At 63.2% G+C, this 115343-nt stretch carries 97 protein-coding genes, 1 tRNA gene and 5 pseudogenes (1 of these 103 cut by a window edge); 41 read left to right on the top strand and 62 right to left on the bottom strand.

Features of this window, described 5'->3' with window-relative positions; translation table 11 throughout:
* Positions 1-498 carry the 3' portion of a LytR/AlgR family response regulator transcription factor gene (locus CVO77_RS18870; protein ID WP_106000395.1) on the top strand. Its footprint begins 237 nt before the window's first position, so only the last 498 of its 735 coding nucleotides appear in the window; its start codon lies off the left edge, out of view; its stop codon occupies positions 496-498.
* 54 nt (positions 499-552) lie between these two features.
* Here the strand turns inward: CVO77_RS18870 and CVO77_RS18865 are convergent, their stop codons facing one another.
* A complete protein-coding gene (locus CVO77_RS18865) occupies positions 553-894 on the bottom strand; it encodes a UrcA family protein (RefSeq protein ID WP_106000394.1) in 342 nt (113 codons plus the stop codon).
* 231 nt (positions 895-1125) lie between these two features.
* Between CVO77_RS18865 and CVO77_RS18860 the strand changes: the two genes are divergently transcribed.
* Entirely contained in the window at positions 1126-1701 is a 576-nt protein-coding gene (locus CVO77_RS18860; RefSeq protein WP_106000393.1) for a hypothetical protein, read from the top strand.
* A 14-nt stretch (positions 1702-1715) separates the two neighbouring features.
* Here the strand turns inward: CVO77_RS18860 and CVO77_RS18855 are convergent, their stop codons facing one another.
* Complete coding sequence (locus CVO77_RS18855) at positions 1716-2081, bottom strand: hypothetical protein (protein ID WP_146130911.1); 366 nt, start codon at positions 2079-2081, stop codon at positions 1716-1718.
* A 146-nt stretch (positions 2082-2227) separates the two neighbouring features.
* Positions 2228-4312 carry a M13 family metallopeptidase gene (locus CVO77_RS18850; RefSeq protein WP_106000391.1) on the bottom strand — a complete coding sequence of 695 codons (2085 nt, stop codon included), beginning with the start codon at positions 4310-4312 and terminating at the stop codon, positions 2228-2230.
* Between the two features lie 272 nt (positions 4313-4584).
* Here CVO77_RS18850 and uvrA point away from each other — a divergent pair, with 272 nt between their 5' ends.
* On the top strand, positions 4585-7512 hold the full coding sequence (gene uvrA / locus CVO77_RS18845; RefSeq protein WP_106000390.1) for an excinuclease ABC subunit UvrA: 2928 nt from the start codon (positions 4585-4587) through the stop codon (positions 7510-7512).
* On the opposite strand, the gene CVO77_RS18840 is transcribed toward uvrA, so the two are convergent.
* From CVO77_RS18840 to CVO77_RS18825, 4 genes are read right to left on the bottom strand one after another with little or no spacing between them, the layout of a single operon-like run.
* Positions 7497-8741, bottom strand: coding sequence for a M24 family metallopeptidase (locus CVO77_RS18840; RefSeq protein WP_106000389.1), 1245 nt, complete (start codon positions 8739-8741; stop codon positions 7497-7499). The two genes, uvrA and CVO77_RS18840, sit on opposite strands and share 16 nt — an antisense overlap.
* Positions 8742-8754: 13 nt before the next feature.
* Positions 8755-9771, bottom strand: a complete 1017-nt coding sequence (locus CVO77_RS18835) for a hypothetical protein (RefSeq protein WP_146130910.1) — start codon at positions 9769-9771, stop codon at positions 8755-8757.
* 5 nt (positions 9772-9776) lie between these two features.
* Positions 9777-10979, bottom strand: a complete 1203-nt coding sequence (locus tag CVO77_RS18830; protein WP_106000947.1) for an exo-beta-N-acetylmuramidase NamZ family protein — start codon at positions 10977-10979, stop codon at positions 9777-9779.
* A gap of 2 nt (positions 10980-10981) precedes the next feature.
* A complete protein-coding gene (locus CVO77_RS18825) occupies positions 10982-11530 on the bottom strand; it encodes a DOMON-like domain-containing protein (protein WP_106000387.1) in 549 nt (182 codons plus the stop codon).
* A gap of 41 nt (positions 11531-11571) precedes the next feature.
* Here CVO77_RS18825 and tyrS point away from each other — a divergent pair, with 41 nt between their 5' ends.
* The gene (gene tyrS, locus CVO77_RS18820) at positions 11572-12798 is read left to right on the top strand and encodes a tyrosine--tRNA ligase (protein WP_106000386.1); all 1227 of its coding nucleotides are present in this window, start codon (positions 11572-11574) and stop codon (positions 12796-12798) included.
* A gap of 76 nt (positions 12799-12874) precedes the next feature.
* Positions 12875-13216 (top strand): PilZ domain-containing protein, encoded by a 342-nt coding sequence (locus CVO77_RS18815; protein WP_106000385.1) that lies wholly within the window; start codon positions 12875-12877, stop codon positions 13214-13216.
* A gap of 150 nt (positions 13217-13366) precedes the next feature.
* Here CVO77_RS18815 and recG read toward each other — a convergent pair whose 3' ends face one another.
* Entirely contained in the window at positions 13367-15433 is a 2067-nt protein-coding gene (gene recG, locus CVO77_RS18810) for an ATP-dependent DNA helicase RecG (RefSeq protein WP_106000384.1), read from the bottom strand.
* A gap of 171 nt (positions 15434-15604) precedes the next feature.
* Here recG and CVO77_RS18805 point away from each other — a divergent pair, with 171 nt between their 5' ends.
* Together CVO77_RS18805 and mfd are read left to right on the top strand one after the other, a co-directional pair.
* Positions 15605-15865: a succinate dehydrogenase assembly factor 2 gene (locus CVO77_RS18805; RefSeq protein ID WP_106000383.1), complete on the top strand. Its 261-nt coding sequence runs from the start codon at positions 15605-15607 to the stop codon at positions 15863-15865.
* Positions 15862-19353: a transcription-repair coupling factor gene (gene mfd / locus CVO77_RS18800; protein WP_106000382.1), complete on the top strand. Its 3492-nt coding sequence runs from the start codon at positions 15862-15864 to the stop codon at positions 19351-19353. The genes CVO77_RS18805 and mfd overlap by 4 nt, the downstream gene beginning before the upstream one ends.
* A gap of 81 nt (positions 19354-19434) precedes the next feature.
* Here the strand turns inward: mfd and CVO77_RS18795 are convergent, their stop codons facing one another.
* Entirely contained in the window at positions 19435-20631 is a 1197-nt protein-coding gene (locus CVO77_RS18795; protein WP_106000381.1) for a GGDEF domain-containing phosphodiesterase, read from the bottom strand.
* 107 nt (positions 20632-20738) lie between these two features.
* On the opposite strand from CVO77_RS18795, the gene moaA reads away from it, so the two are divergent.
* From moaA to CVO77_RS21095, 6 genes are all read left to right on the top strand, one after another.
* Positions 20739-21713, top strand: coding sequence for a GTP 3',8-cyclase MoaA (gene moaA, locus CVO77_RS18790; protein WP_106000380.1), 975 nt, complete (start codon positions 20739-20741; stop codon positions 21711-21713).
* Between the two features lie 43 nt (positions 21714-21756).
* Positions 21757-22527 (top strand): NAD kinase, encoded by a 771-nt coding sequence (locus CVO77_RS18785; RefSeq protein WP_106000379.1) that lies wholly within the window; start codon positions 21757-21759, stop codon positions 22525-22527.
* A gap of 61 nt (positions 22528-22588) precedes the next feature.
* A tRNA-Asn gene (locus CVO77_RS18780) sits at positions 22589-22663 on the top strand.
* 530 nt (positions 22664-23193) lie between these two features.
* Positions 23194-23481 (top strand): CtrA inhibitor SciP, encoded by a 288-nt coding sequence (gene sciP / locus CVO77_RS18775; protein ID WP_106000378.1) that lies wholly within the window; start codon positions 23194-23196, stop codon positions 23479-23481.
* Between the two features lie 149 nt (positions 23482-23630).
* Positions 23631-24167 (top strand): hypothetical protein, encoded by a 537-nt coding sequence (locus tag CVO77_RS18770; protein WP_146130909.1) that lies wholly within the window; start codon positions 23631-23633, stop codon positions 24165-24167.
* A gap of 48 nt (positions 24168-24215) precedes the next feature.
* Positions 24216-25331, top strand: a complete 1116-nt coding sequence (locus tag CVO77_RS21095; protein ID WP_146130908.1) for a hypothetical protein — start codon at positions 24216-24218, stop codon at positions 25329-25331.
* A 424-nt stretch (positions 25332-25755) separates the two neighbouring features.
* Here the strand turns inward: CVO77_RS21095 and CVO77_RS21735 are convergent.
* From CVO77_RS21735 to CVO77_RS18730, 7 genes and pseudogenes are all read right to left on the bottom strand, one after another.
* Positions 25756-26115, bottom strand: a pseudogene (locus CVO77_RS21735) (catalase); the annotation flags it as partial.
* Positions 26116-26306: 191 nt separating this feature from the next.
* Positions 26307-26576, bottom strand: a complete 270-nt coding sequence (locus CVO77_RS18755) for a GlsB/YeaQ/YmgE family stress response membrane protein (protein ID WP_106000375.1) — start codon at positions 26574-26576, stop codon at positions 26307-26309.
* Between the two features lie 65 nt (positions 26577-26641).
* A complete protein-coding gene (locus CVO77_RS18750) occupies positions 26642-26998 on the bottom strand; it encodes a hypothetical protein (protein WP_146130907.1) in 357 nt (118 codons plus the stop codon).
* Between the two features lie 11 nt (positions 26999-27009).
* Positions 27010-27270, bottom strand: a complete 261-nt coding sequence (locus tag CVO77_RS18745) for a hypothetical protein (protein ID WP_242446012.1) — start codon at positions 27268-27270, stop codon at positions 27010-27012.
* The gene (locus CVO77_RS18740) at positions 27260-27571 is read right to left on the bottom strand and encodes a hypothetical protein (protein WP_158258134.1); all 312 of its coding nucleotides are present in this window, start codon (positions 27569-27571) and stop codon (positions 27260-27262) included. The genes CVO77_RS18745 and CVO77_RS18740 overlap by 11 nt, the downstream gene beginning before the upstream one ends.
* 4 nt (positions 27572-27575) lie before the next feature.
* Positions 27576-27758, bottom strand: coding sequence for a CsbD family protein (locus CVO77_RS18735; RefSeq protein ID WP_106000372.1), 183 nt, complete (start codon positions 27756-27758; stop codon positions 27576-27578).
* Positions 27759-27882: 124 nt separating this feature from the next.
* The gene (locus CVO77_RS18730) at positions 27883-29361 is read right to left on the bottom strand and encodes a PAS domain S-box protein (protein WP_106000371.1); all 1479 of its coding nucleotides are present in this window, start codon (positions 29359-29361) and stop codon (positions 27883-27885) included.
* A gap of 358 nt (positions 29362-29719) precedes the next feature.
* Here CVO77_RS18730 and CVO77_RS18725 point away from each other — a divergent pair.
* Positions 29720-30438 (top strand): annotated as a pseudogene (locus CVO77_RS18725) (IS91 family transposase); the annotation flags it as partial.
* Positions 30439-30946: 508 nt separating this feature from the next.
* On the opposite strand, the gene CVO77_RS18720 reads toward CVO77_RS18725, so the two are convergent.
* From CVO77_RS18720 to CVO77_RS18695, 6 genes are all read right to left on the bottom strand, one after another.
* Positions 30947-31558 (bottom strand): YciI family protein, encoded by a 612-nt coding sequence (locus CVO77_RS18720; RefSeq protein WP_106000370.1) that lies wholly within the window; start codon positions 31556-31558, stop codon positions 30947-30949.
* Position 31559: 1 nt separating this feature from the next.
* Entirely contained in the window at positions 31560-32486 is a 927-nt protein-coding gene (locus tag CVO77_RS18715; RefSeq protein WP_106000369.1) for an alpha/beta hydrolase, read from the bottom strand.
* Positions 32487-32527: 41 nt separating this feature from the next.
* Complete coding sequence (locus tag CVO77_RS18710) at positions 32528-33070, bottom strand: SRPBCC family protein (protein WP_158258133.1); 543 nt, start codon at positions 33068-33070, stop codon at positions 32528-32530.
* 22 nt (positions 33071-33092) lie between these two features.
* Positions 33093-34325, bottom strand: a complete 1233-nt coding sequence (locus CVO77_RS18705; RefSeq protein ID WP_106000367.1) for an acyl-CoA dehydrogenase family protein — start codon at positions 34323-34325, stop codon at positions 33093-33095.
* A gap of 149 nt (positions 34326-34474) precedes the next feature.
* The gene (locus CVO77_RS18700; RefSeq protein ID WP_106000366.1) at positions 34475-35722 is read right to left on the bottom strand and encodes an MFS transporter; all 1248 of its coding nucleotides are present in this window, start codon (positions 35720-35722) and stop codon (positions 34475-34477) included.
* 103 nt (positions 35723-35825) lie between these two features.
* The gene (locus tag CVO77_RS18695; RefSeq protein WP_158258132.1) at positions 35826-37898 is read right to left on the bottom strand and encodes a TonB-dependent receptor; all 2073 of its coding nucleotides are present in this window, start codon (positions 37896-37898) and stop codon (positions 35826-35828) included.
* Positions 37899-38180: 282 nt separating this feature from the next.
* On the opposite strand from CVO77_RS18695, the gene CVO77_RS18690 reads away from it, so the two are divergent.
* Positions 38181-39032, top strand: coding sequence for an enoyl-CoA hydratase/isomerase family protein (locus tag CVO77_RS18690; protein WP_338061526.1), 852 nt, complete (start codon positions 38181-38183; stop codon positions 39030-39032).
* Positions 39033-39051: 19 nt separating this feature from the next.
* Here CVO77_RS18690 and CVO77_RS18685 read toward each other — a convergent pair whose 3' ends face one another.
* Positions 39052-40611, bottom strand: a complete 1560-nt coding sequence (locus CVO77_RS18685; RefSeq protein ID WP_106000363.1) for a class I adenylate-forming enzyme family protein — start codon at positions 40609-40611, stop codon at positions 39052-39054.
* Between the two features lie 48 nt (positions 40612-40659).
* Positions 40660-41787: a CaiB/BaiF CoA transferase family protein gene (locus CVO77_RS18680; protein ID WP_106000362.1), complete on the bottom strand. Its 1128-nt coding sequence runs from the start codon at positions 41785-41787 to the stop codon at positions 40660-40662.
* Between the two features lie 273 nt (positions 41788-42060).
* Here CVO77_RS18680 and CVO77_RS18675 point away from each other — a divergent pair, with 273 nt between their 5' ends.
* The 3 genes from CVO77_RS18675 to CVO77_RS21505 are packed head-to-tail and all read left to right on the top strand — an operon-like array spanning position 42061 to position 44252.
* On the top strand, positions 42061-43116 hold the full coding sequence (locus CVO77_RS18675) for an acyl-CoA dehydrogenase family protein (protein WP_106000361.1): 1056 nt from the start codon (positions 42061-42063) through the stop codon (positions 43114-43116).
* A gap of 18 nt (positions 43117-43134) precedes the next feature.
* Positions 43135-43734: an acyl-CoA dehydrogenase family protein gene (locus tag CVO77_RS21510; RefSeq protein WP_420822551.1), complete on the top strand. Its 600-nt coding sequence runs from the start codon at positions 43135-43137 to the stop codon at positions 43732-43734.
* A complete protein-coding gene (locus CVO77_RS21505) occupies positions 43731-44252 on the top strand; it encodes an acyl-CoA dehydrogenase family protein (RefSeq protein ID WP_197709654.1) in 522 nt (173 codons plus the stop codon). Before CVO77_RS21510 ends, CVO77_RS21505 begins: the two co-directional genes overlap by 4 nt.
* A 98-nt stretch (positions 44253-44350) precedes the next feature.
* Here CVO77_RS21505 and CVO77_RS18665 read toward each other — a convergent pair whose 3' ends face one another.
* The 6 genes from CVO77_RS18665 to CVO77_RS18640 form a co-directional block, all read right to left on the bottom strand.
* The gene (locus CVO77_RS18665) at positions 44351-44773 is read right to left on the bottom strand and encodes a metal-sulfur cluster assembly factor (RefSeq protein ID WP_106000360.1); all 423 of its coding nucleotides are present in this window, start codon (positions 44771-44773) and stop codon (positions 44351-44353) included.
* Positions 44773-45858, bottom strand: coding sequence for an amidohydrolase family protein (locus CVO77_RS18660; protein WP_106000359.1), 1086 nt, complete (start codon positions 45856-45858; stop codon positions 44773-44775). Before CVO77_RS18660 ends, CVO77_RS18665 begins: the two co-directional genes overlap by 1 nt.
* Before the next feature lie 269 nt (positions 45859-46127).
* Entirely contained in the window at positions 46128-46682 is a 555-nt protein-coding gene (locus CVO77_RS18655; RefSeq protein WP_106000358.1) for a TetR/AcrR family transcriptional regulator, read from the bottom strand.
* Positions 46683-46883: 201 nt separating this feature from the next.
* The gene (locus tag CVO77_RS18650) at positions 46884-47750 is read right to left on the bottom strand and encodes a MaoC/PaaZ C-terminal domain-containing protein (protein WP_106000357.1); all 867 of its coding nucleotides are present in this window, start codon (positions 47748-47750) and stop codon (positions 46884-46886) included.
* A 2-nt stretch (positions 47751-47752) separates the two neighbouring features.
* Positions 47753-48658, bottom strand: a complete 906-nt coding sequence (locus CVO77_RS18645; protein WP_338061525.1) for an SDR family NAD(P)-dependent oxidoreductase — start codon at positions 48656-48658, stop codon at positions 47753-47755.
* Positions 48659-48793: 135 nt separating this feature from the next.
* Positions 48794-49579 carry an IclR family transcriptional regulator gene (locus CVO77_RS18640; protein WP_106000355.1) on the bottom strand — a complete coding sequence of 262 codons (786 nt, stop codon included), beginning with the start codon at positions 49577-49579 and terminating at the stop codon, positions 48794-48796.
* A gap of 289 nt (positions 49580-49868) precedes the next feature.
* Here CVO77_RS18640 and CVO77_RS18635 point away from each other — a divergent pair, with 289 nt between their 5' ends.
* The 5 genes from CVO77_RS18635 to CVO77_RS18615 are packed head-to-tail and all read left to right on the top strand — an operon-like array spanning position 49869 to position 56113.
* Positions 49869-51323, top strand: a complete 1455-nt coding sequence (locus CVO77_RS18635) for an OB-fold domain-containing protein (protein WP_106000354.1) — start codon at positions 49869-49871, stop codon at positions 51321-51323.
* Positions 51324-51334: 11 nt separating this feature from the next.
* The gene (locus CVO77_RS18630; RefSeq protein WP_106000353.1) at positions 51335-52534 is read left to right on the top strand and encodes an acetyl-CoA acetyltransferase; all 1200 of its coding nucleotides are present in this window, start codon (positions 51335-51337) and stop codon (positions 52532-52534) included.
* Positions 52535-52545: 11 nt separating this feature from the next.
* Positions 52546-53682, top strand: a complete 1137-nt coding sequence (locus tag CVO77_RS18625; RefSeq protein ID WP_106000352.1) for an acyl-CoA dehydrogenase family protein — start codon at positions 52546-52548, stop codon at positions 53680-53682.
* A 6-nt stretch (positions 53683-53688) separates the two neighbouring features.
* Positions 53689-54936, top strand: a complete 1248-nt coding sequence (locus CVO77_RS18620; protein WP_106000351.1) for an acetyl-CoA hydrolase/transferase C-terminal domain-containing protein — start codon at positions 53689-53691, stop codon at positions 54934-54936.
* A gap of 1 nt (position 54937) precedes the next feature.
* Complete coding sequence (locus CVO77_RS18615) at positions 54938-56113, top strand: acyl-CoA dehydrogenase family protein (RefSeq protein WP_106000350.1); 1176 nt, start codon at positions 54938-54940, stop codon at positions 56111-56113.
* Positions 56114-56279: 166 nt separating this feature from the next.
* Here the strand turns inward: CVO77_RS18615 and CVO77_RS18605 are convergent, their stop codons facing one another.
* The 8 genes and pseudogenes from CVO77_RS18605 to CVO77_RS18575 all read right to left on the bottom strand — a co-directional run.
* A complete protein-coding gene (locus tag CVO77_RS18605) occupies positions 56280-56543 on the bottom strand; it encodes a hypothetical protein (protein WP_197709653.1) in 264 nt (87 codons plus the stop codon).
* A 111-nt stretch (positions 56544-56654) separates the two neighbouring features.
* Entirely contained in the window at positions 56655-56885 is a 231-nt protein-coding gene (locus CVO77_RS21835; protein ID WP_275541974.1) for a type IV toxin-antitoxin system AbiEi family antitoxin domain-containing protein, read from the bottom strand.
* A gap of 628 nt (positions 56886-57513) precedes the next feature.
* On the bottom strand, positions 57514-57654 hold the full coding sequence (locus tag CVO77_RS21970) for a hypothetical protein (RefSeq protein WP_420822550.1): 141 nt from the start codon (positions 57652-57654) through the stop codon (positions 57514-57516).
* 108 nt (positions 57655-57762) lie between these two features.
* Positions 57763-58197: an SRPBCC family protein gene (locus CVO77_RS18595; RefSeq protein WP_106000348.1), complete on the bottom strand. Its 435-nt coding sequence runs from the start codon at positions 58195-58197 to the stop codon at positions 57763-57765.
* Between the two features lie 10 nt (positions 58198-58207).
* Positions 58208-58708 carry a hypothetical protein gene (locus CVO77_RS21090; RefSeq protein WP_146130905.1) on the bottom strand — a complete coding sequence of 167 codons (501 nt, stop codon included), beginning with the start codon at positions 58706-58708 and terminating at the stop codon, positions 58208-58210.
* Positions 58630-59136 carry an aminotransferase class V-fold PLP-dependent enzyme gene (locus CVO77_RS21965; RefSeq protein ID WP_420822549.1) on the bottom strand — a complete coding sequence of 169 codons (507 nt, stop codon included), beginning with the start codon at positions 59134-59136 and terminating at the stop codon, positions 58630-58632. The genes CVO77_RS21090 and CVO77_RS21965 overlap by 79 nt, the downstream gene beginning before the upstream one ends.
* A 180-nt stretch (positions 59137-59316) precedes the next feature.
* Positions 59317-59793, bottom strand: a complete 477-nt coding sequence (locus tag CVO77_RS21085; RefSeq protein ID WP_146130904.1) for a hypothetical protein — start codon at positions 59791-59793, stop codon at positions 59317-59319.
* Between the two features lie 293 nt (positions 59794-60086).
* Positions 60087-61017: pseudogene (locus CVO77_RS18575) on the bottom strand (fumarylacetoacetate hydrolase family protein); the annotation flags it as partial.
* Positions 61018-61047: 30 nt separating this feature from the next.
* Here CVO77_RS18575 and CVO77_RS18570 point away from each other — a divergent pair.
* The gene (locus CVO77_RS18570) at positions 61048-61347 is read left to right on the top strand and encodes a hypothetical protein (RefSeq protein WP_192878844.1); all 300 of its coding nucleotides are present in this window, start codon (positions 61048-61050) and stop codon (positions 61345-61347) included.
* A 245-nt stretch (positions 61348-61592) separates the two neighbouring features.
* Here the strand turns inward: CVO77_RS18570 and CVO77_RS18565 are convergent.
* The 6 genes and pseudogenes from CVO77_RS18565 to CVO77_RS18540 all read right to left on the bottom strand — a co-directional run.
* Positions 61593-62383: pseudogene (locus CVO77_RS18565) on the bottom strand (IS110 family RNA-guided transposase); the annotation flags it as partial.
* A 152-nt stretch (positions 62384-62535) separates the two neighbouring features.
* Positions 62536-63435 carry an ROK family protein gene (locus CVO77_RS18560; RefSeq protein ID WP_192878843.1) on the bottom strand — a complete coding sequence of 300 codons (900 nt, stop codon included), beginning with the start codon at positions 63433-63435 and terminating at the stop codon, positions 62536-62538.
* A 52-nt stretch (positions 63436-63487) separates the two neighbouring features.
* Positions 63488-65047: an alkaline phosphatase D family protein gene (locus CVO77_RS18555; RefSeq protein ID WP_106000343.1), complete on the bottom strand. Its 1560-nt coding sequence runs from the start codon at positions 65045-65047 to the stop codon at positions 63488-63490.
* Between the two features lie 83 nt (positions 65048-65130).
* A complete protein-coding gene (locus tag CVO77_RS18550) occupies positions 65131-66564 on the bottom strand; it encodes a mannitol dehydrogenase family protein (RefSeq protein ID WP_106000342.1) in 1434 nt (477 codons plus the stop codon).
* Between the two features lies 1 nt (position 66565).
* Positions 66566-67336, bottom strand: coding sequence for an L-iditol 2-dehydrogenase (locus tag CVO77_RS18545; protein WP_106000341.1), 771 nt, complete (start codon positions 67334-67336; stop codon positions 66566-66568).
* A gap of 21 nt (positions 67337-67357) precedes the next feature.
* Positions 67358-68749, bottom strand: a complete 1392-nt coding sequence (locus tag CVO77_RS18540; RefSeq protein WP_106000340.1) for an FAD-dependent oxidoreductase — start codon at positions 68747-68749, stop codon at positions 67358-67360.
* A gap of 294 nt (positions 68750-69043) precedes the next feature.
* Between CVO77_RS18540 and CVO77_RS18535 the strand changes: the two genes are divergently transcribed.
* Complete coding sequence (locus CVO77_RS18535) at positions 69044-70102, top strand: LacI family DNA-binding transcriptional regulator (RefSeq protein WP_158258131.1); 1059 nt, start codon at positions 69044-69046, stop codon at positions 70100-70102.
* Here the strand turns inward: CVO77_RS18535 and CVO77_RS18530 are convergent, their stop codons facing one another.
* Positions 70103-71395 carry an MFS transporter gene (locus tag CVO77_RS18530; RefSeq protein WP_146130903.1) on the bottom strand — a complete coding sequence of 431 codons (1293 nt, stop codon included), beginning with the start codon at positions 71393-71395 and terminating at the stop codon, positions 70103-70105.
* Positions 71396-72118: 723 nt separating this feature from the next.
* On the opposite strand from CVO77_RS18530, the gene CVO77_RS18525 reads away from it, so the two are divergent.
* The 6 genes from CVO77_RS18525 (at position 72119) to CVO77_RS18500 (ending at position 82494) form a co-directional block, all read left to right on the top strand.
* On the top strand, positions 72119-74968 hold the full coding sequence (locus tag CVO77_RS18525; protein WP_158258130.1) for a TonB-dependent receptor plug domain-containing protein: 2850 nt from the start codon (positions 72119-72121) through the stop codon (positions 74966-74968).
* Positions 74969-75035: 67 nt separating this feature from the next.
* Complete coding sequence (locus tag CVO77_RS18520) at positions 75036-76622, top strand: amidohydrolase (protein ID WP_106000336.1); 1587 nt, start codon at positions 75036-75038, stop codon at positions 76620-76622.
* 181 nt (positions 76623-76803) lie between these two features.
* A complete protein-coding gene (locus tag CVO77_RS18515) occupies positions 76804-78249 on the top strand; it encodes an alkaline phosphatase family protein (RefSeq protein WP_106000335.1) in 1446 nt (481 codons plus the stop codon).
* A gap of 41 nt (positions 78250-78290) precedes the next feature.
* A complete protein-coding gene (gene acpA, locus CVO77_RS18510) occupies positions 78291-79949 on the top strand; it encodes an acid phosphatase (RefSeq protein ID WP_106000334.1) in 1659 nt (552 codons plus the stop codon).
* 389 nt (positions 79950-80338) lie between these two features.
* Positions 80339-81697: an aromatic ring-hydroxylating oxygenase subunit alpha gene (locus tag CVO77_RS18505; RefSeq protein WP_106000333.1), complete on the top strand. Its 1359-nt coding sequence runs from the start codon at positions 80339-80341 to the stop codon at positions 81695-81697.
* A gap of 8 nt (positions 81698-81705) precedes the next feature.
* Positions 81706-82494 (top strand): enoyl-CoA hydratase/isomerase family protein, encoded by a 789-nt coding sequence (locus tag CVO77_RS18500; protein WP_106000332.1) that lies wholly within the window; start codon positions 81706-81708, stop codon positions 82492-82494.
* On the opposite strand, the gene CVO77_RS18495 is transcribed toward CVO77_RS18500, so the two are convergent.
* From CVO77_RS18495 to CVO77_RS18480, 4 genes are read right to left on the bottom strand one after another with little or no spacing between them, the layout of a single operon-like run.
* Complete coding sequence (locus tag CVO77_RS18495) at positions 82491-83579, bottom strand: acyl-CoA dehydrogenase family protein (RefSeq protein ID WP_146130902.1); 1089 nt, start codon at positions 83577-83579, stop codon at positions 82491-82493. The two genes, CVO77_RS18500 and CVO77_RS18495, sit on opposite strands and share 4 nt — an antisense overlap.
* Before the next feature lie 33 nt (positions 83580-83612).
* Positions 83613-84797, bottom strand: coding sequence for an acyl-CoA dehydrogenase family protein (locus tag CVO77_RS18490; protein WP_106000330.1), 1185 nt, complete (start codon positions 84795-84797; stop codon positions 83613-83615).
* The gene (locus CVO77_RS18485; protein WP_106000329.1) at positions 84794-86440 is read right to left on the bottom strand and encodes an AMP-binding protein; all 1647 of its coding nucleotides are present in this window, start codon (positions 86438-86440) and stop codon (positions 84794-84796) included. The genes CVO77_RS18490 and CVO77_RS18485 overlap by 4 nt, the downstream gene beginning before the upstream one ends.
* A 12-nt stretch (positions 86441-86452) precedes the next feature.
* Positions 86453-87208 carry an acetoacetate decarboxylase family protein gene (locus CVO77_RS18480; protein WP_158258129.1) on the bottom strand — a complete coding sequence of 252 codons (756 nt, stop codon included), beginning with the start codon at positions 87206-87208 and terminating at the stop codon, positions 86453-86455.
* Between the two features lie 313 nt (positions 87209-87521).
* On the opposite strand from CVO77_RS18480, the gene CVO77_RS18475 reads away from it, so the two are divergent.
* A complete protein-coding gene (locus CVO77_RS18475; protein ID WP_158258128.1) occupies positions 87522-88595 on the top strand; it encodes an AraC family transcriptional regulator in 1074 nt (357 codons plus the stop codon).
* A gap of 3 nt (positions 88596-88598) precedes the next feature.
* Here CVO77_RS18475 and CVO77_RS18470 read toward each other — a convergent pair whose 3' ends face one another.
* The 3 genes from CVO77_RS18470 to CVO77_RS18460 all read right to left on the bottom strand — a co-directional run bounded on the left by CVO77_RS18470 (position 88599) and on the right by CVO77_RS18460 (position 92936).
* The gene (locus tag CVO77_RS18470) at positions 88599-89489 is read right to left on the bottom strand and encodes an enoyl-CoA hydratase (protein WP_242446010.1); all 891 of its coding nucleotides are present in this window, start codon (positions 89487-89489) and stop codon (positions 88599-88601) included.
* Positions 89416-90495, bottom strand: a complete 1080-nt coding sequence (locus tag CVO77_RS18465) for a cytochrome P450 (RefSeq protein WP_158258127.1) — start codon at positions 90493-90495, stop codon at positions 89416-89418. Before CVO77_RS18465 ends, CVO77_RS18470 begins: the two co-directional genes overlap by 74 nt.
* Positions 90496-90674: 179 nt before the next feature.
* Positions 90675-92936, bottom strand: coding sequence for a TonB-dependent receptor (locus CVO77_RS18460; RefSeq protein ID WP_106000324.1), 2262 nt, complete (start codon positions 92934-92936; stop codon positions 90675-90677).
* Positions 92937-93204: 268 nt separating this feature from the next.
* On the opposite strand from CVO77_RS18460, the gene CVO77_RS18455 reads away from it, so the two are divergent.
* Genes CVO77_RS18455 through CVO77_RS18430 form a run of 6 tightly spaced genes read left to right on the top strand, consistent with a single transcriptional unit; the run spans position 93205 to position 97497 of the window.
* Positions 93205-93732, top strand: a complete 528-nt coding sequence (locus CVO77_RS18455; RefSeq protein WP_106000323.1) for a nuclear transport factor 2 family protein — start codon at positions 93205-93207, stop codon at positions 93730-93732.
* 5 nt (positions 93733-93737) lie between these two features.
* Complete coding sequence (locus CVO77_RS18450) at positions 93738-94721, top strand: thiamine pyrophosphate-dependent dehydrogenase E1 component subunit alpha (RefSeq protein WP_106000322.1); 984 nt, start codon at positions 93738-93740, stop codon at positions 94719-94721.
* The gene (locus tag CVO77_RS18445; protein WP_106000321.1) at positions 94718-95701 is read left to right on the top strand and encodes an alpha-ketoacid dehydrogenase subunit beta; all 984 of its coding nucleotides are present in this window, start codon (positions 94718-94720) and stop codon (positions 95699-95701) included. Before CVO77_RS18450 ends, CVO77_RS18445 begins: the two co-directional genes overlap by 4 nt.
* Before the next feature lie 23 nt (positions 95702-95724).
* Positions 95725-95955 (top strand): biotin/lipoyl-containing protein, encoded by a 231-nt coding sequence (locus CVO77_RS18440; protein ID WP_106000320.1) that lies wholly within the window; start codon positions 95725-95727, stop codon positions 95953-95955.
* Entirely contained in the window at positions 95956-96741 is a 786-nt protein-coding gene (locus CVO77_RS18435; protein ID WP_106000319.1) for an SDR family NAD(P)-dependent oxidoreductase, read from the top strand.
* The gene (locus tag CVO77_RS18430; protein WP_106000318.1) at positions 96742-97497 is read left to right on the top strand and encodes an SDR family NAD(P)-dependent oxidoreductase; all 756 of its coding nucleotides are present in this window, start codon (positions 96742-96744) and stop codon (positions 97495-97497) included.
* 323 nt (positions 97498-97820) lie between these two features.
* Here the strand turns inward: CVO77_RS18430 and CVO77_RS18425 are convergent, their stop codons facing one another.
* Complete coding sequence (locus CVO77_RS18425; protein WP_158258126.1) at positions 97821-98825, bottom strand: GSU2403 family nucleotidyltransferase fold protein; 1005 nt, start codon at positions 98823-98825, stop codon at positions 97821-97823.
* A 468-nt stretch (positions 98826-99293) separates the two neighbouring features.
* On the opposite strand from CVO77_RS18425, the pseudogene CVO77_RS18415 reads away from it, so the two are divergent.
* A pseudogene (locus CVO77_RS18415) lies at positions 99294-101077 on the top strand (type IV secretory system conjugative DNA transfer family protein).
* 79 nt (positions 101078-101156) lie between these two features.
* Here CVO77_RS18415 and CVO77_RS18410 read toward each other — a convergent pair.
* Together CVO77_RS18410 and CVO77_RS18405 are read right to left on the bottom strand one after the other, a co-directional pair.
* Positions 101157-101684, bottom strand: a complete 528-nt coding sequence (locus CVO77_RS18410) for a GNAT family N-acetyltransferase (RefSeq protein ID WP_106000315.1) — start codon at positions 101682-101684, stop codon at positions 101157-101159.
* Between the two features lie 6 nt (positions 101685-101690).
* Entirely contained in the window at positions 101691-101990 is a 300-nt protein-coding gene (locus CVO77_RS18405) for a type II toxin-antitoxin system TacA family antitoxin (RefSeq protein WP_197709650.1), read from the bottom strand.
* Positions 101991-102517: 527 nt separating this feature from the next.
* Between CVO77_RS18405 and CVO77_RS18400 the strand changes: the two genes are divergently transcribed.
* Positions 102518-103543 (top strand): formylglycine-generating enzyme family protein, encoded by a 1026-nt coding sequence (locus tag CVO77_RS18400; RefSeq protein WP_106000943.1) that lies wholly within the window; start codon positions 102518-102520, stop codon positions 103541-103543.
* Between the two features lie 128 nt (positions 103544-103671).
* Here CVO77_RS18400 and CVO77_RS18395 read toward each other — a convergent pair whose 3' ends face one another.
* Genes CVO77_RS18395 through CVO77_RS18385 form a run of 3 tightly spaced genes read right to left on the bottom strand, consistent with a single transcriptional unit; the run spans position 103672 to position 109433 of the window.
* Complete coding sequence (locus CVO77_RS18395) at positions 103672-105081, bottom strand: efflux transporter outer membrane subunit (RefSeq protein WP_106000314.1); 1410 nt, start codon at positions 105079-105081, stop codon at positions 103672-103674.
* On the bottom strand, positions 105074-108241 hold the full coding sequence (locus CVO77_RS18390) for an efflux RND transporter permease subunit (RefSeq protein ID WP_106000313.1): 3168 nt from the start codon (positions 108239-108241) through the stop codon (positions 105074-105076). Before CVO77_RS18390 ends, CVO77_RS18395 begins: the two co-directional genes overlap by 8 nt.
* A gap of 10 nt (positions 108242-108251) precedes the next feature.
* Positions 108252-109433: an efflux RND transporter periplasmic adaptor subunit gene (locus CVO77_RS18385; RefSeq protein ID WP_106000312.1), complete on the bottom strand. Its 1182-nt coding sequence runs from the start codon at positions 109431-109433 to the stop codon at positions 108252-108254.
* Positions 109434-109572: 139 nt separating this feature from the next.
* Between CVO77_RS18385 and CVO77_RS18380 the strand changes: the two genes are divergently transcribed.
* Positions 109573-110178, top strand: coding sequence for a TetR/AcrR family transcriptional regulator (locus CVO77_RS18380; protein ID WP_158258125.1), 606 nt, complete (start codon positions 109573-109575; stop codon positions 110176-110178).
* A gap of 140 nt (positions 110179-110318) precedes the next feature.
* Here the strand turns inward: CVO77_RS18380 and CVO77_RS18375 are convergent, their stop codons facing one another.
* From CVO77_RS18375 to CVO77_RS18360, 4 genes are all read right to left on the bottom strand, one after another.
* Positions 110319-111677: an efflux transporter outer membrane subunit gene (locus tag CVO77_RS18375; protein ID WP_106000310.1), complete on the bottom strand. Its 1359-nt coding sequence runs from the start codon at positions 111675-111677 to the stop codon at positions 110319-110321.
* Positions 111674-112876: an HlyD family secretion protein gene (locus CVO77_RS18370; RefSeq protein ID WP_106000309.1), complete on the bottom strand. Its 1203-nt coding sequence runs from the start codon at positions 112874-112876 to the stop codon at positions 111674-111676. Before CVO77_RS18370 ends, CVO77_RS18375 begins: the two co-directional genes overlap by 4 nt.
* Positions 112873-114555: an MFS transporter gene (locus CVO77_RS18365; protein WP_106000308.1), complete on the bottom strand. Its 1683-nt coding sequence runs from the start codon at positions 114553-114555 to the stop codon at positions 112873-112875. The genes CVO77_RS18370 and CVO77_RS18365 overlap by 4 nt, the downstream gene beginning before the upstream one ends.
* A gap of 134 nt (positions 114556-114689) precedes the next feature.
* Positions 114690-115328: a cation efflux transmembrane domain-containing protein gene (locus tag CVO77_RS18360; RefSeq protein WP_106000307.1), complete on the bottom strand. Its 639-nt coding sequence runs from the start codon at positions 115326-115328 to the stop codon at positions 114690-114692.
* Positions 115329-115343 lie beyond the last annotated feature (15 nt).

Raw genomic sequence — 115343 nt, 5'->3', positions numbered from 1 at the left:
GCGGTCGTCTTCATCACCGCCTTCGATCGCTATGCGGTGGCGGCGTTCGACGTCGCCGCGGTCGATTATCTGCTCAAGCCCGTGTCGCCCGACCGCCTCGGCCGCGCACTGACGCGCGTGCGCGAATGGAACGCGACCGATCGCGCGCCCAAGCAAAAGAGCAAGTGGATCAACGAATTCTGGGTCCAGAACCGCGGCGAGATGCTGCGTATCGACGCCGACCAGGTCGACCTGGTCGAGGCCGAGCGCGATTATATGCGGCTGCACGTCGGCGCGCGCAGTTGGCTGATCCACCAGACGATCAAATCGCTGGAAGCACGCATGAACCCCGACCAGTTCATGCGCATCCATCGGTCGAAGATGATCCGCCGCGACGGCATCGTCGGGCTCAAACACCATGGCGACGGCGCCTGGAGCGTCGACCTCGGCGAGGGCGGAGTCCACCGGATCGGCCGCACTTATCTGCACGACGTAAAGGCGATCACGCACGGGGCATGATCGCCTTCGCCAGGGCCGCCCCCTGCTTTTGGGCGGCCCCGATCGCGATAGCCGTCAGGGCGCCGAGACGACCGGCGGTTTCTCGCTCGCGAACCGCGCGCTGCTGCCGTTCAGCAAGGCCGCGAGCTGCGGTTCGGCGCTGCTGCGTGCCCGTGCTTCGCATGCCTGTTCGAACGCGCGCTGCTGCAATGAAGGACGAAATCCGACGCGGCACATCGAACGGATCGCCCTGCGAATGCGAAGATCGAGCTGCTCGCGTCCGTCGACGGTTTGCAGGTCAAGATCGCCGTAATGCACCATGACGCGCGGCGCATCGTCGTCCTGCGCCATCGCGGGTGCGGCGATCCCGCCGGCGGCCATCGTCAGGGTGATCAGAGTAAGGGTCGGTTTGAACATGGGGGAGTCCTCTCAATCCGGGGTGGTGACGCGGGACACGGCCTGATGTTCACCGGGGAAGATTGCATCAACCCGCATCCCGCACGCTGGCAATGCGCCCTTTCCCGCCGTCGCGCATGCAAGGTTCGACCGGCTCGGAAGCCGCGTCGATCAGGCGGACGAAGCGCATTGGGGCGTCGACCAGTGGCCGAAAGCTTGCATCATAGTCGTCAGGATGGCTTTCTTTGCCGAATGAGGAGGAAACCCCGCCCCTCTCCGAGTCGCGGCCGCGGCGCGCGCCGCCTGGCCTGGGCGCTCGGGCTCGGCTTGGCCGGGCTCGGCGGGGGCACGCTGCTCGGCCTCGCGGTGGTCGACAACGGGCTCGGCAACAAGGGCGGCGACCGCCCGGCCGACGGCGGCGCCTCCTTCGCCGGGTTCAGCGCCAATCCCGACGCGCTCGTCACCGGGCAGGCGGATGCCCCGCCCTGCCCCGACTGCGCCGACAGCTATGGCGTCGCCGCGCGGCTGAAGGCCCGGCACGATCACCGGATGAGCGACGCTTTTCGTGAATTGGGCCACGTCGATGACGATGTCGGGCCGACGCCCGAACCGGCGCCCGAACCGACGGACGATTATCAATATGGCGGCCGCCTTCCCGATCCCCAGCCCCGCCCTGCCCCCGAGCCGCGCACCCTGCCGGCGATGGTCATGCCCGTCGCGCTTCCCCCTCCCGCGACGCGCGAGCCGTCCACATCGCCAAAACCGTCGCCCGAGCCACGGCAAAAAGGCCCCGGCGAACCGCCGGAGCCTCCTGCCGTCGCGCAATAGCGACCGTTAACGCATCAATTCTGGGGCTGCGGCTTCGCGCAGCGCGTCGTATCGCCGCCCTTGCAGGCCGCGACATCGGCCTCCCACTGGATCCGCTCTTCGGCCGACAGCGCGGCCACGCGCGCCTTTTCGGCCTCATACGCCTCGGTTTCCTTGGCGAACTCGGAGTGCGTGGCAGCTTCCTGCTGGTCGCGCGCCGCGACTTCGGCTTCATAGGTCTGGGTTTCGGCCTTGGCCTTCGCCAGCTGGTCGGCGTTGAGCCGAGCCGTGTTCGAGCGCTCCTCCGCCGTCGTCCCGTCGGGATTGTTCTGCATCGCGGCCGCTTGGCCCGCGGCGAACAGCGCCATGGCCGCACTGGCCGTCAAAATCATCCTGATCATCGAAGCTCTCCTGTCCATCCAGACACACGCAGTCCAACGTTTTGCCCGGCTCGTCGTTCCCGACCGCACGGGTTTGACGCAGCGGCGCTGCGCTGGCGGCGATGGCGGGGCGACCATCGGCCGCGCCCGCCATCGCTGAACAGACGTTACCAGATCCGGGTGCGATCCGCGGGCTTCAGATAATATTTGGCGGCGGGCGTGACGTTGAACGCCTTGTACCAGGCATCGACGTTGCGCAGCGGCCCGATGATCCGCCAGCGGGCCGGGCTATGCTCGTTGCTCGCCACCTGCGTCTTGATCGCATCTTCGCGCGCCTTGTCGCGCCAGGCCTGCGCAAAGGCGAGGAAAAAGCGCTGGTCGCCGGTCAGCCCGTCGATCACCGGCGCGTCCTTGCCGCCCAGCGCGCGGTGATAGGCGTCATAGGCGACCTCCAGCCCCGCAAGATCGGCGATATTTTCCCCCATCGTCAGGTCGGGATTGATGAACGCGCCCGGCGCCGCCTCATAGGTCGCATATTGTGCGCCGAACCCCTTCGCTTGATCGTCGAAGCGCTTGGCGTCGGCCGTTGTCCACCAATCACGCACCGCGCCATTGGCATCAACCTTGCGCCCCTGGTCATCGAAGCCATGGCTGATCTCGTGCCCAATGACCGCCCCGATCGCCCCATAGTTGACGGCGTCGTCGACACTCTCGCTAAAATAGGGCGCCTGCAATATGCCAGCCGGGAACACGATCTTGTTTTCGAGGAACCCGTTATAGGCGTTGACCTCCTGCGGGTTCATCGCCCATTTCTTGCGGTCGACCGGCTTGTCGAGATCGGACAGCGCATAGGCATATTCGAACGCCGCGCTGCGCTTCACATTGCCATAGAGATCGGTCGGATCGACCTTGAGGCCCGAATAGTCGCGCCATTTGTCGGGATAACCGACCATGACGTCCATCTTGTCGAGCTTCGCAAGCGCCGCGGTTTTGGTTTCGGGCGCCATCCAGTCATTGTTGCGGATGCGGTCGCCCATCGACAGTTTCAGGTTCGCGACGAGCGTTTCCATCTTCGCCTTGGCACTCGCCGGGAAATATCGCTTCGCATATTCCTCGCCAACCAGTTCGCCGAGGCTGCCGTCGACGAGTTGCAGGCCGCGCTTCCAGCGCGGGCGTAGTTCGGACACGCCGCTCAGCGCCTTCGTATATTCAAAGCGGCTGTCGACCCAATCCTTCGACAGATAATTCGCCGCATTGTCGGCGACGTGAAATTCCTGCCACAGCTTGAGCGTGTCGAGCGGGGTCTTGGCATAGAGCGCCGCGATGTCGCGGATCGCGGTATTTTCGTTGACGATGATTCGCTTCTGCGGCCCGATGCTCGCGCCCGCGAACCAGGCGTTCCAGTCGAGTCCGGGCGCATAGGCGGCAAGTTCGATCGACGACATCGGATTGTTGATCTTGCCGATGTCGCGGCGGTCGGCGATCGCCCAGCTCGCCTTTGCAACCTCGGTCTCGAACGCCAGGATCGTGTCGGCTGCCTTTTCGGGCGCCGGATTGCCGATCATCTTCATCGTGCGAGCGACATAGGCGCGATAGGCGTCGCGTTGCGCCTTGAAGGCATCGTTCAGATAATAGTCGCGATCGGGAAGCCCGAGGCCACCTTGCCCGAGCCAGAGTATGTTCATCGTCGGATCGGCGCTGTCGGCATAGGGTCCGCCGCCAACGATCGAGGCGCCGAACGTGCCTTGCGACGCGCCCATGAAGCGCGCCATCTCGCCCCTGTCCTTGATCGCCTCTACCGTCGCGATGTCGGCCATCAGCGGCTTCGCGCCAAGCGCGTCGATGCGCGCTTCGTCCATGAAGCTGTGATAGAGGCCGCCAACCTGGCTGGTCGCCGCGGCGCCGGTGACGAGCTGGCGAAGCTGCCGCTGGGTCAGATTATAGACGTCGTAATCGACCCCCGCCGACGCCTGGTCGGCCGGAATCTCGGTGCGCGCGAACCAGCCGCCGTTGGCATATTTGTCGAAATCGTCGCCCGGATTGACCGATGTGTCGCGGGCGCCCAGATCGACGCCCCAAGTACCGAAGGTGAGCGCCTTGAGCGACCCGTCATCCGCCGCGGGCGCGGCGCCGCTGCCGTCCGCCTCGGCGAGCAGCGTCTTCGCGACGCCGTCACCCTTCGCCAAAGCCGGCGCCGCGGCCAACGCGGCCGCCAGCGCGAGGCCGGCGGCCCCTGCAAAAAAATTCTTCATTCCCCAGTCTCCTCACGCTCGCGCCGTCCCCTCGGGACGGCGGACATGGCCCAACTTGTCCGCCTACCGCACCGCGGGGTCAAGCGAACCGCCGGGCATTGGTCGAAGCCTTTGGGATGTTGGTGGAAAGCCTCCGCATTGCGACGCGCCGCCCGTCACCCTATCTAAGCGGCGAAGCAGCGCGAAACGGCCCCTTGCGCGTTTAGAACAAATCTGGAACATAGCCCTCCCATGAATCGCAGCCATATTTCCCGTCCGCATGGATGTTGCCAATGCTGACTCACATCAAAGTGCGCGGCGCGCGCGAGCATAATCTGAAGGGCGTCGACGTCGATCTGCCGCGCGATGCGCTGATCGTCATCACCGGGCTTTCGGGGTCGGGAAAATCGAGCCTCGCCTTCGACACTATTTATGCCGAGGGCCAGCGGCGCTATGTCGAGAGCCTGTCGGCCTATGCCCGCCAGTTCCTTGAGATGATGCAAAAGCCCGACGTCGAGCATATCGACGGCCTGTCGCCGGCGATCAGCATCGAGCAGAAGACGACGAGCCGCAACCCGCGTTCGACCGTCGCGACGGTGACCGAGATCTACGACTATATGCGCCTGCTGTGGGCGCGCGTCGGCATTCCCTACTCGCCGGCGACGGGGAAGCCGATCAGCGCGCAGACCGTCACCGACATGGTCGATCGCGTGATGGCGCTTCCCGAGGGCACCCGCGCCTATCTACTCGCCCCTGTCGTGCGCGGCCGCAAGGGCGAGTATAAGAAGGAACTCGCGCAGTGGCAGAAGGACGGCTTCACGCGCGTCCGCATCGACGGCGAATTTTACGAGATTGGCGAAGCGCCGACGCTCGACAAGAAATACAAGCACGACATCGAGGTCGTGGTCGACCGTATCGCGGTGCGCGAAGGGCTGGGCACCCGGCTCGCCGACAGCTTCGAGACCGCGCTCAAGCTTGCCGAGGGGCTCGCCTATATCGACCTCGCCGACGGCATCGTGCCGGGGCGCGAGGAAGAGGATAGCGGCGGCGCCCAGGACCAAAAGCTCAAGGGCGCGGGCATCCCCGCGAACCGCATCATCTTTTCCGAGAAATTCGCCTGCCCTGTCTCGGGCTTCACGATCGCCGAGATCGAACCGCGATTGTTCAGCTTCAACGCACCGCAGGGCGCCTGCCCCGCGTGCGACGGGCTTGGCGAACGGCAGGAATTCGACCCCGACCTGGTCGTCCCCAACCATGCGCTCAGCCTCAAGAAGGGCGCGGTCGTGCCCTGGGCCAAATCGAACCCGCCCTCGCCCTATTATATGCAGGTGCTCGAAAGCCTCGGTAAAGCCTTTGGCTTCGACCTGACGACGCCGTGGCAGGATCTGCCGGGCGAAGTGCAACTCGTCATCCTCTATGGCAGCGGCGGCAAGCCGGTCGAGCTGACCTTCAAGGACGGGCGTCGCAGCTATTCGACGCACAAGGCGTTCGAGGGTGTGATCGGCAACCTCAACCGCCGCCTGCTCCAGACCGAAAGCGCGTGGATGCGCGAAGAATTGAGCAAATATCAGACCGCGCAGCCGTGCGAGACGTGCCACGGCGCGCGGCTGCGACCCGAACCGCTCGCGGTGAAGATCGCGGGCGAGGATATCAGCCTGTCGGCGCAGCGATCGGTGGCGGACGCCCTTCTTTGGTTCAGCACGCTCGACGCGAAGCTGAACGACACGCAGCGTCAGATCGCCAAGGCGATCCTGAAAGAGATTAACGAGCGGCTCGGCTTCCTCAACAATGTCGGGCTCGATTACCTCAACCTCAACCGCACCTCGGGCACGCTGTCCGGCGGCGAGAGCCAGCGTATCCGCCTCGCCAGCCAGATCGGCAGCGGGCTGTCGGGCGTGCTCTACGTCCTCGACGAACCGAGCATCGGGCTTCACCAGCGCGACAACGACCGGCTGCTCGCGACGCTCAAGCGGCTGCGCGACCTCGGCAACACGGTGATCGTCGTCGAGCATGACGAGGATGCGATCCGCCACGCCGACTATGTCGTCGATATGGGTCCCGGCGCGGGCCTCCACGGCGGTGAAATCGTCGCCGAGGGCACGCTCGAACAGGTGTTGGCGAACAAGAATAGCCTAACCGCGGCGTATCTGACCGGCGCGAAGAAGATCGAGGTGCCGACGCATCGTCGCAAGGGTAATGGCTTCGACCTCGTGCTCAAGGGCGCGCGCGCGAACAACCTCCAGAATGTCACTGCGAAGATCCCGCTCGGCACCTTCACCTGCGTCACCGGCCTGTCGGGCAGCGGCAAGTCGAGCCTGATCATCGACACGCTCTACGCCAGCGCAGCGCGCATCCTCAACGGCGCACGCATGGTCGCGGGGCCGCACGACAGCCTCAAGGGGCTGGAGCATTGCGACAAGGTCATCGACATCGACCAGTCGCCGATCGGCCGCACCCCGCGCTCGAACCCCGCCACTTACACGGGCGCCTTCACGATCATCCGCGACTGGTTCGCGGGGCTGCCCGAAAGCCAGGCGCGCGGCTACAAGCCCGGGCGTTTCAGTTTCAACGTCAAGGGCGGGCGCTGCGAAACCTGCACCGGCGATGGGCTGATCAAGATCGAGATGCACTTCCTGCCCGACGTCTATGTGACGTGCGAGACGTGCCACGGCAAACGCTACAACCGCGAAACGCTCGAGGTGAAGTTCAAGGGCCACAGCATCGCCGATGTGCTCGACATGACGGTCGAGGACGCGGCCGAGTTCTTCAAGGCGGTACCCGCGATCCGCGACAAGATGGCGATGCTCGTTCGCGTCGGGCTTGGCTATATCAAGGTCGGGCAGCAGGCGACGACCCTGTCGGGCGGCGAGGCGCAGCGGGTGAAGCTCGCCAAGGAATTGTCACGGCGCTCGACCGGGCAGACGCTCTATATCCTCGACGAGCCGACCACCGGCCTGCATTTCGAGGATGTCCGCAAATTGCTCGAAGTGCTCCAGGCGCTCGTCGACCAGGGCAATAGCGTCGTGGTGATCGAGCATAATCTCGACGTCATCAAGACCGCCGACTGGATCGTCGACCTCGGCCCCGAAGGCGGGGTCAAGGGCGGCGAGATCGTCGCCGCGGGAACCCCCGAGCAGGTGGTGAAGGAAAAACGCAGCTTCACCGGCCAGTATCTGGCGCCCTTGCTAGGGAAAACGGCGGCCAATCAAGCGAAGGGCTGATCGATCGACGGCGGCGGCTCGCTGAACCACTTTGGTCCCGTCTCGGTCATATGAAAGCAATCCTCGATGCGGATGCCGAACGCGCCGGGAATATAGAGGCCGGGTTCGTTCGAAAAGCACATGCCGGGCGCCAGCTTCGTCGTTTCGCCATGCACCAGGTTCACCGGCTCGTGCCCGTCAAGGCCGATGCCATGGCCGGTGCGATGCGAGGTGCCCGGAAGCCGATAGCCCGGCCCCCAGCCGAGATTCTGGTAAAAGGCGCGCACCGCGTCGTCGACCTGCCCCGCCGGTGTGCCGAGCTTCGCCGCGGCGAAGGCGACATCCTGCCCCTTGCGCATCTCGTCCCACACCTGCCGCTGGCGCGGGGACGCCTTGCCATAGACGAAGGTCCGCGAAATGTCGGACTGATAGCCGTGCACCGTCGCGCCGCAATCCATCAGCACGACCTCGCCATTCCGCACCGTCTGCGGCTTGCCTGACCCATGCGGATAGGCGCTCGCCTCGCCGAGCAGGATCAGCTCGAACTCGCTGTTGCCGCCGAGCGCGACGGTCGCGGCGCGCATGATCGCGCCGATGTCGGCGGGCGTCATCCCCGCCTCGATGCGCGGCGCGGTGTGGCGATAGGCGGCGACGGTGATGTCGTTGGCGATCTGCATCAGCGCGATTTCGGCCGCCGACTTGTGCATCCGGCAGCCGCGCACGACTGGCGCGCCGTTGACCACCGTCGCGCTCGGCATCCCCTTTTGCAAGCCGTCGACAGCGAAATAACGCACCGTCTCCTCGACCCCGATCCGTCCCTTGGCGAGCCCGCGCTTGCCGAGCCAGGCCGCGACCGCCGCGAGCGGATTTTCATCCTCGTTCCAGGTCAACACCTCGGCCGAAACGCCCAGCGTTTCGCGCACCGACGGTTCCTCAAAGAAAGGCGTGACGATCGCAATCTCACCCTCGCGGGTCAGCACCGCGGCGGTCAGCCGCTCGCTCCGCCACCATTCGACCCCGGTGAAATAGATCAGGCTCGACCCCGGCTCGATCAGCAGCGCCCCGATATCGTTTGCGCGCATCAACTCCTTCGCCTTGGCGATCCGCGTTCTACGCTCGTCCGTCCCGATCGGCACCGCCTTGGCGGCGAGGTTGGGGAGGTTCGCGGTGTCCGCTGCGAACACGGAGGCAGGCAAGGTCGCAGCGATCCCGCTGAGCGCTGCCGTACCGAGGAAATGCCTACGCTGCATCGTCAATCGTCCGTCAGTTTCGGGGCGTCATCGGGATCGATTGGATGTCAGGCGGCGCATCCTTAAATTCGCGCTCCAACTCTTCGAAGTAACGTTTCTCATATTGGTTGAAAAGATCGCCGCAAAGGCGGCGGGCGGTCCGCATACCGGGCGTACGGGGCTCTGTCGCAACCTCCGCCCATGACAGCCCATCGGCAACGCACATCAGCTTCTCGAAGTCGCGCGCGCTCGCGTAAGACGGGTCAGCAAAATAGACTAACAATCGCCCACGCCGCGTCGCGACGACCGATGCGGTTCGGCTATCGTCGATCAAGGGTATTGCCCATTTCACACCGTCACCGGCTTCCATGATTTTGGTCGAAGCCGCAACGGCATCGAAGGGCCTGTAGACCCACCGTTTCGGCCGAATTTCCCGGAACAGCGAGACGTTTATCTTGCCATCCGAAGTCCTGCCTTCAACGGTATAATCCGGTTTCGCCTTGCGGGTCTTCCATTCGTCCAGCATGGCCAGTTGTTCAGTCGTCGGCGGCTGACAATCGACGCCCGACATGGACATGCCCACCCAGATCATCCCCGGCGCTACCGGCCCGCCCGGAAGCCGGTCCCATTGGATTTCCATTCGGCACACGTCGATCTTGCCGTTGCGCTGCTCGATCCGGCCATGATTATAATCGTCGAGCGTTGCATAATGGCCGTAGGGCCTCGCGTAGAACACGCCCTTGCTGGGTGTTACCGCGCCAATAACGACCCACGGGCGCGAAGAGTCGGCAGGAAACATGCTATAACTGCCAACCTGCGGCTGATATTTGGCGTCGCGTGCCTCTTCCGTCGCTCTTTTCCGAAGCAAGTCGACGATATAGCGATCGGATTGCTTCAGACTTTCGTAATCGGTCCCGCCTGGAATAGGCAGCGTGATGACCTCACGCTCCACATAGGCAGCGGGCTCCTTGGCCGCGCAACCCGCAATCGGAAACGCGAGGGTCGCACCAGCGACCACCGCAAGACATCGTCTCCCCCTCAGCATCGCCATCCCCCTTATCGATAAATCAGCAAATCCCCAATCTCATCGCGCCATCCCGCCTCGTCGGGCAGCGCCAGGGCGTCGAGGTCGCCCGGCGCCGCGCCCGCATCGTCGACCCATAGGCGCAAATCCGGCCCGCCGTTGATCACGTCGATCGCGAGCACATCGTCGGTATATTCATATTGGAAATCCGTGCCGCGCCAGATCGGATAATCGGGATAGAGGCTGCGGATCGCCTTGAACCCCAGCGCCTGCACCCGCCACGGGCGGAACGCCGCGTGATCGTACCACGCCCCCTCGGCATGGATATGGACACCGTTGTTGAGCTGCCCGGCATGCTTGTGAAAGGTCGGCTGGAACCAGATATCGCGGAGCTTGCACCCCGCGAGCCATTCGGGCGCGATCCGGTGCATTTCGGCGATCACCGCCTTGGCGTCGATGTCGGGCGCGCCAAACAGTTCGAGCGGGCGCGTCGTTCCCCTGCCCTCGCTCAAGGTCGCGCCCTCGACCATCACGGTCCCCGCATAGGCGCGCGCCATATTGACGTTCGCGGCATTGGGGCTGGGGTTGATCCAGACGCGGTCGGTGGGCCAGCCGAAGCCGGGGCCATCGGGCTGCCACCCTTCCATCCCGATCACGCGATAGTCGACGTCGAGGCCGAAATGGCGGAGGAACCAATGCCCCATCTCGCCCATCGTCAGCCCGTGACGCATCGCCATCGGCCCCGCGCCGACGAAGCTTTCCCAACCGGCGCGCAGCCGCGTCCCTTCGACCGGACGCCCCGCCGGGTTCGGCCGGTCGAGCACCCACACCGCCTTGCCATGCGCCGCCGCGGCTTCGAGGATGTAGAGCAGGGTCGTGACATAGGTGTAGATGCGGCAGCCAAGATCCTGAAGGTCGACGAGCATCACGTCGAAACTGTGCATCGACTGGCCGCTCGGCCGCCGCACCTCTCCATAGAGGCTGAACACCGGCATGCCATAGGTCGGATCGGTGAAGTCGGGCGACTCCATCATATTGTCCTGAAGGTCGCCGCGCACGCCGTGCTGCGGGCCGAACACCGCGCTGAGATTCACCCCCGCCGCGACGAGCGCGTCGAGGCTGTGCGTCAGGTCGGCAGTGACCGAGGCCGGATGCGCGAGCAACGCGACGCGCTTTCCCTCCAGCGGAGCGCGAAGCGCGGGATCGGCGAGCAGGCGGTCGATGCCGAACAGGATCGTCATGCCGCGTCGGGTGCCCCAAGTGTCACCCTAAAGCAATCGGGATGATGGAAGTCGGGCTTTCCGGGCGGATGGCATAGTGCCCAATAGCTTTTGGCGCCGTCGACCTCCTCGATCACCGCCGACAGCGCGAGCTTCGAGCCCTTGTCGGGGAAAATCCCCGGCTCGATGCGCAGCGCATAGCTATCAGCGCTCCGCTCGGCCTCCATCCGCCAAGGGGCAAGCTGGTCGGCGCGCAGCAGCGAGCGATAATCGTCGAACTGGTAACAGGCCCAGCGGCCGTCGGGGGCATAGTTGAACTCGGTATAGTCGGGCTGGCCTTCTTCGGTCAGGAAAGCCTCGAAGCAGGTACTCTGCCAAAGCCCGTCGGCCCCGCTGTCGGCGATGACCAGTTCGCCCTCACCTCGCGGCAGCACGATCGCGCCAATCTCTCCATCGACGACGAAGTTCAAGGCGAAGCCATCATCGAACGACAACTCCACTTGGACCACGATCGACCGCACGGCCCTTGCAGGCGTGTCGGGGTGGCAGATCAGTTCCCTGCACATGCTATCCAAATCGCAAACCTCATGCTAAGCGCCCGGCCGCCATGACCAACCATAAATCCGACCTGCTGCGCCTGCTCGACGAGCGAGGCTATATCCATCAGATGACCGATGCGGAAGGGCTCGATGCGCTCGCCGCGAAGCAGGTCGTCCCGGGATATATCGGTTTCGACGCGACCGCGCCGAGCCTGCACGTCGGCAGCCTCGTCCAGATCATGATGCTGCGCCGCCTGCAACAGACGGGGCACAAGCCCGTCGTGCTGATGGGCGGCGGCACGACGAGGATCGGCGACCCCACGGGGCGCGACGAAAGCCGCAAGATGCTGTCGGACGAGACGATCGCCGCGAACATCGCGTCGATCTTCAGCATCTTCCAGCATTTCCTGACCTTTGGCGACGGTCCGACCGATGCGGTGATGGTCGACAACCAGGACTGGCTCGGCAAGCTGGGCTATATCGAATTGCTCCAGGAAGTCGGCACCCATTTCACGATCAACCGCATGATGACCTTCGATTCGGTCAAGCTGCGGCTCGATCGCGAACAGCCGATGACCTTCCTCGAATTCAACTATATGATCCTCCAGGGATACGACTTCCGCCACCTGTCGAAGGAGCGCGGCGTGCGGCTTCAGATGGGCGGGTCGGACCAGTGGGGCAACATCGTCAACGGAATGGAGCTTGGCCGCCGGATGGACGGCGCGGACCTCTATGGTTTGACGACTCCGCTGCTGACGACGGCGGCGGGTGCCAAAATGGGCAAGACCGCGGCGGGCGCCGTGTGGCTCAATTCGGGACAGCTGCCTCATTTCGATTACTGGCAATATTGGCGCAACTGCGACGACCGCGACGTCGGCAAGTTCCTGAAGCTGTTCACCGACCTGCCGCTCGACGAGATCGCGCGCCTCGAAGCGCTCGAAGGCGCCGAGATCAACGAGGCGAAGAAGATCCTCGCGAACGAGGCGACCGCGCTGTGCCGCGGCGCCGACGCCGCAAAGACTGCCGCCGAGACTGCGACGCAAACCTTTGAAAAGGGGCAGATTGGTGGAGATCTGCCGCAGGCGAACGCGGGCGCCGATGGCATCACGATCGTCGATGCGCTGCGCGAACTCGGCTTCGCGGCGTCGAACAAGGAAGCGCGGCGCAAGCTCGACGAGGGCGCGGTCAGGATCGACGGGGCCGTGATCCGCGATCCGCAATATCGGATTCAGCCCGTCGACACCGATGTTCCGGTCAGCCTGGGATCGAAGAAACACGGCCTCGTGACCCGCTGATGCGGCAAAGAGCATTTACCGATTCTTCAGCAATCGCGTAGAACGATCTGTCGCAAACCACAAAGGTCCGGGACGTATGCGTAAGATTGACACCAGCAAGGCCCATTATGTCGGGCTCGACCAGCGAATTGCCCCGCGTAGCGACGTCTATTGTCGGCTGCCGTTCGTGCTGCCCGACGGGCGGCAGGAAATGTGCACCTGCGTCAATATCAGCGCCGACGGCCTGCTGATGCGCTATGAACGCGGGCTGGAGATCGGCGACCTCGTCGTCTTCCGCATGCCGATCATCGGACGCACAGCGGCAAAGGTGATCTGGTCGCTCGGCGGCAAAACCGGCGTGCAATTCGAAAAATCGATCGCCGCCGAGGATTATCTGCCGATGATCCGCGCGATGGGCGCGCGCGCGGATGTGAACTGAAACCCGGGTTGAACGCATAAGCCGACCCCCCCTCCCGCTTGCGGGAGGGGCAGCGGGACTTGCGAGCTCGCTCGTTAGTCGCAGCGGGGTGGGCACCTGAAACGGTGCTGGCCCACCCCCAACCCCTCCCGCCTGCGGGAGGGGAGTCCTTTATCCACTCCGCAGCAACGGCACCGCCGCATCGCGTTCGAACAGATAGAGACAGAGGCGCACCGCCTCGCCGCGCACCCCCTCCATGCCGCCGTCGCGTTCGACGAACAGCCGCGCGTCGTCGTGCGCCACCGGTAACAGGCGCACCAATTGTTCAGGCGTCGCTACGCGATAGTCGGCGTCGCCCGATTGCTTGAGCCCCAGCAATTCGCCGCCGCCGCGCAATTCCAAATCCTTTTCGGCGATCACGAAGCCATCGTTCGTCTCGCGCATCAGCGCCAGCCGTTCGCGCGCGGTTTGGGAGAGAGACTGCGAGCGGAGCAGCAGGCATACCGACTTCGCCGCGCCGCGCCCGACGCGGCCGCGCAATTGGTGGAGCTGCGCCAGCCCGAAATTCTCCGCATGTTCGACGATCATCAGGCTCGCGGCGGGAACGTCGACCCCGACCTCGATCACCGTCGTCGCGACCAGAACGCCGATCTCGCCCGCCTGGAAGCGCGCCATGACGTCATCCTTCTCGGCCCCCTTCATCCGCCCGTGGACCAGCCCGACGCGATGCTCGCCGAGCCGCGCGCGAAGCAGCGCCGCGCGCTCCTCCGCCGCGGCGAGTTCGCTCCCCTCGCTCTCGGCGACGAGCGGACACACCCAATAGGCTTGCGCGCCCGCCGAAAGATGACGGTCCAGCGAGCCCACCACTTCATCGAGCCGTTCGATCGAGACGACGCGCGTATCGACCGGGGTCCGCCCCGGCGGCATCTCGTCGATCTGCGACACGTCCATCTCGCCATGATTGGCAAGCTGGAGCGTGCGCGGGATCGGGGTCGCGGTCATCACCAGCAGGTGCGGGGGCCGGTTGGCCTTCGCGGTCAGCATCAGCCGCTGCGCGACGCCGAAGCGGTGCTGCTCATCGACGACGACGAGCGACAGATCGCGATACGCCACCGCTTGCTGAAAGATCGCGTGCGTCCCGACCAATATGTCGATGCTGCCGTCGGCAAGGCCCATTAGCGTCGATTCGCGGGCCTTCCCCTTGTCGCGCCCGGTCAGGATCGCGAGATTCACCGGCAAGCCGCCGAGCATGCGCTGCAGGGTCGCGAAATGCTGGCGCGCCAATATTTCAGTCGGCGCGAGCAGCGCCGCCTGCGTTCCCGCCTCGACCGCCGCCAGCATGGCGCGCAGCGCGACGAGCGTCTTTCCCGAACCGACATCGCCTTGCAACATGCGCAGCATCGGTCGGTCCTGCGCCATGTCGCCGGCGATCTCGCGCCCGACGCGTTCCTGCGCGCCGGTCAGCCCGAACGGCAGTTGCAGCGCGCCGGTGAGCCGCCCATCGCCGACGATCGCCCTGCCCTTGCGCGCGCGCAGCCCTTCGCGGATCAGCATCAGCGCGACCTGGCTGGCGAAAATCTCGTCATAGGCGAGCCGGTCGCGCGCCGCCTCGTCGCGCGGGCTGGCATGCGCGCGCTCGATCGCCTCGCGCCACGACGGCCAGCCGCGACTCGCGAGCAAGGGCGCGTCGATCCATTCGTCAAGCTCGGGCCGTCGTTCGAGCGCGATCGCGCCAAGTTGCGACAACCGCGCGTTGGTCAGGCCCTCGGTCAGCGGATAGACGGGCTCATGCTCGGCGATCCCCGCCTCGTCTCCCGGTTCGGCAACATGGTCGGGATGGACGATCTGGCGCATGTCGCCATAAAGGTCGAGCCGCCCCGACACGCGCCGCGTCTCGCCGAGCGGAAACAGCTTACGCGCCAGCCCCGACGTCCGCCCGAAATAGACGAGCCGGACATGATCGCCCGCTCGGTCGAACGCCTCGACCCCGAAGGGCGCACGCGGGCTGCGGCCGGAGCGATAATCCTGCGCCGTCAGTTCGACGATGATCGTCTGCCCCGCCTGCGCCTCGTCGAGCCGCTCGACTGGAATGCGCGAGATCAGCCCGGTCGGCAGATGGAACAGCACATCGACGACGCGCTCGAGCCCCAGCCGCGTCAGCGGCTTGGCAAGCTGCGGTCCGACGCCCTTGAGGTCGGTCAGCGCGGCAAAGAGCGGGTTGAGGATTTCGGGTCGCATGGCTAGGGCGTGTCTAGCCTCGAACCCCTCGTTTTGCCCAGCCCCTCATCTCCGTTCGCGTCGAGCGAAGTCGAGATGCCCATCTGTGTAGCGCGAGGCCGATGGGTGTCTCGACTTCGCTCGACACGAACGGAACGGGACGATGTTCATGACTGCTCAAGAAGAACCGCCATGCAAGACCGCCTGAAACGCCTGAAATTCCGCGCCTGGCACCGCGGCACGCGCGAGGCCGATTATATGATCGGCGGTTTCTTCGACCGTTATGCGGGCGAATGGGGCGAGGAAGATGTCGCGTGGTACGAATTGGTGGTCGAGGAGGATGACGTCGATATCATGGCCTGGGCGCTTGGCACCGGCTATCCGCCCGCGCATCTCGACAAGCCCGAATTGATCGCCGCGATGCGCCGGCTGGACTATATCCCGCTGCCATGACCCGCCCCGCCGCCGACATTTTCGCCGCCATCGCGTTGGCCTCGGCGCCGCTGACGCTGGCACGCACCGCCGACGGCTTTCTGCCGCTGCTGCTCGCCGACCTGGCGCGCGCGAGCGACAAGAGGCTTGTCTATGTCGCGACCGACGATACGGCGATGCAGGCGATCGCCGACGCCGCCCCCTTCTTTGCGCCCGACCTGATCGTCCACCGCTTTCCCGCGTGGGACTGCCTGCCCTACGATCGCGCCGGGCCGTCGATGCGGGTCAGTGCCGACCGGCTCGCGGCGCTGTCGGCCTTGCAGGCGCCCGCAAGGCGCGGCGAGCTGATCCTCACCACCGTCGCCGCGATCACCCAGCGCACGCTGACCCCGTTTCGCATTCGCCAGCTCGCGACGACACTCGCCGCGGGGCAGCGGATCGACCGCGATGCGCTCGCCGAGCTGCTCGTTTCGAACGGCTTCAGCCGCGTCGATACCGTCGCCGACCAGGGCGAGTTCGCGGTACGCGGCGGCATCCTCGACCTGTTTCCCGCCGGTGAGGACAACGGCCTGCGCGTCGATTTCTTCGGCGACGAGATCGAGAGTATCCGCCGCTTCGATCCCGCCGACCAGCGCAGCCTTGGTCCCGCCAAGGCCCTGCAACTGTTGCCCGCCGCCGAGACTTTGCTCGACGAAGCGACGATCAAACGTTTCCGGTCGAGCTACCGTGAAATCTTCGGCGCGCAGGCGACCGGCGATCCGCTCTATCAGGCGGTCAGCGAGGGCCGTCGTCAGGCCGGCATGGACCATTGGCTGCCGTTGTTCGAGGAGCGATTGGCGACCCTGTTCGACCATATCGATCCCGCGACGCCGGTGCTGCGCGGCCACCGCAGCGACGCCACCGCCGAAACGCGCTTTGCCGCGATTACCGACTATCATGCCAACCGTGTCGCCGCGGCGCAGGAGCAGGCAGGCAGCTATCGCCCGCTGAAGCCCGAAGCCCTCTATCTGACCGAGGAGGAATGGGCCGCGGCGCAGGCGCGTCCGGTGCATGTCGTCACCCCGTTCGACGTTCCACCCGCCGCGTCGGTCATCGACCTCGAAACATTCGCCGCGCGCGATTTCACGCCCGAACGCACCGCCGACCTGAACGTTTATGACAAGGTCGCCGACCATCTGTCGGACGAACGCCGCAAGGGGCGCCGGACGATCATCGCCAGCTATTCGGGCGGCGCGCGTGACCGCTTGTCGGGGCTGCTGCGCGATCATGGCGTCACCTCGCTCGCGCCGACGGCAAGCTGGCAGGACGCGCTCGGTACCGCGTCGACCGAAAGCGGCGGCGCGACCGCAATGGTCGTCCTCCCCCTCGATCACGGCTTTGCTTCCGACGCGATCAGCCTGCTCACCGAACAGGATATTCTCGGCGAACGTCTCGTGCGCCGCCAGAAGCGCCGCAAGAGCGCCGATGCCTTTCTCGCCGAGCTGGCGACGCTCAGCGTCGGCGACCTTGTCGTCCACCTCGACCATGGCATCGGCCGCTACGAGGGGCTGACCTCGATCCCGGTCGGCGACAGCCCGCATGATTGCGTCGCGCTCACCTATTCGGGCGGTGACAAGCTCTATGTGCCGGTCGAAAACCTCGACGTCCTTTCACGCTACGGCGGCGAGAGCGAGGGTGTCGGGCTCGACAAGCTCGGCGGCGAAGCGTGGCAGCGGCGCAAGGCGCGGATGAAGGAGCGCATCCGCGAAATCGCGGGCGAACTGCTCAGCACCGCGGCGCAGCGCGCCCTGCGTTCGGGCGAACTGCTCGCCGCCGACGCCGCCTACCCCGCCTTTGCCGACCGCTTCCCCTATCAGGAAACCGACGACCAGGACCGCGCGATCGGCGACGTGCTCGCCGACATGGCGTCGGGTAAGCCCATGGACCGGCTCGTCTGCGGCGACGTCGGTTTCGGCAAGACCGAGGTCGCCTTGCGCGCTGCTTTCGTCGCGGCGATGGCGGGGGTGCAGGTCGCACTCGTCTGTCCGACTACCCTGCTCGCGCGCCAGCATTTCACCAATTTCGTCGAGCGCTTCAAAGGCTTCCCGGTCAATATCGGCCGCCTGTCGCGCCTCGTCCCCGCCGCTGAAGCCCAGCGAACGCGCGATGGCCTCGCCAGCGGCCAGATCGACATCGTCGTCGGCACCCATGCCGTGATCGCCAAATCGGTCGAGTTCAAGGCCCTCGGCCTCGTCATCGTCGACGAGGAACAGCGCTTCGGCGTCGTCCACAAGGAACGGTTGAAGCAGCTCAAGACCGACGTCCATGTGCTGACGCTGACCGCGACCCCGATCCCGCGCACGCTCCAGATGGCGATGTCGGGGCTGCGCGAACTCAGCGTGATCCAGACCCCGCCGGTCGATCGCCTTGCCGTGCGCACCTATGTCGCGCCGTGGGACCCCGTCGTCATCCGCGAGGCGCTGCTGCGCGAGCATGATCGCGGCGGACAAAGCTTCTTCGTCGTGCCGCGGATCAAAGACCTCCCCGACATCGAGGAATATCTGCGCGCGCGCGTGCCCGAAATCAAATATGTCGTCGCCCATGGCCAGATGACCCCGACCGAGGTCGAGGATCGGATGAGCGCATTCTATGACCGCAAATATGACGTGCTGCTGTCGACGACGATCGTCGAAAGCGGGCTGGACATTCCGAGCGCCAACACGCTGATCATCCACCGCGCCGACCGCTTCGGCCTCGCGCAGCTCTATCAACTGCGCGGCCGCGTCGGGCGCGCGAAGACGCGCGCCTATGCCTATCTCTCGACCCCCGAGCATGGCGCGATCACCGACACCGCCGAAAAACGGCTCAAGCTGCTCGGCGACCTCGACACATTGGGCGCTGGGTTCCAGCTCGCGAGCCACGATCTCAACATTCGCGGCGCGGGCAATCTCGTCGGCGACGAGCAGTCGGGGCATATCCGCGAGGTCGGCTTCGAACTTTACCAGTCGATGCTCGAAGAGGCCATCCTCGTCGCCAAGGCCGAAGGCATGGGCGCCGCGCCGCCGCGCGAAGCCTTGTCGCCCGTCATCACCGTCGACGCGCCGATCCTGATCCCGGAGGATTATGTCCCCGACCTGCCGCTGCGCATGGCGCTCTATCGCCGCCTCAACGACGCCGGGGACCGCGCCGGTCTCGACGCCTTCGCCGCCGAGATGATCGACCGCTTCGGCCCGCTGCCGCCCGAGACCGCGAACCTGATCCAGCTCATGGAAATCAAGGCGAATGCCAAAATGGCGGGAATTGCCAAGCTCGACGTCGGCACCAAGGGCGCACTAGTATCGTTCCACGGCGACCAGTTCGCTAATGTCCCCGGCCTGATCGCCTATGTCGAACGATTGAAAGGCCGCGCCCGCCTCCGCCCCGACAACAAGCTGTCGATCAGCGGCGACTGGGCCAGCACCGGCGCGCGGCTGAACGGCGCGCTGCAATTGTCGAAGGGGCTTGGGAAGCTGGCGAAGCAGGCCGGGTAACTCGTCGCCCCCGCGAAGGCGGGGGCCGCAATCGGCATAGCGCGATGTCGCTGGCGGCCTCCGCCTTCGCGGGGGCGACGCTTACTCCATCAACTCCGGCAGCTCATCCCCCGGCACCGGCCCCGACTTCAAAAACCCCTGCCAGGTCGCGACCCCCAGCTCCTTCAGCCGCGCAAGCTGGGCCTCCTTCTCGATCCCCTCCGCCACCACCAGCAGCCCCAGCGCGCGCGCCAGGTCGACGATCGCGCGCACGACGATGCGGTCGCGGTCGCTGCCGTCAAGGCTGCGGGTGAAGCCGCTGTCGATCTTGAGATAGTCGATCGGCAGCCGCGCGAGCAGCGACAGGCTGGAATAGCCGGTGCCGAAATCGTCGATCGCGATCGCCGACCCCAGCGCGCGGATCTGGGCCAGCTGCGCCGCCGCATTCGCCGGCTCGCTGAGCATCGCCTGTTCGGTGAGTTCGAGCGTCAGCCGGTCGGGATCGACCCCCGCCTGCTTCGCCATCATCGCGAAGCGATCGGCAAATTCGGGATCACCAAGGTCGGCGGCGGTGATGTTCAGCGACACGCGCAGCCCGGCGAGCGCCTTCGGCCAGGCCGCGATCTCGGCGAGCGCGACACGGTGCGCATGTTCGGTGAGCTCGCGTTCGAGCCGCGCCGCGCGCGCCGCGGTCACCAGCGGCCCGGCACCGAGCAGCCCGAGTTCGGGATGCTGCCAGCGCAGCAGCGCCTCGACCCCGGTCATCGTGCCGGTGGCGACATCATATTGAGGCTGATAATGGAGCACGACTTCGCCGCGCGACAGCGCCGACATCACCATCGCGCCGTCGCGCGCCGACGCGGGGCGCGACAATTGATCGCTCGCGGCACGCAGTTGCTCGGCGATCGGCTCGTCGCGCGTAACCAGTGCCGCCGCGATGCGGATCGACAAGCGTCCATTGGGATCGCCGACCATCGGTTCGGCGAGCGCGACATGCAGCGCGCGTTCCTGGGCCCGCAACGCGCCGAGCGACAGCGGCACCGCGGGAACGATCAGAAAGCGCGGTCCGTCGAGGCGCTCGACGCAGCTCCCATGGCCAAACTCGTCGCCAGCGAAACTCTCGAGCCGTCGCCCGATCTCGTCGAGCACGGCATCGCCAGCAGCGGTGCCGGCGCTGTTGTTGATCCGCGCCATCTGGTCGACCTGGACCAGCATGACGCCCGCATCGGCATCGTGCCGGTCATGCAGGCTTTCAAGCGTCCGGACACTGCCGGAAAGGGAGTCGGGAACGCGATTCATCGCGCCCCCTTATCAGGCTTTTCTTGCCAAGCCCTTCCCTTTTGCACCAGTATCGGGGGATGGTTCCATTTTCACCTGCGCCCGCCACCACGTCTTCGGATGCGCGCATGATCGATGGCCTCGGTCGCCGGATCGACTATCTGCGCCTGTCGGTCACCGACCGCTGCGACCTCAGATGCCGCTATTGCATGGCGGAGGACATGAATTTCCTGCCCAGATCGGCGGTTCTGAGTATCGAGGAGATGAGCGAGCTTGCGACCCGCTTCGTCGCGCGCGGCATACGGCGCATCCGCCTGACCGGCGGTGAACCGCTGGTGCGGCGCGGGATCGACGTGCTGGCGATGCGGCTCGGTGCCTTGATCGGGCACGGGCTCGACGAGCTGACGCTGACCACCAATGCGATGCGGCTCGCCGAACATGCACCGATGCTCGCGGCGGCGGGGGTGCGGCGGATCAACGTCAGCCTCGACACGCTCGACAGCGAGGCCTTTCGCCACATCACCCGCGTCGGCGACCTCGCCGTCGCGCTGCGCGGGGTCGAGGCGGCGCGCGAGGCCGGACTGGCGGTCAAGATCAACATGGTCGCGCTCGCCGGGCTCAACGAGGATCAGCTGCTGCCGATGCTCGATTATTGCGGCACCCGTGGCTTCGACCTGACGCTGATCGAGACGATGCCGCTCGGCGAGATCGCCGACGATCGCAGCGACCATTATATTCCGCTCCACCAGTTCATCGCGCCGCTCCGCGCCGAGCGCGCGATCTTTCCTATCGACAAGCGCACCGGAGGCCCGGCGCGCTATTTCGCGGTCGAAGGCAGCTCTGTCGCCCTCGGCCTCATCACGCCGCTCAGCGACAATTTCTGCGCGACATGCAACCGCATCCGCCTGACCGTCGAGGGGCGCATCTATATGTGCCTCGGCCAGGATGATCATGTCGACCTGCGCACGCGCTTGCGCGAAGGCGGCGACGTCGATGGCTTGATTGATGCGGCATTGGCTGGCAAACCCCGCGCGCACGACTTTCATATCGAACGAAAGTCCAGACCATCGGTCGCGCGTCATATGAGTGCAACGGGCGGCTGACACGCCGCCCCATGATTTGAAGGCACGGGGGAGCCGGACCAATATGCATCGCAAGATCGCGCTTGTCGCATCGAATGCGCCCGCGGGGCTGGAGGCCGAGGCCGAACTGCGCCCGCTCTACGACTTCGTCGATCTTGCCGAGGCCGACATGCTGATCGCGCTCGGCGGCGACGGTTTCCTGCTCCACATGCTGCACCAGCTGCTCGACCAGCGGCGCAGCCTGCCGGTGTTCGGGATGAACCGCGGCACCATCGGTTTCCTGATGAACGAATTCCGCGTCGAGGGACTGCTCGACCGCGTCACCGCGGCGCGGCCTTTCCTGATCCACCCGCTGTCGGGCGACATCACGACGATCAGCGGCGAGCGTCACATCCTCCCCGCGATCAACGAAATCTCGCTGCTGCGCGAAACGCGCCAGGCCGCAAAGCTCGAGGTGATGATCAACGAAAAGACGATGCTCGAGGAATTGGCGTGCGACGGCGTGCTCGTGTCGACCCCCGCCGGATCGACCGCCTATAACCTGTCCGCCAACGGTCCGATCCTGCCGCTCGATTCGGCGATGCTCGCGCTGACTCCAATCAGCCCGTTCCGCCCGCGACGCTGGCGCGGCGCGCTGGTCCCCGAATCGACGAGCATCCGTTTCAACGTCCGCGAAGCCGCGAAACGCCCGGTCAGCGCGGTCGCCGACCAGCGCGAAATCCGCGATGTGAAGACGGTTCTCGTCACCACCGACCGCAGCCGCCCGCTGACTTTGCTGTTCGATCCCGACCAGGGCCTCGACGAACGCATCGCGATGGAACAATTTATCGTTTGAGGGCTTGATTAATCCTGCGACCGACGGCAAAGGGACCGCCTTGCCCGCTTCGGCGGCGTGTTCCTCGGTAGCTCAGCGGTAGAGCAGTCGACTGTTAATCGACCGGTCGTAGGTTCGAATCCTACCCGGGGAGCCATTTCTTTTCAGACGTACGAAGGGCTACGCCAAAGCACTCTAGCTTTGCGCGACATTCGCCAGCCTTTGCGCCCCTATTTCGGGGCAGCGATGAGAAGAGCCAAAACTCTTATCGCAGAGCAAAATATCGGATGTCGCCTCGACACTGCAACGGGAAAAACGCTTTCGCGTAGGCTGGCGTAGAAATACAAGCCACAGCGTTTCCAAGCGCACTTATGGGTGCAGTAGCGCAACCCTGTGCCCTTTCAGGCTACACTAGCTTAGCTTTCTGAGCTAGCAAAGCCGATGAACGACGATCTGCTGCCCGATGCACTCGAAACGGGAGCGCCGTCCAAGAAGGCGGCGTGATCGAAAGATGAGAGTCTGCTGATCCCGGCAACTCTCGAACTCAGTCCAACACCATGTGGCAAACGGCTCGCCGCATCGCGAGCCTTGCACGAAGCATTTGTTAACCGGGCTCGATCACGGTTGTATCGTTGCGAAAAGCGAGGGGGCACAATAGCGGCATCTGCCGCGCGACCGGAGAGTCGAGTGCTTGAAAATCAGAGATTTCGTCCGGCGTCTGTGCAAGACCCGATAGGCGAGCAATTGACGCTGGATGATCTGCCACCACCCAACACGACGCGCTGGGTAAGTCGCCGCAAGGCGCAGGTTGTCGCGGCGGTCGAAGGCGGCCTGCTGACCGCCGATGATGCCTGTTGGCGCTATCGCATGAGTCATGAGGAACTCGCGACCTGGCAACGAATGTTCGAACGGGTCGGCGTGCCGGGATTGCGCGCGACGCGGGTTCAGCACTACCGCGAGCGATTTATGGATTAGAAGCGTTCGGCGCTACGCTTCGGGCGTCGCCTCGCTCGATTTACAGCGTCCGGCGCATCCTCGTCACGGGTGGTCCGATCGGGACTCCTTGCACCGCCACATTGCAGCTAGTCCAAGATGGGGGTGGTTGAAAATGCAGGAGTGCAAATGTGAACGCCGTTTCGACACCGCATGGTGCCCCTCCTGGCGCTCGCGACTTCCCGCCGGACCTGCCCGCGACCCCGCCCGGCGATGTCGCCTTGAGCCTCCAGTTTTTCCGGGCTGGCATCATGTCGCTGATGCGGCTGCAACTGGCGTTCGAGCGCGGGGACCGGATGGGCGCCATGGAAACGATCGACCGCCTTCATGCGCTCGATGCCGAAGCTGAGCGGGTGTTGATGGACCTGCCCGGCGGTACGGATGATCCGCGGCACCGGACAATCGCCAAAACTCTCCGGGATGAGAAGATGGCGATCGCTTTCGAAAAACTCGCTCTTGCAAGCGGAATCGGCGGACCGGACATTGCCTCGCCGCCATCATTTTTGCGGCAGCGGGATCATCACTCGATTGATATCGACAACCTCCATATCGACGACGGTTCGCCGATCGGCGCGCGGCTATTCGCGACAACCCGTCGATATGGCGCGCGCGCCGCCTTGTTGCTGGTCATTGGGGCGGGGACCATCGCGATGGTGATGGCATTTTGATAGCGACGCCGTCCGACGCCACAAGGTCGAACAGCGAACGGTGCCGCCGTGCGCGATATCCCCTTCGGCAACGGTGTCACCTTTCAGGGTCGCAACGCTTCTGGCAAGAATGCGGGCAAGTTTTCCTTAATCTTTGCGAACGAAGAACATTGCATGTGGCCGGCCTCGCGCATCTGGTGGAATCGATTTACCACCGCTGGGGAAGCGGCGACCGATGATGGCAGGGCGATGTTGCGGACCCGCTATGGCGCACTGAAGCGTCAGATTCCTTTCATTTATGCGATATCGCTCGCCATCGCTCGCCAATTTTTCGGGATTCCATTTCGCAACGTCGCGAGAGTGGCAATCATCGCTTTGGCCGGGCGGTTTGCTGATCGCCTTCATGCTTGCACGGCTTTTGTATTGAATGAAGCGAGAGCCTCGCGATCTCTCACCGGAAGCAATATTGGCGAAGGTCCGGCCCATGCCGTTCATTGCAGCCATGTTGAGCCCGGCTTTCGCCATCTGGGGGCTCATCGTCTTCGAATTCGGGCGGTCGGCCTGTTCAATCATCGTTGTGCCCGTATCCGACAAGGAGATCGTCCGATGAAGCCATGGCTGACACACATAGCAGGCGTGCTTGCCATAACCGGTTCGTCGTTCGGTTGTCCCGCACCGGGGTTCGGACAGACAGCGCCACCAACCGCGTCAGAGTTGCGTGACGGAAGCCATGATTTGGATTGGGAAGTCGGAAGCTGGACGACGCAGTTGCGATATCTTCCCGAACCCCTGACCGGGTCGACGCGGTGGGTTGAATATCGCGGCGCCAGCGAGGTTCGGGCATTGCTGGGCGGCCGCGCCAATCTTGTCGAACTTTCGGTCGAAGGGCCATCCGGTAAGATCGAGGGGCTCTCGCTTCGGCTCTACAATCCCAAGGCACGGCAATGGACGCTCAACTTCGCGAATGTCCGTAGCGGGCTCCTTACGTCGCCGGTTACCGGCACATTCGACGAAAAAGGTCGCGGCGTTTTCTACTGCGTGGATAGCGTCAATGATCGTACCGTCCTTGTTCGCTTCTTGATCTCGGAAATCAGGCCGAACTCCGTGCGCTTTGAACAAGCGTTTTCGGCCGATGCCGGGGCGACCTGGGAAACAAACTGGATCGCGGTAGATAGTCGGCGCTAACGGGTAAAGCCTGCACGTTTCCGGGTGACGCTCGACGGTTTGGCACCAGACGCCGATCAATGCATCGATTTCGATGCAGCCGGCAAGGTGACCCGCGATCGTACGGGCCTCCGAGATCGCATTCGCAAGCGGCCAAGGCAATGCCAGCATCGCCTCTATTATCCGAAGCGGACCGACTCCTTTACCTAACGAAGACGAAAGGTCGGAGCCGGGTTGAGCTTTCTATCCTACCGCGCTGAAAGTCGGAATGAGACAAGATCATGGTTCGGACGTCCGGCTCCACTTGATTGGGCACCGCTCGCTAACGCGGCGGCGAGAAGAACGGACAGAGTCTGACCGGACCGCCGCCGACAATCGCGAGCTTCCTCCGATGTGCCGTTACGCCTTCAAGCTCAACCCTTCAGCTTGATTTTCTTCAAGCCTTCGCCGCAGCCTTCTCTTCTGTAAAGACCGGGCAGGTGCCGCCCGCCTTCTGAAAGATCGACGCCTTGGTCAGACCGGGAATAGCCTTGGTGCATTCGAACACGCCATGCGCGCCCGATCCGCGCGCATGGACGATGCGTTCGGGAATACGCTCATGGTCGAAATGAAAGATTTTCTCGCGGAGAACGAAATCTTCCAGCAAGGTCGGGCCGCGTTCGCCTGCCTTGAGGCTGTTCTGATTGTCGGCGATGCGGTGGCCGAAATTGTCGGTCAGAAAGGACGTTCCGGCGTCCTCGCCGTCAGGTGCCACATTCTGATGAAGCTCGCCGCCGTTGCCGTTGACATTCTCGATATCGGTCACGCCGGCACCCGGTGGGTGATCCTGCAGGGCATTGTCCACGGCGGGGGATGATGGGGACACTTTGGTCGCGAAGCCTCTCCTCTATTTATGATTGCGATGGTCTTATAATTCCCGGGCGAGCGCACAGTTGACTCACTCCGGCCGCGGGCGGCGCAGCCAGGATTTCCGCCCGGCCGGGCCGACCTCCCTCTTCACCGAACCGAGTTTCTTCGGATCAGGTTGACGATCGCCAGCAGAATCAACGCGCCGACGAAGGACACAAGCAGCGAGCGGGCGTCAAAGGCACCCGACGTGATGGGAAGACCGCCGATGAGCGGCGTGACGATCCACCCTGACAGCACCGAACCAACGATGCCGACGACGATATTCAGGAAAATGCCCTGCTGGCCATCGGTGTGCATGACGATGCTCGCCAGCCAACCGATGATACCGCCGACGACTAGAAGAATGATGATACCCATGATGTGATTCCTTGCTTCAATGATTATGCGGGTGAGTTGAATTTGGCCGGATGCGGCGCCATGCCTTATTTGCGCTGCGCTTCCGCCTGCATGTGGAAGGCGTCGGCGCGTTCATCGGCATCCTTGCGGATAGCCTTGGCCTTTTGCTCGAGCTGTTCGGCCTGGACATCGGCCTGGCGGCGAAGGCTGTCCCCCTGTCGCTCGAGACCGACGGCCGCCGCCTCGCGCGCCTCTCTTGCCGCGTCGGCAGCACGGTCCCGCGCGGCGCCGATGCGCTCGCTGGGTCCGTCGCCCGAATAGGTCTGGCCTGCCGCCTCCGCAGCGATCTTGTCCTTTTCGGCGCCGACCTTCGCCTGCGGGCCTTCACAGCCACTGAGGATCAGCAACAGCGCCATTGCTCCAAAACAGGCATTTTTCATCATAGCAACCTCCTTCATGACGGCAGCGCATCACCGTTCGTCGTGCTGCGGTCGGGGCCATCTTCGTCATTCCGCCATGACGTGCGCTCCATCGACCAATTGGGCTGCAGGCGCACTTTCGGGTTCGGTGCGCACCAGATTTCGCCGGTCTCGTCGATGGCGGTGACCCAGATCAGATTATGTTCCTGACCATAATCGATCATCGCAAAGGCATAGCCATCGCCCTTGCCCAGGACATGGACGGGGATCGCCGGATCGAGCTGGTTAAAGCTCACCGGGCGTGCTCCGTGACGACGCCTTATCGGCAGCCTCCCGGACCGCTCCCAACTCCACGGCATCCTGTTCGTCGCTCGCCGCCAAATCGACGCCGAGAGCGACGAGTTTTTCCCGGTAGAGTCGAGCCAGGCCCTCGTGAGCGCGGCGCGCCGACACATATTCGGCTCGCCTCGCTTGCTCAGAGCAAGCGTCGATCCGACGCCTGTAATAGGCGATATCCTCTTCTGCGGTGGGCATATGAAAACCTCTTGGGTGATCGGGAGGATCGGCCGGCGCTACCGAACAGGCAGCGCCGGTCATCGGATCATTTGCGGGTAGCGTCACGCACCTTGTCGACTGCCTTTCCGGCGGCGGACTGCACCGTGCCGGCGGCCTTTTCCGCGATGCCTTCGGCTTCGAGCGAATGGTCGCCGGTGATCTTGCCCGCGGCTTCCTTGATCGAGCCCTTGACCTTCTTGGCCCCGCCCTTGATGCGATTATTGTCCATGACCACCTCCTTTACAGGCGCCGCTCACCACAAGCGGCGGCACGGGCTCCATTTGAGCGGCGCTGGGCAATCGGCAAAGATGCAGAAGCACCAAATCGTCTGGTAGTGCGGGACTAGTTGCGTCTTAGCGGATAGGCCGGGTGAGCGGGAAACCGCGCTCGCGGGCCCACAGGATCGCGGCCGCCCGGCGATTGACGCCGATCTTTTGATAGACGCGCGCGATATGGTTGCGCAGCGTGTTGCGCGACACGCCCATACCCTTCGCGATCGCCGCATCGTCGCGGCCTTCGCAGAGCAGGCTCAGCACCTCCTTCTCGCGGCGGGTGAGTTCGCTGACCTCCACCGGTGCGGCATGCGCGTGCGGGGCGCGCAGATTGGCGAGCTTTTCAACTACCGTGCGGCTGAACCAGTTGGTGTCCTTCATCACCGCTTCGATCGCGGTGATCAGTTCGAGTTCGCTGTGCCGGCGCTCATGGATATCCTGGATCACCCACAGCACGCACATGTCGTTATGAAGCGGAATGACTTCGGCGGAGATCAGGCAATCGACGAACCCGCCGTCCTCGGTGCGGATGCGCGCATCGCGTCCGCGAAAGCCGCTGCGCCCGGCCAGCATACCCTCGGCATCCTTGAGGAACGACGCCGGCTCCCACAGCTTGAGTTCGGCCATGTTTTTCCCCATGACCTCGTCGCCCGAATAGCCGGTGAGCTGGTGGAAGGCATCGTTGACGTCGCACAGGCAATGGCTTTCCTGGATGGTGATCGCCATCCCGATGGGCGCGAGGCGGAAGGTCTTCACGAACCGTTCCTCGCTGTGGCGAAGCTCGTTCTCCGCCTGCCGCCGCGGCTCCAGATCGGCGAAGGAAAAGAGCATGCAGGGCTGCTCGTCGAGGTCGATCGGCTGGCCCGCGACGATGACGAGCTTGCGGCCGCCGTCGGGTAACGAAAGGTCGGCCTGCATCTGTGGGATCGTCTTCCCCTCGCGCAGCCGTTCCTTGGCCGTCTCGAGATCGGACGCGTCCTGGAGCACGTCGATATCGTAGAGCGATTGGCCGAGCACTTCGTCGCGGGTGTAGCCGGTCAGGTCAAGAAACCCCGGATTGACCTTCACATAGCGATGGTCCGACAGGCGGCAGATGACCGCGGGAGCGGGATTGACGTTGAATGTCTGCTCGAAGCGCTGCTCGGCCTCGTAACGCAGCGACACGTCCTGCACGACCAGCACTAACAGGTCGGGTTTGCCATTCTTGTCGGCCAGTACCAGGCTGCGGACCTGATGAATCCAGCGCGGCTCCTCCTCCGCGGCCGGCGTAACCTCGACGACGACTTCCGAAAATTCCTCGCCCGCGACAACGCGCGCAAGCGGATAGTCGCCCTTGGCGAGAAGATGATTGTTGCGATAGCGGAGCTGGAAGCGCTTGCGATATCCTGCGGCGTCGCCGCCGAGCGCCCCGACATTCTCAATGCCATGAATGCGCAGCGCCGTGTCATTCGCCCAAACTATGTCGCCCTTCTCTCCGATCAGGATGACACCTTCCGAGAGGCTGGCCACGATTTGGCGAAGGCGATCAAGATCGACCGACTGGCTGCGAAGCGAGGTCAAACCGGATGTCCCGGTACGTTCTTAACGTAATGAAATATAGAAAATCGTCCGGCTGTGCAGCGCGATATCATGCCGGTATCTATCACCTCCAGGGTCCCCTTGCGTGGTTCAGATATCTGCCCAGTTCGAGCCGCGATTCACGACCTTTTATTAGCTGACCAATCTTACGCGCCGCAACGGCTTGGCGACAAGCGTCGATGTTGGATCAGGTAATCAACCGGCAGAATCCTGGCTGATCCCCGTACTACCCAGCGCGGCGAAAGGCGGCTTTCGAGCTCAATCTGAGCTGGCGCCTTCGACGGATCTGAGGCGCTTCGCTTACACCCTGTTCCGACATGCGCGAACGGCAGATTTCGGGCATCCCCACATCCACATGATCGTGCCCGGCGGCGGCATATTGCGCGATGGGACACGCTGGATATCGGCGCGCCCCGCATTCCTCCTTCCGGTCCGCGTGCTCGGCGCCCTCTTCCGCCGCCTGTTCATCACTCGCCTGCTCGCCCTCCACGATGCCGGCAGGCTCAGCTTTTTCGGCGGCATGACGCAGTTCGCCGACCGGCGTGCATTCCTGCGGCACCTCTCGCCCGTTCGCAAGAAGCGCTGGTCGTCTATGCCAAGCCGCCGTTCGCCGGGTCCGAGGCCGTGCTCGCCTATCTCGCGTGCTACACCCACCGGGTCGCCATATCGAACAGCCGGCTTCTCCGCTTCGACGAGGCCGGGGTCACCTTCCGGTACAAGGACTACCGCAAGTCCGGTGCCGGACGGCAGCAGGTCATGACCATCGCCGCCGACGAGTTCATCCGCCGCTTCCTCCTTCACGCCCTGCCGCGCGGATTCCACAGGATGCGCCACTATGGTCTGCTCGCCAGCGCCAGGCGCAAGGACCATCTCGAACGCACGCGCCGCCTGCTTTGCGTCGCACCCCCACCAGCCGAGGATCCGCCCGATGAGCTCGAGGCCCACCCAACCTGTCCGTGTTGCGGCGGCACCATGATCATCATCGAGGTCTTCGAGCGCCGCTATCAACCCCGCGCGCCGCGCCGGACAGCGCTCCCATCCGGGATACAGGCGCCGTGACCCGGCACGGCTTGACGCAGACACGCCTAGGGCACACCCGTCCCTGGAAGCGGACCTGCTCGCGCCGGTGCTGCCCAAAAGCAGACGGCGCTATAAAAAAATCGGCCCGTCCGCTTTTCGGCGCCCGCTTTCGCGACCTAAATCCAGACAGTCCGCTATCGCGCATGTCTGCTTTTGGGCAGCACCTGGCTACCTCACGATCTTCGCAAAATCGCTTTCCCCATAGCTCAGCCCATGACCCCCGCGGATCGGGCATCGCCGACTTTCCGACGCCTGTCGGCGTCCGAAACTCTAAACGCTTACAGCCAGTCCGGATTTGGTTCGAAAATGGCGAAAGCGGTCATTGCGCGTTGGCTCGTCCCGCTGACATTCCCCAAGTGCATTGGCGGCGGGGTGATAGGTGGCACGGACAAAATCATGGCCTGGAGGACACGGACGTTATTCAACGGTTCGAAGCGCTGTGTCTCGGATGCTGCGACGGCATCCGAGATTTGGCAGATGACGCGCGTTAAGGACGCTTTGTCCAACTGCCGGCAGCGACGGGCACGGCAAGCGTCGATGATACGCCGCCTGTCACACAGGCCACGTCGGCGGCGGATACCGAATTTAAAGCGGTCGACATGTCCGCCGCAGCGGCAATACTCATCCCGCTCCATCCACCAACCTCCAGCGGACCCACAACTTTAGTGGACGAAGCAGAGGTGGTCGTTCCAGCCCAGCCATCCCGATAAACCAGCTTCAGCGCTCCGGTATCGACGGAGGACCCAGAAAACAGCTTCAAGTACCACCGACCGTCGCGCGTCAAATCGACGAGAAACTCTCCGGGCGACAGCACAGGAGGGTGCGGCATTTCATAAAGGCCGATCTTTGCCCATACGCCGCCCACTGCATAGGGGTCGGCCAACAGCGTTTCGACCAGCTGTGGCCAGGCGCTTCCTTCAAGGATGATGACGCTGCTTTCGATCCCCTCACCCGAAAAGAGCGCGTCGTCGCGACGAGCGAGCGGGGCCGAGAAACGCAGAGACTCCAGCGATAGCAGATATTGACCATGCGCGGCGAGAAGTACGGGGCGAAGCGCCTCTGCTGCGGCGCTATCGGCACAGATCGCGACGAGCAGCATTCTAGGCTCCTTTCGCTTGCACGGCGCGCAGATCGCTCAGCAGCGCATTGAGAAGCCGCAAGAGTGCCGGCGTGCGGTCAGCGCCCCCGAAATGGTGCACATGGCCTAGGATCCGTTCGAGGTAGACGGGAACATTCGCTCGACGCAGACTTTCGGCGAAGCGCTCGCCATCGTCGCGCACGGGGTCATATTCCGTCGTAACGATCGCCGCCGGCACGGTAGTCGAGAAATCGGCCTGCAGGGCGGGTGAGACGAGCGGCGATTTTCGTTTTTCGCCCGGTGCATATTTTTCATAGCACCAGTCGAGCTGCGCCTTGGTGAGGAAATATCCAGTGGCGAGTTCATCGACGGACGGGCTCGACAGCGTCGCATCAAGCAGCGGGTTCGCCAAAACCTGGAACGCGATCTTTGGTCCACCGCGTTCGTGCGCGAGGAATGGCAATGCGGCCGCCGGGCTACCGCCGCTACTTTCGCCACCGACGCCGAGCAATGCGGGATCGCCCTTGAATTCCTTCATATGCCCCGCTGTCCATATAAGCGCGGCGTAGGCATCCTCCAGCGGCGCGGGGAACTGCGCTTCGGGCGACAGGCGCTGGTCGACGGCCACAATCACGCATTTGCTCTGATGGGCGAAATCGCGGCGTCCGGCGTCGAACATGTCGAGCGTGCCGCGAACGAACGACCCGCCATGCACCCAAAGGATAACCGGCAAGGGTCCTTCCTCGCGCGGGACATAGATGCGGACCCCCATGTCCTGCCTATCGCCCCCAGCAATCGTCCGGTCGATGACGTCACAAAGATCAGCCCGTTCACCCGTGGCGATCAGCGTCGCGGCGCCGCCGCGGAATAATTCCAGATTTTCGTCGGTCGGATCGGGCACGTCGGCCATCTTTTCAAGAAACGCGACCGCTTCGGGGTGGAGGGGCATATTGGGCTCCTAGGGATAAGGAATGGATCTGGCCGCGCGGCTCAATAGAGCCGCTGATATCGTGGCAGGTCATGCATGATGACATGCTTGCCGCTGGAGAGCGGACTGTGCGGCTTGCGCACCGGACGATTGAGCAGGGCAGGAATTTGCGCTGCCAGCGCGACCTGGCGCACCATCTTGCGAACGAGGCGTCCGAGAAACACCGAAAGTTCTGCGGTGAGTTCAGGCGTTTCAGCCGCAAAGGTCGAGGTCCAGCGGACGAGCGTTCGGCCGTCGGGTACGGCCTGGAATTCGGTCAGGCCCTCATATTTGACGACCGGAAGCCCGCTCAGCAATTCATAACGGACGCGCTTGCCCTCCGCGACCTCGGCAATGCGCTCGCGGATTTCCGTGCCGCTGGCCCCGATGATTTTGCGAACCGCGCCGACGCTATTCGGCCCTGCATCGCCGACGCTTTCTATTTCCAGCGACTGGATGTCGGTCCAACTGACCCATGTCGACTGATCGCGGACAAGTTCGAAAAGTGTGTCGAGCGGCGCCGAGGAAATCCACGCCGCGGTGACCGAAGTGCTGTTGTCGCTCAATTTATCCTCCTGAAAATAAAAACTAAACTCGGATGTGCGACTCGATCTCCTGATCGAGCAAAATGGCGCCGTACGGCTGAAAAACGTCGGTCCCGGCGATGATATGCTGGCAGGCGGAGCGCATGTCGCGAAAGCGCCGCTGCATCGACGAGCCGGCATAAAGTGACGCCGTCCCGGCGTCGGAGAAAACCTCGTTGGCGATCGCCAGGCATTCCTGGTGGACGTATGCGACCATTGAACGATGACGAACGTTCATCGGCGTTGTTATCGCCTCGCCCCTGTTCGCGCGGTCCCATAATCCCTCCGCCTCACTGAGGACGAAGGCCCGTGCGGCCGCCAGCCGAATTTCCATCGCGGCATATCGTTTCTGGAACAGCGGGCTTTCGGCGAGGAAACGCGTGGGGGTATAGATTGGCTTGCGCAACTTGGCCGAATCCGCCAACTCGTCGAGCATGCCGCGGGCAATCCCCAAGACGACGCCGAGGTGGAAGGTGCCGAGCGCCGCGTTCAAAGCAATCCGGCCAAGCGGCCCCGCTTCAGGACGGGTGATACTGGCATAAGCCGTGCGGCTTTCGGAGACGAAATAATTGTTGAGCCGGATATCGTGGCTTTCGGTCGAGCGGAGGCCCATCGAATGCCATGTATCGAGAATTTCAATTTCGGATGTAGGAACCGCCGCGATCTTGGGTTCGATAATGCCATCTGCGTTCGCAACCGGACGGCCCTCGGCGTCGGTGACAAGGCTGTTCACGAGAAACCACTGGGTCGGGTATGACCCGCTCGCTAGTGGCCATTGGCCATCGAGAAGATAGCCGCCATCGACCTTCGTCATCTTGCCGCGCGGAGTCAGCGCGGCGCGTGACATTGGCGGTGTCAGACCGGAATATACCTCCTGCAAAAACTCGTCGGGAAAGCGTGTCCAGGCGATGTGGACCTCGCTTCCCAGCATCATGCTCCATGCCGTCGATCCATCGGCGCGGCCGATCTCCTCGATGATCGCGACCGCATCCTGCAAGCGATATCCCGCACCACCATATTTCGGATGAAGCGCCATCCGGAAAAAGCCGGTCGCATCGATCTGCCGATATAAATCCGCTGGAAACGTACGCGCGGTTTCGATCTCTTCGGCACGCTCGGCGATCTGCTTTGTTATCGGGCGGAGTGCATCGAGCAACGCTTCCGGGCCCCGGAATACCGGCGCGACTCCAGCGGCTGCGCCGGCCCGCGATTCCCTTATGCTATTTGAAAGCGACATGTCGTCTCTCCGCGTCCCGGCTCATGTTCCGGGCAATAAGCCAGTCGCTGGAAAAGGCCCGGCTGCGGGCGCCTCTTGCAGCTTGTCCGCAAGATTTATGTACCATTTGGAACAATTCTTCAAGGCGAATATGTTGCCGCCGTGGCGTCTCATGCGCGCACGCCATCCCAGCGCGGATAGGGTGGCAATGACCCCATCAGCACCGAGCCCAAGAGGAAGAAAGGGATCACGAACAGAATCAAATGGTCATAGCCGCCAAAAATGTCGAACATGACGCTGGATAGAAATGGTCCCACGCCGGCGGCAAATGTGATCATGCCGACGAGAATCCCGTAGATGGTACTGATATTGCGCAGTCCGAAATAACGGGTCGCGGCATAGGCGACGATATCCAGTTCCGATCCGCTGGAGAAACCGATCAATATGCCGATCCCGATCGCCGCAACGGGTCCGGGATCGGCCAGCAACAGGCCGCAAGCCACCGACGGGAGGCCGAAACAGACCACCGCAATATAGCGGACGCGTATATGGTCGAGCAACGATCCCGCAGTGAGCCGACCGACGATCGCGGCCAGGCCGATCGCCCCAGCCGCAGCCGCGGCGGCCTCCGGCGCCATGCCGCCTTCGCGGAGGATGGGAACGAAATGAACGACGAGTGCCAGCGAGGCGATGGTAAAGGCCAGGGCACTGATCGCGATCCGGATATAAATCCACGATCGCACCGCCTCACGTACAGTAAGCCCCCTATGCGCGACACGATCTAGCGATTGATCGGCGCAGGCTGCTGACCTGTTATCCGGACGGTCGCGAAGGAAAAGAGCAACAAGCGGTATCGAAGAGGCTGCGACGATCGCCGAGCAGCCCACCAGCGCGCCGCGCCAGCCATAATTTTCGAGTAGGACGGTCGCAACAAGAGGCATGACCGCCATCGACACGCCGGTCCCGCACAGCATCACGGCAATCGCCAACCCACGGCTGGCGTGGAACCGGCTCGCAACCGCAGGAGCCCATACCGTTGTCGTGGTGCAACTGAAGCCGACGCCGAGCAGCAGCCACAATAACCACCAGTTGATAATCGAAGGGCCAGTGGTAGCCAGTAGCGCGAATGCCCCATAATAGAGAAACAGCCCGGCCAGTCCGATCCGCCGTGAACCAAAACGATCCACGGCGGCGCCAACAAAGCCGGAAGCTATGAGGCTGACAGTGGCCAGAATCACCATTCCCGCGGTGATCTCCGAAACCGACCATCCATATTCCCGGTGAATGGAAGGGAGAAGGATGCCAAAGGTGGGAATATGGGTGATCGAGGCAGCAGTTCCGGCAAAGCAGGCGAGTAGCGTCCCCCAATTCTGTTTCCATTCACGCCGAACCGCGCCTGGATCGTCGCTCTTCAGCATTGACCACCACCCTACTCGGAAATGGTTGGCCGGCGCGGAATGGGAGCGCACGCCGCCACCATCCGCACCAACCCGTCTATTCGGTCCGCACGCCGCACCGACACTATCTGAACTTGGCGGTCAGCGTGATACCATAGGTCCGCGGTGCCGCTGGAACCTGGGAGTCGCCAAAGCGCACGCGCGACAGCCGCGCGACGTAATAATATTTGTTCGTCAGATTCCTGGCCCATAACCGGATGCCAAACTGCTCATTATCGGACGTCCACCCCAGTTGAGCGTTGATCAGCGTATAGGCCGGGCTCCGCAACCGGTTGTCGGCAAACCAGAAAAAGCCGTCATTATAAGATATGGTTGCGGACGGCCGAAGGGTCCCGCTGGACAGCGGTATATTGAATGTTGCCGTCCCCGTCGCAGTATAGTCGGGAAGAACAAGCAGGTCGTTCCCCGACGCATCGACCGTCCGTTGCACCGCGTCGGCGCCAATCGAGGGCGCGTTCGGATAGCGGTCATATTTTCCACGCATCGCGGAAAAGGCACCCGACAATTCAAGGAAGTCGGTGGGCTTCGCCGAGAAGTCGATTTCGAGACCCGTCGTATGCGCCTTGGCGGCATTCAGCGTTACGACACCCCCCGGGATGACCAGCGCGGTCTGGATATCGTCATAGAGATAGTGGAAGGCAGCGATATTGAGCCGCATCCGACCATCGAACAACTGCGCCTTCAATCCGCCTTCAAAAGACTGCAAAACTTCGGGCTGGAAATTGTTGACGGTTCCCGACAGCAAGGTCGGCGATATCAGGTTGTAACCGCCGCCCTTGAAACTGTTGTTATACGAAACGTAGACCATCAGATCGTCGCTGAACTTGTGGTCGATCGCTACCCGCCACGAGGGTTTGGCAAAGCTCTGGCTCGACCGGAGATTGCCTGCCGGATAATAGAAATCCTGCCATTCCTTGGTGTAGCGCGCGCCGGCGGTAACGCTCGTACCACCGCCCAGTTCGAGCGTTCCCTGCGCAAAACCGGCGATCGAACGCCCTTCCTGTTGCGACCCGATGAGGGGTAGGGGGGCGATGATTGGCGTCGCGCGATTGAAGAGCTGGCCGCGTCCGAAAATGTCGAAATAATAAAGGCCCACGATCCAGTTGAACCGATCCGACGATCCCGCGAGTTGGAGCTCCTGAGAAAAGGCACGCCCCTTTTCGCGCAGCTCAAGCTGGCTCAGCGGCTGCGGCGTTGAATCGGAATCGCTGAAGAAAGTTCCCGTCAACTCGCGATAGCCGCTGATCGCCGTGAAATCGAGATTGCCGATTTCCTGGTTCAGCTTGAATGATACGCCATACATTTCGAGCGGGTTGCCCGTCGGGAGGTCGTTGAGCGTATTGAACTTGCCTGGATAGGTCGACACGCCATCGCCGCCTATGACCCCAGGCATCAGCTGGTATCCCGACGAGTTCAGGAGGTTTGAATAGTCGGCGGTTACCAGGATTTTCGTGGTGTCGGTCGGCGTGACGAGCAGCTTTGCGCGCACCGTATAGCTGTCGATTGCGCGCTGGAAAGCCGGTTCGTTGAGAGTGAGGTTACGGCCAAAGCCCTTTCCCTGGTTGTCATATTGCGCCGATACACCGATTGCGGCCTTGTCGCCGAGACCGGTGGTTCCGTATGCCTGCAAGCTGACTGTGTTGTAATTGCCATAGGTGAGCGAGGCATCGAGTTCGGTTTCCTGCGACGGGTCCTTTGTAATGATCTGCACGACGCCGCCTGTCGCATTGCGACCGAACAGCGTGCCTTGCGGCCCTTTTAGCACTTCGATCCGTTCGACATCATAGAAGGTGAAGAAGTTCGATTGCGGGAAGGGAATATAGACGCCGTCGACATATGTCGCGGTGGGCTGCTCGTCGGTCGGATTGGGCAGGTTCGACCCCACACCGCGCAGATAAAGATTGCCGACGTTCGCGTTGTAGTTGACGACCAGTCCCGGCACGGCGGAGGTCAGGTCGACCGTGCTGGTGACGCCCTTATCCAGCGCATCATTACCGCTGATAACGCTGACCGCGATCGGCACGTCCTGCAGGCGCTCGCTGCGCCGCTGCGCGGTCACCACGATATCGCCCAGTACCCCGCTGGACTGGCTTGCGGTGTCGACCGGCTCGGTAGCGGCGCCGGCGCTTTGCGCCATCGCTTGCGGGCTCGCAGATAGCGCGAGGGCAAGCATCAACGAACGATGGTAGCACATAGCCTCTCTCCCCTCGCCCTTTGATTTCTTTTTTTGGCCAGTTGGGCGATAACTTTTAGACCAGTTGGATAACAATTAGCTCATGGCGGTCAATTGTCAAGCGGTGACCCGCCATAACGACCAGAACTAACGTAGTTTTCTAGAAAACCTTGTCGTCACGCCAACGTGGTGACTCATCCATATCCTTCATATATATGGACAACTATTCTCATAGATGGCAGGTGAATGGCGTCAGAAGCGGATTTCCCGCTCCGTCAGCCCCTTCATTTTCGACAGGAATTATCGATGCATGACCATCCAATCCGCGTGACGACCGAACGATATGGCCATGTGGCCGCCGTGACATTTGCCAATGCGACGAACAACCATATCAACCTACCGCTTCTGCGTGCGCTTGCCGATGTGCTCGATAGGCTCGACGCGGATTCGAACTGCCGCGCCACGATCCTGCGATCGGAAGGAAAAATTTTTTGCGCCGGCGCTGACTTGACCATCCCCAACGCCTTGGGCGAAGAAGAGGGCGAAAGCTTCGGCGCATCGACGATCAAATTCTATCGACAGGCAGTCCGACTGTTCGCAATCCGCAAACCCATGATTGCCGTTGTGCAAGGCGCCGCCATCGGTGCGGGCCTTGGCCTGGCGCTCGCCGCCGATTTTCGCATCGCAGCGCCTGAAGCCCGCTTCGCCGCGAACTTCGTGAAGCTCGGCTTTCATCCCGGTTTCGCTATCAGCCACACGTTGCCGCGCGCGATTGGCGAGCAGCGCGCCGCGATGATGATGCTGACGGGGAAACGCCTATCAGGCGAAGATGCATGTGCGTGGGGCTTGGCCGACGAGATTGCATCGCTCGACGATTTGCTCGATGCGGCGCTGGCGCTTGCCGGCGAGATCGCCGAAAATGGGCCGCTCGGGGTCGAGGCGACCCGTGCAACGCTACGCCGCAAACTGGTCGAGGATGTCCGCGCCGCGACGGCGCTCGAAGCGGTACGGCAGGCCGAACTGGATGGCACCGATGATTTTGCCGAAGGCAGGCGCGCGGTTCACGAGCGTCGTCCCGGGCGGTTCGAGCGTCGCTGAGCTTCCCGACCGCCGCGAGTCAGCTTTCAGACGCCGCCATCACGCGCAATTTCTTCTTCAACACCTTGCTGAGCAAGCCCTTGGGTAATTCATCGATCACCCGGACTTCCCATGGCCGCTTGAACTTCGACAGCTTATCCGCGCAATGCGCCTCGATCGCCGCGGCGAGTCCGGCATCGTTGCTGTGCGCGACGACGAAAGCCACCGGCACTTCCTGATAGAGAGGATGCGGCTTACCGACGACGGCGACTTCGCGCACGCCGGCCACGCCCATGATGACCGTCTCGATTTCAAGCGCGGCGACATTTTCGCCACCGACTTTCAACATATCCTTCGCGCGCGAAGCGTAGAATATCTCGCCGTCGGCGCGCGGCGTAACTTCGTCACCCGTGTCATAAAAGCCGTCGGCGTCGAAGGCGGCATCGGTCGCCGCCGGGTCGTGTAGATAGCCGGCGAATAGCGAAAGACCGCGAAGCCCGCGGACCCACAGCCGGCCGCGTTCGCCAAAGGAAACTTCGCGGTCGGCCTCGTCGCGGATAGACAGTTCATATTCGTGCGCCGCCCGGCCCATGCTGCCTGGCGCCTCGGGCAAGCGCCAGTCGCTGTGGCAATTCTGGGAAACCGTCTCGGTCGAACCGTACCAGGAAATCTGGGATATGCCCCAATTATCCTGGCAGATGGTACCGCCCGACCCGCTGGAAAAGAAACGGACGCTGTGTTCGGCCGGACAAGGCTGGGAGATCAGCGCGTTCAGCGTAAAGCCGATCTGCGACACCCAGGTGCAACAGTTTCGTATGGCGATGTCCCAGAAGCGGCTCGCCGAAAATCCCGGCGTCAGAACGATCGTCCCGCCCGACCAAAGCGTCGACATATGCGAATAGCCGAGCCCGTTGGTGTGGAACAGCGGGAGGTGAATGAGGGTGATGTCCTCGGCAGTGAGGCCGAGGTGCGCAGCAGTTGTCCGGCCACTCCACAGCGCATTGGCATGCGTCCAGACGACACCCTTTGGTCGAGACGTCGTCCCCGATGTATATTGGACGCTACCGAGGCGGAGCGGCTCGGCGTCGCGTCGCGGTGCCACGGCATCATCGCCGCGCAATGCCGAGAAGGGCAGCAAGCGGTAATCACCGGCATCTTGCTCATCGGCTCCCTCCATGCAGGCAATCCAACGCAACACGGCGCCCGCATCGCGCACCACCGGAAGAAAGCGAGGCTCGGTCAGGACCGCGACGGCGCGGCTGTGTTCCAGAAAAAAGCCGAGCTCATCGACCGACGACCCGGTGTTGGTGGTCACGACCAACGCGCCGATGCGCGCGCAGGCATGCCAGGCGAACAGGAATTCGGGGCAATTGCCCATGTGGATGACGACCGTGTCCTCGGCCGTGATGCCTTGCGCCGCCAATCCGGCCGCATAGGCGCGCGTCTCTTCGGCGAACGCGGCATATGTCCAGCTTTGCGGTGCTCCATCGACCGGTTCCCAAACCAGGAAGATCTTGTCGGGTCGCAGACTGGCTTGCCAGTCAACAAGCCACGGCAGATCGCGCCCCGTAAATTCGTGAAAAGGACCAGCGTTGCTCATTACCGCATCTCCCGCATTTTGTTTTCGTTCAACCTTTGCCGGTCGCGACTATAAAGCCGCGCTCTTTTCGAGCGCGGCGACCTCGGCGCGCGTCAATCCCCACTCCATCAGCCCGCTGATGTTATGCGCGCCGATCGCGGGGTCAGTCTCCTGGATCCGCCCCGGTGTTGCCGAGAAGCGCGGCGCCGGCGCCGGTTGAAGCACCCCGTCAATCGTGACAAATGCCCGCCGCGCCACATTATGCGGATGGTTCGGCGCGTCCTCCAGCCCGATAACGCCCGCGGCGCAAGCATCGCTCCCTTCCATCTCCGCGATCCATTCGCGCTGAGTCCGGGTCAGGAAAGCCGCTTCGATCCGCGCGCGCAGGTTCGGCCACATCGAACGGTCGAGTTGCCCTTCGCGCGGAAAATCCGCGATGCCAAGCTTTTCGAGCAGCAACGTGAAGAATTGGGGCTCGATCGCCCCCACCGCCATCCATCGACCATCCTTGCAGCGATAGGTATCATAATAAGGCGCACCGCCATCGAGTTGGTTCGCGGCGCGATCATCACTCCACGCACCGGCCGCCATATGCCCATAGAACATCGCAAGCAGCGAAGCGGTGCCATCGCTCATCGCGGCATCGACCACCTGCCCTTCTCCAGTACGACGCGCATGGAGCAACGCGGCAAGAATACCGACAAGCAAATACATCGCACCGCCGCCGAAGTCGCCGACCAGGTTGAGCGGTGGTACCGGCTTGTCGGGCAGTCCGATCGCATGGAGGGCGCCGGTGACCGCAATATAATTGATGTCATGCCCAGCGGCCTGCGCAAGCGGACCAAATTGGCCCCAGCCGGTCATGCGGCCATAAACCAGCCCGGGATTACGGGCGAGCGCCGCGTCGGGACCTAGGCCCAGGCGCTCCATCACCCCCGGACGAAAGCCTTCGAAGGTCGCGTCGGCGCGCTCCATCAATCGAAGGCAGGTTTCGATCGCTTCGGGCTTTTTGAGGTCGAGCGCGACCGATTTGCGGCCGCGCCGCGTGACCTGAACTTTCGTTCCCCGGTCATTCCCCTTGCGGTCGATCCGCAGCACATCAGCGCCAAGATCGGACAGCAGCATGCCTACGAAGGGGCCGGGCCCGATGCCCGAGAATTCGAGTATGCTCACCCCTGCAAGCGGTCCCTGATTCACGCGCGGCTCCTATCTCGACCTTTGTCGTGCCCGCTCCCTTTTGTCGGCACCGACGAGGACGCTCGATCAGCGAATTGCCGGCCCCTTGAATCTGCCGTTAGCCGGAGCCTCCGAAGTCGATGTATCAATTTTCTCATAATTCACAATAGGAGATAATGATTCTCTATGTTGTACAACGTGCCCACCCTGTTCTAAGCGCCCAAAGCGGCCCCAATGCTTTGGAGGAAAGATGACGCAAGATAGACGCCGTTTCGGCGCAGGCGAGCGTCGCTGATGTCCGCATCGCCCTTCTTCGAAGCCGCAGAGCGGGTCGTGCGCGAGGCTTTTGACAGCGATACGGTGCGACGCGGTTCACGTGGCGAATGGCTTGCCGACGGCTGGGGGGCCATCGATCAACTCGGCCTGTTCCAGGCGCTGATCGCGGAGGAACAGGGCGGACTCGGGATCGCATATCCCGACGCTGCGGACACGCTGTGGCTCGCCGGCTACTGGGCGGTGCCGCTACCACTCGCCGAAGCCATGCTCGGCGCGGCGCTGCTGTCCCGAGCAGGGCTTTCGGCTCCGAGTGGTCCGGCCATCCTTGCACCGTCCGACCTTACCCATCTCCGGAAGGAACAAAAAAGGGACGGCTGGCTCGTCGAAGGCAACGCCGCGCGCATTCCATGGGCGCGCAGCGCCACGACAATTATCCTGACGGCGGAGATCGATGCCCAGCCGAAAATTATCGCCCTTCCCGTCGGCAGCTGTTCGATTGTCGGAGGCTGCAATCTGGCTGGCGAGCCGCGCGATCACATCAGCTTCGCAACTATTCTACCGGCGAGTTCCGTGGGCGATATGGACCAGGGTCGCTCCGCGGTGCACACCGCCGCCGCGGTGCTCCGCACCGTGATGATTGCCGGCGCAGCACAGCGCCTGCTCGATATGACGCTCATCTTTGCCAGCGAACACCAGCAGTTTGATGGCCCGATCGCAAAATTCCAGGCAATCCAGCAAAATCTGGCCGTCCTTGCCGGGCAAGCCGCGCTGTGTCGCGCCGCCGCTGACATGGCGGCGCACGCGTTGTTCGTGCCTGGGGGACAGGTCACTGTGGCGATGGCCAAGGCGCGTGTCGGAGAGGCCGCAGCACTGGCGGCACATGTCGCGCATCAGGTGCATGGCGCCATCGGCTTTACTGGCGAATATGATCTGCACCTCTATAGTAGGCGTATTCTCGCGTGGCGGGAAGAGTGCGGCAGTGAGGCCCAATGGCACGATATCGTCGGGCAAGCCTGCCTCGACGAGCCCGAAGGGCCATGGACCCTCATCACCTGCCACGGAGGTGTCGCGTGATGGCGGCCGCGTCCTGTACTGACACCCGAAGCCGAAGCCTTGCGCGACGAGGTTCGCGCCTTCCTCCGGCAGGAGTTGAGTGCGGCGCGGGCGACCGGCGAATATATCAGCTGGACCCATGCCGATCCCGCCTTCAGCCGCAAGATCGGCGCGCGCGGCTGGATCGGTATGACGTGGCCCAAAGCCTATGGCGGCGGCGAGCGGACGGCGACTGAACGCTATGTCGTAGTCGAAGAAATGCTGGCGGCCGGAGCGCCGGTCGGCGCGCATTGGATTGCTGACCGCCAGATCGGGCCGCTGCTTCTGAGTCATGGCAGCGAATATCAGCGCGAAATGGTGCTCCCGGGAATCGCGGCGGGCGAATGCTATGTCGCGATCGGTCTCAGCGAGCCCGGCGTTGGATCCGATCTCGCATCGATCAAGGCGCGCGCGAAGCCAGTCGATGGCGGTTATCGCCTAAGCGGGACGAAAATCTGGACCACCAACGCGCATCTCAGCCATTATATCATGGTCCTTTGTCGGACCGACGGCGAGCCGGCCACAGGCACGCCGGACTCAGCCAGTTGCTCGTCGATTTCGCATGGCCCGGTGTGGAGTTCCGACCGATCGTCGACATGACGGGATCGCACAGCTTCAATGAAGTCCATTTCGACGATGTTTTCGTGCCCGAGGCGATGCTTGTTGGTACGCGCGGGAATGGCTGGACCCAAGTTTCGGGCGAAATGGGGAACGAGCGCAGCGGACCCGGCCGCTTCCTGTCGTCCTTCGCGATCATCGACGAACTGGTGCGGCGCGTCCGCGATGAACCGACCGAGGAGCGGCGGCGCGCGATCGGCCGGATCGTGTCGCATGTTGCAGTGCTGCGCCACCTGTCGGCCTCGATCGCCGAAATGATCCGGCAGGGCAAGGATCCAACGGTTCAGGGTGCGTTGGTCAAGGACGTCGGCACCGCACTGGAACAGGAAGTTCCAGAAATCGCCCGTCAGATTTTTGCGCTGGAGCCATCGCCCTCATCACCCGACGCGCTGGCAGCATTGGTCGGTTCGACCCTGCTCGCGGCGCCATCCTTCACGCTGCGTGGAGGTACGCGTAAGATATTGCGCGGGATCATCGCGCGCGGTCTTGGTGTAAGATAAATGGCCAGGGCAACGACGGTACGCACCTCGGCCCGAACGGGGGCCGCCGACCCCTCACGCTCATCCGGCGCCCACCTACCGCGCCGGATGAGCGGACTTCAAACGGCCTTGCGTTTCATTTCCAGCCTTTGACGGCGCGCTTCCTCCTGGCCGGGAAGCATCCACTGCTTCGACTGGACCGGGAACCGCGCCTGCGCTTGCGCGCGGCGCCGGCCAAGCATCTCACGACCGCGCTCGCTCATCTGATCGGGCGACCAATGCGTTTCCTTGTCAATCGAAATCGATACCGAACCCACGCTTGGCATGGCGGCCAGCGCCTCCTCGATAGCGATCATGATGCTGGGGACCAGCGTGCATCCCAGATTTGTGGGCAGCAACCTTAAATGAACCGCATCGCCATCCAGGTCGAGGCCGCTCACCATTCCCATGTCGATCACCGAAACCGGCGACTGCGAAGCGATGCTGCACGGGTCATAGACCGTGTGCAGCGCCTTCTCGACCTCGGCGCGAATAAGCGACATCACGCAATCTCCATTTTCGTGTCGGCAAGATGCGCGCGCCAGTTCGAGAAGGGCTCCTGAATGCCCGTGCGCGCCCGCTCGCGCGCGAATTCATCGTCGGCAATCGCGGCCTTCGCTTGGTCAACATCGACACCAAGTATCTTCGCATAGTTGAGCCCGAGGATGTTTGCGATATCCTGGTTGGTAATCTGCGGGATGTTGAATTTCTCCAGCGTTTCATCCTTCAGCCGGTAATTGCGGAACTTCTCGAGGATGGGCTGCGAATGCAGCACCATCGTACCGTCCGAGTAGATGATCTTTTCGCTGCCGCCCTGGCGCAGGAAGGTCGCCATCACCGTTTCGAACTGCGCCGGATTGGTGTTGATCAGCGCCGACGTCACTTCGAAATTCGCGTAAACGTTCGGGAAGAGCGCGAGGAGCATCGCCGTCTCTTCGGTAAAGGCCAGACCGGCGTGGATGATTTCGAACGCCATGTCGGGAAAGGCGTCGGCGGCAAGGTCGATGTCGTCGACGCGGAACGGCGCGATCGGCACCGGCCCGAAGGGTGCGGCCTTGTGGACCGCCACCGTCCGGATGCCGCGCTTGCGGGCACGTTCGAACAACGGGAAGGCCAGACTTTCGTCGTCCATCCGCCAAGAGCGGTGCGGATTGACCTGTGACGGATAGAGCTTCAGGCCCACCGCCGTCGGCATTTCGTCGAGTTGCTGGTCGAGATCGTCGAGGCACACTTCAAGACCGAGCGTCGGGTCGACCCCGACATAGCCGACGAAACGCTGCGGCCAGCGATTGACCGCCTCGATCGTCTTTTCGCGGCGGCAAAGGCCATCGTGGAACCAGGAATCGAGACGCAACGTATGCGTCGCGGCCATGTCGCAATCGCTTTCAAGGAAGAGTGAGCGCGCAAGCACTTCGATCGGCCAGTCGGTGCACTGCCCCGCCGCATCCATCGCGAAGTCGCCCTGCCGCATATGAAGGTGAACAAGCCCGTCGCGCAGGCGATTCGCATAGTGCGAGTTGGGGATATTGTCGTCGCCCATATTATAGGCGTGCGCGACCGCATTAAACACGAACATATCATCGATCATCTTACTCTCCCTCCAATTGGTCATTCGGGCTAGCACCCTGTGGAAGCCTAGCTAGCATTTTGTACCAAATGGAACAAGACCTGTCGCAGGTGATGGCACGAGGCGCCGTGGAGACGCGCGCAACGGCTACCGGAGGCGTGAAAATGGAAATTGAGCGGGTGCGCGCGCGGGCTGGTCGTTGCGACCGTTCTTGACGGGACGAGGTCTTCGCCCGTCGAATTGTGATTGGGGTCAACCGACTCGTCGATCGCCGGGGCCCGCTAGCTCACCTATGGAGCGCCGCTTCCTTCATCGGCAATCGTCGATAGCGCCCGGTCGCGCAAATCCAGAAAATCCATAAGGGCGCGACGGCATTCCTCCGGCGCGTCCGTCGCGGCGAGTTGATAGATCAAGCCGCGCATAACAATCTGCATCACCCGGACATCCGACGCTGTCCGGATGGGATTAAGCTTCGAAAGAAGACTGATCCGTTCGAACGGCTCGGCCCAGACGATTTGAGGCAATAGCTGCTTCATCCTGCGCTGCCCTTCCTGCCAGGCGAGCAGTTCAAAACCGATACGCGAGTAGATGAAGGTGTCGGGATGCGATATCCGGTCCCAGAGGAGGAGCAGTGCCTCTGACGAGGTGCGACAGCTCTCGATATCGGTCGCCGAAATAATCTCTACCCAGGAAAGAAAAAAGGACTTGATGACCTCGTCGAGAAATCCTTCCTTCGAACCAAAATGATAGGAAAGAACTCGGTGACTCGTGCCGAGTTCGGCGGAGAGCGAACGCAGCGATTGGTCACGCAGGCCGTTGGCGAAGAGATAATCGATCGCTTTCAAAACCAGCGCTCGCTTTGTCTTGCTGCCTGCGCTGTTGGATGTCCTTGTCAAAGCCGACCGCTTCACTGACTAAACCTTGCCATGATGTTTTTGCGTGCATCATCCCGGAATGCTTCTGTCAAACCGGCGGATATTTGCGCGCTCACGCTAGGTGACGGGTCCCATTTGGTCAACTTGTGACAATCGCGCGCGGTTCGGGTTTCAGCCTTGATACTCGGCAAGACCGTTGCGAAGCACGACAAGCTCGCGCTCGACCGACATGACTTCAAATGCCGCGCGGCCATCCGCCTCCCGCCATAGTGCGATCCGAAGCGTCTCGCCGGGAAAGACCGGCTTGGCGAACCGCACGTCGAGACGGCGTAACCGTGCGGAATCTCCATCGCAGAGCAGATGGACCATCGCGCGGCCGGCTAACCCATAGGAGCAGAGACCGTGAAGTATGGGGCGGTCAAACCCCGCCTTTTTAGCCACCGATGGGTCGATATGCAGCGGATTATGGTCGCCCGAGAGACGATAGAGAAGAGCCTGGTCGGTGCGCGTCCTGAAATCGATCGTCGCGTCGGGCCGCCTTGTTGGCGTCGGGTAGGGAGTCGGCGCACCGTCGGACCGGCCGCCGAAACCTCCGTCACCCCTTAGAAAATAGCTGCTCCCGATCGTCGCCAACGGCTCGCTGCTTTCGAAATCGCGGATTTCGCGCCGGGTATATAATAACGCACCGCGGCCCGGCCCCTTGTCGAAAACCGCTTCGATGCGCGTTACCGAGCTGAGGTCGCCTTCGGCTGGGATCGGACGGTGGATAGTCAGCGACTCTTCGCCATGTAGCAGCTGCATATAGTCAATCCCGAGCCTGGGATCGGCGAGCCAACCGCTCGGGCTCGCGAGCACCACCGCCATCGTTGGCAGGGCCATCAAGTCCTTTTCATAGACAAAGCGAAGCGCGCGCGGATCAAGCGGGTCGTCCGCACCGACGCCCAAGCCCAGCGCGTACAACATGGTGTCGCGCGCATTGTAGGATCGCCGACACTCGACCGGGGGATAGGCGAGCAGAAAGGTCTCATCGATCGCCATGATCAAATAGGATCCCAGCTGAAAACTTCGCCCGAACGCTGCAGGGGCTGAAAGCTGGAGCGGAGCGAGGGAAGCATGACCTCCGAAATGGTTTCGGGTGTCCAGCCTGCGGCATGATGCACCGACCGGATCGGCTGAGGACGACTGAACAGGAAGATTTCATTTCTTCGCACGCCAAAAATCTGGCCGGACACCGACTTTGCCTGGTCCGAACAAAGAAATGCCGCGAGTGGCGCGATCTTTTCGGGCTTCATTTCCATCAGCCGGGCGACGCGCTGCTTTTGTTCCTCCGTATCGGTCGGAATGGTCTGGGTCAGGCGGCTCCACGCAAAGGGCGCGATACAGTTCGACGTGATCCCGAAACGTTGCATATCGAGCGCGATCGAGGTCGACAGACCGATAACACCAGCCTTAGCCGCGGCATAATTCGCCTGACCGAAATTTCCGATCAGGCCAGATGTCGATGTCATGTGGACAAAGGCTCCCGACCCCTGCTCCTTGAAATGGGGAGCCGCCGCCTTCGACACGGCGAAATAGGCGTTGAGATGGACGTCAATGATGTCGTTCCAGTCGACTTGGTTCATCCGGTGAAAGATCGAATCGCGCAAGAAGCCGGCATTGTTGATGACACCATCGATCCGGCCGAAGGCCTGAACAGCGTCGTCGATGATCGAGACCGCCCCCTGCGGATCGGTGATACTGGCGGTATTGGCGATGGCGCGGCCACCCGCGGCCTCGATTTCGGCGACGACGTCGAGGGCAAGGCCCTGATCGGCGCCCTCGCCGGCGGCCCCGCTGCCGAGGTCATTGACCAGGACGGAGGCACCTTCGGCCGCGCAGCAAATGGCAATCGCCCGCCCTACCGCGCGCCCGGCGCCCGTGACGGCGACCACCTTGCCTTCGAGCATTCCCATCACCCATCTCCCCTATCCATTATCTCAATTGAATTATTATTCACGTATAGGAATAAAAATTCAATATCAAGGATAAGAATGAAAGGCGCGCGATGCCGCCCACAAAGCAGGCCTTGATTGCAACGAATATCAGAAGCTACGTTTGGCGACCGAATCAGCCAGATCGCGCAGGTTCGCGCCGATCCGGTCGAGCGCTGCATCACTCTGGTTTGCGGCAAGCATCACGCCGGAAATGCAAAGCGAAATGGCCCCACGATCATCAAAGATAGGGGTGGCGACCGATATGGCTCCATTCTTGAAGGTTCCGCGGTCGATGGCCCAGCCCTTTTCGCGCACCGTCTGCAGTTCTTGAACATAGTCGTCGAACTCAACCTCATTCTGGTTACGGACACGGTCGAACTCCACCCGCATCTCCGCCTCGGGCATCGCGCTGAAAGCCGCAATGCAGCGCCCCACCCCGCCCGATAGCAACGGTACGCGGTAGCCAACCTTCACAGCGATCTGCATGTCCGCGTTGCATTCCACGACACCGACGACGACAAGCCGGCGCCCGTGGCTTACGCGCCACAGAATGGCGGTCAGTTCATGTTCGTTGGCGATGCGTTCGAGCCGTTGGCGGACGAAGGGAAAAATATCGTTGCGATTGAGCGCCCGCGACGCAAGTTCGACCGTCCCGAGGCCGATGCTGTAGGTCTTGCGGAGGCTGTCGAATTCGAGCAGCCCCTCGGACACCAGGGTCCGCACGATATTGTAGCAGGAACTTGGACTGATCCCGAGCGCCTTGGCAATCGCCGTGACGCCCAGCGGCTCGTCGGCTTCGCTGAAATAACGCAAAACCGCGATTGCGTGTACGATCGAACCGACCAGTTGTTTCGGCCCGGCAAGGCCTTCGGCGGCGCCGCTGCTCCGTGCCATGCCGCCTAGCTCGTCCGACGGGCGGACGGCACGGCACTTCGCGGCGTCAGGACCATATCATGCGAAATGCCAATTCCCCTATCACTCATCGTAAACCGCCCCTGCGAATACGCATTCAAAATTGTGAATATGCAGCGATGGGCGCGAGCGCAAGCGCATTTCACGAAGCGAGCGGCGATGCAAAGCAGCAAGAAGCCCATCGCCGATATATTCATATATAAGAATCATGATACAACATATTGAATATTAATGTCGATCGCGATATGGATTGCTGCGAAGAGGAGTGAATATGGCATCGATTATCGCTTTCGGGGGCTATGTGCCGCGTCGGCGCTTGCAGCGCGAAGCAGCAGTTGCGGCTCTATCGTGGTTCAATGCCGGGCTGAGCGCACACGCCCGCGGCGAACGCGCAATCGCCGGCTGGGATGAAGATACTGTCACGATGGCGGTGGAGGCGGCGCGCGATTGCCTGCCCGAAGACCGGCGGTCGGTGATTCGCAAACTGATCCTTGCATCGACCAGCCTTCCCTATGCCGACCGGCAGAATGCGGGTATCGTCAAGGAAGCGCTGAACCTGTCCGATGATGTCGGCGCGCTCGACGTCACCGGATCGCAGCGGGCGGGAACATCGGCATTGATTGCCGCGCTGGAAAGTGCCGCAGGCGGAAGCGAAGTGCTTTGCCTCGCCTCCGAACGGCGCAAGGCGAAGGTCGCGTCGGAAGCCGAACTGACCTATGGGGACGCCGCGGCGGCGATCCTCGTCGGCCCAGGCGCTGGTCTTGCCGAATTGGTGGGACATCATAGCCATACCGTCGATTTCGCCGATCATTTTCGCGCATCGGACCGTTGCTTGGATTATGAATGGGAAGGCCGTTGGGTTCGCGACGAAGGTTATGCGAAGATCATGCCGACAGCGATTGCCGAGGCGCTGGCGAAATTTAACGTCTCCGCCGACGCCATCGATCGCTTCATCATGGCGGCGCCGATCCGCGGAATCGACAAAAGCGTCGCCAAGGCCGCCGGTATCGGGGCAGATGCAGTCGGCGACAATCTGCAGGATCGGCTCGGAACGGCGGGCTGCGCGCAGCCGCTGATCCTGCTCGCACACGCGCTTGAAAAAGCGGCGCCTAGCGAACTCCTGCTCGTGGCGTCGTTCGGACAGGGATGCGATGTCCTGCTGTTCCGCGTGACCGACGCGATCGGCGCGCGCGCCGCGAACATGGGCGTGTCGGGCTGGCTCGACCGCCGAAAGGCCGAAGACAGCTATATCCGCCATTTGCACTTTACGGGCGCGTTGACCCTTGATGGCGGCATGCGAGCCGAAGCAGATCAGCGCACGCCGCCTTCAATGCTTTATCGTCACCGGCGAAGTCTGCTTTCACTCGTCGGTGGGCGCTGCACGAAAACCGGCACCATACAATTTCCGAAGTCGGACATTTCGGTGGCACAAAATGAACGCGCCATCGGCACGCAGGAAGAATATCCGCTCGCCGAGCGCCGCGCCCGCATCGCAAGCTTCACCGCCGACAGCCTCGTCTACACACCCGATCCACCTGGCTGTTACGGCCTCATCGAATTCGAGGGTGGCGGGCGGATGACGGTCGATTTCACCGATGTCGATCCCGACACGCTCGAGATCGGACAGCCGATGCGGATGATGTTCCGCCTCAAGCGCCACGACGTCGAGCGCGGTTTCAAACATTATTTCTGGAAAGCGGTGCCCGATTACCGGGCCGCAACATAAGGCGAAAGATCATGGCAAGCGGCATCAAGGACAGGGTTGCTATTCTGGGCATGGGTTGCTCGCGCTTCGGCGAGCGGTGGGACATGGACGCAAGTGGCCTGATGGTCGAAGCGTTTCTGGAAGCCATCGAGGATGCGGGTATCGACGTGACGCAGATCGACGCCGCCTGGCTGGGTGTTGGCCTCGACACGGCCAGTATCGGACCGTCAGGAGTACCGCTGTCGGTGGCGCTGCGGCTACCGAATATTCCGTGCACCAAGGTCGAGAATTATTGTGCATCGGGGACCGAATCCTTCCGCGGCGCGGTCTACGCCGTGGCAAGCGGCGCCTGCGACATCGCGCTGGCGATGGGGGTCGAGAAGCTCAAGGACACGGGCTATGGAGGTCTGCCAGCGCGGCCTCGGGGCGCATTCCCCGACGCCACGCTGGCGAACAGCACTGCACCTGGGCAATTCGCCCAGATCGCCTCGGCCTATGGCGCCAAGCACGGTGTGAAGCGTGACGATCTGAAACGCGCTATCGCCCATGTTTCGGTCAAGAGCCACGCGAACGGCGCGAAAAATCCCAAGGCGCACTTGCGCAAGCCGATCACCGAGGAACAGGCGATGAATGCGCCGATGATCGCCGAACCGCTCGGGCTGTTCGATTGTTGCGGTGTCTCCGATGGCGCGGCATGCGTAATCGTGACCACACCCGAAATCGCCCGGCGACTGGGCAAGACCGACCTTGTCACCGTCAAGGCGCTGCAGGTTGCGGCATCGAACGGCTGGGAAGCCGAAGGATCGGGATGGGATGGAAGCTACTTTCACACCACGCGTATCGCCGCGGCGCGCGCCTATAAGGAAGCAGGCATCACCGACCCGCGCAAGGACATCAGTCTGACCGAGGTCCACGATTGCTTCTCGATTACCGAACTGGTGACGATGGAAGACCTCGGCCTCAGCGACGAGGGCCGCGCAGTCTATGATGTCATGGACGGCAAGTTTGACGCCGATGGTGCCATTCCCTGCCAGATCGACGGCGGGCTGAAATGCTTTGGCCACCCGATCGGCGCGTCAGGCATCCGGATGATCTATGAAAACTACCTCCAGTTGCTGGGACGCGCGGGCGAACGTCAGCGGGCGACCCCGCCCGTCAATGCGCTGTCGCACAATCTTGGCGGCTTCCCGAACCTGAATGTCTGCGCCGTCGCCATCGTCGGCATGAACTGACGGGCGAGGAGATGATCGAGCGGACGCTTTTCAGCGACGAGCATAATATCTTCCGCGAATCGGTGCGGCGCTTCCTCGAACGTGAGATTGCGCCGCACCATGCGCGCTGGGAGGAACAGGGTATCGTCGACCGCAGCGCCTGGCTTGCCGCAGGCAAGGAGTCGCTGTTGTGCATGACGATCCCCGAACAATATGGCGGCGCAGGGCTTGACCGGCTGTATCCGACGATCCTGATCGAGGAACTGGCGCGCAACAACCTCAGCGGACCCAATTTCCCGCTGCATTCCGAAATCGTCGCGCCTTATCTGCTCCATTACGGGACCGAAGAACAGAAACTCCGCTGGCTGCCGCCCATGGCGCGCGGCGAGGTGATTGGTGCAGTGGCGATGACCGAACCGAGCGGCGGATCCGATCTTGCCGCACTCCGCACTTCGGCGGTGCGCGACGGTGACGACTATATCATCAACGGGCAAAAGACCTTCATCTCGAACGGCCATCTCGCCGACCTGATCGTTGTCGCCGCGCGGACGACGCAGGGGGCGGGCGCCAAGGGCGTCACCCTGCTCCTGGTCGAGGGCGACCGGCCAGGTTTCAAGCGCGGCCGCAAGCTCGACAAGATTGGCCTGCACGCGCAGGATACTGCCGAACTTTTCTTCGACGACGTCCGCGTGCCCGCCACCAATGTGCTTGGCGAAGTCGACCGCGGCTTCATCTGTTTGATGCAGGAATTGGCATGGGAGCGAACAAGCATCGCGATCCGTGCGGCGGCATTGTGCGAACATGCAATCCGCTGGACGACCGATTATACGCGTGACCGTCAGGCGTTCGGCCAGGCGCTGTTCGACATGCAGCATACGCGCTTCAAGCTCGCCGACTGGCACGCACAAACGCAGGTAATGCGTGTCTTTGTCGACCGCTGTATCGAACTGGTGGTCGAAGGAAAACTCGACGCGAATGCCGCCGCGGTCGCCAAATTTCAGGCGACTGACCTTTTGATGCGGCTGCTCGACGATTGCGTCCAGATGCACGGCGGATACGGCTTCACGCGCGAATATCTGATCGGGCGCACCTATTCGGATTCGCGCTATATGCGAATTGCCGGCGGTTCGAACGAGATCATGCGCGAACTGATCGCTCGAACGCTCTAGTTGCCGATGGACCGCCTTCTCGATTGCTTCGCGCCGGGTCGACGCGTCTATTTGCCCGGCGGCACCGGCGAGATTCTGCCGTTGGCGCGGGCGCTCGCGGTCGACCCTGGAAGCCTTGCGGGCGTCGAGATCACGTCGGCGCTGCTTCCCGGAATCAATCGGACCGACTATGCCGCGCTTCACTCCAATGCTCGGCTCACCGCCTTCATGATGTCGCCGGCGCTCAGTGCGTCGGCTGCGGCGGGACGGCTGCGCATCCTGCCGCTCTGCTACAGCGCGACGGGGCGCTATCTCGCTGAAGACTATGTGCCCGATATCGCGATCGCACATGCCGCGTTGCCGCAAACTGATGGTCGCTGTTCGCTTGGTATTTCAGCCGATTTCGCCCCGCTCGTCTGGCCAAGGGCGAAATTCCGCGTGCTGGTCGTCAACGCCCGCATGCCATCGATCGCACGTGCGCCGTACCTCACGCTGGCCGATGCGGATCTTGTCGTCGAGATCGATGCACCGCCCGTCACTGGGGATGATCAAATAAGCGACCCGATTGTCCAAGCAATCGCGGCGTCGGTCGCAGCGCTGATTCCCGACTGCGCCGCGATACAATGCGGAATTGGCGGCATTCCGGGCGCGACATGGCGCTTTCTGTCGGGACACCGCGATCTCACCATCGCGTCGGGGATGATCACGCCCGCAGTCCGCGCGCTGACCGAAGCCGGAGCGCTGCGCCCGGACGGCCCGCATCAAACGGGGATCGCGGTCGGCGATGCGGGCTTTTATGCTTGGCTGGCGAACTCTGACCTGATTGAGATGGTACCGGTAACGCGAAGTCACGACAGCGTCGCCCTCGCCCGGCTCGACGCTTTCACCGCGATCAATTCCGCGTTGGAGGTCGATCTCTTCGGACAGGTCAATCTGGAGTGGCAGAGAGCGACGCAGGTCAGCGGCGTAGGCGGTGCGCCCGACTTCTCGCGTGCGGCTATCCAGTCGCGCGGGGGGCGCTCGATCACGGCGCTACGCGCCACCGCCAGCGAAGGGACAGTTTCGCGCATCGTACCGCGCCTCGACGTCCCGACCGTATCGATCCCCCGCAGCGACATTGACACGGTCGTCACGGAATATGGGGTCGCCGAACTGCTGGGCCGCTCCGTCGATGAACGTGCCGCCGCGCTCATTGCGATCGCAGCGCCTGCACACCGCAATATGCTCGAAAATCGGTGGCGGCAAATAAATGGGTCACACCTCGTCAGGATATAATATGCTCGAACCGTCGCACCTCGAAATCCGTGAATCGGTCCGCCGTCTCTGCGCCGATTTTCCCGGCTCCTATTGGCAGGCGCTCGACCGCGACCGCATCTATCCGACCGAGTTTGTCCGCACGCTGACCAGCTCGGGCTTCCTCTCGGTCCTCGTCCCCGAAGAGTATGGCGGGGCCGGGCTCGGCCTGTCGGCGGCAACCGCGATCCTCGAGGAGATTCACCGCTCGGGCTGCAACGGCGGCGCGTGCCACGCACAGATGTACACGATGGGCACGATCCTGAAGCATGGGTCGCCCGAGCAGAAGCAGCGCTATCTGCCCGGCATCGCCAGCGGCGAACTGCGCCTCCAGGCCTTTGGCGTCACCGAGCCAACGAGCGGAACCGACACGACGCGGATCAAGACCTTCGCGCGCCGCGCGCCTGCCCTCGCGAAGGCGGGGGGCGACGATTATGTCGTCAATGGACAGAAAATCTGGATCAGTCGCGCCGAACATAGCGACCTGATGGTCCTGCTCGTCCGCACCACCCCGCGCGACCAGGTCGCCAAATCATCCGACGGCATGAGCGTCCTGCTCGTCGACATGCGCGAGGCGGCGGGCAACGGCCTGACCATCCGGCCGGTGCGCACGATGCTCAACCATGCGACGACCGAGCTGTTCTTCGACGATTTACGCGTCCCCGCCGCGAACCTGATCGGCGAGGAAGGCAAGGGTTTCAAATATATCCTCGACGGCATGAACGCCGAACGCATCCTGATCGCGAGCGAATGTATCGGCGACGGACGCTTCTTCATCGATCGCGCCAGCGCCTATGCTTCGGGACGCGAAGTGTTCGGGCGGCCGATCGGCGAAAATCAAGGCATTCAGTTCCCGATCGCCCGCGCGCATGTCCAGCTATCGGCGGCGGCGGCGATGGTCGATCAGGCGGCGGCGCTGTTCGAGGCGGGCGAGCCGTGCGGCACCGAAGCCAATATGGCAAAAATGCTCGCGTCGGAGGCGAGCTGGTATGCCGCCGATATGTGCATCCAGACCCACGGCGGCTTCGGCTTCGCCGAGGAATATGACATCGAACGCAAGTTCCGCGAGACCCGGCTCTACCAGGTCGCGCCGATCAGCACGAACCTGATATTGAGCCATGTCGCGACGCATGTGCTGAAGCTGCCGAAGAGTTTTTGACAACGCTGCTCCCCCGCGAACGATGGAAAAGCACTGACTTTACGGAACCGGTCCGCGGTATCGAAAGCTTGGTGGCCGCGTGGTGTATTCCATCCCGGATCTGCAAGAATGGGCGAATCAGGATATCCGCACCTGCTCATCCGGTCACGGGTCTGACCGATAACTCCTAATCCCCGTGAGCATGGTCACCGTGCTCACGGCTCGAGCCTTCGGCCAAGAGGTCGTCCAATATGTCACCAAACCATATTTCGAGAATGTCGAGAAGCTGAGCGTCGATCGGCATGATGTCCGGAAGGTCGTCAACAACCGTCCATTCCTTGACATCCCGCCGTCTGCGCGCCGGGCTATAATAATCGAGCAGGTCATATTCCGTCACGGCGATGTCGCTCCACACAGCACGCCCATCAATGATCTGAAATTTCCGCTCCATGGCATCAGGATAGAAAGCGCGACGGCATTGTCGACTGAGGGCTTCGGACCAATGAGAGAGATGAAGAGCATGGGGGCGTCGAGAAGCGACCTGTTCGAAAACGCGTAGCCCTCATTCGGAGTAAAAATCGGACGGTTTGTCGTGTTCTGTCATTGGCGAGGTGCCTGATTCCTCTGGCCTGCTGTCTTTGGCGGCGGCTCTGTAGACACCATAGCCCACTCGGACAAGAAGCCCTTCCCTGCACATCATGGGAGGATATTGCCGGGGAACGCCGATGGCCTCCAAATCTTTGGTCCGGACAATTCCACTCCGTTCGGCCAGATCAATTGCACACTCCCGCAATGATAATCGGGGTTGCGGTTTCGAGTGCTTGGAGCCCTCCAAAGCAACCTTCGCTGGAGTACGCCTATGTTTCTGTGGTTTTTCAAGGTCTTCCGACCACAGGTACTCGTCACCACCGTCGTCGGGGAGCCAATTATAGCATCTAAAGCGTTGAATTTAGATGATTTTTAGGACGGTCATCAAATTGACCCCACATCCATCCCCACAAAATAAATTCGCTGCGTTCTATCGCGCGGAAGGAAATATCATCGCCCTGCGACTGGGACCGATCTTTCAATCGCATTTCAAAAGCCGATTCTAAGCCCCGTCAGCATTTCCTGTCGATAATCTGCAGTTCAATCCCGCTGCCTCTCACGGCGCTCTCCAGCCGTCCTCCTGGTCAATCGTTCGAGCGGTCCGCTGCGCCGGGTCTCGCGATATTCTACCAGCAAATAGTGTGCAATTCCGGCGGGCTTGTGAACCGGCGTCGAAAGCGGGGCCCCTTGGATAGTCGCTATATGGCCTTGAACAAAAAGCATAATATTGAGGGTCGAGAGGTCCTAGTCGCGCCGATTGATTCAAAGGCGCAGCATATATTGCCGTTTGTTTTTAGATCGTTCTCGAATTTGTCGGAGTCCCACTTTCGACGCTAATCCACAAGATCGGCAGGACACCTAGCACGTTGCGCCAATACGCCGCTGCCGATGGCACCCGCCTCGGCCAAAATGACGCGCAAGCTTAGGCGGCTCGCGAGCTCCGCCGCGGTCAGGCCGACGATTCCGCCGCCGATGATCGCGAGATCGCAATCATGCGAGCTGACAAGCCCGCCGCGCGCCGCCGCTGCGGGCCTGGCCAGACCGGCCGGGAAACCAGCACATCGTCATCTCTCAACGACGGGTCAGAGGCCGAGAGCGGCTTCGAGATTGGCGATGTACATCTCGATATTGCTGCGCGAAAGGCCGCGAAGTTCCTCGCCCTTTTCGGAATCGAGCGGGAAGAAATGGGTACGGATGACGAAGATGCACGCGTCGGGGCCCGCTGGTGTCACTTGGATCCGCCCGCCATAATCGGCCCAGGGCAGCGGGCCATAGTCGACCATGTCATAGGTGATGACGCGTTCGACATCGTCGAGCTCGACGAGCCGTTCGACGACCGCCCCGCCGCCGATTGCCGGATCGAGATGATAGGTGCGGAGCGCACCGATGCCCTTGCCAGTCGTCTCGACCCGCGCGACATAGCCGCGTGTCAGGACGGTACCGGCGAAATCGCCGGTGAATTGCCAGACCTTATCGGCGGGCGCCTCGATCCGCCGTGCGATTTCGACCCACAACATGGCTCTCTCCTCAGCGGATATAGTCGGCGCCCGGGTGGGCGCGCGGGAAGGTCTTCAAATAATCGACGAAGCGGCTCAGCGCCTTGTCGCTGCGCGTGAACATGCCGCGCGTGAAGCGGATCGTGTTCAAGATCTCGACGTCTTGGTCCACCACCGCGATTTCGAGCGCCTGTGCGAACTCCAGCGTCTCTTGCACGCGCTTGTCATCCTCCGGCGTGCCGTCCGACTTCTGGGTCGCGATCACGAAATAGCTTCGCAGGGTACCGGGCCGGTGAATGCCGCACGGATAGAGGAATGCGAACCAGCGCCCGTTCACGCTGCCCATCTGGTAGAAGATATTCGTGCCGTGGATGCCGACCTTGTACTCGATCGCCGCACCCGTCTCGCGGAAGCTGCCTTTCAGATCGTAGTTATAGCCGAACTCATGCCAGTTTATGTCGTCTGTCGCATCACCCTCGATCTCGATACCGTGGACAATATTGATGTGATTGAAGTCGGTGGTGTTGCACATGAACACCCAGGGGTCGGCCAGCAGATCGAGATGCGGGATATCGCTGTGGAAGGCGAGTTCCTCGTCGGGGAAGCCAAGGTCGGGCAGGTCATACAGCGCCTCTCCTTCACGTCCAACGGGATTGCGCCCACCGACTGGATGACATCGGCATAAACGAGAGCGCCCTTGGCATGCGCGATCTCACACACGCGCTTCAAGTCGTGCTTGAACCCTGTCCAACTCGAGACATGCGAAACCGCGACAAGCTTGGTGTCGGATGTGATCGCCTTGTCGAGCTCATCATAATCTATCTTGTGATTGCGCGGAGCGAGCACCTTGAGTGGCATGCCGCGTTTTGCGAGCTCGCCGTAAAGCACCAGCGCACCGTCATAATGGAGCGAATCGCTCACGACCCCGCGGCCCGGTCCGAGGCCGAGCCCCGCTGCAATCAGATTGGTGGACTGTGAAACCCGCCCTCAACGAATTGTCCCGTCGAAAAATCGAATTCGCGATATTCGACGAAAGAGGAACCTCCATCGCCAAAGGGGATGAGGCATCGATCGTTCTGCGGCAAACATTGAACGTTGAGGTTCAGGAACACGACCTCATAGCGCTTGTTCTCGCGGACGTTAAGAGCGTCCACGTCCAGCACGAGCCCTATCGGCAAACGCGGAGCGCGGCGCAACGTAGAAGGCACCAGCCTTATGCTCGTTATTGCGTACAAAGCGGACGATCTTGTCTTCGAGCAGATAAAAGCTCGGTGTAGGCGAACTCGCCGATCGCGCTTCCTGGATTTCGGCCACGATCTTGGGATATTCAGGGCTGGAAGTCAGGCGTTCCATCGTCTTTTCAGACTGCTCGGCCGCCCACTCGAGGGCCTTTGGATCTCGCGCCTTCGCGAGCCAAGTGAACTGATCGGGCGCACCGGGGTCCGCGGTTCCAGGATTCAGCGCCCAAGACTCCGTTGGCGTCGTCGAGAGGACGCTTGCCGCCAATATTGTACACATCACGGCATTGTACACATCACGGCGCGAGAGTTTATGCGGCCGCACCTTGAACGAGACTTCCGGCTGGCTACGCGTTTTGACGACCACTTCATGAAACACCCTCCCTCGCCCTGACGGGGCGGCAATGCATGTGACAATTCGTCCATAATATCATAATGTCAACGCCTATATGGTGAGATGCTTCAGCGTGTGCGACGACCACTGTGGTGGCCGGCAGCTTGCCCGCCAAGACGACCGCAGCGTTGATCATGTTCATCCACAATGCTCTTCACGCCAAGCCTGGCCCGGCGGCTTGTTCGCGGAGCGACGCAATGTCCGGCGGCATATTCGCTCCCAATATCGGCAACGCCAGAAATGATCGAGGATGGACGCAATTCCGCCCTCTCCTCCTGTCAGGCTACGCTCTGTTCGATCGCGCCGAAGATGTTGTGATGTCGATCATCGTCCATCCAGATGCGAACCGTATCGCCCTTTTGCATGAACGGCGTCTTGGGTTCGCCCCGCTGGATCGTTTCGACCGTCCGGACTTCTGCCGGGCAGCTATAGCCCAAACCGCCCGCAGCGATCGACTTGCCCGGAGCGCCGTCGGTATCGCGGTTCGAGACCGTGCCGAACCCGATGATCGTGCAGGCGCCCAGATCGCGTGTCTTTGCCGCATGGGCGATCAGCGCGCCGAAATCGAACGTCATGTCGACGCCCGCGTCGGCGCGCCCAAGCGGCTGGCCGTTCAGGTCTACCGACAAGGCCGTGCAGCTTGCCGTCCTTCCAGCGATCACCAAGCGCCTCGGGCGTCACGAACACCGGCGACATGGCGCTCGACGGCTTCGACTGAAAGAAACCGAAGCCCTTCGCGAGTTCCGCAGGGATCAGCCCGCGCAGCGACACGTCATTGGTCAGCCCGACGAGCAGGATCGTCTCGCGCGCGGCAGCGGCATCGATACCCTTGGGCACGTCCCCCGTCACGACGACCACTTCGGCCTCCATGTCACAGCCCCACGCGGGGTCGCCGAGCGGGATCGGGTCGCGCGGAGCCAGGAAGGCATCGCTGCCGCCCTGGTACATGAGCGGATCGTGCCAGAAACTGTCGGGCATGTCGGCGCCGCGCGCCTGCCGCACCGGCGCGACATGGTTCATATAAGCGCTGCCGTCGGCCCACTGATAAGCACGCGGCAGCGGCGACGCGGCATCATGTTCGTGAAAGCGGTCCTTCGGGATCGCGTCATGGTTGAGATCCTCGGCCAGCGCCGCGAGGCGGGGAGCGGCATAAGCCCAATTGTCGAGCGCAGCCTGCATCGTCGGGACGATCTGGCCCGCGTCGGCATAAGACCTGAAGGAGTATCTGAAATCAGCCTGATGACCGCCCCGGAGATCGCCGCTCTACTGCTCGATAGCTGCGGATCGCCCCAACAATTTGAATCCTATATGTTCGGCTCTATCCTGCTCCGGATCGGCGAGGACATCGACATCCTGATCGTGGGTCCGGGCGGCGGCGCGCTGTCGCAGCTCAAGGGCGAGATTCACGTGTCAGGCGCGAACCTCCCGCTTCACATCCTCTACCTGCTGCCATCTGAGGCGGACCGCACCGAATTTGTGAAAAGAGAAAAATGCGTTCCGCTCGCGCAGCTCGCCCGTTCCGCGCCGCGCCCAGATTGAGGGTCGTTGCGGTCCGCAGCGACGCGGGCCTGGGTGCAAGAACTTTCCAGATCGGCGCGATCCTTATCGCTCGGGCTTGAGCGGTCGGTACCCATGCCGGCGCCGTGCACATGTGCAAACGACAGGTTTCGGGCGGCCGTCTCGCCGCCAGCTACGACTTGGATGCGGCGCAAAGCGGCCGCATCCACCACGACGCGGGGCTACTTCCAAATAGCAACCCCAATAAGGGAGAGGAATGCGCCGATGAGCCGCTCCTTGCCACCGCTGGAGTTCTGCCGAGGCACGAGGCCGATCCACGCAGCGAGGCGGCGGCCCGTCTTGAACATGCGCGCGTCGGCGACGCTGGCAACGAAGGCGCTCGCCAGCAGCGGCCCGACACCCGGTATCTCCATCAGCCGCCGCCCGACTTCCGTCTCGCGGGCGCTCGCGCGGATGCGGCGATCGTTCTCGAGGATCTGTTCCTTCACGACCGCGAGCTGTGCGCCGAGCATCTCCAGGCAGATACGGGCATCTGCAGGGATGCTCTCGTCATCGGCATCGGCGATGATCGCGAGCAGGCGCTCAAGGCCCATGCGTCCGACCGGCGCCACGATCCCGAACTCCGACATATGCGCCTGCATCGCGTTCGATAGCTGGGTGCGCTGGCGGTTGAGCATCAGCCGAACCCGGTGAAGCATCATCACGCTCTGCTGCTCCGGCGTCTTCACCGCAACGAACCGCATTGTCGGCCGCGTCACCGCCTCGCAGATCGCCTCGGCGTCGGCAGCGTCGTTCTTGCCGCGCTTTACATAGGGCTTCACATACTCGGCCGGCATCAGCCGACGTCGTGACCCAAAGAGATCAGCTCGCGGGCCCAGTGATGCGAGGTGTTGCACGCCTCGATACCGACAAGGCACCGCGGCAGCTTCGCGAAGAATGGAATCACCCGCGCTCGGCTCAAGCGCTTGCGCACCACCACCTCTCCCGAGGCATCAACACCGTGGACCTGGAACACCGACTTCGCGATATCCAACCCGATCGTCGCAATCTTCTCCATCATGGCTCTCCTTCCAGTTCGACCCGCAAAGCATACTGCAGGGGGATGGAGAGCCGTCCACGACATCAATTGCGGACAAAAGCGACCTCCCCCACCGGGGGAGGGGGACCACCCAAAGGGTGGTGGAGGGGCACAGGAGGTTTGCGGTCGTGCTATCCGCCCACTTTGTCCAAAGCGCCGAGCCCCACCGCGAGCGCGCCTAAGGGACCAGCCATCGTCCCCAGTCCAGGCGGGCCGAGGCGGCAGTCGAGCTGCTCAGCATAAGGGGCGAGCGATCCGTAGGCGGCGATACTCGCGGCGAGTGCCGCGCGCAGCTTGGGAAACAGCCGTTCGCGTGAGGCCAGCACGCCGCCGCCGATCGCGATCCGCTCGGGCGCCGCGGTGACGGCCAGATTATGCAGCAGCCCGGCGAGATCGTGGACAAACAAATCCCATTCATCGCCCCCGTCGGGAAGCTCGCTCGCCGGTCGGCCGAACCGCTTGGCGAGCGCCGGCCCCGAGATCAGTCCCTCGACGCAATCGCCGTGAAACGGACAGCAGCCGACAAAATCGTCGCCGGGCGCGCGACGCACGCGCATATGCCCCGCCTCGCCATGCGCCATGCCCTGCACCGGCCGGCTGCCCGAGATCAGTCCGACGCCAACGCCGGTGCCCACCGTGATATAGCAATGGCTCGATAATTCCCGCGCAGCGCCCCAGCGTTGCTCGGCAAGCGCTGCGCCGACCACGTCGGTCTGGATAGCCAGTGGCTTGCCGTAGCGCGCGGCGACCCGGCGCGTGAGATCGGTCCCGGCCCAACCGGGCTTGGGGGTCACGCTGATGGAGCCATAATCCGGGCTGCGCGGATCGAGATCGAGCGGACCGAAGGAGGCGATACCGAGCGCATCGAAGCGCCAGCCGTCGAGTATCTTTTCCAGCGCAGCCAAGGTCGTCGCGGGATCGGTGGTCGGCACCGTTTCGCAGGCCCGAACATCGTCGGGCCCGGTCCCCAGAATGGCGACGCATTTGGTGCCGCCCAGTTCGAGACCGGCGATCAATGGAGAATATGTCATGGGAACTTCCGAGCCTGTGGTGACGAAAAATGCGGTCCGCCCTGGGCGGCGATCAAGCCCTGACCGCTTCCGGCCTGCCGGGCTCCACGACGTAGCGCGCCAGCGTGCTGACGCGGCCGCCTGGGGTGAACACCTGGTCGACAACGCGCAGATTAGCGTGCCAGATCTTGGGTTCGACGTCGAACAACAGATAGCCGCGCTGATCATGGATCATCGAAATATGCGGGTTGGTCGCCGCGCGCGGATCGGGGCCGATGGGAAGCCCGTTGGTGCTGATCGAGCTGACCGACGTTCCGTGGAACTCGGGCGCGATCGGCGGGCTCTCGAGATCCCCGCTACGCGACGGCAGGTTGCCGATGAAGAACATGTGGCTGTCGCCCCCGGCGATCACGACATTCTTGCCGCGCTTCTCGATCATCCTGACCAACCGCTCGCGTGCGTCGGGATAGCCCGTCCAGTTGTCGTAGCCGTTCGAGGGAATTTTCTGCGCCGACCGGTCGAACGGCATGACGAGACCGCCGAGTCCCAGCATATTCCAGGAGAAAGCGGGCGTCAGACCTTCGCCTAGCCAGCGTTCCTGCGCATGGCCCAGCATCGTGTCGGGCTTGTCTCGCGTGTTGACGCAGTTGCCGTCGCCCGGTTTTTCGCAAAGACGGATGCTGCGGTAGCTGCGCTTGTCGAGGACGTGAAGGCGCAGGAGGCGGCCGAAATCGAGCCGGTGATATGTCCGCGGCGATCCGCCATAAGGGAATTGGTTCATCCGGACGGGCATATGCTCGTACCATGCCTGCATCGCGGCGGCGCGGCGGAGCAGGAAGACTTCGCGGGGCGTGCTGCCGTCATCGAGATCGCCCGCCCAGTTATTCTCCACTTCATGATCGTCGAACGTCGACACGAACGCCGCGGCGGCGTGTGCGGCCCTGAGATCGGGATCGACCTTGTAGAGCGCGTAACGCTGCCGATAATCATCGAGACTGTAGAGCCTGTCGCTGTTGTGGTGGCGCACGAGGGGCGCTTTGGCGGCGGCCGCCGGGCCGGCGGGCTTTCCCTCGTAGATATAGTCGCCGTAGTGATAGACGAGATCGAGGTCAGCTTCCTGGCTGATATGGCGCCATGCGGTGAAGAGCCCGCGTTCGTAGTGCTGACAGCCGGCGACCGCTATCCGCAACTGGTCCAGCGCCGCTCCGGCGGCGGGCGCTGTGCGGACGGTGCCGGTGTCGCTCGGAATTCCGTCGACGAAGAAGCGATACCAGTAGCGGCGCTGGCTGCGCAGGCCCTCGACCTCGACATGAACCGAATGCGCGAGTTCGGGCCGCGCCAGCGCCTTGCCGGTCCGCACGATCCTGTGGAACGCCTCGTCCTCGGCGACGTCCCAGCCTACCGGCACCGCCTCGGCGGGCATGCCGCCATGGAGTTCGAGTGGTTTCGGCGCGAGGCGGGTCCAGATGACGAAACCGTCGGGCACCGGGTCGCCCGAGGCGACGCCGAGAGCGAACGGATCGTCGAGGAATTTCGGCGCGGCGAGCGCGGGCGTGCGCGCCAGCGCGGCGAACAGCACGGCGTGTCCACCGGCGCGAAGAAGGGTGCGGCGGCTGGCCGGATATCCCGTCATAAGGCAATGCTCGCTCTGCTCATCGTGGACGTGTTCGGCGGCGTCTAATCATCGTCGATCTCCGAGGGCGCGCATAGCATCGGTCAGCCTTCGACGTAGTGCGCGATGGCCGCGCCCACGCCTTCGTCCCAGACGAGATGCAGCGCCTCCGCGAACGCGGCGACGAACGCGGGGTCGTCCGCAAGGTTTCCGTAGATCGCGCGCATTCCGATCCATCTGGCGGGGTCCTGCTTCGCCACGCGCGCTGTCGCCATCAACATGTCCCAATCGGGATCGTTCGGAGGCGTCGTGCGGCCCCGGGAGTCGGTGCCCTCGCAATAGCGGCACCACATGGCGCTGGCGAGGATCAGTCCGGTCGGCATGACGCCTCTGGCGATATTATCCCGGATCGACGGGATGATGAACTTCGGCTGGCGGTTCGATCCGTCGAAGCACAGACGGCGCGCGGTGTCAGCGATCTCGGGATTCGCGAAACGCTGCAGAATGAGTTGCTTGTAGTCGCGCAAATCGTGACCCGGAACCGGGGGGACGATCGGCACGATCTCGTCGGTCTCGATTTTGCCGAGGAAGGCCGCGATCGTGTCGTCGGCCATCGCCTCGTGGACATACTCGATGCCCAAGAGCTCCGCCGGATAACCGAGGATCGCATGGCCGCCATTGAGGATGCGAATCTTCATCGTCTCGAAATCGTGGACGCGCGGGCTGAAGGTAACACCGGCCTTCTCGAGGGCGGGGCGACCTGCCGAGAAGCGGTCTTCGATCACCCACTGGCGGAACGGCTCACACGTCACCGGCACCGGATCGTCGCCTAGGCCGAACGCCGCCGCCATCGCACACTCGCGCGGGCCGGTCGCCGGCGCGATGCGATCGACCATGGCGTTCGGAAAGGCGACGTGGGTGTCGATCCAGGCAGCAAGGCCGGGATCGGACAGGCGGGCCAGCCCCACCACCGCGGCGCGTGCGACATCGCCGTTGCCGGGCAGATTGTCGCACGACAGGACCGTAAAGGGCACGATGCCGGCGTCGCGGCGGGCCCTGAGCGCCGCGACGATTGCCCCGAAGGCGGTCGCCGGGCGATCAGGCGCCGCGCCATCGGCGGCGATCTCGGGCGCCGTCGGATCGAAGCGGCCGGTCGCGGGATCGATGAAATAGCCGCCTTCGGTGACGGTCAGCGAAACGATGCGGATTTCCGGCCGGCGCATCGCGGCGATCAGCGGGCCGTTCGCGCAATCGACCTCCACGAAGTCGATCATGGCACCGACACGCCGCGCGCGCTTGCCTCGGGGGTCCAACTCGACCACCGTCGACAGCCAGTCCTGCGCCATGAGCGCCTCGCGCATCCGTGCATCGGCCGGACGCACCCCCGCGCCCAGGATTGCCCAGTCGTGATCCTCGCCCAGAGCGAATAGATCGTCGAGATAGGTCGCCATATGCGCGCGATGGAAATTGCCCAGGCCGATATGAACGATTCCCGGCGTCAGCCGCGCGCGATCATATCGGGGTGGGGCGACGCTCATCTCATGCCATCCAATTGCCGCCGTCGACACCATAGGTCTGGGCAACGATGTAATCTGCTTCCGGGCTGGCCAGAAATATCGCCATGCCGGTCAGGTCCGGTGCCTTGGCCATGCGACCGATCGGCACCGACGTGGCCACCATGCGCTTCTTCTCGCCGAACGGACGGTTCTCGAGCTTGGCGAACTGCTCGTCCACGCCGTCCCAATGCTCCCCGTCCACGACGCCGGGCGCGATGGCGTTCACGTTGATGCCGTATCGGATCAGATCGAGCCCCGCGGACTGGGTCAGGCTGATCACCGCCGCCTTGGTCGCACAATAAGCCGCGACCAGCGGCTCGCCTCGCCTGCCGGCCTGGCTCGCCATGTTGATGATCTTGCCGCCGCTTCCGCGCTCGATCATGTGCCGGGCGGCCGCCTGCATGCAGAAGAATGTTCCAGCCGTATTCACTGCGAAGACCCGGTCGTAATCCGTCCGCGTGATTTCCGCGATCGGCGCTGCCGTGAAGAGCGCGGCGTTATTGATGAGGATATCGACTTTCCCGAGCGTGTCGATCGCTTCGGCGAACCCCGCATCTATCGAGGCCTGCCGGGTGACGTCCATCTGGATCGCGAACGCTCCGGCGCCGAGCGCGTCGGCGGATCGGCGGACGCCCTCCCCATCGATGTCCGCGAGCGCCACCGTCGCGCCCTCGGCGATATAGGCTCGGGCGAACTCCAGACCGATGCCGCGTGCCGCGCCGGTGATCAGCGCAGCCTTGCCCTCAAGCCTCATGGCAGGGAATCTTCATGGTCATCAGCAAGCTCTGACAGCTGGATATGTCGACAAGGCGATCGGGGCCTGGGGATCGACGACATTGTCGAAATCGATCACCGCGCCCTGCGCGATCAGCGTTTCGCGCAGATGCTCGAAATTCATCGCCGACATGCTGTACCCGTGCTTGACGCTCAGCGCGGCTGCCGTTCCCGCGCCCTGACCCATCGCCATGCAGGTCGCCATCACGCGAACCGAGCCGAAGCCGGGACCGTCCGCGCTCAGGCAGCGGCCCGCCGTGACGAGGTTGACGCTGCCGCGCGGCACCAGGCAGCGGAAGGGGACATTATATTCCTGCCGCGGGATGACGAGGCCGTCCTGATCGTTGCTGTCGTTCGCGTGGATGTCGATGACGTGCGCGCCCTTTGCGATCGTGTCGGGAAAGGCCTTGGGAAACAGGATGTCGTCGTGTTTCAGCTCATAGAGGCCGACAATGTGATATGATTCGCGCACCCCCGTCTGGATGCCCGATTTCGCCAGCCAGCAGTCGCGGAATTCCGGGAACTCGCGGCGCAGTATCTCGATGATGAGCTGCAGATTCTCGCGCAGGCTGCATTCGGTTCTGGTGAACCATTCGGGATCGCTGGCGTCGGTCGCCTCGCGGAGCACGTTGATGCTCACCATGCCGTCGTGGAAGAATTTGTTGATCCACGGGCCGCCGAAAATCGGAATCTCGCCCTCCTCGTTGAGTTCGAGCAGCCGGTTGCGGATCGTTTCGGAGACCGGCAGCATTCCGTCGACGGCATCGCGGAACAAATAATCGAGCGCGTCGGTATCGACGCCGCCCAACTGGAACCATAGCGTCGCGGGCTGGAGGACGTCGCCCTTCGTGGTCGGGAGGCCCGCCGCGCGCACGAGATCGGCGTCACCGGTGCAATCGATGAACGCCTCCGCCTCGTAGGCAACGCGGCCCGCCTTGTTCTGAACGATGACATGGGTGACGCGGTCGCCCTCGACGACGCAGTCCGAAAACCAGCTATGATAGAGCAGCGTCACCCCGCTTTCGAGCAGGAGGCGCTGGGCGGCGAGTTTCAGTATCTCGTCGTTGACGGGGAAATTGCCGCTCTCGAGCGTGACGTTCGCGCCGCCGAGTTCGGCGGCTTTCTGGAGGAGCTCAAACGGAATTCCGCCGATATGCTGCTTGCCGAAATGACGGAATTCGCTGATCGGCGTCACCAGCGCGCTCGTCGACATGCCGCCGACGAATCCATAGCGTTCGATCAGCAGCGTCCTTGCGCCGTTGCGCGCCGCCGCCACGGCAGCGATCAGTCCGGCGGGGCCGCCGCCACAGACGACGACGTCATAGCTGCCACCGACGGGCACCTCGCTGCTCGGCAGGCTGATCGACGCATTTTGTTTGAATATCGCGGGCATACTTCTTCTACTGGTCAGTTTGGGTGATTGAATGGGGAGAGCGTTCGATTGCCTTGAAGCCGTGGCCTGAATCACTCCCTGCAAAGTCATTAGATATCGATAATGTAACCCTGCCACATGCCAATAGGCTAGTCAATGATGACTTTATAGCTATGATATATAATGATATAATCGAAAATTTGCGGATCAGAATCGCGTCAGGAAAATTGCTAAAGATGCAATTTTAAGATAACGATAATGTTTGTTTTGCGCACGGTGATGGGCGCTAGACTTATCATTCAAGGAGGTGCGTGCATGGCGGAAGTAAGCAGGGAGCGGCGTCAGCCCACGCTTCAGGACCTCGCGAAGGTCGTGGGGCTGACGGCGAATACGATATCGCGCGCATTGAACGACAGGCCGGGAGTCAGCGCGACCACCCGCGCGTTGATCAAAGCGGAGGCGGAACGCCTCGGCTATGTTCCCAATGTCCATGCCCGCTCGCTCGTGCTCGGCTCACGCAAGACGATTGGCGTGATCGTCAGCAACATCTCGAACCCCTTCTTCTCGGATCTGGTCAGCGAGGTCGAATTGCAGGCGCAACATGCCGGCTACACCGTCCTGCTGCTCCTTTCCTACGAATCGGCGGAACGCGAGCGCGATGCCATTGACCGGGCATTGCGATGCGGATTGGACGGCCTCATCGCGGCGCCTGTGCAGGAGCGCTCCACCGCATGGACGCCGGTGATCAAGGCAGGCATTCCGCTGGTCCTCGTCAGCCGCGAGCTCCCCGAACTGGGCGTCGATTTCTATTCCACCGACAACGATGCGGGAATCCGGCTCACGACCGACGCCGTTCTAGCCAGGGGCGCAAAGGACGTCGTGCTACTCGATGAAGACATGCCCTTTTCGACCATCCGGCTTCGGACCGAGGGATTCCGGCACGCACTCGAACAGCACGGGCTTGCCTTCGACCCTCGATACAATCTCGCGCTCATCCCCCCTGCCCGTTCGTTTCGCGTTTCCCAATCGTGGCATGCCGACGATGCCTATCGCGTCGCCGCCGACCTACTGGATCGTGGCCGGCGCCCCGATGCCTTCGTCGTCGGCGACGATTATTACGCCCTCGGTCTGTACCGTGCGCTGCGCGAGCGCAATATCCGCATCCCCGACGATGTGATGGTGATGGGATGGGGAAATCTTCCGTTCACGCGGTTCATGGAGCCGCCGCTTTCCACGCTACTCCTGCCCTTCGAGGAGGTCGCGCACCGGGCCACGCGCCGCCTTCTCGACCATATTCAGGGCACGGCCGACAATCAGATCGTGACCGAGCGCATCGTCCCCCAACTCGCGATCCGGGCATCGACTACGCGCTGATCAGGCGCCGGTCGCGGCCGCACGCCTTGTTCTGCTCCGCCCGATCACCAGGAACAGGATCACCGCGGAGACCGGGTGCAGGATCGCCAGCCCGGCGAACAGCGCGATATAGTCGAACTGGGCCAGAAGCGATCCCGCCAGCAGGTTGAGAACGAGAGACGTGCTGGCTCCGACCGCGCCGAGTATTCCCACCGCGGATGCATTGATTTTGACCGGAAACAAGCCCGCCAGGAGGACGTTATATCCGACGAACCAGGCCTGACAGACCGCGACGACGACGGTGATGATGGCCACCGCGACGAACGCGCTCGACGCCATGGTGATGAGCGCGCCCAAGGGCATCAGCGCGGCGCTGAGGGCGAAGACGCGAAGCTGAACGCGGATGGGATCATGCCCACGCTCGGTATAGCGGTCGACCAGGCGACCGAGCATGATGCAGACCACCACTGCGACGATGTAGGGGATGCCGCCGACGAAGCCCAGCTCGGCCAGAGACAGCCCGGCGCGCTCCTGGAGATAACCGGCGCTCCAGAAAAGATAGAAATACCACACCGGGTCGCTGATCATGCGCGCCGCGACGATCGCCAGGAATCTCTTGTCCCTGAGCAGCGCTTTGACCGATGGAGCCTCTTCGTCGGCGGCTTCGGGCAATGGTGACGGAGTGTTCGGCACCGGCTGCGCCGAAGAGCTGTGCTTGGTGTCCGTGAACCACCACAGGATTGCGACGACGATCCCGATCACCCCCGGTATCACGAACGCCGCGCGCCAGTTGAGTCCCGTCGCCAGGAAGGCGATCAACGGCGGGGCGAGGATGGCGCCAATATTTCCGGCCGGCGTCGCGATGCTGATCGCGAGGGCGCGGCGTTCGACGGGAACCCAGTTCAGGATGGCGCGCTGAACGACCGGAAACGCGCCCGGCTCTGCGGCGCCCATCAAGGCCCGGGACGCGGCAAGATGCCCGAAGCTATGGGACAGGCCCGAGGCGATATTCGCAACGGACCAGCCGATCGCGAACACGGTCATGCACACCCGCGTCCCGACCCGGTCGATCAGCCGCCCGCTCACGACATACATGACGATGTAGGGCAGCATGAACGCGAAGGTCAGCAGCGAATAGGCTTCGTCGTCGAAGGCGAGCTGCGTCTTCATGACCGGCTTGAGAATGGCCAGCGTCTGCCGATCGAAATAATTGAGGACCAGCAGCGCCATCGCAAGGCCGATGATGAGCCACGCTTTCCGGGGCATTTTCTTTGCCGGTGCGGGGCCGGCGGTCGCGGTCGGAGCTTGGGTCAACGGACGGGTCCAATCGATTGAGGGTGACGGGCCGGAGCGCCGGCCTCGGGTACGACGCCTGCTGCGATCTCATCGTTCAGATCGAGCCTTCTGGCAATGAACGCGGTCGCGATCGCGGCGATGCCGGACAGGATCGAGGGTCTCTCGTTGCCGGGGCGGGACGTGCCGCGCGTACGCCCGACCTGGGGGTGCGTCCCGCGCCGTTCGGACGATCGACGCACCGAAGCCGGCGCACGGAAACGCATGCCATGCGATTCGACGGCATCCACGCATTGCGCTCGCTCGCGAAGCGGCAGGTGTGCGCCGCCGCGAGGGCAGGCATTGTATCGAACCGCGACCGGCGCGCCGACGGGCGGCGTTAGCGGGATAGCATGCGTTTCACGAGCCAACCGCCCTGACCTCCTTCATCAAACATTATCGTTATCGTAAATTGGCATGGGCAATCTGTCCATAGGGTGTTTTTTAACCGGACTAATGGCATAAATTTGTCATAAATCCGTGTGATAGTAAGATCATTGACTATTGGAGCATGATCTGGCAGTTCTACATTAACGATATTGTAGAGTCGCTGCCGCGGCGCGGTAAGGGGTTTCGGACCGCGCACCCCCGCCGGCCCGCGGCTCGCATCACGGAAAATACAGATTATCCAATAAATACAAAATTTTAGTGGAGGACGTAATGAGGTCTAAGACAAGCCTGTTTCTCGCGACATCGACGGCTTCGATGTTGATGGCATTCGCCGCCCCCGCCCTCGGTCAGCAGGCGCCCTCGCCCGACGCCGGGCTTCCCGGCGATGGGGATGGGGCGCAGGCGAGCGGAGGCGAAGCGATCGTCGTCACCGGCTCGCGCATCGCCCGGCCCGAACTCGAGTCGCCGATGCCGGTCAGTGTCACCACCATGGAGCAGGCGCTCGACCTGGGTCGGATCAGCGCCATCGAGGCGCTAGAGCTCGACCCGGCGCTGGGCACCAACCAGAATCTCAGCAGCGACGTCCGGGGCTGGGATGCGGGAATCGCGGCGGTCAACCTGCGCGATCTCGGCACCAACCGCAGCCTGACGCTGATCGACGGGCAGCGCCGCGTGTCCGGCTCTGCGCGCTCCTCCGCGGTCGATATCGGCATGATCCCGGTGAGCATGATCGATCGGATCGAAGTCGTGACCGGCGGCGCCGCGGCGATCTATGGCGCGGACGCGGTGACGGGTGCTGTCAACGTCATCACCAAGCGCAACATCGAGGGCCTGCACATTTCGGGACTGGCCGGCATTTCGGAGCAGGGCGATGCCGCGAAATATCTGGTTTCGATCGCCACCGGCGGCAAGTTTGCCGAAGGTCGAGGCTCCTTCTCGATCGGCGGCACCTATTCGCAATCCAACCCGCTGATCTACACCGACCGTTTCGACTGGCGGGATTGGCCGACCTATCGGGCGAACCCGGACAATACCGGCATCGATGACGGTATTCCCGATCGGGTGCTCGCGCCGAATACCCGGCAGCTCTATTTTGATTATGTGCCGACCTATTGGCTGAACGGCCAGCGCTACAAGGTCGAGGAAGGCAATGTCCGCGAGTCCAATTGTGACATCGAATATAGCCCCGGGCAGTACGCCGTATGCGATGGCGGCGACGGCAGGAACCTGAGCGACCGCGATCAATTCCGCGGCGGGCTGAAGTCGTTGGCGCTGATGGGGCGGGTCGATTACAGCATCACCGACGCCATCGAATTCAGCACGCACTTTTCTTATGCGCGCCAGAAGTACGATGGGACGTATAATTATTGGCGCGACGACAGCCGGACGACCTATTTCTCCGGCCCGGTCCCCGGCGGGCGCGGCGCCAGCGCGAAATTGGACAACCCCTATCTGCCCGACTCGGTCCGGCAGGTGATGCTCGATAACAACCTGACCTCGCTGTATATCGACCGGACCTATGGCAATTTCCCCGAGCGGGAAGAGGATCATGACCGGGAAAGCTACACCATCGGTTCCTCGCTCAGCGGCAAGCTGGGTTCCAGGTTCAAATGGGAGGCCTTCTGGCAATATGGCCGCGTGACCGACAACGCCACCGAAGCGAATGTTCCCTGGAAATCGCACTGGATCGCCGCGCGCGACGCCATCGCCGATCCGCTCACCGGCGCACCCATATGCCGCGATGCGGCGGCGCGTGCGCAGGGCTGCGTGCCGTTCGACATCTTCAGCACCGCGCCGGCGACTGACGCGCAGATCAAGTGGGCGATGGCCGACCGGCAGGAGCGGCGGGTCAACACGCAGCAGATCTATGGTGCGAACATCAACGGCCCCCTGTTCGCGCTTCCCTATGGCGATGTGTCGGTCGCCGTGGGTGTCGAGCACCGCAAGGAAACGCTGAAGACCACGGACGATCCGCTCGCGCTCGCGGGCGAACTGGTTTACGGTGCCGGTCCGTCCGAACACCCCGAACTCAGCAAATCGTTCAATGTGAGCGAGGCCTATGGGGAGGTGGTCATCCCGCTCCTCAGCGACCTGCCGTTCGCGCGGCGGCTCGAGGTCGAGGGCGCCTATCGCTATTCGGACTATAGCACCGTCGGCAGCACCCATGCGTGGAAAGCGGGGGCCATGTGGTCGCCCGTGGACGGCCTCAGCTTCCGCGGCGTCCTCTCACGGAGCGTCCGCACGCCGAATTTCGGCGAGCTTTACGAGGCGAAGGTCGAGACGCTCACCGGCGCCTATACCGATGCCTGCTCGCTGGCCCTGTATTACGCCTCCGAGACGCGGGCGGCGAACTGCAAGGCGCTGGGGATCGATGCCCCCTTCGAGACCCCCAGGATCGGGCCGGTCGTCGTCACCGGCGGCAACCCCGATCTCAAGCCGGAAGCCTCGAACAGCCTGACGCTGGGCGTCATTGTGCAACCGCGGTTCCTGCCGGGCCTCGATCTCACCGTCGATTATTGGGATATCGACATCAAGAATGTCATCACCCAATTCTCCTACGCCACCCTTATCCGGCTCTGCGTCGATGCGCCGACAATCGACAACGCCTATTGCGCTCGCGTGACCCGCGATCCGGCCACCGGCTATGCGACACGGGTCGAATCGAACCAGTTGAACGCCGCACGACTCTATGCACGCGGTGTCGATATAGGGATGGGCTATCGTCGGCCTGTGGGCGAGGGCACGCTCAGCCTGTCGTTCAAGGGGACCTACCTGCTCGACAAGGTGACCGAAACCACACCGGGAATCCCGGAAGGGGACGTCGTCTCCGATGGCGCCTGGGAGAATCCGAGGTTCCGCGGCAACCTGCTGATGTCGTACAAGATCGACGACCTCAACATCGCGCTCAACACGCGCTTCATCAGCGCCGCGACCTATGAACTGAACACCGACTCGGATGAAGCCTATCCGCGGCAACATATCCCGGCAAAGGTCTATAACGACTTGTCCGTGCAATATGATATCGGGGGGAAATATCAGTTCGGTTTCGGCGTGAACAATATCCTCAACATCATGCCGACCCATATGCCGACGATTTATCGGGATGACAGAATATATGGCGTCGTTGGCCGGTATTTCTTCACCACAATCAAGTTGAATTTCTGATCGGAAGACGGGAATCGCAAGCGAGGGGCGACCCTCGCTTGCCATTTGGAACGAGGAGAGCCGAGGCATGATCCGATCCGCTATCGCCGTTGCGGGGGCACTGGCGCTCGCTTTCCCCGCCACTGCGCCGGCCGCGCCGCAGAGCGCCAAGACCGAGGTCGTGCGCGGGGTGGAAGCACGGGCCAAGCTGTCGCAAGTCATCAACGATCAATTGTTCAGCTATGCCGAGGTCGGGTTCCAGGAGCATGAGACCGAACGCTATCTGACCGCCCTGCTGGAAAAGCACGGGTTCGCGATCGAGCGCAACATCGCTGGTCTGCCGACCGGCTGGGTCGCGCGATGGACGAACGGCACCGGCGGCCCGGTGATCGCACTGGGCAGCGACATCGATGGCATCCCGAAGGCGAGCCAGACGCCCGGCGTCCCGTGGCACCAGCCTATGGTCGACGGCGCGCCGGGCCACGGCGAGGGGCATAATAGCGGCCAGGCGATGAACATCGTCGCGGCGCTGGCGGTGAAGGACTGGATGGTCCGAACGAACACTGCGGGAACGCTGGTGGTCTGGCCGGGCGTCGCGGAGGAATTGCTGGGCGGCAAGGCCCGCTTCATCCGCGCCGGCGTGTTCAAGGATGTCGACGCGGCGATCTTCAGCCATGTCAGCAGCCAGCTCGCGACCGCATGGGGCCAGCCCAACGGCACCGGTATGGTCAGCGTCGAATATACGTTCGAGGGTGAGAGCGCGCATGCCGCCGCCGCCCCGTGGCGGGGACGCTCGGCGCTCGACGGCGTGATCGCGATGGCGGACGGTTGGGAAATGCGGCGCGAGCATCTGCGCCCCGAGCAACGATCGCACTATGTCATCAGCGAAGGCGGCGACCAGCCCAATGTGGTGCCCTCCGAAGCCAAAATCTGGTTCTATCTGCGCGAGATGAATTTCGACGCCATCGAAAAGATGCTCGCGACCGCCGACGCCATTGCCGACGGCGCCGCCAAGATGACGAGCACGACGGTCAGCCGGCAAATCCTGGGGGTGGCCGCCACCCAGCACTTCAACCGGCCGATAGCGGAAGCGGCGCAGGCCAATATCGTCGCGGTCGGCTTGCCCAAATGGGACGCTGACGATCAGGCGTTCGCCCGCGCCGTGCAAGCGAATGTCGGCGCGACGGTGACCACCGGGCTGCCGACGAAGCTGGCGGCGTTCGGCCCGCCGCCCAAGGAACCGAAATCGGCCGGATCGGACGATATCGGCGACGTCAGCTGGACGGTGCCCACGATCACCATCCGCTATCCGGCCAATATCCCGGGGCTGCCGGGACATAATTGGGCGAACGCCATCGCGATGGCGACCCCGATCGCGCACAAGGGCGTTCAGGCAGGGGCCAAGGTGATGGCGATGACGGTCGTCGATCTGTTGACCAAGCCGAACCTGCTGGCGGATGCGAAGCGTTATTTCCGCGAGGTGCAGACCAAGGATCAGCATTATGTTTCGATGCTGGCGAAGGATGATACACCGCCGACGTGGCTGAATGCCGAGACCATGGCGCGGTACAAACCCGAGATCGCGAAGCATTATTACGATCCACAGCATTACGGGTCGTATCTGGAACAGCTTGGGGTTCAATGGCCGACGCTGACGGGCGGACCGGCGAAATAATGCCTGGTTGAACGGCGGGGATCACGCCGGACCAGGTTGCTGAAACGCCATTCCCCCGCGGGCGAGGCGCCCCGGCCGCGCCTTGGCGTCAGGATCGTTCATAACCCGTCTTCGACATCTACCGCCTCTCGAACGCGGCTGGAGTCGGTCGAAACGGATAAGCGAAGGAAAAAGCGCCGGAATGTCGACCACGCCCCCATTGACCCGCCGCCGCCTGCTCACCAACGCGGCGCAACTTGCGTCAGTGGCTGCGGCGTCGATGCTGATGCCGCCCAATGTGCAAAAGCTGATGGCGCAGCCGCCCCGACGCGCCGGCACGCTGAAGGACATCAAGCATGTCGTGCTGCTGATGCAGGAGAATCGGTCGTTCGATCATTATTTCGGTATGCTTTCCGGCGTACGTGGCTTTGGTGATCCCGATGCCCTGATGCTTTCCACCGGCAGGACCGTCTTTCACCAGCCCGATGCCGCGAGCCCGGACGGCTATCTGCTGCCGTTCCACCTCGACAGTTTTTCGACCAATGCGCAGAAGCTGCCCTCCACCAGCCATGCCTGGGCGGTGCAGCATCAGGCGTGGAACGGCGGCAGGATGGACCAGTGGCTGCCGGCGCACCGCGCCGCTGATGGGGTCAATGGCCCCTATACGATGGGCTATTTCAAGCGTGAGGATATCCCGTTCCACTATGCGCTGGCCGAGGCGTTCACGATTTGCGACGCCTATCATTCGTCGGTGATCGGACCGACCTGGCCAAATCGGTTCTATTTTCTGACCGGCATGATCGATCCCGAGGCGACGGGCGGCGGACCGGTGATCGAGAACATCATGCCTCCCGATGGATTTCGCTGGAAAACCTACCCCGAACGATTGCAGGACGCCGGGATCGACTGGCGCATCTATCAATATGGCGAGATAGGGAAACGCCCCAACAACATATTCAAATATGTCTCACAGTTCCGGAACGCCGCGGCCGGTTCGCAACTGGCGCTGCGCGGGTTGCCGGACGCCGACGAGGGCCGGTTCGCCGATGACGTGCGTCACGATCGCCTGCCGACCGTCTCGTGGCTGATGCCCTCCGCAGTGGGGTGCGAGCATCCCGATTACATGCCAGCCGCCGGCGCCGATTTCATCGCCCGGCGGCTCAACGAACTCGCCGCCAACCCGGATGTCTGGGCCAAGACGGTGTTCATCCTCAACTATGACGAGAATGACGGCCTGTTCGATCATGTCGCGCCGCCCGTGCCCCCGGCCGGAACGCCGCATGAATTCGTCGGCGACGTGCCGATCGGCGCCGGCTTTCGCGTGCCGTGCATCATCATATCACCCTGGACGGCTGGCGGCTGGGTATCGAGCCAGCCGTTCGACCATACGTCGATCCTGCAATTTCTGGAGCGGACCACCGGCGTCCGCGAGCCCAATATCAGCGACTGGCGCCGCCGAACCTTCGGCGATCTCACCTCGGTCTTCCGTTTCGATCAACCTGCGGCGAGGCCGCCGGTCCTGCCGACGACGGAGGAATCGTTGGCGCTCGCACTGAATAACGCGGCGACGATGCCCTTTCCCTTCATTCCGGGCTCGGGCCAACAGGTGCCGGTGCAGGAGCGCGGAGAGCGCAAGCGAATCCGTTAAGCGCCGGACAGGGCGGCGCGGCCCAGCAAGAGGAAGATGAGATGAGCGAGAATCCACCCGGTTCGGACGAACCTGTTTCCCCGGAACGCCGCCTGTTGCTTGGGGGCCTCGCCGCGGCGGTGGGCGCTGCGGCAATGGGCGATGCGGGAGCCGCGTCCGCACCGGCGGCACCCGCCGCCAAGCCAGTCACCGATACCGCGCTGCGCAATGCCATCGACACGGTGGTGATCATCTATGCGGAGAACCGCAGCTTCAACAATCTGTTCGGCGACTTTCCCGGGATCGAGCAACCGCTTTCCGCGGTGCGGCCCGAACGCTATATCCAGCGCGACCGCGACGGCAGGGTGCTGACACAATTGCCGCCGATATGGGAAGGGCTGGTGCCGCATCGGCAGGTAGTCGAACACCGCGAATATCTGAGCGACGAGACCGTCTACGCGGCGCTCACCAACGCGCCGTTCGCACTCGCGACGCCCGAAGGCGACCCCCTGCCGCATGGTCTGGTCACCCGCGACCTGGTCCACGCCTTTTACAACAACCAGTTGCAGATCAACGGCGGCCGCAATGACGGCTTCGTCGCGTGGGGTAACAGCGGCGCGCTCGTCATGGGCTATTATGCGGACAATGCCGCCAACCTTCGACTGTGGCAGATCGCGCGCGAGTTCACCTTGTGCGACAATTTCTTCATGGGCGCGTTCGGCGGCTCGTTCCTCAACCATCAATATCTGGTCGCGGCCCATCCGCCTTATTATCCGAACGCCGATAAGAGCCCCGCAACGGGACGCATCACCGTGTTGGAAGGAAGGGACCCCCACGGCATTCGTCCCAAACAGACCGCCCAATCTCCAGCCAGCGCAATGGACGGTCCGGTGCGCTTCGTGCCCAATTCGCTGACGCCCGATTTCTACGCGGTCAACACCATGCTGCCGCCTTATGCCCCGAGCTACGAACTCGATGCCATGCGGCCGGGCTATACGGACTGGTCCAGCGCCAAGACGCTCCCGCCCCAACGCCACGACACGATCGGCGACATGCTCGCGGCCCGCGGGGTCGACTGGGCCTGGTACGCCGGCGGCTGGGGCGCGGCGCTGGCCGGGCACGGCACCGACGCTGAATTCCCGTCGCGGCCCAACTTCCAGCCCCACCACCAGCCGCTCAACTATTTCGCGCAATTCGCTCCCGGCACGGCGGCGCGAGATCGGCACTTGCGCGACGGCGGCCTCGGCGAAACGGCGCGGACCAACAAGTTCCTCGCGGACGCCGAGGCCGGACGCTTGCCTACGGTGAGCTATTACAAGCCACAGGGTAATCTCAACATGCATGCCGGTTATTCGGATGTCGATGCCGGCGACCGCCATATCGCGGGCGTAATCAACGCCTTGCGTAACAGCCCCCAATGGGAAAAAATGCTCGTCATCGTCACCTTCGACGAAAATGGCGGGTGGTGGGATCATGTCGCGCCACCCAAAGGGGATCGCTGGGGCCCCGGAACGCGTATTCCAGCGATCATCATCTCTCCCCATGCGCGCCGCGGCGAAGTTGATCACACAATCTATGACACCGGCTCCATCGCGCGTTTCCTCACGCGGCGCTTCGGGCTGAAAAAGCTGCCAGGGTTGGTCGGGCGTGAGCGCGCGATGATTGCCGCCGGCGGGCCGCCGCCAGGCGACCTCACAGGCGCGCTCGCTTTCGACGGATGATCAGAACGTCCGGCTCCATAGGGCGGACCCGGCGGTGGATCATGCGACCGCGGCTCGCTTTCCCATGTGCGGTTTCCTAGTCTACGCCCTTACCTACAACGCCGATAGTTCGCCTTCGAGCGCGGGAACGGTACGGAAATCCCGAAGGACAACCGTTCATGCGGTACGGTCGGTGAAGATGAACCTACGCCAGCTTTTAGGATTGGCTGTTTGGTCGCTGAGCGGCGAGAATTAGGCGCAAAGCCGCCTCCTTGTCGCGAGCCGACAGAGTGTCGCACGATGGTGGGATTTTGTCGCTGCATATCAAGACGATTTTGACCGATCCAATTTAGTCTCGGCGCTAGATGAAATAGCCGCGCAATTGCGGGTACACCGGAGTCCGACCGCTAATGCCGAACGACAAATATTCGCCCGACGAAGTGCGCGACGATTTCGTTCCAAAAGAGGCGTATTACGCACAGGACTTCGCCGATCTGGAAGCCGAGAAGCTCTGGCCGTTTGTCTGGCAACTGGCGTGCCGCGCAGAAGAAATTCCGAACGTCGGCGATTATGTCACGTACAACATCGTCGATGATTCCATCGTTGTCATCCGCTCCAGCGAAACCGAAATCAAAGCCTATCACAATGTCTGCCCGCATCGTGCGCGCCGTCTGACCGCAGGCTGCGGCAATAACAAGCAGTTCGTCTGCCCCTTCCACGGCTGGCGCTTCGGCCTCGACGGCCGGAACATCAAGGTTATCGATAAGAGCGACTGGGGCGACTGCCTGAAGGACGAGGATATCCAGCTGTCCGAAGTCCAGTGCCAGTCATGGGGTGGCTGCGTTTTCATCAACATGGACGCAAACGCCGAGCCGCTGCTCGATTTCCTGTCGCCCATGCCAGATTATTGCGAGAAATTCGAGTTCGAGAAGCTGCGGTTCCAATGGTATAAAACGGTCGTCATGCCGTCTAACTGGAAGACGGTGCTCGGCTTTTTCAACGAATTCTACCATGTGCAACAAGCGCATCCGCAATTGCTGGAATTCACCGACGACTATTCGAACAGCGGCGAATTCGGCCGCCATTCGCAGACCTGGTTCGAATCTGAAGGCGCGCTGCCGTTCCGTCGGTCGCCGCGCCTTCCTGCGCGGGCCGAGCCGCCGATGAAGGACCATATCGTCTCCTTCGCCGAGCAATATAAGGAAGATCTCCGCACGATGCTGACGCCGCGCAACTATGCGGCGGCAATGCGCGTCCGAGACGAGGTGCCGGCCGAGACGGGGCCGATCGAGACTCTGACCAAATGGGGTGAATTCCAGATGGAGGCGGCCGCCGCCGATGGGTCGGGATGGCCCGAAGGGCTAACGCCCGAATATATCGAGCGCTCGGGTCTCGATTGGCATGTCTTCCCCAACACCATTTTCCTGCACGGCTTCGTTGACGGGGTGCTCTGGTACCGCGTCCGGCCGAATGGTCGCGACCCGGAAAGTTGCATTTTCGATATCTGGTCGCTCGTCCGTTACGGACCCGGACAAGAGCCTCCGCTCGAACGCGAATTTTACGCCGACTGGCGCGATGGCGACTGGGGGCTGATTTTTCGCCAGGATTTCGAGAATATCCCCGAGGTCCAGAAAGGCTTCAAATCGCGCGGTTTCAAGGGCGAACGCACCAATCCAGTGCAGGAGCGGTCGGTGTCGAGTTTTCACAGGGTGCTGCGGCAATTCCTGCAAGATCCCTATGACAAGCCGCCGGTCACCCGGCAGAGATGAGGACGTCCATGTACAAGCATTATGAGTTTATCCGGTTCGATCGTCGCGGCCGCGTCCTGACCGTGACGATGGACAGCCCGCCACTCAATGCGGTGGGCCGGGCGCTGCACGACGAACTGTCATATGTGTTTCTCGATGTGGCGCGCGACGATGAGTGCGATATCGTGATCTTGACCGGCGCGGGACGTGCATTTTCGGCCGGCGCCGACTTGCCCGGACTGCTCAAGGCGACCGAGGACAAGGCGCTGCGTACTGCCCTGCTTTCGCGCGCTCCGGCGATTGTCCATAATTTACTCGGCCTTGAAAAGCCGATCATCGCCAAAGTGAACGGCCATGCCATGGGGCTCGGCGCGACGCTGGCGCTGCTCTGCGACGTGGTGATTGCATCGAACGACGCGAGGATCGCCGACCCCCATGTCGGCATCGGCCTGTCGGCGGGCGACGGCGGGGCGCTGATCTGGCCGCAGCTGATCGGTTATGCGCGGGCGCGTCACCATCTGCTGACCGGCGACCCGCTGACCGCCACCGAAGCCGAAGCGATTGGATTGATTCATAAAGCCGTCGCGGCCGACGAACTCGATGCCGCGGTCGATGCCTATGCCGACCGGCTGGCTAGTGGTGCAACGATGGCGATCCGTGCGACGAAGCGGTCAATCAACATGGAACTCTGCCGCCAGGCGATTGCCACAGCCGAAGCGCATGCCGGCCTAGAATCTTACACAATGGCGTCGAACGACCATCATGAAGCGGTGCTCGCCTTCATCGAAAAGCGCGCGCCGGTTTTCAAGGGCGACTAACCGGCCAGCTCCATATAACGCGCTAGGTGATATTCGACATCGCCAAAGCTCCGCTCGGACACCATGACCCTGCGCAGATAATGGCCGACCGGATATTCGGTCGTCATCCCGATGCCTCCGTGCAGATGCACCGCCATGCCCGCGATCCCCTTCGCCGCGTCGAAAGTCTTGACCCAGCAACTCGACACCGCGCGTCGCCGGTCGTTGCGCGCGCCGCGATGAAAGGTGGCAATGGCGTTGTAGAGGCTGGAGCGGATAGAATCGGCGTCGATATGAATATCGACGATGCTGTGCTGCAGTGCCTGGAAATTTGCGAGCGGCTGGCCGAACTGGGTCCGCGTCTTTAGATAGTCAGCCGTGATACTGACGGCGCGTTCCAGCGCGCCGAGCGCGTCGGCGCAAAGCGCCAACCGCGCCTCGTCGAGCACATCATCGATGGCCGCGACCGTCGTGACGCCGAGCAAGGCGTCGGCGCCAAGATCGAGCTGTTCGAACCAGACGTCGGATGCGCCGCCATCGTCGATTGTCGCATAATGCGACGCCGAGGCCGCGGCTTCGTCCAATGCGACCAGGAACAGACCGATCGAGCCGTCGTCAAGTCGCGCCGAGACGAGCAGCGCATCGGCGCCGGGTCCGCCAGCGATCAGGCTTTTGGCGCCCGAAATCCGATATCCGCTGCCCGATGCGGCGGCGCGGGTCTCGGGCTCGAGCAGATAGCGGCGGCCGGGTTCGTACAGTGCAGGGGCAAAGCGCTGATCGCCGCTCGTGATCGCGGCGAGAAGGTCGAGGCGCTGCTGTCCGCTCGCAACCAGATCGACCAGTCCGGTCGCGAGAATCGCCGACGCGACATAGGACTGGAGCGACAGCGCGCGGCCCATCTCTTCGGCGAGGATCAGCACATCCTCGATATCGCCGCCGAGCCCTCCGGCATCGTCGGGCGCCAGCAGTGCAAGCCAGCCGAGATCAGCATAGCCGCGCCAGGCCGCCGCCTGGTCCCCGCGCTGCCGCGCGGCGAAATCATCCGCCAGATAGCGCCGCGCGCTGTCGCGCAGCATGTCCTGTTCCTGACTCGGGGCAAAATCCACTTGATCGACCTTCCTCTATCCTGCGCCGCGGTCTTAGCGAAACAGCGTGCTCCAGATGATATTGCGCTGAATCTCGTCGGACCCGCCGAAGATCGTCGCGGCCCACCAGTAGAGATATTGCGTCGTGCGCCCCGCCGCAGCCGGTGGCGCCCCGCCAACCAGCGGCGCGGCGTCTTTGGGACCGAACCGCGGAGCCACCTGCGGCCCGAGGATCGCCATCTCCAGGTCGGCCGCGCGGAGCAGATAGGCGGCGCCAAGGATCGAAATCGCCGAAGCGGCAGCGCCGAGCACGGGCCCCTCCTCCCCCGCCAGAACTCGCAGCACCGACCATTCGAGCGCATCGACATCGATCGCCAGTCGCGCATGGCGGCGGCGATATTCGCCAGCTTCGGCCGCAGGCAAGCCGCGATTTAGCTCATCGTCGATCAACTTCGGGATACGCGCCAGATAGCGCCGTAACATGCCCAGATAGGCATTGTGCGTGCGCTCGTGCCCGAGCAGATATTTGGCTTGCGTCCAGCCCGTGTTGGGCTCGCCGATCAGATAACGGGCGGGGACACGAACCTCCTCGATGAAGACCTCGTTTACATGCGCATCACCGTCGATCGTCTCAATCGGTCGGACCGTCACACCGGGCGCGTCCATCGGCATGATGATCATCGACAGCCCGGCCTGTGGTTTCACGTCGGGATCGGTCCGCGCGAGGCAGATCATATAGTCGGCCATATGCGCGTCGGTCGTCCAAATTTTCTGCCCGGTGATCACATAATCGTCGCCATCGCGCACCGCGCGGGTGCGCAGACTGGCGAGGTCGGAACCCGCCTGCGGCTCCGAAAAACCCTGACAGAACCAGCAATCGCCCTTCAGCATCGGCTCCAGGAATTCCTGCTGGAGCGCTGGACTGCCGAATCGGCACAGCACCGGGCCCGCCATCGACATCGCGATCAGGCTATATTCCGGCGCGTTGGCGAGCCCGCATTCGAGTTCGAAGATATAGCGCTGGATCGGCGACCAGCCGGCCCCGCCGAACTCGCTCGGCCAGTTGGGCGCCGCCCAGCCGCAAGCATGGAGTTTCTGCTGCCACGGATGGACGGTAGCGCGCTTGTTATGAAAGCCCATCGCCTCGCGCCATGCCAGTTCAGGCGGCAACTCGGCGGCAAGGAAGGCGCGAACTTCGGCGCGAAACGCCTCATCCTCGGGCGAGAATACGAGTTTCATGACGCCTGTTCCTTTTCGAGCACTTCCCCCGCCGCGATAAGCCGGAGCTGATCCTTGCGAACCTTGCCCGAAGCCGTTTTCGGGAGGTCTCGCACTAGCATCAGGTGCTCCGGCGTTTTCTGGCGCGCCAGCCCGGCCGCGCTCACCAGATCGATCACATCGCCAAGGTCGATCGACGCATCGTCGGCGGGAACGATGAACGCGCAGATCGCCTCGCCGGTGCGCCGGCTCGGCATCGAAACGACCGCAACCTCCGCAATCAGCGGTGAAGCGAACAACACATCTTCGATCTCGCGCGCGCTGATGTTTTCGCCCGCCCGGATGATCAGATCCTTCTTGCGGCCGGTGCAGACGATATGATCTCCCTCGACGAGACGGCCGAGGTCGCCTGTTCGAAAGAAGCCTTCGTCGTCATAAGCGTCTTCGTTGTCCTCGGGGCGTGCATAGCCAAGGGCCATGCTCAGTTCGCGCGCCAGTATCTCGCCCTCGCCGTCCGGCCCGGCATCGACGATCTTCACCTCGCAATGGAGCAGTCGCCCGTCGGTTTCGGCCGCCAGGCGCAGGCCGTCCCGCGAAGCCGGGCCCGCGGTCATCGTCGGCACTTCGGTTGCACCGAAGGTGCGGAAAGGGATGCAGTTCGGAAACTGCCGCGCGGCATCGAGGATCAGCTCGGGCGGGACCGATGCCCCGCCGCACAAGAAGTAGCGCAGCGACGGAACGGCTTCATTGCGCACACGGGCGACGGCGAGGAAATCCTGCAAAAACGGGGTCGCGCCCAGCATGAAGGTGCAGCGGTGCGCCTTCACCAGATCGAGCGCGCGCTCGGGTTCCCAAATATCGACCGTCACCGCAGGGACGTCGATGATCCAGGGTCCGTTGAGCGCCCACAGGAAGCCGCTGACATGCGTAACAGGCGACGGCGAGAAGGTGACGTCGCTGGCGCCGAGCGCCATCGCCGCGGCCATCTTGATCGAATCCGCACCGATGCTGTTGTGCGAATGCAGAACGCCCTTGGGCCGTCCGGTCGTCCCCGACGTGTACATGAGCAGTTTCACCGCATCGGGATCGACCTGCCGCGCGGTCGTGAGCGGTTCCCCGGCGAGGATCGCATCGAAGGTCGGACACCCCTCGGCCGCGCCGCGGACAATGATCACTTCGGGTGCGGCGGGAAGGTCGGGGGCGATCCGCGCCATCATCGCGGCATAGTCGAAACCGCGGAAAGTCGCGGGAACGAACATTAGTCGGCTGCGCGATTCGCCCAGCATGAACGTCACCTCGGCGTCGCGATTGATCGGGACGATCGGATTGACGACCACCCCCGTCATCGCCGCAGCCAGGTTGATGACCGAACATTCCCACCAATTGGGCAGCTGGAAGGAGACGACCTGTCCGGGGGCGAGTCCGATGGCATCGAAATAACCCGCCAACCGGCAGGCCCGATCATGGAGATCGCGGCACGTCAGCGCATGATCACCATCGAACAGCAGGACGCGGTCGGGGGTCGCGGCGACCCTGTCCGCGGCAAAATCGGCAATGGTGCGATTGCTCCAGTCGCCGTCGCGGACCGCCCGCCGGGCGCGCTCGGGATCCCAGCGGGTTTGCCACCCACCCGTATCCCGACGGAAGCCGGCTGCACCGATCATGTCCGACCCCGATCAGCCATGAAGGCGTCGCGTCGCGGTGCGGTCAATCTCCGCGCGCCCTTCCGCCACAAAGGCCCTGCGGCTTGCAACGACGGGCACGTCGGCCAGCGCCTCGACCACATGCGCCGACAGCGGGGCCGCGCGAGCGTCGGGACGGTGAAAGCGGATGTCGCCATCGCCGGACCAGGCCCGGCTGTAGTTCCAACGCATCACATTCATCATTGGGTGGTCGACGTCTGGCGTCTCTCCATCGCCCGGGATCAGTTTCCAGCCGTACGTCCGCACTGCCTCAGCGCTCTGATTCACACGCGCGAGCGAGTCGTCCGACAGGGGATGCAAGCCGGAAACCCGGCCTTCCATCAAGACGGCGTCATACTCGCTCGCCCGGAAACGACAGCTATCGCCTTCGCGCTCGATCGCCTCCATCGTCGCGGGCAGTTTCGCAAAGCCCATGAACTCGCGGCCGCTGATCAGGGCCCCTGGCTCGGTCACCCACATGACCGGAGCGAAGCCCGCCGCACGGTGATTGTCGCCATGCAGCGCACCGACCGAGACGACGATTTCGCGATAGCCGCGGCCACCCAGATAATCGACATCCTGATAGTCGATGCGCGTGACGGTGACGACCGGCGGACCGGCGGGTTTGAAGAAGCGCGGCATGAGGCGCTCGGCAGCCTCGACCGTCGTTTCGAAGCTGATCGACACGACCTCGGCAAAGGGCACCACGCTGCGGTCGGGCACCACGCTCGGGCCGAAAAGTGCAGGCATATCAAATCGGTGAGACACGAAAACGAGGCTCCTGCAGGCCATAATCCTAGAGTGTCGCGACCATAATCCAGGGGCTTCACCGCTTCTTGGCTGCGCGCGACATTGACCTGACATCCCGCGACCCTCGCCGCCGTTGCAGGGCAGTTTCGAAGCACGCATCGCGGCAACATCCTTCTATGTTTCCTGTCGGGCAATATCTTGATTTTTGACGACAAAGAGCAGATGATTCGCGTCGTAACGGAAAGCGGCGAATCTTCGCAAACGACTGTCCGGACAAGAAATGATTCCCGAATCGGGCGTCTGGGAGAGCAACATGGCTAGCACAGCGAAGCTACTCGAAAGCGATCACGACGATGCCGGCGTAAAGTCCGCGCTGGTTCGCGCGGATATCCTGCGCCTTTATCCGGAGGTCGTCTGTCGGCTGGGCGGCGACCCCGAGCCACTGCTGGCAAAAGAGAATATCTCGCCCGAGATTTTCAGACAGACGGGCGCAATGATCTCATACCGGCGGGCGATCCGCCTGCTCCACCGCACCGCGATCGAGTTGGAGCGCCCCGACTTTGGAATGGCCTTTGCGGCGCATCAGGGGGGCACCGCGGTGCTGGGTCCGCTGGAAGTCGCGATGTCGCACGCGCCGACGCTGGGCGATGCCTATCGTTATTGCGCCGAGCATCTGCGCACATACAGCCTCGCGACCGAACTGACGCTTGAGAACGAGCGCGGCAGCGGTCGCCCCTTTATCCGCTGGGAAATCTGCCTCGATCGCCTGCCGCATCAGGAGCAGGCGATCGAACAGGGTATGGCGCTGATGCATCATGCGATCCTTGCGCTGTCGGGTGGATCGGTACGTGCGCGCGAGGTCTGGTTCGGCCACGACTATATTTCGGCGCCGACGCGTTACGCCCAATATTTCGGCGCGCGGGTCGAAATGAACGCGCCTTTCAATGCGATTTTTCTTAACCGCGCTGACCTTTCTGCGCCGATCGCGAACCGCAGTCAGCAAATTTACGATATGGCGACATCCTTTATCGACACGCAGTTCCCCGATTCAGCACGGCCTTTGTCGGGCCGCGTCCGCTCGGTCGCGGCCCGGCTCTTGTCGCGCGGCGGCAGCCTCCACATCGACGTCGCATCTGCCATCGGCATGCACCCGCGCACCATGCAGCGCCGGTTGAGCGAAGAAGGCGTCAGTTTCGAGGATATCAAGGACGAGGTCCGTCGCGAGGCGGCGATCCGCTACCTTGGCCAACCGACGATACCGCTGACGCGCGTCGCCGCGATGCTGGGCTACAGCGAGCCTTCGGTGCTGACGCGTAGCTGCCACCGCTGGTTCGGTGCCAGTCCGCGCAAGTTCCGCAAGGACATCGCCGCGGACGTCGAATTATAGAGGCTAGCCGGCGATCAGCCGCTTTCCCTGATCGACCGCGGCGCCGAGGCCGCCGGTCGTCGTCGCGCGATATTCGCGGGTGAAATGCGAAAGCTCGTGCGCGGTGAAGTGCGCCTCCAGCGCGGCGCGGAACCCGGCCACATCCTGACTGTGGTTGAGCGATCGCTTGGTCAGCCTGATGCCGAATGGCGGTGCCTCGGCGATGCGCGCCGCGAGCGCCATGCTGGCAGCTTCGAGTTCGGCGACCGGCGCGATCCGGTTCACCAGCCCGATTTCTCGCGCTTCTGCTGCGGTCATCCGTTCGCCGGTGAATAGCATTTCCTTCGCGCGGCGGAGCCCCATCACCCACGGGTGGATGAGTACCTCGACCGAGGCCGCGCCCAGGCTGTGAACCACCGGATCGGCAAAATAGGCGTCGTCCGACGCCACCACCAGATCGCACATATTCGCCATCATAAACGCGCCAGACACGCAAGCGCCTTGTACGCGGGCGATGGTCGGCTTCGGGCAGTCCCAGATCTTCAGGCACAAGCCATAGAAGTGCTTTTCTTCGTAATTCCAGCGATCCTCGACCGACAGGTCGGCGCGCTTCTCCTCGCCTTCTCGCAGGTCATGTCCCGCCGAAAAATGGCCGCCGATGCCGCCAATGACGATGACCCGCACCAATGTGTCCGTCGTGGCCGCATCGAGCGCGGCCTCGATCTCGGTCAGCATCAACTGGTTCTGCGCGTTGCGTTTGTCGGGACGGTTTTGTTCGATTTCGGCAACGGCGCCAAGCTGGCTGTATTTCACAAACTGATATGACATGGATTGCAATCCGTCAGAGGGGATCGAAAGCGATTTCGAGCCGACTGGGACCAAAGGCAAAGAAATGAGCCTGCCATTCAACGCCATCCTTGCCCCGCGCCAGCCGCAGGTTCTTCACGCGTTGGAGTAAGCGATCGATCGTGACCCGTAGTTCGCCGCGCGCGAGGAGGTTTCCGACGCAGAAATGGGGACCGACGCCGAAAGCGAAATGCCTGCGGGCGTTCGTTCGCCGGATGTCGAAGCGGTCGGGATCGGGAAACACGTCGGGATCACGGTTACCGGCGCCGAAGCGCAGCACGATGATCGAATCCTTAGCGATCGGTACACCGCCGATCTCGGTGTCGCGGGTAGCCCGCCGCCACAGACCTTGCACCGGTGTTGCCGTGCGCAGAACCTCTTCGATGAAATTGGCGATCAGCGAAGGATCGGCGCGAAGCTCGTCCTCCAGTCCGGGTGTCGTCGCGATCCGGTGCAAGGCGCTCGCCAGCGCGCCAACGGTGGTGTCGCTTCCCGCCGGCAGCATCTGCTCCACGATCTGGATGATCTCTTCGATCGACAGGCCTTTCCCATCAACCTCGGCATGGACGAGATCATTGAGGATGCAGTGTCGCGGCGTCGCGCGATATTCCTCGATCCGCTCGACTAGAAACTGTTGCAGTTCGCAGATCGTGTGCGTGATTTCGACCTGCCGCTCCTCGCCGTTGTTCGGATCGGCTTCTTGAACGATCGCATCGGCCCAGCGCTTGAAGTCGGCAAAGCGCTCGCGCGGCAACCCGATCTGGTCCGAGAGGACATGATTGGGGATTTTGACCGCGAGATCATAATAGAAATCTGTCGCGCCCAAATCAATGATCTGGTCGACCATCTCGTCCACCACGCCCGACAGATACTCCTCCATCCGCTTGACACTCGAGACGGTGAAAACCTTATCCACGAGAGAACGGTGAAAGCTGTGGATTGGCGGATCGGCGACGACCAGCGCGGTGACCGGCAGGTAGCCCTTATCGCGGTAAATAGCGTCGATGCGTTCCTGATAAGGCGCGGTCTTGACGAGCAACTGTCCGGTCACACTCGAAAAAGTCGCCGTGTCCATCGCAGCCTTGCGAATATCGTCATAGCCGGTGACGATGTGAAAGCCGTTCGACTTATCGTAATACACGGGTCCCTGCGCGCGGATCTCCTCATAAGCCGCGAAGGGGCAACGCTGAATATCGGGGTCGTTGAAGCTGATATCCCGCGTCACACCTTGCTCCTTGTCAATTGCCATTTCCGTCAGAAATCATATCCGACGGTAATGCCGAACTCGCGCGGTTCCTCATAGGTCGCGCGCGCCGCGCCTGCAGAAATGGTGGTAGAACTGAACGACTGGGCATTGGTCAGGTTGCGCACCCACAAGGCTATTCGCAACCCGCTATCGTCGGGCTTGTATGCGATCTCGCCCGCAACCCGGGCATAGGCGCCCTGAACAAGTAGGTCGAAAGCATCATAGGGCAGATATTTGCTCGAATAATGGACGCTGGGGGTAATCGTCAGGTCGCCGTTGCCGACCCGCCCGGTATAGGTGACGCTGGCCACGGCGCTGACCTTTGGCGCGCGGACCAGCCGCTGGCCGCTGACATCGGCGACGACCGAGGGAAGGCCCCCCGCAGTGATGATTGGCTGATAACCCGCCGCGTTCGGGAAGCTGCGGAAGTCGGCCTTGGGCATCCACGAAACGCCTGCGCGGGCGGTCAGCGACGACCCCAGATCGGCGGTGCCGTCAAATTCGAAGCCGAAGATGCGCGCCGACGCCGCGTTGGTCGGAATGATTGTCGTCCCGGTAAAAGACTGGATCTGCAAATCCTTATAGTCGTAGAAAAAGGCCGCGAGGTTCAGCGTATAGCCAGGCTGTGCCGTCTTGTAGCCGACCTCGTAGGCGGTGACCTTTTCGGGGTTCACCGGATCGCCGACGGTCAGGATCGGCAGGATGCCGCTCTTGAAGCCCTTGCTGAAGGTCGCATAGATATTGCTGCGCCCGTCGAGCGCATAGCGAAGCCCGACGCGGGGCGTAAAGCTGTCCCAGCTGGGGTTAGCGAAATTGTCGAGCGGCGAGCCGAAGAAGCTGATGTACCCCTTCTTCTTTTCATAGCTGTAGCGCAGACCCGCTGTCAGCGTCAGTTGTTCGGTCAGGTCGATATCGGCCTGTGCAAAAATGCCGAACGCCCGCGTCTTGACGCGCGTCGTCGCGATCAGCAGCGGATTGTAGACGACGTCCGGTGCACCGGGCTCCGCGCCGCCGCTGAAGTCGCTGATGACCCCCGACAAGTCACCATTGCTGCTGAAGAAGTTGGCGCCGACAACGAATTTGACCCGCCCCATCTGTTCGGACGTGAACAGGACGTCCTGGAGGAAATTATCATTGGGCTGGGTATCGGCAAACGCGATGCAGGCAAAGGTCATCGGGGCCGCAGCAAGGCACTGTGGCGAATAGGAGGCGTCGACATCGACCTGTTCGCGGTGACGGCTGAGCGTATAGCTGGTCGTCGACGTGATTGTTCCCGCACCGGTGTCGATATCGATCTTCAGCGCGCCACCGTAATTTTTGATCTCGGTCAGCGGATCGGGCGCGTCATAGGCATATTGGTAGGGGCGCGTGCCGAACACAGCGTCGGGATAAAAGGCACCGGCGGTCAGGCCGTTCACGGGCAGGCCTGCGCTGCCATGGTCGCTCTTGCGATGCATGTAATAGCCGCTGAGCAGGATCGATACATTCTCGCTCGGAGTGAAGAGCAGCTTGCCACGCAGCGTGACCGACTTCAGCCAGTCCATGCGGTCGGAGCCATAGGCCTCTTGAATCGCGGCAGGCAATCTATCATAGACGATATTCGTCGAATAGCCATCGACGTTGCGATAGGCGAAAGACAGGCTGGCGGCGAGCTTGTCGGCGATGATCGGCCCGCTTACATAGCCCTTCACTCCGAGGTCGTAGGACGAACGGCTCGGGCCCGCCCCGTCGTAAAGGCCGGCGGTCGCCGAAATGCTGCCCGTTGGGGTGAAGCTGGGCGCTTTGGTGAAAATCTGGATCGCCCCCCCCGTCGAATTGCGTCCGAACAAGGTACCTTGCGGTCCCTTCGACACTTCGATGCGTTCGACGTCAGGCAGGTCGATAGAGGCACCCGCCTGGGTGCCTTCGTAAACGCCGTCAATATAGAGGGCGATCGGGTTGTCCGATCCGGGACCGGTGACCAGCGTGGTGATACCGCGCAGCGCCGGCTGGACGAAATTGCCCTGCGCCTGAAAGGTCAGTCCTGGGGTCACCGCGCCGAGATCGCGCAGATTGTCGACCCCGGCGGTTTCGAGTTGCTCACCGCTCTGGACGGTGACCGAGATCGGCACGTCCTGGAGCCGTTCGGCGCGCCGCTGTGCGAGCACGATGATCTCGTTGCTGTCGCGAACGGTCTCCGCAGTTTCTGCCGGCGGTTCAGCGACCTGGGCCCAAGCGGGCGCGGTCGACGACAGCAAGGCGAGCGCCACACTTCCGAGTTTGAACGTCATATATTCTCTCCCCAACCGAGCTCTTCTTTTGGTCGCTCTTTGTGAACTGCAATCCGCGAATAATGAATTTCCCGCACACCGCGCGTCTTTATCTTTGACGACAAAATCCCGATTGCAGGCGGCCGGTGTCGCTCTTGGCGCGGCTGGATTTTACAACCACCGCCGTGCAGCTTTCCTTGTCGTTCCGAGCGCAAAAATTGTCGCGACCCGTCAAGATAGGCTCCACGCGCCCACTCTAATGTCGTCATCAGTCAAAGAGGTTTGAAACATGCAGGACGATCTGACCGAAATTTTGCACCACCAGCGGATCCGGCAAGTGCTGGAACGTTACTGCCGCGGCATCGACCGGCTCGACGCCGACCTTCTGAACAGCGTCTATTGGGACGATGCGAAGGACAACCACGGCATCTATAATGGCCCGGCGCGCGGGTTTGCCGAATTCATCCTCCCCTATATGCAGGAGCACTGGACCTCCACCACGCATGTCATCGGGCAATCGAACATCGAGGTTAGCGGCACACGCGCCGCCGCCGAAACCGTCTTCGTCGCGCATCATATCCGCGCTGATGGCGATGGCATCGCCGATGACGTGGCGGGCGGCCGTTATGCCGACGTTCTCGAATACCGGAACGGCGAATGGCGCCTGCTGGATCGCGTCGTGGTCATGGACTGGGTTTATACCCATGCCGGTCTGGCAAGCGGTGGGATCGATCCCGGCGTCTTTGTGGTCGGCCAGCGCGACGCCGCCGACTTTGGCTACCGCCCATATGCACGGCTTCGCGACAAAGGAATCTGAACCGCATGACCAACAGAACCGGGCCCGACGCAGCAACGCTCGTGTCGATCTATCGGCGCATGGCGCTGATCAAGGCCAATGACGAACGGTCGCGCAAGGTGATCATGACCGGCCGCCTCGTGATGCCCTATTATTCGCCGCGGGGTCAGGAAGTGATCCCCAGTGCGGTTTCGGCCAACCTCAACGACAGCGACTATATCTGCACCATCTATCGCGGTACCCACGACATGCTCGCAAAAGGCGTGCCGTTAAAGGATCTCTGGGCCGAACTCGCCGGCCGCGTGACCGGGACATGCAAGGGCAAGGGCGGCCCGATGCACATCACCCACCCGAAATCGGGGGTGATGGTGACCACCGGGATCGTCGGCAGTTCGATGCCCATCGCCAATGGCCTCGCCTGGTCGTCGCAGCTCAAAGGCGACGGTCGGGTCACCGTGGCGTATTTCGGTGACGGCGCATCGAATATCGGCGCATTTCATGAAGCCCTCAACCTCGCATCGGTTTGGAAACTCCCCGTTGTCTTCGTGTGCCAGAACAACGAGTGGGGCGAGCACACCGCCTATGCAAAAGCGACCTCGGCGCCGCGCGTGGCGGACCGCGCAGCCTCCTATTCGATGCCGGGCATCCGGATCGACGGCAACGACGTCATTGAAACCTATGCGGCGGCGCGCGATGCCATCGAACGCGCCCGCGCCGGCGGCGGCCCGACGCTGATCGAGGCGATGACCTATCGCTTCCATGGTCACATCTTTGGCGATGCCGACGCTTACATGAATCCCGAGCGCAAGCAGGCGGCGATCGCCGCGGACCCTGTTCCCCGCTTTCGCGGATGGCTGATCGAACAGGGTCACGCCGACGAGGCCGATCTTGCCGCGATGGAGGCCGCCATCGACGCCGAGATCGACGCAGCGATCGATTATGCGCTCGCGAGCGATTTCCCCGATGTCGCCGAACTTGGCCGCGATGTCTTTGCGGCGGAGGCGGCATGATGGGTGGCATCACGATCCTCGAAAGCATTAACCGCGCGCTCGCCGATGCCATGGAAGCCGACGAAACGGTGCTGATCTTGGGCGAAGATGTCGCCGACCCCGAAGATGGCGGCGTCCTCGGCGTCACCAAGGGACTCTCGACGCGCTTCGGCGATCACCGCGTCCGATCGACTCCGATCGCCGAGCAGGCGATCGTCGGGGCGGCGATCGGCGTGTCGCTCGGCGGGTTCAAGCCTGTTGCCGAGATCATGCTGATGAACTTCACGACCGTCGCGATGGACATGATCGTCAATCATGCTGCAAAGCTGCGCTTTATGTCGGGTGGGCAAACCAATGTTCCGATCGTGATCCGCACGATGACCGGCAGCGGCTTTGCGAACGGTGGTCAGCATAGCGATTATCTGGAGGCTTGGTTCGCGCATACTGCGGGAATCAAGGTCGTGGCGCCCTCGAACCCGAGCGATGCTTATGGCCTGCTCCGCAGCGCAATCGACGATCCCGACCCGGTGATCTTCATCGAGAATCTTCCGACATATTTCACCAAGGGCGAGGCGCCAAAGAGCGGTCATCGCGTGCCCATCGGCAAAGCCAGTGTCGTGCGCGAAGGTAGCGACGTGACGATCATCGCCTATGCGAAGATGGTGCAGGAAGCCGCCGCGGCGGTCGAAGCGCTCGCGGGCCGGGGCATATCGGCCGAATTGATCGATCTGCGCAGCATCGCCCCTTGGGACCGCGAAACCGTGCTGGCATCGGTGAAGAAGACCGGACTGGCCATCGTCGTGCACGAAGCGGTGACACCGTTCGGCGCGGGGGCCGAGATCAGTTCGGTTATCCACGAAAATCTGTTCGACACGCTCAAGGCGCCCGTTCGGCGGCTCGGTGCCGCCTTTTGCCCCGTTCCGTTCTCCCGCCCGCTCGAGGCCGCCTTCGCCCCCGATGCTGCCGCCATCGAAGCCGCGGCTGCGAAGCTACTGGCCTAAAACCAAAAAAGGAAAATCCCTCCATGGCAGTCGAAGTTTTGTTGCCCAAAATCGGTTTCTCGATGAACGAAGGCGAGTTGGTCGAATGGCTCGTTGCGGACGGCGGCCAGGCTGTCGAAGGCGAGCCGCTCTATGCCCTCGAAAGCGAGAAATCGACGCAAGAAGTCGAGAGCCCGGCAACTGGGACTTTGCGGATCCACGCCGCGATCGGCGAGACCTATCAGGTCGGCGCCATCCTTGCGGTCATCGAATAGATGGGTCGGCTCGACGGTAAGGTTGCCCTGATTTCCGGCTCCGCGAGCGGCCTCGGCGCAGCTGAGGCCGAACTCTTCGCCCGCGAAGGCGCCCATGTCGTCGTCGGCGATATCCAGATCGAGGCCGGGCAAAGCGTCGTCGGCCAGATCACTGCTGCGGGCGGCGCAGCTGCTTTTACCCCGCTCGACGTTACCAGCGCCAAAAGCTGGCAGCAGGCCGTGCGCTTCACCGTCGAACGCTTTGGCCGCCTGACCACGCTCGTCAACAACGCCGGTATTTTTCGCATGGGCGGGGTGCGCACTACTACCCCCGAAACCTGGTCCGATGTGATCGCGGTCAACCAGACGGGAACGCTTCTCGGCATGCAGGCGGCGGCGCCGGAACTCCTCAAGGCAGGGGGCGCCGCGATCGTCAATATCGCGTCGATCTATGCAATCACCCCCAGCCCCGACGCCCTATCATACCATGCCTCGAAGAGCGCGGTTCGCATGATGAGCCGCGCCGCTGCGCTCGAATTCGCCCGGCAGGGTATCAGGGTCAACACGATCCTGCCCGGCAGGATCGATACGCCAATTGCCGGCAATATCGCACCCGAGCAGCTGGCGGCGGTCAACGCCCGCATTCCGATGGGCTGGACCGGCGATCCGATCGATATTGCACATGGCGTCCTATATTTCGCCTCTGACGACGCCCGTTATGTTACGGGTGCCGAATTGATCATCGACGGCGGCTGGTACGCAGGCGCCGGGTCGATGATCGACGCGCCGAGACCGGAAGGAAACTAGATGGAAATCGACGGCGTAGCCGCCATCGTTACGGGCGGTGGATCCGGCCTCGGCGCAGCGACCGCAAGACTGCTGGCGGCGCGGGGTGCGAAAGTCGCGATCTTCGACCTTAACGCTGTCGCCGGCGAAAGAAACGCAGCCGAAGCCGGCGCATTCTTCGCGGAATGCGACGTCACTTGCGAAACGAGCGTGAAAGCGGCGCTGGATGCGGCAGAGAGCAGAAATGGCATCGCCCGCATCCTAGTCAATTGCGCAGGAATCTCCGACCTGATCCCGACCGTCGGCGAGGATGGCGTTCCCCATCCGCTCCACGATTTCCGGCGGATGATCGACATCAACCTGACCGGTACCTTCAACACGCTATCCCAATTCGCCGCCAGACTGTGCGCAACTGACCCGATCGGCGAAGAACGCGGGGTGATCGTCAACACCTCGTCGATCGCCGCCTTCGACGGCATTTCCGGACAGGCGGCGTATAGCGCCTCGAAGAACGCGATCGTTGGAATGTCGCTGCCCATCGCGCGCGATTTGGCTCCGCACAAGATCAGGATTGTTGCTATTGCGCCGGGCACGTTCCTCAGTCCGATGGTTGAAGCATTACCTCAACTGTATAAAGACGCGCTCGCCGCGGGCGTCCCGCACCCCAGCCGGCTAGGCCGTACCGAAGAATTTGCGCGCTTTGTCGAAGCTATAATCGCTGCTCCAATGGTAAACGGCACAAGCATCCGCCTCGATGGCGCCGCTCGACTTCAGTAGCTTCGGAAGGCTCAATTCATTGCAAGACTAGGAAACTCTACAACGAATGCAATGAAGCCAGAACGCAAATTGCCCACGGAATGACGCCTTCGGTCATATGAAAAGTCTGGCCGGAACGATCAGCATGAGGTGCTTTGCTGACGCCCCTGTCAGCATGCGCGAACGGCAGGTTTCGGGCAGACGCCTCGGGGCCGGCTATGACCTAGATGAGGCGCGATGCAGCCACGATGTTGCCTATTGCGAAATCTGATCTGGCATCGGAATGGCGACGGAGCGAGCGCATAGGTGCGTTGCCTTGGCTGAGGCCCTTGAGGGAGCCTGTGCTACCAAGACGATGCCGGTTCTCCTTTCCACTGAGCCCTCCAGCGATCGAAATGTGGAAGAAGCGCGGGGGGGAGGCTGGAGACAAACGCATTGTCCATCGGGTAATGAGGCATGGCTTCCGCGACGGCGTCGAGTAGCAGCATGCCCTGCTTCTCATCCTTGGGCCGCTTGAGCGGATTCCGACCAGCCTTCTCCGCCATCCAGAGCTTGTGCAACGCGAAATAGCGTGGGTCGGGGGCTACGATCCGTGCGGGCGCGTTGTTACGGGCGATGACGACATGGTCGACCTGTCGCCCCAGCAGTAGCCATTCCTGCTCGGGGAGCGCGATCGGCCTAGGCTGATCCTTGCGGAACATCCCGTCAATCGTGCTGGGAGCGGCCAGGATCTCGACCTCATATGCCTTGGCATTGCGTGCCTGAAACTGGCGCTCGGTATTGACGCTATAGGTCCGATCGACAGCCTTCAGCATCATCCAGATCGACGATATCTCGTCAGCGGGGGGCTCGGCGGTCCACGCGAGGTCAAAGTCTAGCGTTTCCTCCGGAACGTCGCGGATCGCGCCGCCCGCTTCGATATGATAGGCGGGCATTGCGTTCGTGCCGACCACCATGAGGTGGCTGCCGAGAAGCTGGCGTCGATCGGCCTCGCGCAGGATTTTTCCTGCTTCCGGATCGATCATCGGTAAATGGAGCGAGCGATAGATGCGCGCGCGCTCGGCGAGCATCGTTCGGCTGGCCTCTATGCGCGCTTTGACCTCTTCCTTGTCGCTCTTGTAGGCATCGAATTGCGCCTGCTTCTCGTCGTCCAGCCGACCGAGGCTCTTCATATTGCCTTCCCGATCGGTGAGCTCATAGAGATAAGCGTTTCCGGACACCTCCTTGATCCGCAGATTATATGGCATTTCGGCGAGTGCGCGCTCGGAGTCGCGCCATACCTCATATTGCTGGCGAATGTTGATCAGGTTTCGCGCCTGTTCATCGCTGAACGGAGTGACAGCTTTCATATTACCCTGCTTTCTCTGCTTTCCTCTATATGCAGGGTAAACCGCCATTTTACAAGAAATTGCCCTGTATCAGTAGATTCTTACCGAAAAGCAGGGCAAATCCTCATTGGCTCTCTATATGTTTCCCGCTTAGAAGAGTGAGCGGCGGCTCGCGGAATGATTGCGCCGAGTTTTGTGCCGGGCGCGGCGGCGAACCATCATAACCTTGTTCTGTGGCGATGGGGGCCGGAACTGCCGCACCGGGTCATCGTCTATGATCCGAGCGGACGCCTCCCGAGAATCAGCTTAGCTGGCCGCAGATTGGGCAGTGACGAGCCGTATCGGTCCGCCATCCTGACTTCTGCATGAGATAGCCCTTCGCATTGCGTCGTGCTGCATCATCGCGCGCCATAACCGTCCTATGCGATTTTTCCCGTCCGGCTGATTTTCGGGGTTCGGAAGGCGACGCCGTGTCGCTGGGAGAATCCCTTGACGCCCACCAAACTTCTTGTCGGTCAAATCCTTGTCGTGTTCGCGATCGTCATTGCGGGCGTGTGGGCCGCGACGCAATGGTGCGCGGGGCAGCTCGGCTATCAGCCGCAACTCGGCCCGGCCTGGTTCATGGCTGGAGACACACCGGTCTATCGTCCGTGGGCGCTCTTCCCATGGTGGTATCATTATGAAGCCTACGCGCCGGAGATATTCGACAAGGCCGGCATGCTCGCAGGGACGAGCGGCTTTTTCGGTTGCGCGACCGCCATCGCTGGATCGCTCTGGCGCGCGCGCCAGTCGCGCCATGTCACCACATATGGTTCGGCCCGCTGGGCAACCCCGCGCGAAATCGGCAAGGTCGGCCTGCTCGATGACGCAGGCGTATTCCTCGGCCGCCAGCGTGGACGATATTTGCGCCACGATGGACCGGAGCATGTCATGGCGTTCGCGCCGACCCGCTCGGGCAAAGGCGTCGGCCTCGTCATTCCGACGCTGCTGAGCTGGACCGGTTCGACCGTCATCCACGACATCAAGGGCGAGAACTGGCAGCTCACCGCCGGCTGGCGGGCACGCTTCGGCTATGTCCTCCTGTTCAACCCCACCGATCCGCGGTCCGCTAAATACAACCCGCTGTTGGAGGTCAGGAAGGGCGCGAACGAGGTCCGCGATGTTCAGAATATCGCCGACATATTGGTCGATCCGGAAGGAGCGCTCGAGAGGCGAAGCCACTGGGAAAAACCAGCCACAGCCTGCTGGTTGGAGCGATCCTTCACATCCTCTATGCCGAGGAAGAAAAGACGCTCGCCCGCGTCGCGACCTTCCTGTCCGATCCCCGGCGGCCGTTCGTCACGACACTGCGCCGGATGATGACCACCAATCACCGTGGCACGAAAGACGAGAAGCTCGACGCCGACCCGGCGCAGGGGCGCAAACATCAGCTTCTGATGATGCTCGACGAGTTCCCGGCCCTCGGGAGGCTCGATTTCTTCGAGACGAGCCTTGCCTTCATGGCGGGCTACGGCGTGCGCGCCTTCCTGATCGCGCAAAGCCTCAACCAGATCGAGAAGGCTTATGGCGAGCATAATAGCATCCTCGATAACTGCCACGTCCGCGTCGCCTTCGCTACGAATGACGAGCGCACGGCGAAGCGGATTTCCGATGCTCTGGGTGTCGCGACCGAACAGCGCGCGATGCGCAACTATGCCGGGCATCGCCTCGCGCCCTGGCTCGCGCATATCATGGTCAGCCGGCAGGAGACCGCGCGTCCGCTGTTGACGCAGGGTGAGGTGATGCAGCTTCCGCCTGCCGATGAACTCGTGCTGATATCGGGAATGGCTCCGATCCGGGCGACGAAGCTGCGCTACTTCAAGGATCGTAATTTCCGCGCGCGCCTCGCGCCGCCGCCCGCGCTTTGCGATGGGGATTATCCCGATCGGCCGAAGGGGCGCCCTGACGACTGGAACGGACTGGTTCGCGCTCCGGATCGCAGGCTCGGCAAGGCGGATGAAGAATCCGGTGCCGATGAGGATGGCGGCTTGCAGCAGCAGCGGCATCCTTCGCTCGACGAAAAGCCGCCGCAGGCGGAGCCTGCGAAGCAACTCGAACAGCCTGATCTCGAACGCGACGACCCCGACGCGGCGGCCGACAAGCGCGTCAACCTGCCGGTCGAGGGCGGCACCGCCATCAATCTGTTCGAATGGAATCTGCCGCGCCTGTCGGTCGATATCGATCTTACCTATCTGCCGAACCATGATCGCAAGGATTCAACATGTCCGCCGTGAGCAGGAATCGCACAACTCGCGACATAAATTAGCGAAATGCGCAAGGCACGAAGCCGTTGCTTGGCAGGGCGGAACGGCCTTATGCCGGACCGGCAGCGGGATTCGCCTTCTTGAGCGCGGCCGCTGCTGTGGATGTCAGCATGAACAGCCGATCAGTGTGCATCGGAAACGGGATAAACCCGAGCGATTGATAGAAGTCAGACGCTGCGCCGCTCTTAGCTTCAACCACTATGGCAAAAACGGCTAGATCTTGGGCGACATTGACGATCCGATGCAGCGCGTCGGCTATCAGAATCTCGCCGATCCCTTTGCCTCGCGATTGTTCGTGTCGGGCAAGTCGGCCGATTAAAGCGGCTGGGATGTGATCGTAGCGAGGAAGCTTCGCGGCGACATCATGCGGCACTTCGTCCAACGAAAGGGTGAACGCGCTTAAGCTGTAGAAGCCGACAATCTGGGAATCGTCGTCGAGTGCGACAAAGACGCGCGCGATGTTCCGGCGTTCATCTTGTCCCGCGCGTTTCTGGAACCACTCGCCAAGCTCGACCTCGCCGCAGCGAAAGTGCGAACGGTCATGGCGCTTGGCGAGCGGCTCGAAGGTGAGAGGCAAGCAGGATCAACCGACGACAGATTTATGGCGCTCAAATGCCTTGATCAGTCCATCGGCTGGCGCAGGCGGGGTGACGACCGCTTTCAGGAAGGCGTCGGCATCGGCTTGCGAAAGTCTCATGCGCTCATGTTCATCGAGCACGCGGCGCGCACCCTCATAAGCAAGATCGCCAGCCGTCATGCCGCTTACAGCCATCGCCCGCTTGATGAGCGCTTTGGCAGACGCCGCCACGCGCAACTCCATCCGCTCGCGCTTGGTTTCACGGGATGAAACGGACACCATCAGAAATTCCTTTCGCGTGGTCATATACGGCATTTTGCCGTGCAACGCAATGTCGTGTAAAATGGCTTATCGATCAAAAATTGTTGGATACGTGATCGATAAAGCGACACTCTATCGATCATACCGCGTTGCCACACGTAGGGGACTATGACCGGCTATGCCGTGCCAGTCGCAATGGTTGATTCGGCCTTTTCGATTCCGACTTTCCCGCCTTCACAATCCCTCAATTCGATTCCCATTTTTATGAAAAATGAGTGATGGTATGCATGTTGGTAAATGCAATTGAGGCAGAGATAATATCGAATATTAACAATTACTTAGATTGCCTCTTTGGCTCCCGCTACCTCCAACTTTCTCGTCCCCTGCTGTCGCTGTGTGTCCGGACGACCCCCAGCAGGCCGAACGACAGGGTATTTTCCACCAAAGGGCCGATGCCCGCGCGCGCGCAATGCCGTGAAAGCGGGAGCTTTGGCAAATCCCTGGCAAGCGTTCATATGGATTGGGGATGGGTCGATCAGCCGACTCGCACCGGCTCAAGGGGGAAGAAGATCATGCCGCGTTCCACACTCGGACCCTTCGCCGCGCTTCTGGCGGCGGCGTCGCTTGCGGCGCTTGCCGGGTGCGGCGGAGGTGGCGCACCGCAAGCGAAGGAGGTGGCCGCCGCCGGCGCGCGCGCATGCCCCCGCATCGCCGACACGCCAGTCCGGCTCGCGGGCGGGACGTTCGATATGGGCGAAGAGGATGTCTATGACGAGGAGGGACCGGTGCGGACCACTACCGTCGGCGGCTTCTGGATCGACCCGCACGAAGTGACCAATCGCCAGTTCGCCGCCTTCGTGAAAGCGGCGCATTATGTGACGGTCGCCGAGAATCCGGTCGATGCCAAACAGTTCAACGTGCCCGCCGACCAGATCCCGCCCGACATGCTGAAACCCGGATCGGCGGTGTTCACCCCACCCGATTTCCCGTCGAACCGCTACACCGACTGGTGGAAATATGTCCCCGGCGCGAACTGGAAGAAACCCTATGGTCCGGGCGGCCCCGACGCGGTGCCGAACGAGCCCGTCGTCCACCTCGCCTGGGACGATATGGTCGCCTATGCCCAATGGGCGGGCGGGCGCATCCCGACCGAGGCCGAGTGGGAATATGCCGCGAGCGCGGGACAGCGGTCGAAGAATATCCAGCCCGAAGAGGCGAACAGCTGGCAGGGCGCCTTCCCCAATTACAATGCCGAAACCGACGGCTTCAAGGGCGTCGCGCCGGTCGGCTGCTACAAGCCCAACGCCAACGGCCTTTACGACATGGTCGGCAATGTGTGGGAGGTGACCTCCGACTTTTTCCGCCCCGGCCACGACCCGAAGGACAGCAAGGATCCCAAAGGCCCCGACGAAGGATCGGCCTATGATCCGTTCAGCCCCGACACGCCGTCGCGCACGGTGAAGGGCGGCAGCTATCTTTGCGCGCCCAATTATTGCCAGCGCTATCGCCCCGCCTCGCGCCAGGGCCGCGACCCCGGAATGGGGACAAGCAATGTCGGTTTCCGCCTCGTCTATGACAGGCCGCCTGCGGCTGGTTAGCGCGTGATCATTTTTGATGGAATCGTCATCCCGGCGAAGGCTGGGATCTCGCCGTATCGGCCTATCGCTCCGGTGAGATCCCAGCCTTCGCCGGGATGACGAAAGGAGTGAAGCCGGAATCATCCGCCTCAGGACGGTTCGACGAGCCCCCCGCCGAGCGCGACGTAAAGCGTGACCAGATTGTCGACCTGCGCGCGGCGCAACTCGATCAGCGCCTGTTCGGACGCGAACAAATTGCGCTCGGCGTCGAGCACTTCGAGATAGGTCGACACCCCCTCGCGATAGCGCTTGCGCGCCAGGTCGGCGATGCGCCGCTGCGCCAGCGTTCCGCGTTCCTGCGCCTCGACCTGTTCGGCAAGGTGGCGGCGCCCGGCGAGCGCGTCGGCGACTTCGCGGAACGCCGACTGGACGGTCTTTTCATAGGTCGCGACCGCGATATTCTCACGCGCTTCGGCAACGGTCAGATTGCCCTTGTTGCGCCCGAAGTCGAAGATCGGCAGGCTGATCGTCGGGCCAAAGCTCCAGCTCAGGCCGTTGTTGCCGAACAGGCTGTCGAGCGACGAGGAGGCAAAGCCGATATTCCCCGTCAACGAGATCGACGGGAAGAAGGCTGCGCGCGCCGCGCCGACATTGGCGCGCGCGGCGCGAAGCTGTTCCTCGGCCTGCAATATGTCGGGCCGCGCCACCAGCAGATCGGACGGCAGTCCCGCGGTCAGCGCGGGCGGGCGCGACTGATCGACGAGCGGCAGCGGCGCGGGCAGATCGGCGGGAACCGGCCCACCGACGAGAACGGCAAGGAAATTGTCGGCCTGCGCCTTCGCCAGCTTCAGGCTCGCAAGCTGGGTCTCGGCCTGCGTCAGCAGCGTTTCGGACTGGCGATAGTCGAGCGCCGAGGTCACCCCGGCATCGAGCCGCAGCTTGGCGATGCGCAGCCCCTCGCGCCGGCTCGTCACCGTTGCTTCGGCCAGGACGATCTGCTCCTCCGCCCCGCGCGAGGCGAAATAGGCCGAGGCGACGTCGCGGATCAGCGACAGGCGAAACGCCCGCGCGGCCTGCTGGGTCGCGAAATACTGGCTGCGCGCCGCTTCCGACAGATTCTTCACCCGCCCCCAGAAATCGAGTTCGAAGCCGGTGACCCCGACGCCGACCGAATAGCGGTTCGCCGTGTCGGGGCCGGGCGGCGTCGACAGCGCCGAAAAGGCGCGGCTGCGCGTCGCGTCGGCGCTCGCCCCGACGGTCGGCAGGCGGTCGGCGTCCTGGATGCGATATTGCCCCCTCGCCTCTTCGATCCGCGCCACCGCGATCGCGAGGTCGCGGTTGCGATCGAGCGCGCGCGCGACGAGCGCCTCGAGCTGCGGGTCGGCGAAGAAATCGTGCCACGAAATCTCGGTCGCGCGCTGGCCGAGCGTCACGTCATTCGCGAAACCCTCGGGATAATCGGGCGCGGTCGGCAGCGGCGGGCGGGTCTGCGGCGGCGCGAGATTGACGCACCCCGACAGCATCGTCGCCGCGGCTAGGAGCAGGATCGGCTTACGCATGGTTCGGCTCCTCCTCATGATGGCTTTTCTCGGATGGCGCCGGGGGTCGCTTGCGGCTGATCCACTTGCGCACCGCCAGATAGAAAAGCGGGATGAAGAAGATGCCGAGCAGGGTCGCGGCGATCATCCCCCCCATCACCCCGGTGCCGACGGCGCGGCGGCTCGCCGCCCCCGCGCCGCTCGCGATCACCAGCGGCACCATGCCGAGGATGAAGGCCAGGCTGGTCATGATGATCGGGCGCAGGCGCAGCTTCACCGCCTCCATCACCGCGTCGAGCGTCGACTTGCCCTCGGCCTCCTGCTCGATCGCGAATTCGACGATCAGGATCGCATTCTTGGCGGCAAGGCCGATGATCGTGATCAACCCGACGTTGAAATAAATGTCGGCATTGAGCCCGCGCAGCATCGAAAAGAGCACCGCGCCAAGCACGCCGAGCGGCACGACGAGCAGCACCGACACCGGCACCGACCAGCTTTCGTACAGCGCCGCGAGCAGCAGGAAGACGACGACGAGCGACAGCCCCAGCAACATGCCGATCTGCCCCGCCGACTGTTTCTCCTCATAAGAGATGCCGGTCCATTCATAGGCAAAGCCGGCGGGCAGCGCCTGCGCCAGCCGCTCCATCTCCGCCATCGCCTCGCCGGTCGACTGGCCGGGCGCGGGTTCGCCCGAAATCGTCATCGCCGGATAGCCATTATAACGCTGAAGCTGCGGCGCCTGCGCGCTCCATTCGGCGGTGCTGAACGATCCGAACGGCACCATCTCGCCCGCCGCGCTCCGTACCTTGAGGTCGAGCACGTCCTGCGGCGTCATCCGGCTCGCGGCGTCGGCCTGGAGCAGCACGCGCAGCACGCGGCCCTCGCGGGTGAAGTCGTTGGCGTAAGCGCTGCCAAAGCTGATCGCGAGCGTCGCGTTGACGTCCCCGATCGACAGGCCGAGCGCGCGCGCCTTGATGCGGTCGATATCGACCTTCAGCACCGGCGCATCCTCCTGCCCTTCGGGTCGGACGTTGGCGAGCGTCTTGCTCTGCATCGCGCCGCCGAGCATCTGGTTGCGCGCCGCGAGCAGGGCGTCGCGGCCGCCGCCGCCGCGATCCTGCAGCTTGAAGGTGAAACCGCTCGACGTGCCGAGTTCGGGAATCGAGGGTGGACTCAGCGAAAAGACGAACGCCTCCTTGATGCCCATGAACGCGCCCATCGCCTTGCCGGCGATCGCGTCGGCGCTGTTTTCCTTGCCGCGGCGTTCCTTCCACGGCTTCAGCGGCGTGAACATGATCGCGTTCGCCTGCCCCTGGCCGAAAAAGCTGAACCCGCGCACGAACACGGTGTTCTCGACCTGCGGCTGTTCGGCGAAGAATTTCTTGACCTGGTTCGCGGCGATATCGGTGCGTTGCGTCGTCGCGCCCGGCGGCGCCTGCACGACGGTGATCAGAAAGCCCTGATCCTCCTGCGGCAGGAACGATCCCGGCAGGCGGAAAAAGAGCAAGGCGGTGATCCCGACCAGCGCCAGAAAGACGCCGAGCCAGCGCAGCGGCGCCGACAGCATATGGCCGACCCGCCCCTGATAACGGTCGGTCGTGCGTCCGAACCAGCGGTTGAAACCGTCGAAGAAGCGATCGACGCGCTCGCCGATCGGTCCGGCGCGCTTCACCGTGTCGTGCGGCTTGAGCAAGGTCGCGCACAGCGCGGGCGTCAGCGTCAGCGCCAGCAGGGCCGAAAAGCCGATCGAGATCGCCAGCGTCAGCGAGAATTGGCGATAGATGCCCCCCGTCGATCCGGGGAAGAAGGCCATCGGGATGAACACCGCGATCAGCACCAGCGTGATGCCGACAATCGCCGAGGTGATCTGGCTCATCGCCTTCACCGTCGCTTCATAGGGCGACAGATGCTCCTCGCTCATGATGCGCTCGACATTCTCGATCACGACGATCGCGTCGTCGACGAGGATGCCGATCGCAAGCACCATGCCGAACAGCGTCAGCACGTTGATCGAAAAGCCCGCCATCCAGAGGCCAAGGCACGCGCCGGCCAGCGCGATCGGGACGACCACCGTCGGAATTACCGTCGCGCGCCAGTTCTGGAGGAACAGGAACATGACGAGGAAGACGAGCACCATCGCCTCGGCGAGCGTCTTGACCACTTCCTCGATCGACAGGCTGATGAAGGGGGTGGTGTCATAGGGGATCGACCAGGTGACGTCGGGCGGGAAGCCCTTCGACAACTCGTCCATCCGGTCGCGAATGCCCGCGGCGGTCGACAGGGCGTTCGCGCCGGGGGTGAGCTGGACCGCGAGCCCCGCCATCGGCTTGCCATTGAGTTCGGACGAAAAGAGATAGCTTGCGGCGCCGAGTTCGACGCGGCCGACATCGCCCAGCGTCACCGCCGACCCGTCGGCGTTGGCGCGCAGGATGATGCTTTCGAACTGCTCGGGCTTGGTGAAGCGGCCCTGGGTCGTGATCACCGCGTTGATCTGTGCGCCCTTGGCGAGCGGCTGGTCGCCGAGCTGGCCGCCCGGGGTCTGGCTATTCTGTTCCTGCACCGCGCCGAGCGCTTCGGCCGCCGACAAATGATAGGAGGCGAGCTTTTGCGGATCGAGCCAGATGCGCATGGCATATTCGGGCGCAAAGGCCTGGACGTTGCCGACCCCGTTCACGCGCCGCAGTTCGTCGAGCACGCGCGTGTTCGCGAAATTGTTGATCTCCATCGGGTCGGTCTTGCCGCTCTTCGAGGTGATCGCGACGATCAGCAGGAACCCCGAATTGGCCTCGGTGACCGAAATGCCCTGGCGCCGCACATCCTCGGGCAATCGCTGCTCGACGCGGCGGAGGCGGTTCTGGACCTCCATTTGCGCATTGTCGATGTTGGTCCCCGCCTCGAAGGTCAGGGTGATCGAAGCAGTGCCGTTCGATTCGCTGGTCGAGGCCATGTAGAGGAAGCCCTCGACCCCGTTCAGCTCCTGCTCGATCACCTGGGTGACATTCTGCTCGAGCGTCCCGGCGTCGGCGCCGGGATAGGTGACGCTGATCGTCAGCGACGGCGGCGCGACCGACGGATATTGCTCGACCGGCAGGCTGCGCAGCGCGATGATGCCCGCGAGCAGGATGCCGATGGCGATGACCCATGAAAAAATGGGCCGGTCGATGAAGAAACGGGGGGTCATGCTATCGCTTTCAGCGCTTGGTCGTCGCGGTCTTGGGCGGCGCCGTCCTGGCCGCCGGGGGCCGGGTCGTGGCGGTTCCCGCGACCTTCACCGTCTGCCCCGGCTGGACCTTTTGCAGGCCATCGACGATCACGCGGTCGCCGGGCCGCAGCCCCTCGACGATCGCCCATTGCCCCAATTGCATCTCGCCCAGCTTCACCGGGCGCAGCGTCGCGACATTCTTGGCATCGAGGATCATCACCGTCGCCGCATCGGCCGACAGCTTGACCGCGCGCTGCGGGATCAGCATGCCGTTGGGCCGCACCCCCGCCTTGATGCGCGCGCGCACGAATTGCCCCGGCAACAGCGCGTTGCTGGTGTTCGGAAATTCGGCGCGCAGCGCCGCCGTGCCGGTCGCCTCGTCGATCGACAGGTCGAAGAAGTCGAGGTGCCCGACCACCGGATAGGGCGTGCCGTCCTCGAGGATCAGCTGGACCTCGACCCGGCCTACCGGCGGGAATTCCAGCCGTCCCGATTCCATGTCGCGGCGGATCGCCATCAGGTCGGAACTCGACTGGCCGAAATTGACATAGACGCGGTCGATCTGCTCGATCGTCGTCAGCAAAGTGCCCTGCGCGGCGCTGACCAGCGCCCCCTCGGTCACCTCGGCGCGCCGCGCGCGGCCGCCGATCGGCGCGGTGACGGTCGCATAGCCCAGGCTGAGCCGCGCCGAATCGAGATTCGCCTGCGCCGACTGGACGTCGGCCTCGGCGGTGCGCTGCGCCGCGACGGCGGCGTCATATTCCTGCTTGCCGATCGCCTGTTCGGACAGGAGCGGCTGATAGCGGTTCACCACCTGCCGCGCGTTCGCCGCCGTCGCCTGCGCGCGGGCAAGCTGCGCGCGCGCGGCGTTGACGTTGGCGGTCAGTTGCCGGGGGTCGATGCGGAACAGCGCCTTGCCCGCGGCGACATAGCTGCCCTCCTCGAACAGGCGCCGTTCGACGATGCCATCGACGCGCGCGCGCACTTCGGCGGTGCGATAGGCCTGGACGCGGCCGGGCAGTTCGATGACGTTCGGCACCGCCTGGGTGCCAACCGTCACGATATTGACCTCGGGCGGCGGTGGCGCGGGCGGCGCCTCGGACGAGCAGGAAGCGAGCGCGAGTGCCAGCGCAGCGCAGGCGGCGCTTGCCACGGGACGAAGGCGAATCATAAGAACCCCTGGAAAATCGATGTTTGCTGAACGTGGAACGGGCTTGAACCGTTGCATTGAATCGCCATGTAATGTAAATTACAGCAAAGAGCAAGGGAGAGAAGAAGCGTTGGACAAGTGCGAATCAGCCCCGTGCCGGATGGACGGACCCAGCCCGCGCGAACGGCGGCACGAAGCGATTCTCGATGCGGCCGAGGCGCTGTTCATCGAACAGGGCTATGACCGGACGAGCCTCGCCGAAATCGTCCGGCGCTCGGGCGGTTCGCTCGCGACGCTCTATGAATTGTTCGGCAACAAGCAGGGGCTGCTCCATGCCATCGCGATTCGCTGGCGCGACGAAACGATGCTCGAACGCATGGAGCGCGCGCCCGACGACACGCGGGCCAATATCGATGTCCTGATGGGCTATGTGGCGCGCGAATGCGAATTCCGGCGGTCGCCGCGCGCGATTGCGCTGATCCGGATGCTCGTTTCGGAATGCCTGCGCGACCGCGATTTCGCGGTGCAAACCTACCGCGACCTCCACATACCCGCGATCGAAGAACTTTCCGAGCTTTTCGCCTGCTGGACGACGGCGGGCAAGGCCGAGATCGACGACGCGGAGGCGGCCGCCCATCTCTTCATGTCGATCCTGACCGGCGATTCGCTGCTCAGCACGCTGGCCGGGGTCGAAGCGGGCATCCTCGACGAAGCGCAGGTCCGCTGGCGGCTCCAGCCCTTCATCAGCCATTTCAAGATCGTCTAGGGCCGATCGACATTCAGAAGATGGCGAGTCGAAAATGGCGGTTTTTCGCGACCCGGAGCGCAGCGTGCTGTCTGCACGTGAGCACCGGAAGCGCGGAAAGTCGCCATTTGCAGGCCGCCAGAGCTGAATGTCGATCGGCCCTATATGTCGGCCCCGCCCCCCAGCGCCTGATAGAGCGCGACATAAGCGGTCAGCCGGTCGGCGCGAAGCTGGATCAGCGCCAGGTCGACCGCGAGCAGCGCGCGCTGCGCGTCGATCTGTTCGAGATAGGGCGAATAGCCGGCGCGATAACGGTTGGTCGCGTGGCGCAGCACTTCGGCGACGGCGCTATGCTGCGCGAGCAGCGCCTGTTCCTGCACGCCGAGCCGGTCGATCAACGCAAGCTGGTCCTCGACTTCGCGGAACGCGGTGAGCACCGCCTTGCGATAGGCGAAGGCCGCCTGGTCGCGCTGCGCGGTCGCGGCGTCATATTGCCCCTGCAGCCGCCCGCCCTGAAAGATCGGCGCCAATATGCTGCCGCCGATCGACCAGATGCTGATCGGATCGCCGAGCAAGTCCGACGCCACCGCCCCCGCCGAGGCCGAAAGCCGGATCTGCGGCAGGAACCCTGCCCGCGCGGCGCGCAGATTGGCGTCGGTCGCGGCGAGCGCATATTCGGCCTGCGCGATATCGGGCCGGCGGCGGACGAGGTCTGACGGCAGCACGGCGGGCACCGCCGGCGTCGCGAGCGCATCGAAGCTCGCCCCGCGCGCGATCGCGTGGGGCGTGTCGCCGACGAGCAGCGACAGCGCATTTTCCTGCCGCGCGATCGCCGCCTCGATCGCGGGGATCTGCTGTTCGGCGGCGCGATATTCGGCTTCCGACTGACGCAGTTCGAGTTGGGAGGTATAGCCCGCCTCGGCCCGGTCGCGCGCGATGCGCAGCGCTTCGCCGCGCGAAACCAGCGTCTGCTTCAACAGCCCGCGCCGCGCGTCGAGCGCCAGCAGCGTGATATAGCCGCTCGCCGCGGCCGCGCTGACCGATAGCGTCGCCGCTTCGCGCGCCGCCGCGACCGCCGCGGCATTGGCCCGCGCGGCATCGCGCCGCGCCGCATTGCCGCCGAACAGGTCGATTTCATACGCCGCCTGAAAGCCCGGCTGCTCCGAAACGCTCTCGCTCGGCTGACCAAAGGCGTTGACCGTCCGCGCGTCCGATCCGGACAGGCTCGCCGACAGCGTGGGCAGCAGCAGCGCGCGCGCGACACGCTCCTGCGCCCGCGCCTCGGCGACACGCGCCGCGGCGATCGCTAGGTCGCTGTTGTTCGCGCGCGCCTGCTCGACCAGCGCGGTAAGCTCGGGATCGCCGAAGCGTCCCCACCAGGCGGCGTCGATCGCGCCCTCGGCGGGCAACGCCGTGCGCCAGTCGGCGGGCGGCGCGACGGCGCTCCCCGCCGGGCGCGGCGTCAGCCCCGGCACGCAGGCGCCGAGGAGCAGCGGCAGCAGCAGCGCGGCGCGTCTCATCGCCCGCCATCCGTACCGGCGCCGTCCGTATCAACCGTGGCGACGACCGACATGCCCGGCCCCAGCCGCGCCGCGAGCTTCTGCCCCGGATCGATGCGGATGCGCACCGCGATCCGCTGCGGCACCTTCACGAAATTGCCCGATCCGGTGTCGGGCTTGATGACGCTGAACTCGCTGCCCGCCGCGGGCGCGACGCTTTCGACCGTTCCTCTCAGCTCGGCGCCGCCGAGCGCGTCGACCCGCATCCGCGCCGCCTGCCCGACGCGGATGTTCGCGGTCTGCGCTTCCTTGAAATTGGCGACCACCCAATGGGTTTGCGGCACCAGATACATAAGCTGGGTGCCTGGATTGACGAGCTGCCCGACGCGCACCGACACTTCGCTGAGGCGGCCCGAGCGCGGCGCGCGAACCTCCGTCCGGCGCAGGTCGATCACCGCGAGCCCGCTCGCGGCCTTGGCATTTTCCACCCCCGCTTCGAGCCCGCTGCGCCCGACGGTGACCGAGCGCACCTGCTCGACCGCGATCTGGCGCTGCGCCGCGGCCTGGCGCACCGCCGCCTCGGCCTGGCGGAGCGCGGCGAGCGTCTGGTCGCGCTCGCGCAGCGACACCGATCCCGCATCGACCAGTTCGTTGACGCGGCGCATGTCGGCCTGCGCGCGCTGAAGCTGCGCCTGTGCGTTGGCGACGGCGGCATCCTGCAACCGCACCTGCGCTTCGGCCGAGCGCTGGCTCTGCTGGCTGTTGCTAAGGCTCGCGGTCTGCGCCGCGATATTCGCCGCGCCCTGCGCGGCGCGCTGGCGATAGATGCTGTCGTCGATCCGCACCAGCACCTGCCCCGCAGCGACATGCTCGAAATCCTGCACCAGCACTTCGGTCACATAGCCGCCGACCTGCGGCGCGATGATCGTCGTCTGGCCGCGGATATAGGCATTGTCGGTGGTCTGGCTGTCGGGCCGGAAGGGCGGCAGGCCCCAAGCATAGAGAATGGCAAGCGCCCCGGCGAGGATGATCGCGCCGAACAGGATGATCCGGCCGCGCGACTGCGGCGGCCGCCAGCCCGCGGGTGGCGGGCCGATCTGATCATCGGGCGACCCCTTATGCGCTTCGGGCGCAGGCTCTTCAGCAGGGGGCGGTGCGGGCGCCTTGCGAGCGACCTCGGGCGTTTCCGGCTGCGGCGTGTCGGACTTGTCGTCGCTCATTGGTTTTGCGCCCTCATTTTCTGCAATGCTTCCAGTTCCTTCGCCAGCGGGTTGTGTCCGCGCCGCCGGTTGTAGGCCCAGCGCACGAACAGCGGCACGAATGCCAGCGCCGCGAAGGCGCCGATGACGAAGAAGACGTCGTTGAACGCCAGGATCGTCGCCTCGCGCGCCGCCTCGCGCACCACCTGCGACCCCGCGACCGCGCTGCGCAGCGCCGGGTCGGTCATGTCGCCGGTCAACGCGCCGGCCAGGCTGTTGAGTCCCTGCGCGACCGCGGGATTGTTGGTCGAGATGCTCTGCCCCAGCGTCATCAGATGCGCCTTGGTGCGCAGGGTATGAAAGGCCGACAGCGCCGCGACCCCGGCAAGGCCGCCGAGCGTCTGCGACAGGCTGAACACCCCGACGAAGCTGACGAGATAGGACGGCCCCTTGGTCAGCGCGCGGAGCAGCCCCTCCATCATCATCGGCCCCATGAAATAGACCGCGGCAAAGGCGATCGCCGCCTGCGAGAAATAGAGGTTCACCGGCCCGGTGCGCAGCCCCGAATGGGTATCGAGAAAGGCGCCGACCGCGATCACCGCGAGCGACACCAGCACCGGGCGGCGCAGGTCGGTGGGGTCGAGCCGCAGGATCGCGAGGATCGCCCCCGCGAGCGTCGCGCCGGTCAGCACCCAATAATAGGTGACGAGCTGGTCGTTGATGAGGCCGGTCGCCGCCAGCAGCCCCGATGCGCCGAAATTCTGTTCGGAGGTCAGCACGCGCACCAGCGCGCCGACCAGCGCGAACTGGACGAGCGCCGCGCTCCCCATCCAGCGCGTCTGGAGCATCGGGTTCTGGCGGTTGTGCTCGATCAGGAACGCCGCGCCGATCAGCACCACCGACGCCGCGAGCGCGCCGCCGAGCCACGGGGTCGACCACCACTGGATCCGCCCCTGCACCAGAAAGGCGCAGAGCAGTCCGACCCCGACCGCCAGCATCGGAAAGGTCAGCATGTCGAGCTTTTCAAAGGATTTGATCGTCTCGCCCGGCGGCACCTGCAACAGAAAGACCAGCCCGACGGCGACGAGCGACAGCGCGAACTGGAAATGGAACAGATGCGCCACGTCGCCGTCGAACAGCAGCAGCGGCGAGATCGCGCGCGCAAAGGGCACCGCGACCTGAGTCAGGCCGATTGCGAGCAGGAACCCGGCGATGCGCCTTTCCGCCGGCAGGCCCTGCATCAGGTAAAAGGCCGCGAGCGTGGTGAGGCCGCTCGCCGCGATCCCCGCCACACCGCGCGCGATCAGCTCCATCCGGTATCCGGCGTCGAAGAGCTGGAGGAAATTCGCCATCAGCAGCGCGATGATGACCACGCGCACGAAACGCTGGATGCCGAACTGCTGGCGCGATTTATAGAGCAGGATGCTCATGCACGCATTCGTCATATTATAGGCGACGGTCACCCAGCCGGCCTCGGCCGGGGTCAGGTCCATATGCCCCTGCAAACCCGTCAGGTTCGCGATCAGCAGGCCGTTCGTCATGCCGCCGATGATCGCCAGATAGACGCCGATCAGGAAATAGCCGAGCTTGCGCCCCGCCGGATGATCGGGCGACGCGGGCGAGCCCGGCATGAACGGCCGCTCGTGCGGCTTGAAGACATAGTCTTGCGCCGCGGCGGCGCTCGGGGACGCCTCAGCCATGCGATTCGTCCTTTGCCCCAACGCCGTTTTGTCGCGCGGTTTGCAGGATCGGACCCATGAGCATCGCCGCGGCACAATATGCGCGGGCGCGGCGCGCGAAAACCTTTTTCGCTACCCGTCCCTCAGGCCGCCCCTCAGGCTGCTGCCTCGCCCGCCGCCGTGGTGGCAAGGTCGCTGCGCGCATGGCGCAGGACGTCGAGCCCGCCCCAGATCGCGAGCCCCGCCATGATCGCCGCAACCAGCAGGTCGGGCCAACCCTGTCCCGTACCGAACACGCCGAGTGCCGCGGCCATCACCGCCAAATTGCCGATCGCGTCATTGCGCGAGCAGACCCAGACCGACCGCATGTTCGCGTCGCCGGTGCGATAGCGATAGAGCATCAGCGCAACGACGACGTTCGCGACCAGCGCCGCCGCGCCGATGATCCCCATCGTCTCCGCCTCGGGCGCGCTGCCGGCGAAAAAGCCCCAGACCGCCGAGGCCAAGACCCAGAGCCCAAAGGCAAGCATCGTCGCGGCCTTGAGCAACGCCGCGCGCGCCCGCCAGGCGATCGCCATGCCGGCGACGCCCAGGCTGATCGCATAATTCGCACTGTCGCCCAGAAAGTCGAGCGCATCGGCCTGCAACGCGCGCGAATCCGCGGCGACGCCCGCGGCAATCTCCACCGCGAACATCGCGGCGTTGACGATCAGCGCGATCCACAGCACGCGCCGCCATCTGGGGTCATTGAGCGCGGTCTTGCCGCTTTTCCCCGCACAACATTGATCGGCCATCGCCGCAGCCTCCTT

The sequence above is a fragment of the Sphingopyxis lindanitolerans genome (assembly GCF_002993885.1).
Taxonomy (GTDB): domain Bacteria; phylum Pseudomonadota; class Alphaproteobacteria; order Sphingomonadales; family Sphingomonadaceae; genus Sphingopyxis; species Sphingopyxis lindanitolerans.
Note: the sequence above shows the minus strand (reverse complement) of the source record. Positions and strands in the feature narration are given on the sequence as shown.

Excerpts from the sequence above, each read along its gene's own strand:
- CVO77_RS18865 (WP_106000394.1), bottom strand. The coding sequence starts at position 894 with ATGTTCAAACCGACCCTTACTCTGATCACCCTGACGATGGCCGCCGGC.
- CVO77_RS18860 (WP_106000393.1), top strand. The coding sequence starts at position 1,126 with ATGAGGAGGAAACCCCGCCCCTCTCCGAGTCGCGGCCGCGGCGCGCGC.
- CVO77_RS18855 (WP_146130911.1), bottom strand. The coding sequence starts at position 2,081 with ATGATCAGGATGATTTTGACGGCCAGTGCGGCCATGGCGCTGTTCGCC.
- CVO77_RS18850 (WP_106000391.1), bottom strand. The coding sequence starts at position 4,312 with ATGAAGAATTTTTTTGCAGGGGCCGCCGGCCTCGCGCTGGCGGCCGCG.
- uvrA (WP_106000390.1), top strand. The coding sequence starts at position 4,585 with ATGCTGACTCACATCAAAGTGCGCGGCGCGCGCGAGCATAATCTGAAG.
- CVO77_RS18840 (WP_106000389.1), bottom strand. The coding sequence starts at position 8,741 with ATGCAGCGTAGGCATTTCCTCGGTACGGCAGCGCTCAGCGGGATCGCT.
- CVO77_RS18835 (WP_146130910.1), bottom strand. The coding sequence starts at position 9,771 with ATGGCGATGCTGAGGGGGAGACGATGTCTTGCGGTGGTCGCTGGTGCG.
- CVO77_RS18825 (WP_106000387.1), bottom strand. The coding sequence starts at position 11,530 with ATGTGCAGGGAACTGATCTGCCACCCCGACACGCCTGCAAGGGCCGTG.
- tyrS (WP_106000386.1), top strand. The coding sequence starts at position 11,572 with ATGACCAACCATAAATCCGACCTGCTGCGCCTGCTCGACGAGCGAGGC.
- CVO77_RS18815 (WP_106000385.1), top strand. The coding sequence starts at position 12,875 with ATGCGTAAGATTGACACCAGCAAGGCCCATTATGTCGGGCTCGACCAG.
- recG (WP_106000384.1), bottom strand. The coding sequence starts at position 15,433 with ATGCGACCCGAAATCCTCAACCCGCTCTTTGCCGCGCTGACCGACCTC.
- CVO77_RS18805 (WP_106000383.1), top strand. The coding sequence starts at position 15,605 with ATGCAAGACCGCCTGAAACGCCTGAAATTCCGCGCCTGGCACCGCGGC.
- mfd (WP_106000382.1), top strand. The coding sequence starts at position 15,862 with ATGACCCGCCCCGCCGCCGACATTTTCGCCGCCATCGCGTTGGCCTCG.
- CVO77_RS18795 (WP_106000381.1), bottom strand. The coding sequence starts at position 20,631 with ATGAATCGCGTTCCCGACTCCCTTTCCGGCAGTGTCCGGACGCTTGAA.
- moaA (WP_106000380.1), top strand. The coding sequence starts at position 20,739 with ATGATCGATGGCCTCGGTCGCCGGATCGACTATCTGCGCCTGTCGGTC.
- CVO77_RS18785 (WP_106000379.1), top strand. The coding sequence starts at position 21,757 with ATGCATCGCAAGATCGCGCTTGTCGCATCGAATGCGCCCGCGGGGCTG.
- CVO77_RS18755 (WP_106000375.1), bottom strand. The coding sequence starts at position 26,576 with ATGGGTATCATCATTCTTCTAGTCGTCGGCGGTATCATCGGTTGGCTG.
- CVO77_RS18750 (WP_146130907.1), bottom strand. The coding sequence starts at position 26,998 with ATGATGAAAAATGCCTGTTTTGGAGCAATGGCGCTGTTGCTGATCCTC.
- CVO77_RS18740 (WP_158258134.1), bottom strand. The coding sequence starts at position 27,571 with ATGACCGGCGCTGCCTGTTCGGTAGCGCCGGCCGATCCTCCCGATCAC.
- CVO77_RS18735 (WP_106000372.1), bottom strand. The coding sequence starts at position 27,758 with ATGGACAATAATCGCATCAAGGGCGGGGCCAAGAAGGTCAAGGGCTCG.
- CVO77_RS18720 (WP_106000370.1), bottom strand. The coding sequence starts at position 31,558 with ATGCTGCTCGTCGCGATCTGTGCCGATAGCGCCGCAGCAGAGGCGCTT.
- CVO77_RS18715 (WP_106000369.1), bottom strand. The coding sequence starts at position 32,486 with ATGCCCCTCCACCCCGAAGCGGTCGCGTTTCTTGAAAAGATGGCCGAC.
- CVO77_RS18705 (WP_106000367.1), bottom strand. The coding sequence starts at position 34,325 with ATGTCGCTTTCAAATAGCATAAGGGAATCGCGGGCCGGCGCAGCCGCT.
- CVO77_RS18700 (WP_106000366.1), bottom strand. The coding sequence starts at position 35,722 with ATGCTGAAGAGCGACGATCCAGGCGCGGTTCGGCGTGAATGGAAACAG.
- CVO77_RS18695 (WP_158258132.1), bottom strand. The coding sequence starts at position 37,898 with ATGGCGCAAAGCGCCGGCGCCGCTACCGAGCCGGTCGACACCGCAAGC.
- CVO77_RS18690 (WP_338061526.1), top strand. The coding sequence starts at position 38,181 with ATGGCGTCAGAAGCGGATTTCCCGCTCCGTCAGCCCCTTCATTTTCGA.
- CVO77_RS18685 (WP_106000363.1), bottom strand. The coding sequence starts at position 40,611 with ATGAGCAACGCTGGTCCTTTTCACGAATTTACGGGGCGCGATCTGCCG.
- CVO77_RS18675 (WP_106000361.1), top strand. The coding sequence starts at position 42,061 with ATGTCCGCATCGCCCTTCTTCGAAGCCGCAGAGCGGGTCGTGCGCGAG.
- CVO77_RS21505 (WP_197709654.1), top strand. The coding sequence starts at position 43,731 with ATGACGGGATCGCACAGCTTCAATGAAGTCCATTTCGACGATGTTTTC.
- CVO77_RS18665 (WP_106000360.1), bottom strand. The coding sequence starts at position 44,773 with ATGTCGCTTATTCGCGCCGAGGTCGAGAAGGCGCTGCACACGGTCTAT.
- CVO77_RS18660 (WP_106000359.1), bottom strand. The coding sequence starts at position 45,858 with ATGATCGATGATATGTTCGTGTTTAATGCGGTCGCGCACGCCTATAAT.
- CVO77_RS18650 (WP_106000357.1), bottom strand. The coding sequence starts at position 47,750 with ATGGCGATCGATGAGACCTTTCTGCTCGCCTATCCCCCGGTCGAGTGT.
- CVO77_RS18645 (WP_338061525.1), bottom strand. The coding sequence starts at position 48,658 with ATGCTCGAAGGCAAGGTGGTCGCCGTCACGGGCGCCGGGCGCGCGGTA.
- CVO77_RS18640 (WP_106000355.1), bottom strand. The coding sequence starts at position 49,579 with ATGGCACGGAGCAGCGGCGCCGCCGAAGGCCTTGCCGGGCCGAAACAA.
- CVO77_RS18635 (WP_106000354.1), top strand. The coding sequence starts at position 49,869 with ATGGCATCGATTATCGCTTTCGGGGGCTATGTGCCGCGTCGGCGCTTG.
- CVO77_RS18630 (WP_106000353.1), top strand. The coding sequence starts at position 51,335 with ATGGCAAGCGGCATCAAGGACAGGGTTGCTATTCTGGGCATGGGTTGC.
- CVO77_RS18625 (WP_106000352.1), top strand. The coding sequence starts at position 52,546 with ATGATCGAGCGGACGCTTTTCAGCGACGAGCATAATATCTTCCGCGAA.
- CVO77_RS18620 (WP_106000351.1), top strand. The coding sequence starts at position 53,689 with ATGGACCGCCTTCTCGATTGCTTCGCGCCGGGTCGACGCGTCTATTTG.
- CVO77_RS18615 (WP_106000350.1), top strand. The coding sequence starts at position 54,938 with ATGCTCGAACCGTCGCACCTCGAAATCCGTGAATCGGTCCGCCGTCTC.
- CVO77_RS18605 (WP_197709653.1), bottom strand. The coding sequence starts at position 56,543 with ATGGAGCGGAAATTTCAGATCATTGATGGGCGTGCTGTGTGGAGCGAC.
- CVO77_RS18595 (WP_106000348.1), bottom strand. The coding sequence starts at position 58,197 with ATGTTGTGGGTCGAAATCGCACGGCGGATCGAGGCGCCCGCCGATAAG.
- CVO77_RS21090 (WP_146130905.1), bottom strand. The coding sequence starts at position 58,708 with ATGTGCAACACCACCGACTTCAATCACATCAATATTGTCCACGGTATC.
- CVO77_RS18570 (WP_192878844.1), top strand. The coding sequence starts at position 61,048 with ATGACCGCCCCGGAGATCGCCGCTCTACTGCTCGATAGCTGCGGATCG.
- CVO77_RS18560 (WP_192878843.1), bottom strand. The coding sequence starts at position 63,435 with ATGACATATTCTCCATTGATCGCCGGTCTCGAACTGGGCGGCACCAAA.
- CVO77_RS18555 (WP_106000343.1), bottom strand. The coding sequence starts at position 65,047 with ATGACGGGATATCCGGCCAGCCGCCGCACCCTTCTTCGCGCCGGTGGA.
- CVO77_RS18550 (WP_106000342.1), bottom strand. The coding sequence starts at position 66,564 with ATGAGCGTCGCCCCACCCCGATATGATCGCGCGCGGCTGACGCCGGGA.
- CVO77_RS18545 (WP_106000341.1), bottom strand. The coding sequence starts at position 67,336 with ATGAGGCTTGAGGGCAAGGCTGCGCTGATCACCGGCGCGGCACGCGGC.
- CVO77_RS18540 (WP_106000340.1), bottom strand. The coding sequence starts at position 68,749 with ATGCCCGCGATATTCAAACAAAATGCGTCGATCAGCCTGCCGAGCAGC.
- CVO77_RS18535 (WP_158258131.1), top strand. The coding sequence starts at position 69,044 with ATGGCGGAAGTAAGCAGGGAGCGGCGTCAGCCCACGCTTCAGGACCTC.
- CVO77_RS18525 (WP_158258130.1), top strand. The coding sequence starts at position 72,119 with ATGTTGATGGCATTCGCCGCCCCCGCCCTCGGTCAGCAGGCGCCCTCG.
- CVO77_RS18520 (WP_106000336.1), top strand. The coding sequence starts at position 75,036 with ATGATCCGATCCGCTATCGCCGTTGCGGGGGCACTGGCGCTCGCTTTC.
- CVO77_RS18515 (WP_106000335.1), top strand. The coding sequence starts at position 76,804 with ATGTCGACCACGCCCCCATTGACCCGCCGCCGCCTGCTCACCAACGCG.
- acpA (WP_106000334.1), top strand. The coding sequence starts at position 78,291 with ATGAGCGAGAATCCACCCGGTTCGGACGAACCTGTTTCCCCGGAACGC.
- CVO77_RS18505 (WP_106000333.1), top strand. The coding sequence starts at position 80,339 with ATGCCGAACGACAAATATTCGCCCGACGAAGTGCGCGACGATTTCGTT.
- CVO77_RS18500 (WP_106000332.1), top strand. The coding sequence starts at position 81,706 with ATGTACAAGCATTATGAGTTTATCCGGTTCGATCGTCGCGGCCGCGTC.
- CVO77_RS18490 (WP_106000330.1), bottom strand. The coding sequence starts at position 84,797 with ATGAAACTCGTATTCTCGCCCGAGGATGAGGCGTTTCGCGCCGAAGTT.
- CVO77_RS18485 (WP_106000329.1), bottom strand. The coding sequence starts at position 86,440 with ATGATCGGTGCAGCCGGCTTCCGTCGGGATACGGGTGGGTGGCAAACC.
- CVO77_RS18480 (WP_158258129.1), bottom strand. The coding sequence starts at position 87,208 with ATGCCTGCACTTTTCGGCCCGAGCGTGGTGCCCGACCGCAGCGTGGTG.
- CVO77_RS18475 (WP_158258128.1), top strand. The coding sequence starts at position 87,522 with ATGGCTAGCACAGCGAAGCTACTCGAAAGCGATCACGACGATGCCGGC.
- CVO77_RS18470 (WP_242446010.1), bottom strand. The coding sequence starts at position 89,489 with ATGGCGTTGAATGGCAGGCTCATTTCTTTGCCTTTGGTCCCAGTCGGC.
- CVO77_RS18465 (WP_158258127.1), bottom strand. The coding sequence starts at position 90,495 with ATGGACACGGCGACTTTTTCGAGTGTGACCGGACAGTTGCTCGTCAAG.
- CVO77_RS18460 (WP_106000324.1), bottom strand. The coding sequence starts at position 92,936 with ATGACGTTCAAACTCGGAAGTGTGGCGCTCGCCTTGCTGTCGTCGACC.
- CVO77_RS18455 (WP_106000323.1), top strand. The coding sequence starts at position 93,205 with ATGCAGGACGATCTGACCGAAATTTTGCACCACCAGCGGATCCGGCAA.
- CVO77_RS18450 (WP_106000322.1), top strand. The coding sequence starts at position 93,738 with ATGACCAACAGAACCGGGCCCGACGCAGCAACGCTCGTGTCGATCTAT.
- CVO77_RS18445 (WP_106000321.1), top strand. The coding sequence starts at position 94,718 with ATGATGGGTGGCATCACGATCCTCGAAAGCATTAACCGCGCGCTCGCC.
- CVO77_RS18440 (WP_106000320.1), top strand. The coding sequence starts at position 95,725 with ATGGCAGTCGAAGTTTTGTTGCCCAAAATCGGTTTCTCGATGAACGAA.
- CVO77_RS18435 (WP_106000319.1), top strand. The coding sequence starts at position 95,956 with ATGGGTCGGCTCGACGGTAAGGTTGCCCTGATTTCCGGCTCCGCGAGC.
- CVO77_RS18430 (WP_106000318.1), top strand. The coding sequence starts at position 96,742 with ATGGAAATCGACGGCGTAGCCGCCATCGTTACGGGCGGTGGATCCGGC.
- CVO77_RS18425 (WP_158258126.1), bottom strand. The coding sequence starts at position 98,825 with ATGAAAGCTGTCACTCCGTTCAGCGATGAACAGGCGCGAAACCTGATC.
- CVO77_RS18405 (WP_197709650.1), bottom strand. The coding sequence starts at position 101,990 with ATGACCACGCGAAAGGAATTTCTGATGGTGTCCGTTTCATCCCGTGAA.
- CVO77_RS18400 (WP_106000943.1), top strand. The coding sequence starts at position 102,518 with ATGCCGCGTTCCACACTCGGACCCTTCGCCGCGCTTCTGGCGGCGGCG.
- CVO77_RS18395 (WP_106000314.1), bottom strand. The coding sequence starts at position 105,081 with ATGCGTAAGCCGATCCTGCTCCTAGCCGCGGCGACGATGCTGTCGGGG.
- CVO77_RS18390 (WP_106000313.1), bottom strand. The coding sequence starts at position 108,241 with ATGACCCCCCGTTTCTTCATCGACCGGCCCATTTTTTCATGGGTCATC.
- CVO77_RS18385 (WP_106000312.1), bottom strand. The coding sequence starts at position 109,433 with ATGATTCGCCTTCGTCCCGTGGCAAGCGCCGCCTGCGCTGCGCTGGCA.
- CVO77_RS18380 (WP_158258125.1), top strand. The coding sequence starts at position 109,573 with ATGGACGGACCCAGCCCGCGCGAACGGCGGCACGAAGCGATTCTCGAT.
- CVO77_RS18375 (WP_106000310.1), bottom strand. The coding sequence starts at position 111,677 with ATGAGACGCGCCGCGCTGCTGCTGCCGCTGCTCCTCGGCGCCTGCGTG.
- CVO77_RS18370 (WP_106000309.1), bottom strand. The coding sequence starts at position 112,876 with ATGAGCGACGACAAGTCCGACACGCCGCAGCCGGAAACGCCCGAGGTC.
- CVO77_RS18365 (WP_106000308.1), bottom strand. The coding sequence starts at position 114,555 with ATGGCTGAGGCGTCCCCGAGCGCCGCCGCGGCGCAAGACTATGTCTTC.
- CVO77_RS18360 (WP_106000307.1), bottom strand. The coding sequence starts at position 115,328 with ATGGCCGATCAATGTTGTGCGGGGAAAAGCGGCAAGACCGCGCTCAAT.